Annotated in this window: 90 protein-coding genes, 1 tRNA gene and 2 pseudogenes (2 of these 93 cut by a window edge); 50 read left to right on the top strand and 43 right to left on the bottom strand. The window is 65.8% G+C overall.

Features of this window, described 5'->3' with window-relative positions; translation table 11 throughout:
* The 3 genes from CA260_RS01170 to CA260_RS01160 form a co-directional block, all read right to left on the bottom strand.
* A protein-coding gene (locus CA260_RS01170) for a YeeE/YedE family protein (protein ID WP_111980642.1) crosses the window boundary here: on the bottom strand, positions 1-326 show its 5' portion. It extends 100 nt beyond the left edge of the window; 326 of the gene's 426 nt are visible here — the first part of the coding sequence; it begins with the start codon at positions 324-326; the stop codon falls past the left edge of the window.
* A gap of 225 nt (positions 327-551) precedes the next feature.
* A tRNA-Arg gene (locus tag CA260_RS01165) sits at positions 552-628 on the bottom strand.
* Positions 629-1534: 906 nt separating this feature from the next.
* Positions 1535-3433 carry a M61 family metallopeptidase gene (locus CA260_RS01160; RefSeq protein WP_111980641.1) on the bottom strand — a complete coding sequence of 633 codons (1899 nt, stop codon included), beginning with the start codon at positions 3431-3433 and terminating at the stop codon, positions 1535-1537.
* 261 nt (positions 3434-3694) lie between these two features.
* Between CA260_RS01160 and CA260_RS01155 the strand changes: the two genes are divergently transcribed.
* Positions 3695-4279 carry an outer membrane beta-barrel protein gene (locus CA260_RS01155; protein ID WP_172461684.1) on the top strand — a complete coding sequence of 195 codons (585 nt, stop codon included), beginning with the start codon at positions 3695-3697 and terminating at the stop codon, positions 4277-4279.
* A gap of 200 nt (positions 4280-4479) precedes the next feature.
* Here the strand turns inward: CA260_RS01155 and CA260_RS01150 are convergent, their stop codons facing one another.
* The 5 genes from CA260_RS01150 to CA260_RS01130 form a co-directional block, all read right to left on the bottom strand.
* The gene (locus CA260_RS01150) at positions 4480-5913 is read right to left on the bottom strand and encodes an amino acid permease (RefSeq protein WP_111980639.1); all 1434 of its coding nucleotides are present in this window, start codon (positions 5911-5913) and stop codon (positions 4480-4482) included.
* 82 nt (positions 5914-5995) lie between these two features.
* Positions 5996-7264, bottom strand: a complete 1269-nt coding sequence (locus CA260_RS01145; protein ID WP_111980638.1) for a sterol desaturase family protein — start codon at positions 7262-7264, stop codon at positions 5996-5998.
* On the bottom strand, positions 7261-7980 hold the full coding sequence (locus CA260_RS01140; protein WP_111980637.1) for a lysoplasmalogenase: 720 nt from the start codon (positions 7978-7980) through the stop codon (positions 7261-7263). The genes CA260_RS01145 and CA260_RS01140 overlap by 4 nt, the downstream gene beginning before the upstream one ends.
* A gap of 215 nt (positions 7981-8195) precedes the next feature.
* Positions 8196-10478: a TonB-dependent receptor gene (locus CA260_RS01135; protein ID WP_111980636.1), complete on the bottom strand. Its 2283-nt coding sequence runs from the start codon at positions 10476-10478 to the stop codon at positions 8196-8198.
* A 317-nt stretch (positions 10479-10795) separates the two neighbouring features.
* Positions 10796-11842: a glycerophosphodiester phosphodiesterase gene (locus tag CA260_RS01130; RefSeq protein ID WP_238149686.1), complete on the bottom strand. Its 1047-nt coding sequence runs from the start codon at positions 11840-11842 to the stop codon at positions 10796-10798.
* Between the two features lie 239 nt (positions 11843-12081).
* Between CA260_RS01130 and CA260_RS01125 the strand changes: the two genes are divergently transcribed.
* Both CA260_RS01125 and CA260_RS01120 read left to right on the top strand, forming a co-directional pair.
* The gene (locus CA260_RS01125; RefSeq protein ID WP_111980634.1) at positions 12082-13386 is read left to right on the top strand and encodes an alpha/beta hydrolase family protein; all 1305 of its coding nucleotides are present in this window, start codon (positions 12082-12084) and stop codon (positions 13384-13386) included.
* Between the two features lie 71 nt (positions 13387-13457).
* Positions 13458-13661 (top strand): hypothetical protein, encoded by a 204-nt coding sequence (locus CA260_RS01120; protein ID WP_111980633.1) that lies wholly within the window; start codon positions 13458-13460, stop codon positions 13659-13661.
* 21 nt (positions 13662-13682) lie between these two features.
* Here the strand turns inward: CA260_RS01120 and CA260_RS01115 are convergent, their stop codons facing one another.
* Positions 13683-15428, bottom strand: a complete 1746-nt coding sequence (locus tag CA260_RS01115; RefSeq protein WP_111982944.1) for an alkaline phosphatase — start codon at positions 15426-15428, stop codon at positions 13683-13685.
* A gap of 98 nt (positions 15429-15526) precedes the next feature.
* On the opposite strand from CA260_RS01115, the gene CA260_RS01110 reads away from it, so the two are divergent.
* A complete protein-coding gene (locus tag CA260_RS01110) occupies positions 15527-16573 on the top strand; it encodes a hypothetical protein (protein ID WP_111980632.1) in 1047 nt (348 codons plus the stop codon).
* A 13-nt stretch (positions 16574-16586) separates the two neighbouring features.
* Here CA260_RS01110 and CA260_RS01105 read toward each other — a convergent pair whose 3' ends face one another.
* From CA260_RS01105 to CA260_RS01085, 5 genes are all read right to left on the bottom strand, one after another.
* Entirely contained in the window at positions 16587-17558 is a 972-nt protein-coding gene (locus CA260_RS01105; RefSeq protein WP_202864034.1) for a glycoside hydrolase family 43 protein, read from the bottom strand.
* Positions 17558-19126 (bottom strand): exo-alpha-sialidase, encoded by a 1569-nt coding sequence (locus tag CA260_RS01100; protein ID WP_111980631.1) that lies wholly within the window; start codon positions 19124-19126, stop codon positions 17558-17560. Before CA260_RS01100 ends, CA260_RS01105 begins: the two co-directional genes overlap by 1 nt.
* Before the next feature lie 96 nt (positions 19127-19222).
* Positions 19223-22021, bottom strand: coding sequence for a TonB-dependent receptor (locus CA260_RS01095; protein WP_111980630.1), 2799 nt, complete (start codon positions 22019-22021; stop codon positions 19223-19225).
* A 101-nt stretch (positions 22022-22122) separates the two neighbouring features.
* A complete protein-coding gene (locus tag CA260_RS01090; RefSeq protein WP_111980629.1) occupies positions 22123-23307 on the bottom strand; it encodes a cellulase family glycosylhydrolase in 1185 nt (394 codons plus the stop codon).
* A gap of 127 nt (positions 23308-23434) precedes the next feature.
* Positions 23435-24565, bottom strand: a complete 1131-nt coding sequence (locus CA260_RS01085) for an aldose epimerase family protein (RefSeq protein WP_202864033.1) — start codon at positions 24563-24565, stop codon at positions 23435-23437.
* Between the two features lie 424 nt (positions 24566-24989).
* Between CA260_RS01085 and CA260_RS01080 the strand changes: the two genes are divergently transcribed.
* From CA260_RS01080 to CA260_RS01035, 10 genes are all read left to right on the top strand, one after another.
* On the top strand, positions 24990-25718 hold the full coding sequence (locus CA260_RS01080; RefSeq protein ID WP_111980627.1) for a FadR/GntR family transcriptional regulator: 729 nt from the start codon (positions 24990-24992) through the stop codon (positions 25716-25718).
* Complete coding sequence (locus CA260_RS01075) at positions 25715-26638, top strand: 2-dehydro-3-deoxygalactonokinase (RefSeq protein ID WP_111980626.1); 924 nt, start codon at positions 25715-25717, stop codon at positions 26636-26638. The genes CA260_RS01080 and CA260_RS01075 overlap by 4 nt, the downstream gene beginning before the upstream one ends.
* 3 nt (positions 26639-26641) lie before the next feature.
* Complete coding sequence (locus CA260_RS01070) at positions 26642-27280, top strand: 2-dehydro-3-deoxy-6-phosphogalactonate aldolase (protein ID WP_111980625.1); 639 nt, start codon at positions 26642-26644, stop codon at positions 27278-27280.
* Positions 27277-28425 carry a galactonate dehydratase gene (gene dgoD, locus CA260_RS01065; protein WP_111980624.1) on the top strand — a complete coding sequence of 383 codons (1149 nt, stop codon included), beginning with the start codon at positions 27277-27279 and terminating at the stop codon, positions 28423-28425. The genes CA260_RS01070 and dgoD overlap by 4 nt, the downstream gene beginning before the upstream one ends.
* A gap of 2 nt (positions 28426-28427) precedes the next feature.
* Positions 28428-29192 (top strand): SDR family NAD(P)-dependent oxidoreductase, encoded by a 765-nt coding sequence (locus CA260_RS01060; protein ID WP_111980623.1) that lies wholly within the window; start codon positions 28428-28430, stop codon positions 29190-29192.
* A complete protein-coding gene (locus tag CA260_RS01055) occupies positions 29189-30097 on the top strand; it encodes an SMP-30/gluconolactonase/LRE family protein (RefSeq protein WP_111980622.1) in 909 nt (302 codons plus the stop codon). Before CA260_RS01060 ends, CA260_RS01055 begins: the two co-directional genes overlap by 4 nt.
* A 60-nt stretch (positions 30098-30157) precedes the next feature.
* Positions 30158-31549: a sugar porter family MFS transporter gene (locus CA260_RS01050; RefSeq protein WP_111980621.1), complete on the top strand. Its 1392-nt coding sequence runs from the start codon at positions 30158-30160 to the stop codon at positions 31547-31549.
* Positions 31550-31651: 102 nt separating this feature from the next.
* A complete protein-coding gene (locus CA260_RS01045) occupies positions 31652-33181 on the top strand; it encodes an RICIN domain-containing protein (RefSeq protein WP_172461683.1) in 1530 nt (509 codons plus the stop codon).
* 244 nt (positions 33182-33425) lie between these two features.
* Positions 33426-34805 carry a sensor domain-containing protein gene (locus CA260_RS01040; RefSeq protein ID WP_238149581.1) on the top strand — a complete coding sequence of 460 codons (1380 nt, stop codon included), beginning with the start codon at positions 33426-33428 and terminating at the stop codon, positions 34803-34805.
* Positions 34806-35039: 234 nt separating this feature from the next.
* Positions 35040-37370, top strand: coding sequence for an isoamylase (locus CA260_RS01035; RefSeq protein ID WP_111980619.1), 2331 nt, complete (start codon positions 35040-35042; stop codon positions 37368-37370).
* 132 nt (positions 37371-37502) lie between these two features.
* Here CA260_RS01035 and CA260_RS01030 read toward each other — a convergent pair whose 3' ends face one another.
* The 5 genes from CA260_RS01030 to glk form a co-directional block, all read right to left on the bottom strand.
* On the bottom strand, positions 37503-38567 hold the full coding sequence (locus CA260_RS01030) for an acyltransferase family protein (protein ID WP_111982941.1): 1065 nt from the start codon (positions 38565-38567) through the stop codon (positions 37503-37505).
* Between the two features lie 2 nt (positions 38568-38569).
* On the bottom strand, positions 38570-40870 hold the full coding sequence (locus tag CA260_RS01025; RefSeq protein ID WP_111980618.1) for a family 20 glycosylhydrolase: 2301 nt from the start codon (positions 40868-40870) through the stop codon (positions 38570-38572).
* A gap of 21 nt (positions 40871-40891) precedes the next feature.
* A complete protein-coding gene (locus CA260_RS01020; RefSeq protein WP_111980617.1) occupies positions 40892-42727 on the bottom strand; it encodes a glycoside hydrolase family 9 protein in 1836 nt (611 codons plus the stop codon).
* Positions 42728-42827: 100 nt separating this feature from the next.
* Entirely contained in the window at positions 42828-45593 is a 2766-nt protein-coding gene (locus CA260_RS01015; RefSeq protein ID WP_111980616.1) for a TonB-dependent receptor, read from the bottom strand.
* A 104-nt stretch (positions 45594-45697) separates the two neighbouring features.
* Positions 45698-46735 (bottom strand): glucokinase, encoded by a 1038-nt coding sequence (gene glk, locus CA260_RS01010; protein WP_272946558.1) that lies wholly within the window; start codon positions 46733-46735, stop codon positions 45698-45700.
* A 508-nt stretch (positions 46736-47243) separates the two neighbouring features.
* On the opposite strand from glk, the gene pxpB reads away from it, so the two are divergent.
* The 10 genes from pxpB (at position 47244) to nagA (ending at position 57165) form a co-directional block, all read left to right on the top strand.
* The gene (gene pxpB / locus CA260_RS01005) at positions 47244-48005 is read left to right on the top strand and encodes a 5-oxoprolinase subunit PxpB (RefSeq protein ID WP_111980614.1); all 762 of its coding nucleotides are present in this window, start codon (positions 47244-47246) and stop codon (positions 48003-48005) included.
* Positions 48002-48985 carry a biotin-dependent carboxyltransferase family protein gene (locus tag CA260_RS01000; RefSeq protein ID WP_111980613.1) on the top strand — a complete coding sequence of 328 codons (984 nt, stop codon included), beginning with the start codon at positions 48002-48004 and terminating at the stop codon, positions 48983-48985. Before pxpB ends, CA260_RS01000 begins: the two co-directional genes overlap by 4 nt.
* Positions 48982-49764 (top strand): LamB/YcsF family protein, encoded by a 783-nt coding sequence (locus CA260_RS00995; RefSeq protein ID WP_149917162.1) that lies wholly within the window; start codon positions 48982-48984, stop codon positions 49762-49764. The genes CA260_RS01000 and CA260_RS00995 overlap by 4 nt, the downstream gene beginning before the upstream one ends.
* The gene (locus tag CA260_RS00990) at positions 49761-50456 is read left to right on the top strand and encodes a DUF969 domain-containing protein (RefSeq protein WP_111980612.1); all 696 of its coding nucleotides are present in this window, start codon (positions 49761-49763) and stop codon (positions 50454-50456) included. Before CA260_RS00995 ends, CA260_RS00990 begins: the two co-directional genes overlap by 4 nt.
* 2 nt (positions 50457-50458) lie before the next feature.
* Complete coding sequence (locus CA260_RS00985; RefSeq protein ID WP_111980611.1) at positions 50459-51427, top strand: 5-oxoproline transporter, DUF979 family subunit; 969 nt, start codon at positions 50459-50461, stop codon at positions 51425-51427.
* A 10-nt stretch (positions 51428-51437) separates the two neighbouring features.
* A complete protein-coding gene (gene pcp, locus CA260_RS00980; RefSeq protein WP_111980610.1) occupies positions 51438-52088 on the top strand; it encodes a pyroglutamyl-peptidase I in 651 nt (216 codons plus the stop codon).
* Positions 52089-52524: 436 nt separating this feature from the next.
* Positions 52525-53811: a sugar MFS transporter gene (locus CA260_RS00975; RefSeq protein WP_111980609.1), complete on the top strand. Its 1287-nt coding sequence runs from the start codon at positions 52525-52527 to the stop codon at positions 53809-53811.
* A gap of 37 nt (positions 53812-53848) precedes the next feature.
* Positions 53849-54934: a LacI family DNA-binding transcriptional regulator gene (locus CA260_RS00970; RefSeq protein WP_172461682.1), complete on the top strand. Its 1086-nt coding sequence runs from the start codon at positions 53849-53851 to the stop codon at positions 54932-54934.
* Positions 54935-54976: 42 nt separating this feature from the next.
* A complete protein-coding gene (locus CA260_RS00965) occupies positions 54977-56011 on the top strand; it encodes an SIS domain-containing protein (RefSeq protein WP_111980607.1) in 1035 nt (344 codons plus the stop codon).
* The gene (nagA, locus tag CA260_RS00960) at positions 56011-57165 is read left to right on the top strand and encodes an N-acetylglucosamine-6-phosphate deacetylase (RefSeq protein ID WP_111980606.1); all 1155 of its coding nucleotides are present in this window, start codon (positions 56011-56013) and stop codon (positions 57163-57165) included. The genes CA260_RS00965 and nagA overlap by 1 nt, the downstream gene beginning before the upstream one ends.
* Before the next feature lie 1324 nt (positions 57166-58489).
* Here the strand turns inward: nagA and CA260_RS00955 are convergent.
* Positions 58490-60214 carry an LTA synthase family protein gene (locus CA260_RS00955; RefSeq protein ID WP_111980605.1) on the bottom strand — a complete coding sequence of 575 codons (1725 nt, stop codon included), beginning with the start codon at positions 60212-60214 and terminating at the stop codon, positions 58490-58492.
* A 185-nt stretch (positions 60215-60399) separates the two neighbouring features.
* Here CA260_RS00955 and CA260_RS00950 point away from each other — a divergent pair, with 185 nt between their 5' ends.
* The 4 genes from CA260_RS00950 (at position 60400) to thrC (ending at position 66351) form a co-directional block, all read left to right on the top strand.
* The gene (locus CA260_RS00950) at positions 60400-62388 is read left to right on the top strand and encodes a bifunctional 2',3'-cyclic-nucleotide 2'-phosphodiesterase/3'-nucleotidase (RefSeq protein WP_111980604.1); all 1989 of its coding nucleotides are present in this window, start codon (positions 60400-60402) and stop codon (positions 62386-62388) included.
* A gap of 512 nt (positions 62389-62900) precedes the next feature.
* Complete coding sequence (locus CA260_RS00945; RefSeq protein ID WP_425479669.1) at positions 62901-64049, top strand: homoserine dehydrogenase; 1149 nt, start codon at positions 62901-62903, stop codon at positions 64047-64049.
* The gene (locus CA260_RS00940) at positions 64049-65023 is read left to right on the top strand and encodes a homoserine kinase (RefSeq protein WP_111980603.1); all 975 of its coding nucleotides are present in this window, start codon (positions 64049-64051) and stop codon (positions 65021-65023) included. Before CA260_RS00945 ends, CA260_RS00940 begins: the two co-directional genes overlap by 1 nt.
* A complete protein-coding gene (gene thrC / locus CA260_RS00935; RefSeq protein ID WP_111980602.1) occupies positions 65020-66351 on the top strand; it encodes a threonine synthase in 1332 nt (443 codons plus the stop codon). Before CA260_RS00940 ends, thrC begins: the two co-directional genes overlap by 4 nt.
* Positions 66352-66445: 94 nt before the next feature.
* On the opposite strand, the gene CA260_RS00930 is transcribed toward thrC, so the two are convergent.
* Positions 66446-67798: a GH1 family beta-glucosidase gene (locus CA260_RS00930; protein WP_111980601.1), complete on the bottom strand. Its 1353-nt coding sequence runs from the start codon at positions 67796-67798 to the stop codon at positions 66446-66448.
* Between the two features lie 149 nt (positions 67799-67947).
* Between CA260_RS00930 and CA260_RS00925 the strand changes: the two genes are divergently transcribed.
* Positions 67948-69039 carry an ABC transporter ATP-binding protein gene (locus CA260_RS00925; RefSeq protein ID WP_111980600.1) on the top strand — a complete coding sequence of 364 codons (1092 nt, stop codon included), beginning with the start codon at positions 67948-67950 and terminating at the stop codon, positions 69037-69039.
* Between the two features lie 5 nt (positions 69040-69044).
* On the opposite strand, the gene CA260_RS00920 is transcribed toward CA260_RS00925, so the two are convergent.
* From CA260_RS00920 to CA260_RS00885, 8 genes and pseudogenes are all read right to left on the bottom strand, one after another.
* A complete protein-coding gene (locus CA260_RS00920) occupies positions 69045-69866 on the bottom strand; it encodes a carbohydrate ABC transporter permease (RefSeq protein ID WP_111980599.1) in 822 nt (273 codons plus the stop codon).
* Positions 69863-70741, bottom strand: coding sequence for a carbohydrate ABC transporter permease (locus tag CA260_RS00915; protein ID WP_111980598.1), 879 nt, complete (start codon positions 70739-70741; stop codon positions 69863-69865). Before CA260_RS00915 ends, CA260_RS00920 begins: the two co-directional genes overlap by 4 nt.
* A pseudogene (locus tag CA260_RS00910) lies at positions 70738-71982 on the bottom strand (sugar ABC transporter substrate-binding protein). Before CA260_RS00910 ends, CA260_RS00915 begins: the two are co-directional and overlap by 4 nt.
* A 78-nt stretch (positions 71983-72060) precedes the next feature.
* Positions 72061-73527 carry a glucoamylase family protein gene (locus CA260_RS00905; protein ID WP_238149580.1) on the bottom strand — a complete coding sequence of 489 codons (1467 nt, stop codon included), beginning with the start codon at positions 73525-73527 and terminating at the stop codon, positions 72061-72063.
* 212 nt (positions 73528-73739) lie between these two features.
* Positions 73740-76760: a TonB-dependent receptor gene (locus CA260_RS00900; protein ID WP_111980597.1), complete on the bottom strand. Its 3021-nt coding sequence runs from the start codon at positions 76758-76760 to the stop codon at positions 73740-73742.
* A 21-nt stretch (positions 76761-76781) separates the two neighbouring features.
* Positions 76782-77843 (bottom strand): LacI family DNA-binding transcriptional regulator, encoded by a 1062-nt coding sequence (locus tag CA260_RS00895; RefSeq protein WP_111980596.1) that lies wholly within the window; start codon positions 77841-77843, stop codon positions 76782-76784.
* Between the two features lie 258 nt (positions 77844-78101).
* Positions 78102-78884, bottom strand: coding sequence for a prolyl oligopeptidase family serine peptidase (locus tag CA260_RS00890; RefSeq protein WP_111980595.1), 783 nt, complete (start codon positions 78882-78884; stop codon positions 78102-78104).
* Positions 78885-78936: 52 nt separating this feature from the next.
* Entirely contained in the window at positions 78937-79506 is a 570-nt protein-coding gene (locus CA260_RS00885; RefSeq protein ID WP_111980594.1) for a hydrolase, read from the bottom strand.
* A gap of 127 nt (positions 79507-79633) precedes the next feature.
* On the opposite strand from CA260_RS00885, the gene CA260_RS00880 reads away from it, so the two are divergent.
* The 11 genes from CA260_RS00880 to ilvA all read left to right on the top strand — a co-directional run bounded on the left by CA260_RS00880 (position 79634) and on the right by ilvA (position 93378).
* Positions 79634-80254, top strand: a complete 621-nt coding sequence (locus CA260_RS00880) for a TetR/AcrR family transcriptional regulator (RefSeq protein ID WP_111980593.1) — start codon at positions 79634-79636, stop codon at positions 80252-80254.
* A gap of 396 nt (positions 80255-80650) precedes the next feature.
* On the top strand, positions 80651-82243 hold the full coding sequence (locus CA260_RS00875; RefSeq protein WP_111980592.1) for a 2-isopropylmalate synthase: 1593 nt from the start codon (positions 80651-80653) through the stop codon (positions 82241-82243).
* 17 nt (positions 82244-82260) lie between these two features.
* Positions 82261-83199 (top strand): branched-chain amino acid transaminase, encoded by a 939-nt coding sequence (locus CA260_RS00870; protein WP_111980591.1) that lies wholly within the window; start codon positions 82261-82263, stop codon positions 83197-83199.
* A complete protein-coding gene (leuC, locus tag CA260_RS00865; protein ID WP_111980590.1) occupies positions 83199-84608 on the top strand; it encodes a 3-isopropylmalate dehydratase large subunit in 1410 nt (469 codons plus the stop codon). The genes CA260_RS00870 and leuC overlap by 1 nt, the downstream gene beginning before the upstream one ends.
* Before the next feature lie 187 nt (positions 84609-84795).
* Positions 84796-85446 carry a 3-isopropylmalate dehydratase small subunit gene (gene leuD, locus CA260_RS00860; RefSeq protein ID WP_238149579.1) on the top strand — a complete coding sequence of 217 codons (651 nt, stop codon included), beginning with the start codon at positions 84796-84798 and terminating at the stop codon, positions 85444-85446.
* Complete coding sequence (leuB, locus tag CA260_RS00855; protein ID WP_111980589.1) at positions 85443-86540, top strand: 3-isopropylmalate dehydrogenase; 1098 nt, start codon at positions 85443-85445, stop codon at positions 86538-86540. The genes leuD and leuB overlap by 4 nt, the downstream gene beginning before the upstream one ends.
* A gap of 2 nt (positions 86541-86542) precedes the next feature.
* Positions 86543-88264 carry a dihydroxy-acid dehydratase gene (ilvD, locus tag CA260_RS00850; RefSeq protein ID WP_111982937.1) on the top strand — a complete coding sequence of 574 codons (1722 nt, stop codon included), beginning with the start codon at positions 86543-86545 and terminating at the stop codon, positions 88262-88264.
* Positions 88261-89277: a ketol-acid reductoisomerase gene (ilvC, locus tag CA260_RS00845; RefSeq protein WP_111980588.1), complete on the top strand. Its 1017-nt coding sequence runs from the start codon at positions 88261-88263 to the stop codon at positions 89275-89277. Before ilvD ends, ilvC begins: the two co-directional genes overlap by 4 nt.
* A gap of 184 nt (positions 89278-89461) precedes the next feature.
* On the top strand, positions 89462-91315 hold the full coding sequence (ilvB, locus tag CA260_RS00840; protein ID WP_111980587.1) for a biosynthetic-type acetolactate synthase large subunit: 1854 nt from the start codon (positions 89462-89464) through the stop codon (positions 91313-91315).
* 255 nt (positions 91316-91570) lie between these two features.
* A complete protein-coding gene (gene ilvN / locus CA260_RS00835; protein ID WP_111980586.1) occupies positions 91571-91816 on the top strand; it encodes an acetolactate synthase small subunit in 246 nt (81 codons plus the stop codon).
* Complete coding sequence (gene ilvA / locus CA260_RS00830) at positions 91813-93378, top strand: threonine ammonia-lyase, biosynthetic (protein ID WP_111980585.1); 1566 nt, start codon at positions 91813-91815, stop codon at positions 93376-93378. Before ilvN ends, ilvA begins: the two co-directional genes overlap by 4 nt.
* 177 nt (positions 93379-93555) lie before the next feature.
* Here ilvA and CA260_RS00825 read toward each other — a convergent pair whose 3' ends face one another.
* Entirely contained in the window at positions 93556-93912 is a 357-nt protein-coding gene (locus tag CA260_RS00825) for a hypothetical protein (RefSeq protein WP_111980584.1), read from the bottom strand.
* A 125-nt stretch (positions 93913-94037) separates the two neighbouring features.
* On the opposite strand from CA260_RS00825, the gene ubiA reads away from it, so the two are divergent.
* The 4 genes from ubiA to CA260_RS00805 all read left to right on the top strand — a co-directional run bounded on the left by ubiA (position 94038) and on the right by CA260_RS00805 (position 97454).
* Positions 94038-95066 carry a 4-hydroxybenzoate octaprenyltransferase gene (gene ubiA / locus CA260_RS00820; RefSeq protein WP_238149578.1) on the top strand — a complete coding sequence of 343 codons (1029 nt, stop codon included), beginning with the start codon at positions 94038-94040 and terminating at the stop codon, positions 95064-95066.
* 193 nt (positions 95067-95259) lie between these two features.
* Positions 95260-95688 (top strand): YciI family protein, encoded by a 429-nt coding sequence (locus CA260_RS00815; protein ID WP_111980583.1) that lies wholly within the window; start codon positions 95260-95262, stop codon positions 95686-95688.
* Between the two features lie 16 nt (positions 95689-95704).
* A complete protein-coding gene (locus tag CA260_RS00810; protein WP_111980582.1) occupies positions 95705-96124 on the top strand; it encodes a VOC family protein in 420 nt (139 codons plus the stop codon).
* Between the two features lie 55 nt (positions 96125-96179).
* Complete coding sequence (locus CA260_RS00805) at positions 96180-97454, top strand: RNA polymerase sigma factor (RefSeq protein WP_111980581.1); 1275 nt, start codon at positions 96180-96182, stop codon at positions 97452-97454.
* 59 nt (positions 97455-97513) lie between these two features.
* On the opposite strand, the gene CA260_RS00800 is transcribed toward CA260_RS00805, so the two are convergent.
* From CA260_RS00800 to CA260_RS00755, 10 genes are all read right to left on the bottom strand, one after another.
* Entirely contained in the window at positions 97514-97927 is a 414-nt protein-coding gene (locus CA260_RS00800) for a hypothetical protein (protein ID WP_111980580.1), read from the bottom strand.
* 443 nt (positions 97928-98370) lie between these two features.
* Positions 98371-101658, bottom strand: a complete 3288-nt coding sequence (locus CA260_RS00795) for a pilus assembly protein (protein ID WP_111980579.1) — start codon at positions 101656-101658, stop codon at positions 98371-98373.
* 31 nt (positions 101659-101689) lie between these two features.
* Positions 101690-102241 carry a type IV pilus modification PilV family protein gene (locus CA260_RS00790; protein WP_111980578.1) on the bottom strand — a complete coding sequence of 184 codons (552 nt, stop codon included), beginning with the start codon at positions 102239-102241 and terminating at the stop codon, positions 101690-101692.
* Positions 102241-103296 (bottom strand): PilW family protein, encoded by a 1056-nt coding sequence (locus CA260_RS00785; protein WP_111980577.1) that lies wholly within the window; start codon positions 103294-103296, stop codon positions 102241-102243. Before CA260_RS00785 ends, CA260_RS00790 begins: the two co-directional genes overlap by 1 nt.
* Complete coding sequence (pilV, locus tag CA260_RS00780; RefSeq protein ID WP_111980576.1) at positions 103293-103850, bottom strand: type IV pilus modification protein PilV; 558 nt, start codon at positions 103848-103850, stop codon at positions 103293-103295. Before pilV ends, CA260_RS00785 begins: the two co-directional genes overlap by 4 nt.
* Positions 103850-104314 carry a GspH/FimT family pseudopilin gene (locus CA260_RS00775; RefSeq protein ID WP_111980575.1) on the bottom strand — a complete coding sequence of 155 codons (465 nt, stop codon included), beginning with the start codon at positions 104312-104314 and terminating at the stop codon, positions 103850-103852. Before CA260_RS00775 ends, pilV begins: the two co-directional genes overlap by 1 nt.
* Before the next feature lie 4 nt (positions 104315-104318).
* Positions 104319-104783 carry a type IV pilin protein gene (locus CA260_RS21425; RefSeq protein WP_111980574.1) on the bottom strand — a complete coding sequence of 155 codons (465 nt, stop codon included), beginning with the start codon at positions 104781-104783 and terminating at the stop codon, positions 104319-104321.
* A 708-nt stretch (positions 104784-105491) separates the two neighbouring features.
* Entirely contained in the window at positions 105492-105836 is a 345-nt protein-coding gene (locus CA260_RS00765) for a carboxymuconolactone decarboxylase family protein (protein WP_111980573.1), read from the bottom strand.
* A gap of 91 nt (positions 105837-105927) precedes the next feature.
* A complete protein-coding gene (locus CA260_RS00760; protein WP_111980572.1) occupies positions 105928-106650 on the bottom strand; it encodes a ComF family protein in 723 nt (240 codons plus the stop codon).
* Between the two features lie 15 nt (positions 106651-106665).
* Positions 106666-106872: a hypothetical protein gene (locus CA260_RS00755; protein WP_074548406.1), complete on the bottom strand. Its 207-nt coding sequence runs from the start codon at positions 106870-106872 to the stop codon at positions 106666-106668.
* A gap of 143 nt (positions 106873-107015) precedes the next feature.
* Between CA260_RS00755 and bioB the strand changes: the two are divergent.
* From bioB to bioC, 5 genes and pseudogenes are all read left to right on the top strand, one after another.
* Positions 107016-108021, top strand: a pseudogene (gene bioB, locus CA260_RS00750) (biotin synthase BioB).
* Positions 108022-108135: 114 nt separating this feature from the next.
* Positions 108136-109320, top strand: coding sequence for an 8-amino-7-oxononanoate synthase (gene bioF / locus CA260_RS00745; protein WP_111980571.1), 1185 nt, complete (start codon positions 108136-108138; stop codon positions 109318-109320).
* 29 nt (positions 109321-109349) lie between these two features.
* Positions 109350-110219, top strand: coding sequence for a sulfurtransferase (locus tag CA260_RS00740; protein WP_111982935.1), 870 nt, complete (start codon positions 109350-109352; stop codon positions 110217-110219).
* A complete protein-coding gene (gene bioH / locus CA260_RS00735) occupies positions 110216-110986 on the top strand; it encodes a pimeloyl-ACP methyl ester esterase BioH (RefSeq protein ID WP_111980570.1) in 771 nt (256 codons plus the stop codon). The genes CA260_RS00740 and bioH overlap by 4 nt, the downstream gene beginning before the upstream one ends.
* Entirely contained in the window at positions 110983-111864 is an 882-nt protein-coding gene (bioC, locus tag CA260_RS00730) for a malonyl-ACP O-methyltransferase BioC (protein WP_111980569.1), read from the top strand. Before bioH ends, bioC begins: the two co-directional genes overlap by 4 nt.
* Positions 111865-111980: 116 nt before the next feature.
* On the opposite strand, the gene CA260_RS00725 is transcribed toward bioC, so the two are convergent.
* Entirely contained in the window at positions 111981-112559 is a 579-nt protein-coding gene (locus tag CA260_RS00725; RefSeq protein WP_111980568.1) for a DNA-3-methyladenine glycosylase I, read from the bottom strand.
* 202 nt (positions 112560-112761) lie between these two features.
* On the opposite strand from CA260_RS00725, the gene CA260_RS00720 reads away from it, so the two are divergent.
* On the top strand, positions 112762-113643 hold the full coding sequence (locus CA260_RS00720) for a DMT family transporter (RefSeq protein WP_111980567.1): 882 nt from the start codon (positions 112762-112764) through the stop codon (positions 113641-113643).
* 255 nt (positions 113644-113898) lie between these two features.
* Here CA260_RS00720 and CA260_RS00715 read toward each other — a convergent pair whose 3' ends face one another.
* Both CA260_RS00715 and CA260_RS00710 read right to left on the bottom strand, forming a co-directional pair.
* A complete protein-coding gene (locus CA260_RS00715) occupies positions 113899-114864 on the bottom strand; it encodes a pyridoxal-phosphate dependent enzyme (protein ID WP_111980566.1) in 966 nt (321 codons plus the stop codon).
* A protein-coding gene (locus tag CA260_RS00710; RefSeq protein ID WP_111980565.1) for an aldose 1-epimerase crosses the window boundary here: on the bottom strand, positions 114861-115343 show its final stretch. It continues 522 nt past the right edge of the window; 483 of the gene's 1005 nt are visible here — the last part of the coding sequence; the start codon falls outside the window, past its right edge — the gene reads right to left on this strand; it ends in the stop codon at positions 114861-114863. Before CA260_RS00710 ends, CA260_RS00715 begins: the two co-directional genes overlap by 4 nt.

Below are 115343 nucleotides of genomic sequence, written 5' to 3'. Positions count from 1 at the left end.
CGTGCGATGCCGCATACACCATGGCCGCTCGTGCACCCGCCGCCCAACCGCGTGCCGAACCCCACCAGCAAACCGGCGAGGGCCATCCACGGCCAGCGCACCTGCGGCAAACCGATCCCGCTGTCACCCTGCCACCACTGCAGCAACCACGGCCCCGCCACCAGGCCCACGATGAACGCGATACGCCAAGCGCGATCACCCGCACCGACGACCAGCCCGCCGGCGATGCCGCTGATCCCCGCAATGCGCCCAAGCGCCCCCATCAGCAACACGGCCGATAGCCCGATGAGAACGCCGCCGATCGCGGAAAGCAGCCAGGGATGCATGGGGATGGCTCAAATATTCATATATTCGATTATTTGAATATATATGGGGCGGGGCGGCTGTGCAAAAGTCGAACATTCGAGGAATCGGCGCGGCGCGAAGCGACTCCGATCGGTACCGTGTGCCATAGCCCCGGCGAAGCCGGAAATCCCGACCCGCCGTCCATCCCCTGATGCCGGCCCGGGAATAAAAAACCCTCCCCGGAACCGGGAAGGGTTCTTCACGACTGGCGCGCCCGGAGGGATTCGAACCCCCGACCAATGGCTTCGGAAGCCACTACTCTATCCGGCTGAGCTACGGGCGCATAAGCGTTGCACGGCGTCGAGGCACAGCCTCTTTCGCACGGCGGACGCGCAGTATAGCGGAGTTGGGCGCGAGCGCCCATGCGGGCTTCCCTGGGCTCGCCGGGCGGCCTCCACCCTTCCCTTTCCTGTAGGAGCGCACCCAGTGCGCGATCGCAGCGTTACAACGTACCTCGTCCTGCGCAGTGCCGACAGTCGTGAATGCGGCGAGCATGCCGGTCCACGGTCGCGCACTGGGTGCGCTCCTACAACGAAACGCGCCCGTCGCTCCGCGAAACGATGTGCCGCGCAGCGGCACGAGCCGTCACCCAACCCCCTGTGTGACGGTGAGGGGTGGACGATCAGGCCCCGCAGGGGTGCCCGACAGGGATGTCGGGCACGTTTCGTCCGGGCAGGAGTCCGGTCGAAAAACCCGGCCGGCCCTCACGGACTGGCTGGGTCGCAGGACCAGACAGCGCCACGCAGGGTGCCTTTCTCTTTGGTTACTTTCTGACGCGAAGCTAATCCCTGTGGGACTTGGGCAAGCAAGAGAAAGTAACCCGGGCCGCGGCAGCGGCTCGGAAGCCCGCGGTCCCACGGGGACTTCCTTCGGTCGCAGGCGAACAAACTGGCGAAAACGCAAGATCAAAAGCGAAAGTCGCTGGATGACCAGCTTCGCTGTTGTAAAGCTCGTCAGGCCTGCGCAGTGATGACGAACAGGGGCGAGAATCGCACCCTCTCCCCAACCCTCTCTCCCACAGGGACTACCTTCGGGTCGCCGAAGGGAGAGGGAGTTACAGCTCGCACAACCGTGGGAGCAATCGCGCACCGGGTGCGCTCCTACAAGGGCTAGAACGAAACGGGGCTCGCGATATCATCGCGAGCCCCGCTGCATGGACCTGCCTCTCAGGAAAGAGACAAACCCCTCATCAACGCGCCTTCAACAGCTCCGACAGGCGGTCGGCCTTGCCGTTGATGCGCTCGAGGTGCGGATACTTCAGGCCGTCGTGGTAATCGATGCGGATCGTCTTGTACTCGTCGAAGTTCTTCACCAGCAGTTCGACCGGCTGGTTCTTGTCCTTCGACGCAGCGGTGACGGCATCCTTGATGGCGTCGCTGGAGTATTCCTTGCCGTTGACCGCAACGAGCTTCATGCCCGGCGACAGGCCGGCCTTGAAGGCAGGGCCGTCCCACAGCACATCGGCGATGTCGCCGCCCTTGCCCACCGCGACGCCCAGCGAATAGGTGAGGTTGGCGCCGCCCATGCGTGCTTCCACCGCCTTGGTCACGGCCGAGGGCTTGTCGTTGTACACCAGCTTCCAGCCATTCGCCTCGAAGCCGCCGATCAGCGGGCCGTGGCCGTCGAGACGGTCGCGCAGGTAGGTGGTCCAGTCGTACGGCGTGATGTCGTTGAGCGTCTTCACCACGTCTTCGAAGGTGTAGGTGTTGACGTCCCATTCGCCGTTCTTCATGCCGAAGAACGCCTTGGCGAAATCGTCGATGGAGCGCTTGTTGCCGGTGAGGTCACGCAGCTTGCCATCGACATCCATCCAGATCATCTGGCCACCGGAGTAGTAGTCCTCGCTCATCTGGTAATTGCGATACGGCAGCGGGCGGCGCATCGCGATGATCGGGTCGTTGGTGGTGTCCTGGATGTTGCGCCACTGCTGCAGGCCCGGACGACCCTTGTCGTAGGTGGCGGCGACATTGGCCAGCATGTCCAGCGCGTCTTCCTGCTTCCACAGGCCCGAGCGCGCGGCCATCACGTAACCCCAGAACTGCGTCTGGCCTTCGTACACCCACAGCAGCGAGTCGCCCATCGGCACGTTGAAGTTCGGCGTGGTGAGGTCGGCGCCGCGACGATACTTGCCGTCCCACGAGTGATTGAACTCATGCGAGAGCAGGTCGCGCATGACGACGTTCTTGTCCCACTCGGTGAAGTAGCCGGTGCCCACGCCGTTCTCGCTCGAACGGTGGTGCTCCAGGCCGTTGCCCGACATCTTGTCGCTCAGCGAGAACAGGAAGTCGTAGTGGTTGTAGTGGTGCGCGCCGTACAGCTTGTACATCTGCTGCACGAGGTTCTGGTGCACCTTCAACTGCTCGGGCTTGATCTCCAGGAACTTCGGATCGTCCGCCACGATGTTGATGAATACCGGCGTCTTCGCGCCCGGGTCGAGATCCACGCGCTTGAAGTACTTGCCGGCGTAGATCGGCGAATCGACCAGGTCGTCATAGTCGATCGGCTTGAAGCTCACCGTGTCGCCGCTGCGCGAGGCCATTTCCAGCGCGCTGCCGTACTGCCAGCCGGCCGGGAAGGTCACGGTGGTCTCGGCCTTGATGCGGCTGGCGAAGTAGCCGGCCGGATACAGCGACACCGAATTCCACTGCAGGTTGAGCATTTCCGGCGTCATCACCACGCGGCCCTGGCGGGTGTCCTGCGCGGAGAGGAACTGGAATTCCACGTCCACGCTGTTCGCGCCTTCGGGCACGTCGACGTGGAACGCAAACACGTTGAGTGGATCGCGCTTCCACGGGATCACCTTGCCGTTCGCCTTCACCACCAGGCCCGCCAGCTTGTCGATCGAACCGGTCGGCGAATGGTTGCCTGGCAGCCACTGCGGATACAGCAGCGTGAGCGGGCCCTGCTTCGCCGGCACCACTTCGTGCACGCGGAACACGCGATGCGCGATGTCGGTGGCATCGACATGGATCTTCAACACGCCGTCGAACGGAATGTCCTGCGGCGCGGGCACATCGGCGAGTGCGGCGAAGCTGCCCAGGCCAAAGGCCGAAGCGAGGATGGCGGAAGCGAGACGCGAGGCTTTCAAGAAGGTTCTCCTGTGGAAATTCGTGCAACGCAACACGAAGCTGCACGAAACATGAACCTCCGATGCTAGTGCGACAATGCACATCGCACCCCCTGCCATTGGTCATGGCGGTGTCTGAACCTCGCCCGTCCCGCGGAATGTCGCACCTGCTGCATCCGCGACGAATGCCCGTATCCTTTCGCCGCCGCGATCCCCACGCGGACCGATGCGTCCTTCCCCCTTAGGCGTCGCATCGGACACAAGAAAATGATGGAGCATTCCATGAACAAGTCTTTCATCGCGGCCGCCTTGGCCGTCGCTGCCGTTTCGCCGTTCGCCGCCAAGGCCGACGAGAACAACCAGCTCGACAACTTCTTTGTCGCCGGCAACCTCGGCCAGAGCAACTACCGCGTCGGCGGCATCTCCGACAAGACCGATGCGTTCTACAACGTGCGCTTCGGCTGGCGCTGGAACGGCATCGTCGGCGCCGAAATCGGCTACGCCGACCTCGGCAAGGGCAAGGACAACACCGACTTCGTCAGCACCTGGGCCAAGCCGCGCGTGGCGCAGCTGGGTGTGACCGCCAAGTACAACTTCTACAACAACTGGTACGTCACCGGTCATGGCGGCTACCTGCGTTCGCGCACCACCGCCGGCGTCACCGTCGGCAACGTGTCCGCCTCGGAGAAGAGCTGGAACAACGGCTGGTACGCCGGTGCAGGCGTGGGCTACGACGTTACGAAGAACGTCAGCCTGGCGCTGAACTACGACAACTACCACGTGAAGTACGGCCGTGCCGGCGCCAGCCAGTCGCAGCTCAACACCAACATCGCCGCCTACTCGGCGTCGGTGGAATACCGCTTCTAAGCATTTGCGGTAGGTGAAAAAAAACGGCCGCGAAAGCGGCCGTTTTTCTTTGGACAATCGTTCTTTTGTAGGAGCGCACCCAGTGCGCGAAAAGCCTACGAAGCAGTGAAGCGGAAGCTCGATACAACCGCGAAACCGCCTTCACGAACACACCGATGGGTTGCGGTCGCGCACTGGGTGCGCTCCTACAACGCGACCGATCAGAGCTTCTCCAGCTTGCTGTGCTTCATGCCGTAGCCCAGGTAGATCACCATTCCCAGGCTCACCCAGATCAGGAACACTTTCCAGGTGATCGCCGGCAACTCGGACAGCAGCCAGATCGAGAAGGCGATACCGATCAGCGGCACCAGCGGCACCAGCGGGGTGCGGAACGCGCGCGGCAGTTCCGGCTTGCGCTTGCGCAGGATCAGCACCGAGCTGCAGATCACGATGAAGGCCGACAGCACGCCGATGTTGACCAGCTCGGCGACCTTCTGGATCGGCGTCGAACCCGCCACCAACGCGGTGAACACACCAAGCGCGATGGTCGGGCGATGCGGCGTGCCATAGCGTGGATGCACGTGCGCAAACCAGCCCGGCAGCAGGCCATCGCGTGCCAGCGCGTACCAGATGCGTGATGCGCCAAGCATGAAGGCAAACAGCACGCTGATCAGGCCGAACACGGCCGACACCGATACCGTCAGCGCCACCCAATGCAGGCCCAGGCCCTTGAACGCATCAGCCACCGGCGCATCGGTATTGAGCGTGTCGTAGTGCGCGATGCCGGTCAGCACCAGCGACACGGCGAGATACATCGCCATCGAAATACCGAGCGACAGCAGCACTGCGCGCGGCAGGTCACGCTGCGGATTCTTCGACTCTTCCGCCGCCGTGGTGAGCGTGTCGTAGCCGAACACCGCAAAGAACACTACCGCCGCCGCCGTGGCGACGCCCGAGAAACCGAAGTGCGACACACCATCGGCACCGGTGATGCGCTCTGGAATGAACGGCACCCAGTTCGACGGGTTCACGTAGAACACGCCTACGCCGATCACCAGCGCCACCGCGGCGACCTTGATCGCCACCACCAGCGTATTGAAGCGTGCACCCCACTCGGTGCGGAACGTGAGCAATGCCGACACGCCCAAGGTCACCGCCGCGGCGATCACGTTGAACACGTGGCCTTCGCCGGTACCTATGGCGCCCTGCGCCCATACCGGCAAATGAATGCCCATGCTGGTGAGCGCCGACTGCACGTAGCCGGACCAGCCTATCGCCACGACCGCCACGATCAGCGCGTATTCCAGCAGCAGGTCCCAGCCGATCAACCATGCGGCGAGTTCGCCGAGCACCGCGTAACCGTAGGTGTAGGCACTGCCTGTGACCGGGATGAGGCCGGCGAACTCGGCGTAGCACAGCGCCGCGGCGGCGCTGGCGATGCCGGCGATCAGGAAGGAGATGACCACCGCGGGGCCCGCGTTGAGCGCCGCCTGCTGGCCCGCGAGCACGAAGACGCCGACGCCGATGATGCCGCCGATACCGATCGCGGTGAGCTGCCAGAGGCCCAGCACGCGGCGGAAATCGCCACGCTTGCCGGCCTCGGCCTGCAGCATCTCCACCGGCTTGTGCCGCACCAGCTTACTAAGGAAATCCATCCGCTCGTCCCCGCTAAGTGAGCGGCGATCATAGCGAATGCGCCCGGCCGTGCCACGCTGCACCCGCGCGAACGGCGGGGAATCAGCCCGGTATCGCCTTCCCCGGGTCAGCCTGCGCGGGCGTATGGACGGCCAGCCACCCGAGCGCGATCGCGCTCACCGCGGGCAGAGCGACCAGCACGGCGACGATGCCCGTACCTAACCGCTCCATCCCGAACCAGCCACCGGTGAACAGCGGAATGGCCGCGGTGACGAGCAGGCGCAGCAGCTCCATCACCACGCCGCTGCGCCTGCCCTCGGTAAGCACACCCAGCGCCGTGAGGCTGAGCACGAGGAAGGCGGCGTAGGCAGCCAGCGACACGGCCGGCAGATGCTTGGCCAGATCCAGGAACTGCACCGCCATCACCAGCAGCAGCGCGAACTGCACCAGGCTGTAGATGACCAGGCCACGCGACAGCGAGGGCTGGTAGCGCTGGCGATGGATGTCGAAATCGGGCTTGGGAAAACGCTCGGCTACATCGGCGGGACGCCAGCCCGGCGGCTTGATCCACACCAGCAGCTTGTCGCGCCAGCGCCGCGCGTGCCATGCATCCTTCCACGCGGCCCAGTACACCTCGACGTTCGCCCACAGCGGATTCCAGCTGCGCAGCGGCGCACGCGTGCCGTAGATCGGCGGGTCGTTGTCGTCTTCCTCGACGAAGGTGCCGAACAGGCGATCCCAGATGATGAGCACGCCGCCGTAGTTCCTGTCGAGGTACTTGTCGTTCACCGCGTGATGCGCGCGATGGTTGGATGGCGAGCAGAACACGCGATCGAACCAGCCCAGTCGCCCGACCAGTTCGGTGTGCACCCAGAACTGGTACAGCAGGTCGATCAGGGCGACCACCGCGAACACTTCGAGCGGGTAACCGGCGATCGCCATCGGCAGGTAGAACAGCCAGCCCAGCAGCACGCCGCTGCCGGTCTGGCGCAGCGCGGTGGAGAGGTTGTAGTCCTCGCTCTGGTGGTGCACCACGTGGGCAGCCCAGAGGATGTTCACTTCGTGGCCGGCGCGGTGCAGCCAGTAATAGCAGAGGTCGTAGAACAGCAGACCGGTGATCCACACCCACGCGCTGCCGGGGGACAACGAGAAGATCGCCAGGTGCTCCACGCACCAGGCGTAGATGCCCAGCGTCAGCACCTTGCTGAAGACCGCCACGACCTGCGAGATCACGCCCAGCCCAAGGCTGTTGATGGCGTCGCTGCTGTGATACACGCGCCGGCCGCGCAGCTTGCCCACCAGCAGTTCCAGCCCGATCAGGGCGAAGAACACCGGCGTTGCCCAGCTGATGATGGTGGCCTGCAGATTCACGTGAAATCACCCGTCTGTCGGACCGAGCGCGCCAGGCACCACAGTGCCGCGTAATAGGTCGCCAGTACCCACAGTGCCGAAAGCGGGATGGCGAAGCGGAACCGGTCCCAGGCCAGCAGTGTATCGCTGAGCATGAACAGCAGCGCACCACCCGCCGCCCACTGCGCGGCCCCGGCCAGCCGGTCGTCGCCATGCATCCACGCACGCGCCACGGCCTGCCCGCCCATGCTGGCCAGCACCACTACGTAGACCACCACCGGCAGATGGAGCGCGCGGGGCAAGGTCGGCCACAACGCCCACAGGTTGAGCAGGCCGTAGGCGAGACAGCCAAGCAAGGCAAGCGGCCGGGCCGCAAAGCGGGTATCGGAGACGAGCGCCCGGATAGAACACAGGTGGCCCAGCAGGAAGGCCACCAGGCCGGCCACGAAAGCATCCATCGGCAGCATCAGCAGAACGTCGCCGGCCAGGGAAAAAACCATCCCGATGCCGATCCAGCGCCGATACACCGCGGAGACTTCCGGCCGGCCGAGCCACGCCTTCCGCAGGATCAGCAGCGTCGCCAGCGGCTTGGCGATCCAGTGCAGCACCTGCCAGCCGTCCACGATCCCGCTCGTGGCGAACGTCGCGCCGATGATCGCGGCGACGGCAGCCAGCGCGATTCCCACATCGATCCTGCGCGACACAACCGGTGCCACGACGACGTTTGAAACGGACATCCCCGGATTCCCCAGACCCCTTGCTCGAATCCAGATAGTAAGACGGTCCGCGTTCCTCGTCATGCCGTCGCGAGGCGCTACCCGACGCTGCCAGCACCGTGGTGGCGAGCTGGACCATGAGCCGGCTTCTCGATGACCCAGCGACCGTTATGTGCTCCCGGCGAGGCCGGGAGATGGGCGCCGCTTCCCGCATGCGGCGCCCATCGTCGTCACCCTCAGAACTTCGCGTTGATGCTGAAGAACACCTGGCGCGGCGCACCCGCCATCAAGGTCTGGTTCCAGCCCTGCGGGTCGGAAGCCACGTAGCCGTTGGTGCCGGTGGTGGCGTAGTACTTCTTGTCGAGCAGGTTGGTGACGTTGAGGCCCAGGCTGAGGTCCTTCAGCACCGACACCGTGCCGATGTCGTAGCTCACGCCCAGGTCGAACAGCCAGTACGAAGGCACCTCGGAATCGTTGAGGTAGGTGATGTAGCGACGCCCGGTGTACTTGCCGTCGATGCTCGCGCGCCAGCTGCCCCAGGTGTAGCTGAGGTCGCTGCTGAACATCCAGCTCGGGATGCCGACCACGTACTTGCCGTCGGTCGCCACCACGCCGTTGTTGAGGTAGTCGTCCTGGTACTTGGAGCTGTTGTACGAGAGCGAGTTGAGCCAGCGCACATGCTCGACCGGACGCCAGATCACCGCGAGGTCGACGCCGGTGCTCTTCACCGAACCCACGTTGTTGAGGATGGCCGAACACGTCTGCACCGCGCTGCACGGCGACACCGCCAGCAGGCGGTTGGTGAAGCGCGTGTAGTACGCATCCGCCGACGCCTCGAAGGTATCGCCATGCACGCGATAACCCAGCTGGAAGGTCTGCGACTGCTCGGGATTCAACGAGCCCTTGCTGGCATCGAACGCCGCCTGCGACTGGCTGAAGGGCAGGAAGCCATAGGCCGCGAGGTTCTTGCTGTAGGAGGCGTACACCTCCTGGTTGGCGTCGAGCTTGTAGTTCACGCCGACCTGCGGCAGGAAGCCATCGCTCGCACGGATGCGGCCCTGCGCGAGCGCGCTGCTCGGCACCAGCGATTCGGCGCTGTTGGTCACGCCCAGCGCCTTCGCGCCGAAGTTGACCGTCAGGCGATCGTCCATGAAGCGGATCGTGTCCGACGCGTAGGCCATGCGCGTCTTGCTGTCGTAGTGCTGGAAGAAGCCGCGTAGGAACGGCGCCTCGTTCTCGTAGAAGTTGCTGAGGTAGTTGTATGCGCCGGTCAGATAGAAGTAGTTGCGTTCCTGGTTGGTGGTGGCGTCCTCCGCCCAGAAGCCCACTTCGATCTCGTTGCCGCCCAGCGCGAATTGCAGCGAGCCGGTGCCGCCGAAACGATCGAGTCCGTAATCGGTGGTGCGCATCGCGAGCGGTATCGTCGGCGACGAGGCCACGTACGGCGTGGCCCACTGACCTTCGCCGCGGTTGTCGTGATAGTAGGTGCCGAGGTTGAGCGTGGTGTGCTCGGCCAGGTTGAAGGTGCCGCTCAGGCCCGTCAGCGTGTCGCGACGTATGCCACCACCCGCGTAGTAGGTGGAATCCACCAGGTCATAGCCGGCCGGCAGCGGCGACAGCACGGCGGGGTACGCGCCCTTGCCGTTGTATGCATTGGCGATCTGCACCGCCGTGTTCCAGTCCGGCTGCAGGTAGTCCCACTTCCAGCCCAGCGCCTTCTGGCTGGCGAGCGAGAGATCCATGTAGTCGTATTCCTTGCGGCGCGACTCGTCGTAGAACAGGCTCACGCTGCCGCTTTCCCACTGGTACACCGACTTCAGGTTGATTTGGTTGGAACGCTGGTCGCCGTAGCCCTTCCACTTGTCGGTGGAGGCGTGGTCGTACGACACGTACATCGAGAAGCCGTGGTAGTCGCCGGTGTCCAGTCGCACGAAGGTGCGTGTGGTGGAATCGGAACCCAGCACCTGGTTGATGCGCGCGCCGGCTACCGCATCCGGGTCGGCGGAGAAGAACTGGATGGTGCCGCCCAGGTTGGTGTTCGCCGCCGTGCCCAGCGCACCGGCGCCCTGCGCCAGCTCCACCGTGCTGATGTTGTCGCTGCTGATCGCGCGCGTCACCTGCAGGCCGGTGGTCGTGCCGTAGCTCATGTTGCCCAGCGGGATGTTGTCCAGCGTGAAGCCGAGGCGACTCTGGTCGAAGCCATGCAGCGTGATCTGCGTGGACCACTCGTAGGCGCCCCACGGGTCGGCCGACTGGAAGTTCACGCCCGGCAGCTTGTCGATCGCCTTGAGCGGACTGGTGCCCGGCGCCAGCGCCTGGATGTCTTCGCTGGTGATCTTCTGCACCTGGCGCGTTTCGCCGGAGGCCACCACCGAGACGGCGTCCATGGTCTTGGCCTTGTCGGTGCTGGCCGCATCTGCAGCGGCGGGTACGTCATCGTCTGCGAAGGCGACGCCCGTGTGGAGGGCGGCCAGGGTTGCCAGCGTGATCGCGGTCCTGCGAAGGGAAAGCTTGGGCATGACGAATCCTCGCGCGCGGATTCGCCATGAACCCGCACGATCAGGTAATGGGATACGGAGGGGAAATAGCCGTCCGAACCACTCGGCCGGCATCAGGAAAGCGTGAAGTCCGCGTGTGTATCGGCGATGACACGCATATTTAAAACACGGCGGAAAACCTGCGATACACCGCATTATTTGGGTCAATGCTTACGCGTTGACTCGGCTATATCGCCATCGCTTTCTGCTGGCTGACGCCTGGGCGAGAGGAGGCTGGCATGGCCCATCTGCGATCGCGCGGCACACGCAAGGCAACGTCGCGACGATCGCGTGGCACCTCAACGCCCGTCCACGGCCTTGCGGCCGATGGCCGGGTCGTCGGTGAAGAACGCATCGATGCCTGAAGCGAGATAGGCACGGATTTCGGCGATCGACCCCGCTTCGTTGAAGGTCTTGGGATCGTTGCCCTGCCAGAAGTTCTTCGCCTGGAAGTGGTTTTCCGGACGGAACGTATAGGGATGCAGCTCGAGCTTCGCAGCGTGTGCGTCGTGCACCAGCGAGGTCGGTTTGCCGAGCGTGCCATCCGCGGCGAGCGGGATGATGGCGCGGATGTTCGGCCCGATCGCATCGGCGTAGGTGGCGATGTCGTGCAGACCCTTGGGCGTCATCATCCCGCCGTAGTTCAACTTGCCGCCGGCGGCGACCACGTCGTACGGCTGCTCGGCCGCGTCGTCCAACAGCTGCAGCAGGCGGATGTTCGGGTGTGCTTTTCCGAGCTTGCTGCGCAGATAGCGCAGGTTGGCGATCTCGAACGACTGGATTTCCACCGGCGAGGTGCGCGTATAGGCATGCGCGGCGAGGATCGCGAGCACGCGGTCTTCCATCGGCAGGCCGGCCTTCTGGAAATAGGTGCCGTGCTTGATCTCGGGGATGATGCCGATCACGCGGCCACGCGTCGCCGATTCCGTGGCGACGAAATCGATGATCTCGTCCAGCGTGGGGATCTGGAACTGCCCGTCGTACGCGGTGCTGCGGAACTCCGGCAGGCGCTCGCGTGCGCGCAGTGTCTTGAGTTCGCCGAGCGTGAAGTCCTCGGTGAACCAGCCGGTGACGGCATGGCCGTCGATGGTCTTGGTGGCTTTGCGCGAGGCGAACTCGGGGTGTTGCGCCACGTCGGTGGTGCCGCTGATCTCGTTCTCGTGCCGCGCCACCGGCACGCCATCGCGCGTCATCACCAGGTCGGGTTCGATGAAGTCGGCGCCATCGGCAATCGCCTTGCCGTAGGAAGCCAGCGTATGTTCCGGACGCAGCGCACTCGCGCCGCGATGGCCGATCACCAGCACCTTGGGCGCCAGCGGCGCCTCGTTGGCCTGCACGTTGCCCATGACGAGCGCACCCACGGCGAAGACAGCCCAGCTTAAACGAACCACGGCCATTACCCGTCTCCTTGCCATGCATGCATAGTGATCGACCATGGTGGGGCGCCCGCATGTCGTTTCCTTGACAGGGCCAGGGGGCGTCGCGACATCGGCGGCATGACTGTCGGCACGGTGTGACTTGCGGCCAATGGCACCCGCCCTCGCGCTTGGTAGTTTGCAGGCACATTCGACAGGACACGAACCCCATGTTCTCCCTACTCTTTGCCGCCCTGCTGGCCAGCGCCCCGGCCGCCACCGACTGCCACGTCGGCGCCTATCGTCTCGCCGACGGGCAGTCGCTGGATATCGCGCCCAGCGACGAGGGTACGCTGCGCTGGCGGCGCATCGATGGTGCCAGCGGCCAGCTGCACCGCGATCACGACGACAGCTGGAAGAGCACGTTCGGCTGGACCGATCGTCCGGATGGCAAGGAAGTGGTCTTCACCGACTGCGCCAAGGGCGACCTCACGTTCGGTGGCATCGCCGCCAGGCGCATCCCGCTGGAAGTACACGACACGGTCTTCACCGGTGAAGGCGGCACGCGACTGGTCGGACGGCTGATGCTTCCACCGGGGTCGGGCAAGGTGCCGATCGTGGTGCTGGTGCACGGATCGGAACATGATTCGGCGCGCACCTGGGACTTCATGCAGCGCCAGTTTCCCGCCGAAGGCGTGGGCGCGTTCGTCTACGACAAGCGAGGCACCGGTGATTCGGCAGGCGAGTACACGCAGGATTACAGCGTGCTGGCCAACGATGCGGTGGCCGCGATGAACGAAGCCCGCAAGCTTGCGGGCGACCGCGCGGGACGCGTGGGTTTCCGTGGTGGCTCGCAGGGCGGCTGGGTCGCGCCGCTGGCGGCGACGCGCACCAGGGCGGACTTCGTGATCGTCGGTTACGGCCTCGCCATCTCGCCCTTGGAAGAAGACCGCGAAGCCGTGGCGTTCCAGCTCAAGCTCAAGGGCTACGACCAGTCGGTGATCGACAAGGCCTGGGAGCTGTCCGACGCCATCGGCCTGATTCTTTCCAGCGGGCTGACGCAAGGCTTCGACCAGCTCGACGCGGCGCGTGCCAAGTACGGCAAGGAGCCCTGGTACGAGGACGTGCGCGGCGACTTCAGCTATCTGGTGCTGCCGCTGAGCGATGCGGACATCCGCGAAAAGGGCAAGGCGTACATGTTCCATACGCCGTGGCATTACGACTCGATGGCGGTGCTGCGCAAGCTGCATACGCCGCAGCTGTGGATGCTGGGTGGACTGGATATCGATGCGCCGAGCGGCGAAACGCTGCGACGCCTGACCTCGCTGCAGGCCGACGGCCTGCCCATCACCACCGTGGTGTTCCCGAAAGCCGAGCACGGCATGACGGAGTTCGAAACGGACGCGAAGGGCGAGCGCGTCTCCACGCGTTATTCGGAAGGCTATATGCGCATGGCTGTCGACTATGCGAAGGGTGCGCTGCATCCGCCGTATGGCGAAGGCCGCATCACGTCCCCCGCAAAGCCCTCCCTGTAGGAGCGCACCCAGTGCGCGATCCAGTCTTCCGGATCGCGCACGATTTGGATTCGGCGATGTAGGGCGTACCCATGGCCATGCGCGATCGTCATGATGCGATCGCGCACTGGGTATGCTCCGACACGAACAACAGCGATGATGCTTTTCTGTGGGAGCGCACCCTGTGCGCGACGAGTGACCCGCAGGCCGCCGGCGCGATGGCGAAGACCGAAGTACACCGCGTCGCCGCGGTCGCGCACAGGGTGCGCTCCCACAAGGTCACAGGCACGCTTTGAGGGAGCGCTTCGTGTGTAGCGTCAGCGCTTTGCGCCCACCTGCTTCAGCCACGCTTCGTAAGTCGGCCGATCCATCGGCACTCCGTCGGCGTTGCAGCTGCCGAGCTTGCACAGCTCCTCGCGGATGCGCGGTGCGTGCTGCACGATCACGTGGAAGATAGCGTTCTGCTCCAGTTCGCCGTGGAAGGCGGCGGCGCCTGGACCGTTGGCGAAGATCGCCACGTCTTCGCCGCCGTGCGTTTCCGCCTTCATCGGCAGGATCGCTTCCTGCATGTAGTCGGGACCGCTGGTCTTCACCTTGCCGAGGTCGGGGCGACCCTTGGTGTTGTACGAGTAGTCGTGCGGGTTGTGCGGGAAGCGCTTGCTGCCTTCCGGCTGCACATCGCTGGCGCCGGTATAGCCCGGGCCGTTCGCGAAGCCCAGCGTGGTGTACGGTCGCCCCGCGGCATCACGCGCCAGACCGGCACCACCTTCTTCGTCGTAGCTGTCGTTGTGGCCCTGCACGAGACCCAGGATGTCGTTGCCGCGCTTGGGATAGCCGGCGAAGGTCATGGTGTGGCTGTGGTCGGCGGTGACCACGATCAACGTATTGTCTGGATCGGTATGCTCCAGCGCCGCCTGCACCGCGTCGGCGAACGCGATGGCCTCGTCCAGTGCGCGATACGCATTGCCGCCGTGCAGCGCGTGATCGATGCGGCCGCCTTCCACCATCAGGAAGAAGCCGTTCGGATTCTGCTTGAGCACGTCGATGGCGCGCGTGGTCATCTCGGCGAGGCTGGGTTCGTCCAGCTTCCCGGCGGTGCGCTCATGCTCGTAGTTGAGGTGCGAGGGGTTGAACAGGCCGAGCAGGCGAGGCGTCTTCGCCGGATCCAGTGCCATCAATTGCTGGCGATTCCAGACATAAGCGCCATCCGGGTGATGTTGCTTCCACTCACCGATCAGGTCGCGGCCGTCCAGGCGCTGGCCGACCATGCCACGCTCGACCGGATCGTCTTCGCCCGCGCGCATGAACTCGGTGCGCCCGCCACCCATCGCCACCGTGAGGCCGCCGGCACCGGGGAAATCGACCAGTTGCGCGGCGAAATCCTTGCAGCCCTGCGCCCTGGCATCGGCGGTGAGGTCGGCATCCACTTCCCAGTTGCGCTCGGGCAGATGACCGTAGGTGGCGGCCGGCGTCGCATGCGTGATGCGCGTGGTGGTGATCGCGCCCGTGCTCATGCCAGCGGCGGCGGCGAGTTCCAGCGTGCTTACCAGCTCCTGGCCACGCGTGGCGGCGCAGTCCTGGCGGCGCGGCACCTGCGAGACGCCGATGAAACCGGCGCGTGTCTTCACGCCGCTCATGATGGCGGTCATGGTGCCGGCGGAATCGGGTGTCTGCTGGTCGGTTTCGTAGGTGCGGCTCAACGCGCTGAACGGAAAGCGCTCGAAACTCAGGCGGTAGCTTTCGCCATCCACGCCCTTGAGTTGTCCCGCGCGCACATGGGCCGCCGCGATGGTCGGCAGGCTCATGCCGTCGCCGAGGAACACGATGACGTTCCTGGCGTGCTGCCCGCCCGTATTCGCTTGCGTGGCGAGCTGCGCAGCCGCCGCCGCGCCGTTGCGGAACCACCATTGCGGGGTCTCGCCACCGGGACGCTGGATGGCCGGCACGTCGATGGCCGCGGCGTGCGCGGCGGGAGGCGCGACGGCCTGACTGGCACAGGCGGTGATCAGCGGAAACGAGGCCAACAACAGCACGCGTGGCGCGCGCAGCGACGGAAACGGCATGGGCAATCCCTTGGTGACAGGCGAATCGCGCATGATAGTCGCGTCGCAAGAAATTGCCGTGACACATTGGGCCCGGCCTTCGATGCTAGCCTCGTGGCATGACCTGTCGCGCGCTGCTCGCGTCCCTGTTCGGGCTGGCCTCCTGCGTGGCCGTGGCCGGCGACGCCACGGGCGACGTCACCGGCCTGCACCGGGACATGGTCTTCGACCAGTATCCCGATGTCGCCACCAGCTCCCAGCTGATCCGTCGACTGGTGAGCCCGCTCAATGCGCAGCGCATCCGGCAACAGGCCCACGCGACCGGCATCGCCATCCGCGAACAGCCGATCGATCTTTCGAAGGAGCGCTTCACCGTCTACGTACCGGCGCATGCGCCGCCGGAAGGCTATGCGCTGATGGTGTTCGTGCCGCCCTGGGATGAAGCACGCATTCCGCTCACCTGGATTCCCGTGCTCGAGCGTCGTGGCATCGTGCTCGTCACCGCCGCCGCATCCGGCAACGACGAGGACGTGCTCGACCGGCGCGAGCCGCTGGCGTTGCTCGGTGCGGCCAACGCGATGTCGCGTTACCACATCGACCCACGGCGGGTCTTCGTCGGCGGCTTCTCCGGTGGGTCGCGCGTGGCGTTGCGCCTTGCGCTCGGCTACGCCGACCTCTTCCATGGCGTGCTGCTCGATGCCGGCAGCGACGTGCTCGGCCAGCAGATTCCGCTGCCGCCACGCGAGCTGCTCGAACAGTTCCAGGCGTCGACGCGGGTGGTCTATCTCACCGGCGCCACCGACACCTCGCGCCAGCAGGCCGATCGGCAAAGCCGCCAGTCGCTGAAGCAGTGGTGCATCACCGATATCGACGCGCGAACCATACCGTGGACCGGCCACGAGATCGCCGACCCGTCGGCCCTCGACCGCGCGCTCGAATCACTGGAGCGTCATGCCCCGGACGACGCTGCGTCGCTCGCGACTTGCCGCGCACGCATCGACAAGGATCTCAACGAGCAGCTGGATGCCGTCGAAGCCTCGCTGGCCCGCGATGAGCGCGACCGCGCGCGCAGCCGGCTGCAGGACATCGATCTTCGCTTCGGTGGAATGGCCGCGCCCAGGATCGTCGAACTGGCGTCGCGGCTCGATGCCGCGACACCCAAATGACCACGCTTTCGGGTCAGCGCCTGCCGTCGAACACCGGCGTGCCCTGGGCACTCCAGTGGAACGGCTCGATGTACGGCGCGCGACGCGCGGTGCATTTCCACTCCGGACCGCCGTTGGCGTGATAGATGATCCAGTCCTGGCCGTCCGGCGACTTGAAGAACCCGTTGTGTCCCGTGGCATACACGCCACGCTCGGCCGAACCATGCAGCACCGGCGCTGGCGACTTGCGCCACGACGAGGGCTCCAGCAGGTTGGCGCTGCCATCGGCTTCGAGCAGGCCCAGTGCGTAGTCGTCGGACCAGCACGCACTTGCCGAATAGGTGAGGAACACCTTGCCGCCCGGCCCCTTGAGGAATTCCGGACCTTCAAGGATCTTGCGACCGCCCTGCATCTCCCACGCATACGTGGGATGGGCGATATCCACCTGCGGCTCGCCCAGCGTCCATGGGTTGCTCATCGGCGCGATGATCAGGTCGCTGTGGTCGTCCACGTAGGCGGAGTAGACGAAGTAGCGCTTGCCGCCGTGGTCGAACACGGTGCCGTCGATGCCCGACAGGTGCGTCTTCAGCATGCCCTTGTCGATCCATTCGCCCTGCGTGGGATCGGCCGAGGCGTTCTCCAGCACGAACACATGGCGATGCGCATCGTCGTTGTGCGACTTGTCCACCGCCGTGTAGTAGAGGTACCACTTGCCATCGAGGAAGTGCAGCTCGGGTGCCCATATCGAAGCGGAGTTGGCTCCTTGCGCGGGCGCACGCCACACGACGACCGGCTTCACCTCGCCCAGGTGCGTGAGGTCGGTGGTCTTCCACAACGAAATGCGATCGCCCTGGGTGTTCGTGTAGTAGTAGACGCCATCTCGCTGCGCCACCCACGGATCCGGGCCCGATGGCAGCAACGGTCCCTGCGGCTTGGCCGGCAACGCGTACGTCGAGGCAGCCAGAGCCAGGCCGGCCAGGGCAAACGTCATCCGCAGCGCACGCATCACGGTTTCACCGCCGGCGCTTGCCCGTCCACCTGCAAGTAGTCGACATCGAGCACGTGCTCGCCACCATCAATGTCGATGGTGTTGAAGCCCGGCAGCAGGTTCGCCTGCACGCTGATCTCGTGCCAGCCGTCGACAACGTCACTCGGGCGAGGCGTGGAAACACGCGCTCCGTTGACCACCAAGGCAGGTTGCGCCGCAAGGCCGAGGTCGGCATAGCGCACGCTGAGTGCATGCGTTCCGCCCGTGCTGTTGACCACGAAGCGCAGCCGCGCCTGCGGACCGGCGCCCAGGCGCGCCTTGCGCAGGTTGGACGCCCTGGGGTCGGGCACGGCCACCGCGCCGGTGAACGCTGCATCTTCCGCTTCGTAGCGGTTGAACGACAGCGTCGCCGCGCGATAGAGGATCTCGTTGCGCGAGGCGTGCGTCGGCGCATCGGGCACCGACGAACTGGTGACGTGCAGCAGGCTGCCGTCGTCGCGCAGCAGCAGTTCCTGCGTCCAGCCGGCGTGGATGTTGCCGGTGAGCTTCTGCACCGGTGCGCGCACTTCCCACCAGGGGCCGCGGCCCGAAGCGTTGTTCCAGTAGAGCGTGCGGCCGCCTTCGCCGCCACCGCCACCGGCGCGTTCCGCCGACACGACGATCACGCCTTCGGGACCGCCCAGCGGGAACCAGCGCACCACCGGGCACGCGGCGGGCCAGAAACCCGACAGCGTCATCACCGGTTCGCCGTGCCGCTGCGGATCGCCCCAGTCGAGGCCATCGCGGCTGAACTTGATGAACACCTGGCCGTTGTCCGGTCCGTCGATGTTCTCGTAGGTCATCGCATAACGCTTGTCGGGCAGGCGCGTAACGATGGCCATACCGGGACGCTGCACGCCGCCGGGAATCGCCACGTCGCGCTCTTCCTGACCCCAACGCCGGCCACCATCGTCGGAGACCTTGTGCGCCAGCAGCTGGTTGTAGCCTTCCGCCTTGTGCTGCTCGGTGGAGTAGTAGGCCACCAGGCGGCCGTCGTCGAGCACGTGGACGTAGGACTCCCACACGCCCTTGTTGTCCTTGTCTTCCGGCCGCCCGCCGCCCTTCACGATGGAACTGCGATAACGCCAGGTCTTGCCGCCATCCTGTGAGACATACACTTGCAGGTCTTCGGTGACGACATGGCCTTTCGCATCATTGCCGGTCGCGTTGGCCGACAACACCAGCGTGCCCGCCGACAGATCGCCAGCCGCCCGCTCCAGCTCGGTAATGTGCGGCTGCCAACGCAGCTGCCAGCTCTTATCCGAGGCATGCACCTGGTCGGTGACATTCATCAGGAAATGCCAGGTGTCGCCGTGATCACGGCTTTCCCACAGCGGGATGCCACCCATGCCGTTCTGTTCGAACACCATCAGCAAGCGGCCGCGATCCTGTGTCGAACCATGTTCGATGCGCGCAATGGACACATAACCGGTGCCATCGGCGAGCCGCGTACCTACGGCCTGCTCGGGAGCGTCCTGGGCATGCGCGGCGCAGGCCAGCGAAACAGCCAGCGCCAGCGTGGCCAGTGACCTTGTTGCGATCTTCATGCGTGCTCCTCGGTATCGACGGAGGCGTACCCTGCCCTCCAAAAAAAGTGGCGGAACGACGGCGTTGCCAGCCGTCGCCCGCCAAGTGGGAGAGATTTACATCTTGAAGCGCAGGCCCAGGCCGTAGGTGCGGTCCTGGTAACGCACGTCGCGCGGACGGGTTTCGCCATCACCCCAGTACTGATGCAGGTCCGCGCCAAAGATGTTGGTCGCGTTGAACACCACGGTGAAGTACTGGTTGACGTCGTAGCCGAGCGAGAAGTCGACCTGGTTGGCCGGCTTGATCTCGTCGTTCACGCCCGCCACGGTCGGCTGGTTGAAGCCATCGATGAAGCGGCTGCGGTAGTTGTAGGCGAGGCGTGCGGACCAGCCGAACTTTTCATACATCAGCACGGCGTTGCCGTTGTTCTTCGACACGTTCTGCAGCGGCGAGGTGACCACCGGGCCGCCGATGTACTGCGGCGAACGGGTGGAGCCGTCGATGTAGGTGTAGTTGAACTGCACGCCCAGGCCGTTGAACGGTTCCGGCAGGAAGTCGAAGAACTGCTGGTAGGCGAATTCACCACCGAACAGATGGCCCGAACCCGCGCTCTGCGGCGAGTTGAGCTGGTACGGCTGACCGCCGATGGTCACGTCCGTCACGTAGTTCTGGATGTAGCCGTTGATGTCGCGATAGAACAGGCCGCCGCTGACGTAGCTGGCCGGCGCGAAGTACCACTCCAGCGAGGCGTCGTAGTTGTTCGACTTGATCGGCTTCAGGTCCGGATTGCCGCTGCTGGCGATGCCGGCACGGTTGATGGTGCCCGGATTGAGCGACAGCGACGGATTCAGCTGGCCAAAGCCCGGGTAGGTGAGCGTCTTGGCGGCCACCAGGCGCAGCTGCAGGTTGTCCTTGATGTGCAGGTTGAAGCTGGCGTTCGGCAGGTACACCGGCGCACTGGTGTTCGCCGACAGCGGCGAGTAGATGTTGGTCGACGCGTCAAACGAGAACGCATCGAGGTTGCGCTTCACGCGTTCGATGCGCATGCCCAGCAGGCCGTCGTACGGCAAGCCGAACATCTCGTTGCCGTAGGCGAACTGGAAGTAGCCCGAGTACGACTTCTCGTCGATCTGGTAGTAACGACCCGGATTCACCGGCGCCAGGCCGCTCGGCAGACCATAGAGATTGCGGATCGCATCGGCGTTGTTGACGAGGAAGTTGTAGCAACCGCTCAGCCAGGTGGCCGGGATCGCATCGGTACTCGGCTGGCTGCAGAAGTAGCCGTTCGGGAAGCGCGCGATGACCTGGTTGGCCGGATTCGGGTTGGCCGAGATGGCGCCCGTGCCGCCCGGCGGCGGCGTGGAGACTTCCACGCTGCCCGTGTACTCGGCCTTGTGGTCCGAATAGCGCAGGCCGAAGTCGACGTACTGGAAGAAGCTGCCGTTGAGGTCGTACGTGCCGTCGCCGCGCCAAGCGGTCTGCGTGCCGCGCTGGTTGTTCCAGGTCTGGAACAGGCCGTTGAGGTAGTACTGCGACGGATCGTTGGCCGGGTTGCCCGCGAGAGCCCAGCTGTTGCCGCCGTTCCACACCGTGGTCACCGGCGCCTTCAGGAAGGTGTCGACGATGAAGGTCTGGTCATGGAATGAGGAGGAGTTGAACGACAGGTCGGTCGACAGGTTCAGGCGATCGCCATGCCACTTCGCACCGATCGAGTTCTGGATGTCATGACCCCACTGCTGGTGCGCCTGCGTGCTGGTGGCCGCATAGGTGTTGCCGGTCCAGCTGCCGTTGGTGGCGTCGCAGATGGTCTGGCCCTGGTACGGCGAACCGGTCAGCTGGTTGGCGTAGCAATGGTTGCCTACGGTGACCGAGGTCGGGTCGACCGAGCCCACCGGGAAGCTGAAGTAGAACGGCTGGTTGTAGCTGTCCGAATCCCAGTCGTACAGGCCTTCGACGTAGACCTCGGTGCTGTCGTTCGGCTTCCACTGCAGCGCGTAATTGAATTCCTGGCGCGTGCGGTTACCGATGTTGTAGTCGGCGCCGAAGCCGTTCGGCATGGAGATGAGGTTGCCGTCACCCGTGCGGATCGGCGCGCCATTGGCGCCCGTGAGCACCTTCGGGAAGTCGTTCCACACCGCGTTGTAGGCGTAGTGCTGCTTGTCGTAGCCCACATTCACCAGGGCGCCGAACTCGCCGATGTCGGTCTTCCAGCGATCGCTCAGCAGCAGGCTGCCGTTGGGGTCGTTGTGGTCGCCGTACTTGCTGTGGGTTTCGGTGAAGGTGGCGGCCGCCTTGGGGCCGTCGAAATCGAACGGACGATACAGCTGCATGTCCACCAGGCCGGCGATGCCACCGGTCGGCAGGCTCGCCTCGCTGGTCTTGTACACCTGCACGGTCTTCACTGCCGTCGCCGGCAGGTTCTGGAAGGCGAACGAACGGCCCACGCCGCTGAAGATCTCGCGACCGTTCAAGGTGGTGATGACGTTGGGCAGGCCGCGGATCACCACCGAGTTGGTTTCGCCCTGGAAACCCTGGGCGATCTGCACGCCGGTGATGCGCTGCATGGCGTCCGCCACGCTGTTGTCCGGCAGCTTGCCGATGTCTTCGGCAACGATCGAGTCCACGATCATGCGCGAGTCCTGCTTGATCGACTGCGCGCTCTGCAAGCTTTCGCGCAGCGGCGTGACCACCACGCCCGAGAGGTTCACGGCGTTCTGCGTGGACGCTTCGGTGCCGCTGGTGGCCGGCTTCTTCTGCGCGCCGGACTGGTTGGACTGCGCGTCGGCAGACGGCGCATCGGCGGTCTGCTGCTGGTCGGCCGGTGCCGGCGTCGGCGCATCGGCCGCGTGGGCGGTGGCGAAAGCCGCGGCGATCATCGTCGCGAGCAGGGTCATGGGAATGCGATGGCGATACATGGGTGAAGCCTCCCCTCAGAGGTCAGTCGTGTGTCGCCGGTTGAACCGGCGACTGTCGTTGTGCAATGCCGTTGTGGGACGGCGAATGGATAAGGCGTGCATCAGTGCGTCTTGCTGGTGGCCTGCGCGGGATACATCACCGCCTCGGCAGGCACTACGCCGCGCGGCGCGTGGGACAGCGCGCGGAGAATCTCGGCTTCGCGTTGGCGATAAGGCGTGCCATCGCCGTGCAACAGATCGTGGAACCACAGCGTCGGCGGCTGCTGCGTGTACGGACGCAACCACGAATCCCACGGCATGATGGTCTGCGACTTACCTTCCACGAAGCCCCAGTTCACCATGCCCACGTCGAGTTTCTTGGCGAGCGGCAACACGCCGTCGATGGTCGAACCCGCGCCGCGCGCCATGTATTCGGTGCAGATCAGCGGACGGCCATAGCCCTTCAGCTGCTGCACGCGGCTGGCGAATTCCTCCGGCCAGCCGTAGTTGTGGAAGCTGATCACGTCGGACTGCTCGAGCTGGGTGCGTTCCACCGCGTTGAGCTTGGCCGGATCGGACCAGTCATCGTCATGCCAAACACCGCTGATGAGCGGCTGCGTCGGCGACGCGCTGCGCGCCCAGGTGAAGACCTGCGGCAGCAGCTTGGCGACCAGCGCCACCTTGTCCTTGGGTTCCTTCGGGTCGTAGTTGCCGCCACCCGGATTGTCGGGCTCGTTCCACACGTCCCAGGCGAGCACGCGGTTGTCCTTGCCGAAGCTGCCGACGATGTCCTTCACGTACTGCTCGAAGCGCGGGTACTGGCTGGGATCGGTCATCGCCACGCCAGGGCTCTGCACCCAGCCGGAGTTGTGCACGCCGGGGATCGGTGGGTGCTGCGGGCCGAGTTTCGGTTCCGGATCCCAGCACGAATCGAACAGCACGAAGATCGGCTTGATGTCGTGCTTGGCGGCAATCGTGAGGAAGCGGTCGATGCGCTGCTTGAAACCGGCCGGATCCTGCTGCCACAAGAGGTCGTGCAGGAACACGCGCATGGTGTTCATGCCCAGCTTCTGCGCCCAGCCCAGCTCCAGGTCGATGCGCGCGGCATCGAAGGTATCGGCCTGCCACATCTCCAGCTCGTTGATGGCGTTGGCCGGCACGTAGTTGCTGCCCAGCGTCCACGGCTGCTTGTCGTACCAGGCCTTGGCTTCGGCCGGCGTCCAACGGCCGGAGGCTTCGCGCGCCTGCGTCGGCGCGGCGAACGTCGCCGCCAGTCCCATCGCCATGGCCAGTAGTGCGTACTTCATAGCTCTCCTTCTTGGATCGCGCGATCCGCCGCGCGACGCATGGTTTGGTGCGTGGCCGCCCTTTCGCGAGACAAAGCGGCCCCGTGAACGCCCTTCGCGGGCGCCCTTGCATCGATGACTTGGTGCGTCAGCGCGCTCCGCGCGCCGATTCGGTGGTGAACTCGTACACGATCAGGTTGCGGTACTCATGACCCGGCTCCAGCCGGGCCGAACCGAACGACGCCTGGTTCGGCGTGTCCGGATAAAGCTGCGGTTCCAGCACGAAGGCATCGCCCTGGCGATACACGTGACCGCCGGTGCCGACCGTCGTGCCGTCGAGGAAGTTGCCGGAATAGAACTGCAGGCCAGGCTTGCTGGACTTCAGCGTCATCACACGGCCCGATGCCGGATCTTCCACGCGCGCGACCACGCGCGGCGCGGCGGCTTCTTCGCGGCTGATCACCCAGTTGTGGTCGTAACCGCGGCCGTTGAGCAATTGCGGATCGTTGGTGCGGATGTCGCGGCCGATCGGCTTCGCCTGGCGGAAATCGAACGGCGTGCCGTCGACCTTGCGGATCTCGCCGGTGGGAATGGAGCCGGCATCGACCGGAAGATACGCATCGCCCGCGATGGTGAGGCGCTCGTCCATCACGCTGCCCGAGCCTTCGCCCGAGAGGTTCCAGTACGCGTGATTGCTGAGATTGACGATGGTCGTCTTGTTGGTGGTGGCGCGGTAGTCGATGGAGAGGCGGTTGTCCTCGTCCAGCGTGTAGGTCGCGCTGACCTTCAGCTCCCCCGGATAACCCATGTCGCCGTCGGGGCTCACGTAGGTCAGCGTGACGCTGGCCTTGCTGCCGTCGTGCTTCACGTCGCCCACGGTCCACAGCACCTTGTCGAAACCGCGCGTGCCGCCGTGCAGCGAGTTGGCGCCGTCATTGACGGGCACGCTGTAGGTCTTGCCATCGAGCACGAAGTGCCCCTTGGCGATGCGGTTCGCATAGCGACCCACGGTGGCGCCGAAGTACTGGGGCTTGCTCAGGTAGCCGCCCAGCGAGGGGTAGCCGAGCGCGATGTTCGCGCTCTTGCCGTTGCGATCGGCCACCTCCAGCGACTGCAGGCTGGCGCCCAGCGCGAGAATGCGCGCCTTCATGCCGTGGGAGTTGCTCAACACCACCGCATCGACGTGCTTGCCGTCGGGCGTCGTGCCGAATGTTTCCCGCTTGGCGTCCGTCGCGGCGTGTGCCGCGGACAACGTCGCCAGCCAGAGAATCGAAGCCATCAAACCTGCACGCTGCATGTCCCCAGCATCCCCTTCGATGTATCACGAGTGCCGGCATGCAATCACATTGTATGATTATCGTGCAAGTGTTCCTGGTCACCGAAATTTTTGTTGGTGCGATGCGACATTGCGGACACTGGCATGCTCGATGGATCGCCATGTCGCGGTTTTCATGCGGTGGAGCGGAAGCACGATGGCCATGCCCAAAGGTGATCCAGGCCACAAGTTTCTGCAGTGCGTCATCGCGTGTTTCCGTCGCGGCCCGTCATGTCCGCGTCTTCGCACGAAGAAACCATGCAAAACAGCTTGGCAGGCGCCGAGCAACTTGCTTATAGTCCGTTTGTATGACAAATGATTCGGGCGGCCTATCTTCGCCCGCGCACGTACGGGCGCCAGTCGCCAGAACCGGGGGTCAGAGGATTTCATGAAGAAGCCGATCGCAGTTCGCAGCCTGTACGGCCATGTCATGCACGAACTGGGGCAGCGCATCGTCAGCGGCAAGGTGAAGCCCGGCGAAATCCTCCCGCGCGAAGAGACCCTGGCCGAGAGCCTGCAGGTCAGCCGCACCGCGTTGCGCGAAGCGCTCAAGGTGCTTTCCGCCAAGGGCCTGATCGAATCGCGTACGGGCGTGGGCGCGCGCGTGCTGGAAGAGCGCTACTGGAACCAGCTCGATGCCGACGTGCTCGCCTGGCGCTGCGCCTCCATGCCCACCGACGACTTCGTCGACAAGCTGGTGGAGATGCGCGAGATCATCGAACCCGCCGCTGCCGCTGCGGCCGCACGTCGGCGCACCGCACCGCAGCTGGCCGCCATCGAAGAAGCCTACAACGCGATGGACGCCGCGCAGACACTGGACGAGTGGTCGCACGCCGACCTGCTCTTCCACGACGCCGTGCTGCACGCGACCGGCAATGAACTCATGCAATCGCTGTTCTCGGTGATCGAGACCGCGCTCGGCACGTTCTTCACCCTGTCGGCGCGCAACGCCGGCAACTTCAAGTATTCGCTGCCGTACCACCAGAAGGTGCTGGAGGCGATCCGTCGCAAGCAGCCGGAAGTGGCGCGCAAGACCATGCAGAGCATGATCGCCGACTCGCTTGCCAACCTGCAGCGCAGCCGCAGCAGCCGCGGCCGCAAGAAGGCCAGCGCGTGACCACAGCGCTCATCGGCCTGGACTGGGGCAGCACGCACCTGCGTGCATATCGCTACGACAGCCGCGGGCAGGTCGAAGAAAAACGCGCGTTTCCGCATGGCATCCGCCGCCTGCCCGAAGGCGGTTTCGCCGAAGCGTTCGCGCAGGCCGTGCAGCACTGGCCGGATGTGCCGGTACTGGCCTGCGGCATGGTCGGCAGTCGCAACGGCTGGCAGGAAGTGCCGTATCTCGACACGCCCACCCGCGTCGACCGGCTCGCGGGCGCGCTGACGCACCTGGAGGTTCCGGGTGGTCGTGTCATCCATCTCGTTCCCGGCCTGCGCGATCCGCAGCGTCCGGATGTGATGCGTGGCGAAGAAACCCAGGTGGTCGGCGCGCTCGCCTTCTCGCCTTCGATCGGGCAGCGCGGCTGCCTGCTGCTGCCGGGCACGCACAGCAAGTGGGTGTCGCTGCGCGATGGTGCGGTGGCGGGTTTTGCGACGGTGATGACCGGTGAGCTGTTCGGCTTGCTGATGCAGCACTCCATCCTCGGCGCGCAGCTGCCGGCCGACGCCAACGACGAGCAGGCGTTCCTTCGCGGCGTGGTCGCGGCGAAGGCGAGCGATTCAGCCGGTGCGCTTTCACGCGTGTTCTCCGCGCGCACCCTGATGCTCGACGGCGTCCTCGCACCCGCTGCGGTGGCCGACTATCTGTCGGGCCTGCTGATCGGCGACGAGCTGCGCATGGCGCTGGCCGCCGGCTGGCTCGACGCACGCACGCGCGTGCAGATGGTCGGCGAAGGCGCGTTGTGCGAGCGCTATCTGAAAGCGGCCGCCGTCTTCGCCATCGACATCGACACGGCTCCCGACAACACCACGGCACACGGCCTTTGGCGCATCGCGACCGAGGCGGCCCTGGTCTCCCCTACCGCAGCGGCATGATCCATGAAGAACTGGCTTGAACCCCTCCCTCTCGTCGCGATCCTGCGCGGACTCACACCGGAGGAATCCGTCGAGGTCGGTCACGCGCTCGTCGGCGCGGGCTTCCGCATGCTCGAAGTACCGCTCAATTCGCCGCGGCCGTTCGAAAGCATCCGTCGACTGGTCGACGCGCTGGGCGACGATTATCTGGTGGGCGCGGGCACCGTGCTCGATCCGGCGAAGGTGAAGGACCTTGCCGACGCCGGCGGCCGTCTGGTGGTGATGCCGCACGCGGACGTCGCCGTGATCCGTGCCGCCAAGCAGGCCGGCCTCTATTGCGTGCCTGGCGTCGCCACGCCCACCGAGGCCTTTGCCGCATTGGCCGCCGGCGCCGATGCGCTGAAGCTCTTCCCGGCCGAACAGGCCAGCCCCGCCGTGCTCAAGGCATGGCGCGCCGTGCTGCCTCCGCATGTCGCCGTGATGCCGGTCGGCGGCATCTCGCCGGACAACATGGCGCCGTGGCTCGCCGCCGGTGCAGGCGGTTTCGGCATCGGCTCCTCCCTCTACGCCCCCGGCCGCCCGGCCGGCGACGTTGCCGTCCGCGCGCGCGAGTTCGCCGACGCGTGGCAGCGTCATCTCGACGCCAAAGGATCGCGTGCATGAAGATCACCCGCCTCACCACCTACATCGTTCCCCCGCGCTGGCTGTTCCTGCGCATCGACACCGATGCCGGCATCGTCGGCTGGGGCGAGCCGATCGTCGAAGGTCGCGCGCATACCGTGGCGGCCGCCGTGGAAGAACTTTCCGACTACCTGGTCGGCAAGGACCCGCGCCACATCGAAGACCTGTGGAGCGTGATGTACCGCGGCGGCTTCTATCGCGGCGGCCCCGTGCTGATGAGTGCGATCGCCGGCATCGACCAGGCGCTGTGGGACATCAAGGGCAAGCATCACGGCGTGCCCGTGCACCAGCTGCTCGGCGGCCCGGTGCGCGATCGCATCCGCGTCTATTCGTGGATCGGCGGTGATCGCCCCGCCGACACGGCGCGCCAGGCGAAGGACGCCGTGGCACGCGGCTTCACCGCCGTGAAGATGAATGCCACGGAAGAACTGCAGTACGTCGATACCTACGACAAGGTCGAGCAGGTGATCGCGAACGTCGCGGCCGTGCGCGACGCGGTGGGCCCGCACGTCGGCATCGGCGTGGACTTCCACGGCCGCGTGCACAAGCCGATGGCGAAGGTGCTCGCGAAGGAACTCGATCCGTACAAGCTGATGTTCATCGAGGAGCCGGTGCTGTCCGATCACCTGGAAGCCCTGCCGGAACTCGCCGCCATCTCGCCCGCGCCCATCGCGCTGGGCGAGCGCCTGTACACGCGCTACGACTTCAAGCGCGTGCTGCAGATGGGTGGCGTGGACATCATCCAGCCCGACCCCTCGCATTCCGGCGGCATCACGGAGACGCGCAAGATCGCGGCGATGGCCGAAGCCTACGACGTCGCGCTCGCGCTGCACTGCCCGCTCGGCCCGATCGCGCTCGCGGCATGCCTGCAGCTCGACGCGGTCAGCTACAACGCCTTCATCCAGGAGCAGAGCCTGGGCATCCACTACAACGCGGGCAACGACCTGCTCGACTACGTGCACGACCGCAGCGTGTTCGCCTACCACGATGGCTTCGTGACGATTCCCGGCGGCCCCGGCCTCGGCATCTCGGTCAACGAAGCGTACGTCGCCGAACGCGCCGCCGTGGGCCACCGCTGGCGCAACCCGATCTGGCGCCACGCCGACGGCAGCGTGGCGGAGTGGTAAGCATGACGGCCTTCGCCACCTACCCCAGCCTGCTCGATCGCCACGTCTTCATCAGCGGCGGCGCGACCGGCATCGGCGCGGCCTTCGTCGAACACTTCGCGCAGCAAGGCGCGCGCGTGTCCTTCGTCGATATCGATCATGCGAGCGGCGAGCAGCTGGTGGAGAGCCTCGCGGCGTCGAAGCACCGCCCGCTGTTCCTGCCGTGCGATGTCACCGATCTCGACACGCTGCAGGCATCCATCGATGCGGCACGCGCGACGCACGGTCCCGTCGGCGTGCTGGTCAACAACGCCGCCAACGATGTGCGCCACACCTTTGGACAGACCACGCCGGCGGAATTCGACCGCAACATCGCCATCAACCTGCGCCATCAGTACTTCGCCACGCAGGCCGTGCGTGACGACATGCGCACGCTGGGCGGCGGCTCGGTGATCTGCCTGGGCTCGACCGGCTGGATGAAGAAGAACGCCGGCTACCCGATGTATGCGATGGCCAAGGCCGCCGTGCACGGACTGGTGAACGGCCTTGCGCGCGAACTCGGCCATGATCGCATCCGCATCAACGCGCTGGTGCCCGGCTGGGTGATCACCGAGAAGCAGCGTCGCCTGTGGCTGGATGCCGAAGGCGAAGCGGAGATCGCCCGCGTGCAGTGCCTGCCGGGCTACCTGATGGCGGACGACCTCGCACGCGCCGCGCTGTTCCTGGGCGCCGATGACAGCCGCATGTGCACGGGACAGGATTTCATCGTCGACGGTGGCTGGGTATGAACACGCGCGCCACGGTCGCGATGCAGGTGCACAACACGCTGGGTGAAGGCGTGCTGTGGTGCGACCGCGGACAGGTGCTGTATTGGACCGACATCCACGCGTCCACACTGTGGCGCTATCGGCCGCACGACGGCGCGTTGCACCAGTGGAGCCTGCCCGAGCGCCTGGCCTGCTTCGTGCTCTGCGAGGCGGATGGCTGGCTGCTGCTGGGGCTCGCTTCGCAACTGGCCTTCTTCCATCCGGCCAGCCAGCGGCTGGTGCCGATCATGGCCGTGGAAGCCGGGCAGCCCACGCGCCTCAACGACGGCGCCTGCGATCGTCAGGGCCGCTTCGTGTTCGGCACGCTGCACGAGCCGACCGATGGCGGACCCAAGCAGCCCGTGGGCAGCTTTCATCGGCTGAACCACGATCTTTCGCTGGAACGCCTGCCGCTGCCCGGCGTGGCGATCAGCAACAGCGTCGCCTTCAGTCCCGACGGCGACCTCATGTATTTCTGCGATTCGCTGACGCGCACGATCCAGTGCTGCGACTACGGCGACCAGGTGTCCAACGTGCGCACCTTCGTCGCGCTGGACGATCCGCGCGGCGAGCCGGATGGTTCGGCGGTGGACGCCGAGGGCGCGCTGTGGAATGCGCAGTGGGGCCTCGGCCGCGTGGTGCGCTACACCAGCGAGGGCCGCATGGATCGCTGCATCGACGTGGCGGCTTCGCAACCGACGCGGCCCGCCTTCGGCGGCACCCACCTTTCGACGCTCTACATCACCAGCGCGCGCGATGGCCTCGACGAAGCCGCGCTCGCCAGCCAACCGTATGCCGGCGCGCTGTTCGCCGTGCACTCGGACTTCGGTGGATTGCCCGAACCGCGTTTCCCCGGGCCGCCGCCACACGTCATCGCCGCCGCGTAGGGATCGCGGCCCACTCATGCCCACAGGGGCCACACCATCGCCAGCGGGGGAGCTTTACCCATGAACGCCCAAGCCATCGCGTCATCCTCGACGCAATCCAAGGCCACCGTCGTCTTCGTCTGCATACTCGCGGCGTTGGCGGGCCTCATGTTCGGCCTCGACGTCGGCGTGATCTCCGGCGCCACCCAGTTCATCCAGGCCGAGTACAAGGTGAGCGACCACACCATCGAATGGATCGTCAGTTCCATGATGTTCGGCGCCGCCGCAGGCGCCCTGGCAGCCAGCTGGCTGTCGGGTCATCTCGGCCGCAAGCGTTCGCTGGTGCTGGGTGCCGTGCTGTTCGTCATCGGTTCGCTGCTGTCGGGCATGGCGTGGTCGCCGGAGACGTTGATCGCCTCTCGCGTCGTGCTGGGCATCGCCATCGGCATCGCGTCGTTCACGGCGCCGCTGTACCTGGCCGAGGTCGCGCCGGAATACATCCGCGGTGCCATGATCTCGACCTACCAGCTGATGATCACCATCGGCATCCTGGTGGCGTTTCTTTCCGACACGGCCTTCAGTTACAGCGGCGCCTGGCGCTGGATGCTCGGCATCATCGCGGTTCCCGGCGTGTTGTTCCTGCTGGGCGTGCTGTTCCTGCCCGACAGCCCGCGCTGGCTGCTGATGCGCGGTCGCCGGCAGGAGGCCATCGACGTGCTGCAGCGCCTGCGTGGAGACAGCGACGTCGTGTCGCGCGAAGTGGCCGACATCGACGAGCAGCTGAAGACGCCGCAGCGCGGCTGGCACATGTTCCTGGAGAACCGCAACTTCCGCCGTTCGGTGTGGCTGGGCGTGCTGCTGCAGCTGATGCAGCAGTTCACCGGCATGAACGTGGTGATGTACTACGCGCCGCGCATCTTCCAGGTGATGGGTTACGACACGGCCGCGCAGATGTGGTTCACCGCGCTGGTGGGCCTGACCAACGTGCTTGCCACGTTCATCGCCATCGCGCTGATCGATCGCTGGGGCCGCAAGCCCATCCTCTACACCGGCTTTGCCGTGATGGCCGCCGGCCTCGCCGTGGTGGGCCTGATGATGCACAACGGCATCCACGACCAGGGCACGCAGATCTTCACCGTGGCGATGCTGCTGATGTTCATCGTCGGCTTTGCCATGTCGGCCGGTCCGCTGATCTGGACGCTGTGCTCGGAGATCCAGCCGCTCAAGGGCCGCGACTTCGGCATCGGCTGCTCCACCTTCACCAACTGGGCCTGCAATTACCTCGTGGGCATCAGCTTCCTGAGCCTGCTCAACGGCATCGGCAACGCCAATACGTTCTGGCTGTACGCCGCGCTCAATGCCGTGTTCATCGTACTTACCTTCTGGCTCGTGCCCGAAACCAAGGGCGTCACGCTGGAGCAGATCGAGCGCAATCTGATGAGCGGCAAGCGTCTGCGCGACATCGGCCGGTAAGCGCTAACCGGCCAACCAACCGCTGTACCCATCAACCCATGCTTGGCCGTCTCCGGACGGCCACGGAGGTCGTTTATGCGGTGCTGTCGTAAAAACCATCCCTTGTTCCTTCTTTTTGTTCTTCTGCTTGGCCTGCTGCAGATTGGCGGCAAGGCCCACGCAGCCACCGGAACCGTGCTGCAGGGAAGCACGCTCTACCCGCGCGTGGTGAGGCTGCAACATGGCCCCGCCAATACGTATGGACGTCTGATTGCCAGCACCAACGGCATCATCTTCCAGAGCAATGACAACGGCGCGAGCTGGTCGCTGCTGGGCCCGGTGCCCACGGTGGGCGGCAGCACCGAACGCTGCTGCGCCACGCTGTACGAGCTGCCCCAGCAGGTAGGCTCGCTGCCGGCAGGCACGCTGATTTCCGCCGCGTCGTATTTTTCCGGCAGCACGCCGGCCATCGAGGTGTACATCAGCACCAACCAGGGCGGCTCCTGGTCGTACCACAGCACGCCGGTCGTGCGTGGCGACAGCAGCCACGGCCTGTGGGAACCCGAGTTCGAAGTGGCGAACGACGGCGCGCTGGTGATGTTCTGGTCCGACGAAACCGACAGCTGCTGCAGCCAGAAGCTCGCGCAGATCCGCAGCTACAACGGCACCAGCTGGCAGGACGAGACCAACACCGTGCGCAGCACCATCCAGGGCGACCGCCCCGGCATGATCACGGTGAGCAAGCTGCCCAACGGGCATTTCTTCATGAGCTACGAGTTGTGCGGGCCGGCCGCCTGCACGGTGTTCTCGCGCACCTCCACCGACGGCTGGAACTTCGGTGACGCGAGCAACATGGGCACCAAGGTGCAGACGGCGTCCGGCCAATACCTGGAGCACGCGCCGCTCAACCGCTGGAGCCCGTCGGTGCTGTCGGGCAACGGCGCGATCCTGCTGGTGGGCCAGGTGATGTACGAATCCAACGGCAGCGTGTCCGCCTCCAACGGCAAGGTGCTGTTCGTCAACACCAACACCGACGGCAGCGGCAACTGGTACACCATCGCCGCGCCGGTGCAGGTGCCGACGGCGTACGACAACTATTGCCCCAATTATTCATCGGCGCTGCTGCCCGCCACCGACGGATCGAGCATCCTGGAGCTGGCGTCGGATTACCTCAACGGCGGCTGCATCACCTACTTCGCCAGCGAAGCATGGAATCGCCTGCCGGCCGATGGTTCCACGCATGTGTTCCAGAGCGTGCAGGCACCGGCGCTGTGCCTGGACAACACGGCGTGGTCCACCGCCAACAACACCAGCGCGGAGCTGTGGGACTGCAACGGCGCGCCGGTGCAGAACTGGACGGTGCACGCCAAGGGCGGCGGCTGGTTCAGCATCCAGAACCAGCAGACCGGCCTGTGCGTGGACAACACCGGCGGCAGCACCTCGCCGGGCAACCTGGTGACGCTGTGGGGCTGCGCCAACAACGCCAACCAGAACTGGATGTTCATGGACCTGGGCAACGGCACCTACAAGCTGATGAACCAGGCCTCGGGCTCGCTGATGCTGGATGACCCCGCGGGTTCGACCACCCACGGCACGCAGCTGCAGATATGGACCGACAACGGCCTGGCACCCCAGCAGTGGACCTTGCACTGAGGCCGTGAAACCAGACCCGGCGCCCGTCGCGCCGGGTCCTTCCTGTCAGGGCCGGAAAGATGCGGCGGCGGCGCTTTCCGCCTTATAGTGCCCGCGTCCCGCGACTCCGCTGCCGCCTCGCCACCATGACCGTCAGCCGCACCGAAGTGCCGACCGGAGAGCCCCCTCGAACGCGGGGCAGCGTCATGGCATGGGACTTGCGTGGTCGTTGGCACGCCAACGATCCGGCCGCCAGGGGCCGAGCATGACCACGCAGCCCATCGTCCTCACCTCGCTCAACAAGATCATGGACCTGCTGTGGGACGCCATCTGCGTGGTCGACGAGGAGGGTCGGTACGTGTTCGTCAGCGCGAGCTACGAACGCATCTTCGGCTATACCCCTGCCGAGGTGATCGGACGCCCGATGATCGACCTGGTGCATCCGGACGACCGCGAACTCACGTTGCAGACGGCCAACGCCATCATGGCCGGCCAACCGCAATCGCACTTCCACAACCGCTATGTCCGCAAGGACGGCAAGATCGTGCACATCATGTGGTCGGCGCGCTGGTCCGAGACCGATCGCCTGCGCATCGCCGTGGCGCGCGACATCACGGAACTCAAGCGCGCCGAACTGATGACCGACGCGCTGCACGCGATCTCCGAAGCCGCGCACGCCAGCGACAACCTGCCCTCGCTGTTCGAGCAGATCCACCGCATCATTGCCGGCCTGCTGCCTGCCGACAATTTCTTCGTCGCGCTCTACGACGCCAGGCGCAACGAGTTGAGCTTTCCGTATTTCGTCGACGAACGCGACACCGCGCCGCCGACGCAACCGTTCGATTCGGGCACGCTCACCGCAGAGTTGATCCGCCGCGGCGAAGCGCTGCTGTTTACGCCAAGCCTGCGTCCGCCGGGCGCACTGCCGCTGCATGGCACCGACGCGCTGCAGTGGCTGGGCGCGCCGCTGACCTCGCATGGCAACACCGTGGGTGCGCTGGTGCTGCAGAGCTACTCCGACGCCATCGCCTATACCGAGACGGACAAGGAGCTCCTCCAGTTCGTCTCCACCCAGGTAGCTTCCGCGATCGAGCGCAAGCAGGCCGAAGCGCGGCTGCATCACATCGCGCGACACGACCCGCTTACCGATCTCGCCAACCGCGACCTGTTCTATCAACAACTCGAATCCGCACTGGAGCACGCCAGGCGATTCGGCGGACGGGTCGGTCTGCTCTACATCGACCTGGACAAGTTCAAGCAGGTGAACGACCACCACGGCCACCACGTGGGCGACCTCCTGCTGCGCGAGGTGGCTTCGCGCATCGTCAGCCACGTGCGCGAGGCCGACGTAACCGGCCGGCTTGGCGGCGACGAGTTCGTCGTGCTGCTCAACGCATTGCAATCGCCGAACGACAGCCTGCACGTCGCCGAGAAGATCCGCCATGCGCTCCATGCGCCGTTCTCCCTCGCCGGACACGAGGTGCGCATCGCCACCAGCATCGGTGTAGCCACGCATCCCGAGCACGGTGCCGATCCCGAGCCACTCACGCGCGCCGCCGACGGCGCGATGTACGAAGCGAAGAAGCTCGGCGGCAACCGCGTGCACTTCGCCGGCGACGCGTCCGGATACGACCGCGACGACTGAGCCCGCCATCGCGACATCTTGCGATGCGCGCCGTCTTGCAATGAATACGTATGCAACCCCTGGTTGCTGCATTGCGATGCTCCCTACGATGCCTCGCACTCGCCGGCGGCCACACCATCGTTGCGCATCACGTCTCCTGCTTCGGCCCATCGCGAGCATTGAAACGCCACACGCGCACGGACTGCGCACGCTCATGTGTCCCGATCCGCAACCGCTGGATGGAGGAAGCCCTGCATGAAGTGCTCGACGTTGCTTGCCGTCTTGCTGGCCTGCGCCAGCCTTGTCACCCTTCCCGCCACGCCCGCTTACGCCGCCATCAACGGCATGAACCTGGGCGCCAGTTACGACGCGCAACACGCGAACGTGACGTTCCGCGTGTATTCGTCCCACGCCACGCGCATCGCGCTGTACCTGTACGCCAGCGGCTACGGTGCGCAGGAGTCGGCCACCTATGTGATGAGCAACGTCGGCAACGGCGTGTGGGCGGTGACCGTTCCCGTGTCGTCCATCCAGGCGGCCGGCATCACGGGTTCCATCTACTACGGCTACCGCGCATGGGGACCGAACTGGCCGTACAGCACGAGCTGGGGCAAAGGCTCGCAGGCCGGCTTCGTCTCCGACGTGGACGCGAGCGGCAACCGCTTCAACCCGAACAAGCTGCTGCTCGATCCGTATGCGCTGGAAGTGAGCCAGGATCCGCTCAACGCTTCCAACCAGAACGGCAACGTGTTCGCCTCCGGCGCCAGCTACCGCACCATCGACAGCGGCACCTATGCGCCCAAGGGCATCGTGCTTTCGGCCAGCGGCCAAAGCATCGGCACCAAACCGACGCGCGCGCAGAAGGACGACGTGATCTATGAGGTGAACGTGCGTGGCTTCACCGAGCAGGACAGCAGCATTCCCGCCGCCTATCGCGGCACCTATCGCGGCGCGGGCCTCAAGGCGAGCTACCTCGCCAGCCTCGGCGTGACGGCGGTGGAATTCCTGCCCGTGCAGGAGACGCAGAACGATGCCAACGACGTCGTGCCGAACTCCAGCGCCAACCAGAACTACTGGGGCTACATGACCGAAGACTACTTCGCGCCCGATCGCCGCTACGCGTACAACAAGGTGGCCGGCGGCCCGACCGCGGAGTTCCAGGCGATGGTGCAGGCGTTTCACAACGCGGGCATCAAGGTCTATATGGACGTGGTCTACAACCACACGGCCGAAGGCGGCAGCTGGAGCAGCAGCGATCCGACGACCGCGACCATCTACTCGTGGCGTGGGCTGGACAACGCGACCTACTACGAGCTCACCTCGGGCAACCAGTACTTCTACGACAACACCGGCACCGGCGCGAACTACAACACGTACAACACGGTGGCGCAGAACCTGATCGTCGACTCGCTCGCCTACTGGTCGAACACGATGGGCGTGGATGGTTTCCGCTTCGATCTCGCGCCGGTGCTGGGCAACAGCTGCCTCAACGGTGCGTACCAGTCCTCGGCGCCCAACTGTCCCAACGGCGGCTTCAACTTCGACGCGGCGGATGCCAATGTCGCCATCAACCGCATCCTGCGCGAGTTCACCGTGCGCCCCGCCGCCGGCGGCAGCGGCCTGGACCTGTTCGCGGAACCATGGGCGATCGGCGGCAACTCGTACCAGCTGGGCGGCTTTCCCGCCGGCTGGTCGGAATGGAATGGCGCGTTTCGCGACAGCCTGCGCCAGGCGCAGAACGAGCTGGGCAGCATGACCATCTCGATCGGACAGGACGCCAACGACTTCAGCGGATCATCGAACCTGTTCCAGGCCAGCGGACGTTCGCCGTGGAACTCGGTCAACTTCATGGACGTGCATGACGGCCTGACGCTCAACGACGTCTATGCCTGCAATGGTTCCAACAACAACCAGGCATGGCCGTACGGCCCTTCCGATGGCGGCACCAGCAGCAACTACAGCTGGGACCAGGGCATGTCCGCCGGCACGGGCACGGCATTCGACCAGCGACGCGCGGCGCGCACGGGCATGGCCTTCGAGATGCTCTCGGCCGGCACGCCGCTGATGCAGGGCGGCGATGAATACCTGCGCTCGCTACGCTGCAACAACAACGCCTACAACCTCGACTCCACCGCCAACTGGCTCACCAACAGCTGGACCACCGACCAGTCCAACTTCTACAACTTCGCGCAACGGCTGATCGCCTTCCGCCGTGCGCATCCGGCACTGCGGCCGTCCACCTGGTATTCGTCCAGCCAGGTCGTGTGGTACCAGCCGAACGGCGCCGTCGCCACCAGCAGCTACTGGAACAACACGTCCAACTACGCGATCGCGTACACGATCAACGGACCATCACTGGGCGACGCCAACTCCATCTACGTCGCCTACAACGGCTGGTCCGGCAGCGTGACCTTTACTTTGCCCGCTCCACCCAGCGGCACGCAGTGGTATCGCGTGACCGATACGTGCAACTGGAACGATGGTGCCAATACCTTCGTGACGCCGGGCAACGAGAGCTTGATCGGTGGTGCGGGCACCACCTATGGGCAATGCGGTCAATCGCTGTTGCTGCTGATTTCCAAGTAGCGCATCGGGATATCGGTGTCATCCGTGCTGCCCGGCGCGGATGACGCCACATACCGCCAAGGCGCCCTTCATCCAGGCATGATCGCGCGGCGGCACGACGGCCCGCGGCCGCGCGGCGATTTCATCGACGGTTCAAAGCTTGATGTACCAGCGCCGCCGATCCATCGCATAGACGATCAGCCACCACACGGCGACGAACGCCACGGCGAATGCCAGCGAAGCGGCGTAGGGGCCGGCGAGCGGCGTGATCCAGCCGGCGAAGGCGTGCTGGTAGAGCGGCCCCTGGATGCCCAGCGCCGGCAACAGGATCTGCATCAGTTCGGAACCTGCATAGGCCGCCACCGCATTCACGCCAAAGCGGCGCCCGACGGCTGGCCAGCCGCGACGGTCGATCGCAACGTGGAACAGCACCAGCGCGAGCATCGCCCAGCCGCCGGTCCACAACACGAACGACGATGTCCAGAGATTCTTGTTGAGCGGGAACACCAGCGACCACGCATAGCCCAGCGCCAATGCGACCAGGCCCGTCACGAGCAGCGGCTTCATGCGGTCGTGGCGAAGCCATTGCCCGGCGCGCAATCCGAGCAGGCTGGTCGCCAGCGAAGGAAGGCAGCTGAGCAGGCCTTCCGGATCGTGCCCGCGCCCTGTCACCGGATCGATGAGGTAGACGAAGCGTCCGAAGATCGCGAAGTCCGTGCGGCTCACGATGTTGAGGTACGGCTCCATCGTGCCGCCCGCCAGCAGCAGGCCCCAATAACCCGCCAGGATCGCCGCGATCGCGACCCATTGCACGCGTGCCTGGGTGTAGATCGCGAACAGCGCCGCGCCGGCGAAGCAGACGCCGATGCGCTGCAGCACACCGGGAAAGCGCAGATGCGCCCCAGGCAGAAGCAACCAGGCGAGCAGGTTGATGGCCAGGCCCAGCAGCACGATGCGCAAAGCGCGCTTCATCGCCGTGCGCGTGAGCGCGCCCTTGTCCTCGCCGCGCTCCACACGCGGGCCGATCGCCAGCGCGATGGATACGCCCACCACGAAAAGGAAAAACGGAAACACGAAGTCGGTCGGCGTGCAGCCGTTCCACGACGCATGTTCCAGCGGCCAGTAGGTATGTTCCCAGTCGCCCGCATCGTTCACCAGCAGCATCAGCGCGACCGTGCAGCCGCGCAGGGCATCGACCGAGCCCAATCGGCGAGGCAGGTTCACGGAGCGGTGCCGGCTGGCACGAGGGTGGCCGAACCGATGCCATAGAGCGGCCCGGTGACCGGCGAAGTGAACACCAGGCACAGGTCATGCACGCCGGCCTGGGTGGCCAGGGCACCCTTCAGCGTGAAGCGGTCGGTACCACCTGCAGGCAACGGCAGCGTCGCCAGCGTCTTGCCCTTGCAGCTGTCCATGCGCACGACCAGTTCGCCTTGCGGCGTGCCGCCCTTGTGCGCCACGACCAGCTTCGCATCGTGGGCCAACGCGTAATTGCGCGGCAGGCGTGCGGCATCCACGCGGATGCCGGCGATGCCATCGAGCTTCGCCGCCGGATACATGCGGCAGTTGTCGAACACGTTGATGACGTAGCTCGGCTTCATGCTGGTAGCGTCGGGCGTGGGCTGTACGCGAAGGCCGAAGTCGCTGCCCGGGCAGTTGACCATTTCCGCCGTGCCGCGAGTACGCAGCGACGGAAGATCGAGCGCGCGCTGGCGTGCTTCTGCCAGCGGCGCGCCATCCGCCGCAAGCGCGACGGCTTTGACGGTAGCCGGCAACGTCACCATGAACGGCTTGGCGTAGACGGGCGAAGCCGCGGCAGGTGTGGTGCCGTCGGTCGTGTAGTGGAGAGCACCGTAACCCGCCTGGTTGGACAACGTCACGTTGGCCTCGCCACGGGCGATGGCCGCATTGCGATCCACCTCGATGTTTGCCGCGAACGCGCTGTCGGCATAACCGATGTCCTGCGCGCGGTAGCGTGCGAGCTGCGCCGGCAGGCGGCCGAGGAAGCCATGCCAGTCGCGCACCGCCACCGGCGACCATGCCGCCTCCGCCAGCGCATCCATGCGTGGGAACATCGCGTGCTCGACATGACGCATCGTCGGCATGTGTTCCGTCCACAGGTTGGCCTGCATGCCGAGCACGTGCTTTGCCTGCGAGGCGTCCAGTTCCTTCGGCACCGCTTCGAAGCCGTAATAGCTTTCCAGCGTCATCGGCGGCATGCGTCCCGTCGTTTCGTCCTCGCGGTCGCTCTGCAAGTGGTCGAGGTAGAGCTGTGGCGCAGGCGACAGCACCACGTCATGTCCCAGCTTCGCCGCGCTGATGGCGCCCTGCGTGCCACGCCACGACATCACCGTCGCGCTGGGCGGCACGCCGCCTTCGAGCACTTCGTCCCAGCCGACCAGGCGGCGGCCGTGCGCGGCGAGGTACTGGCCCATCTGCTCGATGAACCAGCTCTGCATCGCGTTCTCGTCCTTGAGCTTGAGTTCGCGCATACGGGCCTGCACCGCGGCCGACGCCTGCCACTGGTCCTTGACGGCTTCGTCGCCACCGACGTGGATGTAGGTCGACGGGAACAACGCCATCACTTCGTCCAGCACGTCCTCAAGGAAACGGATGGTGTGGTCGTCGACGTTGTAGAGATAAGGATTGACGCCCCAGTCCACCGACACCGGCGGACGCTTGCCGGTGACGCCCAGCTCCGGATACGACGCCACCGCCGCCTGTGCGTGGCCGGGCATGTCGATCTCGGGCACCACCGTGATATGGCGATCCGCCGCGTAGGCGACGATGGCGCGGATCTCGTCCTGCGTATAGAAGCCGCCATAGCGCTGCGGTTCGCCATTCTGGCCGGCGCCCGGCGGCGTGCGCCACGCGCCGATGCGGGTCAGCTCCGGATACTTCTTGATCTCGATGCGCCAACCCTGGTCATCGGTGAGGTGCCAATGCAGCACGTTGAGCTTGTGCTGCGCCATCTGGTCGATGACGGTGCGCACTTCATCCGTCGTCCAGAAGTGGCGCGCGGAATCGAGCATGAAGCCGCGCCAGCGGAAGCGGGGCTCATCGCGGATATGCACCGCGGGCACGCGTACGTCGCCCTCGCCCTGCGCGGGCGTCATCAACTGCCACGCGGTCATCGCGCCGTAGAACAGCCCTGCCTCATCGCGCGCCGTGACGACCATGCCCTTGGTCGTGACGTCCAGCGCGTAGCCTTCCACGTCAGCCACCGGCGCCGCGGCATCGCGCTTCAGGACGATGGCCGCACCCGTGGCGGGTGCCTGCTGCACCTTGAGATCAAGATGCCGCGTGCGCGCCATCAGCGAAGCGAGGACCTCGGCCGAATGCCTGGCCTGCGCATCGCCCGCATCCACCACGATGGGGGTTTGCGCACCCACCGCGAAGCCCTCGCCGGATTCGGTGACCTGCGCCGGCATCGGGATCACGTCGATCCTTGCACTGGCGCCATGGGCGAACGTCGCGAGGCTGGCCAGGGCGAGGCAAAGGGTGGTGCGGGTCGGGCTCATCGGTCGTCTCGCGTCGTTGCGTCAATCGTGGGGAAGGCTGATGGCGAACAGATACCACGCGTCATGCGGCAGCCACTGCTCGGTCCATCGCCAGTCGTCGTCCTTGCCGGTCTGGGCGTAGCCGAGGTCGAAGGCGATGCCTTCCTCGTCGTCCAGTCCCGAAGTGATGCCATTGATGATCGCTCCCGGCGCATTGGTATAAGCGTAGGAGTCGAAGAACATATACGGTGCATTGCCGTGACCGCTACCCATCAGCATGCTGCTGTCGTATGGGTTGCGGCCGAGGATCCAGTGCAACTGGTTCCACGCGTAGGCCTGCAGTTCGCCCTGGAACCCTGCGTCGCCCGCGTACAACGGAGCGGCCAGGCGCGCGGCGGTGGCAAGCGACGCAATGCGTGCGTTCTCGCCCTGCCACCATGGCGCAGCCTCGGTGTCGTGCGGGAAGAAGAATGCAGTGCGCACCTTGCCGTCCCCACCACGCACAAGCTGGCGCGCGTAACCGAAGGGATTGGCCACGGCATTCGTCGTCGCCAGTTCGGCCTGCAGCGACCGGCGCACGACGTCTCGCGCCTTCGCCTGGTTCGCCGCATCCGCGACGGAGGCGTACTCGACCAGTGCGATCACCGGCATGCCGGCATCGGAAGGATGGAAGAACGGACGCATGCCATCGTCGGCGCGCCAGTAGTCGCGGTGGCCGTCATGGCTGATCAGCCGGGCCATCAGCCGCGCGGCACGGCCGTCGGCAAGCTTGCGCCATGACGCATCGTGCGTGGCGCGATAGAGCTCCACGGCCGCCAGCAACGCGCCATAGTCGTCGACGATGTTGTCCTTGCCATCATTGGCCAGTTCGTCGTTGTGTGCGTCGAGGAAGCGATAGGCCGATGCCGCCGCACGCAGGTAATCCTGCGAGGTGAAGTCGCCATCCACGCCCGTGCTCGCGGCCAGCGCGAGCGCGGCGATCGCCATGCCGCCGCCGGCACGGAAGCTGGCTTCGTACGCATGCGGCCCACGCGCTGGTTCGTCCACCTGTTCGGTGCGATCGCCGGGCTTGAGCTTGATCTGCGTGCGCCAGTTTGGATCGCCGATGCGGCGATCCTGCGGCAGCTTGCCGGGACCTGGCGCGTCGATCGACTGGTAGAACGAACCGTCCGGGCGCTTGTCGCGCACGAGGAAATCCGCGCCGAACAGTCCTTCGTCGAGCAGGCGACGCTCGTACTCGTGGAAGTTCTTGTCCTGTCGCGCCTGCAACTGTTGCCAGCTGCGCAACAGGCTCCACGCCGCCAGCGGCAACTGCTGGGTATTGAAGTAGCGGGTGAGGTTCTGGTGCGACAGGTGGATGCCGTAGTCGCCGGTGGCGTCGTACCAGCCGCCACGCAGATCGAGCATGCCTGGCTGGCCGTCGGGATGCGGCAGATGGCGATCCGCCTGATCCATCAGCCCGCTGGCCCGCTGGCCCTTGAAGTAATAGATGACGTTGGAGAGCGTGTGGCGCTCCAGCACGTTGTCCTGCACATCGAACGTCGATGACCGCACCCGGCGGTCGCCTGACTGCGATTCGACGTAGTAGTGGCCCGGCGTGTTCAGGCTGCTGAAGTCGGCGAGCGCATAGCGATCGTCACTCCATCGCGCGACCTGCACGGCCGGCGTCGTTTCGCCCTGCCATGCAATCTTGCCGGTATCGGCGTCCACGACGCGGAAGACTTGTTTCGACGCGTCCGGCAGGCCCTGCACGACCGCCTGCTTGGCGGCGTGCGTGTCATAGCCGACCTGGTCGACCAGCACCTTCTGCCCGGATGCACTGGCGGCGTTCGCGAGGAACGCCAGCAGTGCGATCGCGAGACGGCGACATTGCTTCATGCCATCGACCCCTCGACCTTGCGAAACGGTATTGCCGATCCCCGATGAAAAATCGGGCCCGGCAAAGTGCCGGGCCCGTTGGCGGGGAGGTAGCCTCAAATCAGATCTTGAAACGAAGGTTCAGGTAGTACTGGCGGCCGTTCACGTAGAACGCATACGGCTGCTTGCCGTAGTTCGGATTGACCGTGTAGTACTTGAGCTTCGGGTTGTTGAGGTTCATCGCATCCAGCGTCAGCGACATCCACGAGTTGATGTTGTAGCCGAACGATGCCGCCAGGTTGCCGATGCCGGCCTGGTAGTACGTGTCGGTACGGCTCACACCGGCGTAGAACGACGAGCGGTAGGTGTAGCTGATGCGGGCGTTGAACATCTGGTTTTCGAAGTAACCGGAGACGTTGAACGTGTTCTTCGAGGTGCCCTGCAGCGGCTTGCCATCCTCCGCCGAACCGCTGGCGTAGGTGTAGTTCGTCTGCACGCCGAAGTAGTCACCGATCGGCTGGATGTAGTTCAGTTCGACGCCCTTGACGTGACCGTTGACGTTGGTCGGCACGCTGACCTGGTACGTCGAGAACACATCGTGACCGGCGGTGTTGCTGGCCTGCTGGTCCTTGAACTGGATGTTCTGGGTACCGAAGTTGATGTAGTCGCTCAGCTGCATGTTGTACACGCCGGCCGACACGAGGCCGCGCGGAGCGAAGTACCACTCCAGGCCGGCATCGAAGTTGGTCGAGATGAGCGGCTTCAGCTGCGGGTTGCCGCCGCTGCCGGTATGGGTCAGGTCATCCAGCGAGTACGAACCGGCCAGTGCCGAGTAGTCCGGACGGGTCATGGTCTGCGACGCGGCGAAGCGGGCGATCACGTCGTCCGTGATGTTGAACTTGAAGTTCGCGCTCGGCAGGAACTTGTCGTAGCCGTGGTTGTACGTGTTGACGTAGTAGTCACCGAAGGCCGAACCGGTGATCGGGCCCGCCGAGGTGTACGACGATACCGCGCTGGAGTTGTAGTTGATGTCTTCCTTCGTATAGACGTAGCGAAGACCCACGTTGGCGGTCCAGCGGTCGCCGGCGAAGTTCGCCTGCACGTAGGCAGCCGTGTCCTTCTCGTTGACCTTGTAGATGTTCTGCCAGTTGAAGCGCGCCACCGGATCGCGGTTGGCGTACTTGGCATCAAACGCGGCCAATGCACCCGGGCTGTAGTACCAGGCCGGGCCCGGGGCCGTCACGCCGAGGTCGCTGTTGAAGCCGCTCGGGTAGTTGGACCAGCTGGTCGGGTAGTTGGCCGGGTTCTGCCAGTCGCCCGTCGGGCCCTGGCCGATATCGGTCTTGTTCTCGCGGGTGTGGTCGGAATAACGCACGCCGAAATCGAGCGTGCTGAGGTTGATCGGCGAGCTGTCCAGCGCCCACTCGCCATCGAACTGGTAGAAGTCTTCCTTGTCCTTGACGTGGATGTCCTGGTCGCCAAAGATCCAGCCGGCCGAAGGGATGATGCCCGACGGCGAGGTGTTGTCACCGCCGATGGCCCAGTTGGTCGGCTTGCCGGTGCCACGCATATCCCAGCTGGCGCCAGCGCCGGCGCCAAAGCCGAGTTCGCTCACGTCCTGGTGGTCGCTGTTGCCCTTGCCCTGGGTGGTGCCGATCTGGCCGGTAAAGGTCAGGTGATCGGTGGCGCGCCATTCGGCGTCCAACGTGGTGTATGCCGACGACGACGAAGCGCCCGGACGGGAGATCTGGTCGTACACGCCATACGGCGTGGTGCTGCCCGCCTGCGGTGCGAACGAGGCATTGGTGAGCACATTGCCCTTCACCGTGTACGACTGCAGGCCCGCGCCGCTCGGTACGAACTGGCTGGCCCACAACATGTAGTTGCGGTTGAAGTTGTCGGCCTCGAGCTTCGAGTAGAAGCTGTTGAGGTTCAAGGTCAGGTTGTCGAGCGGCTTCCACTCGATGTCCACCGTGCCGCCCTTGCGGGTACGGGTCTGGGTGAACAGGGTCTGGCCGATCAGGTTCGGGTAGTACTTGCCCGCGAGGTCCGGATGGGCCGTCGCAATGGCGCTGTCGGCTGCGATCTGGTTGTAGCCGCCCACGATTTCCTGGCCGTCACGCTGCAGGCTGCGCTTCTCGTAGAACGCCTGCGCCATCACGCCGATGGTGTTGTCGTCGCTCTTCCAGTTGACCAAGCCGTTGAACTGCGGCTTGGTGTCGCCCGGCAGGTCGGAATAGACGCCACCGACAGCTGCCTGCGCAGTGAACGGCTGCGCGAATTCCAGCGGCTTGCGGGTGATGATGTCGACCGTACCGGCACTGCCGCCTTCCTGCAGCTTGGCTTCGGAAGACTTGTGCACGACCACTTCGCTGACGACTTCCGCCGGCAGCAGGGTGTAGCTCACGCTGCGGCCCACGGTCTGCACCTGGCTCAGCACGAACCAGTCGCCGGTGCCGACGGTGTGACCGTTGACCAGGGTCTGGGTCATGCTCGGGTTGGTGCCGCGCAGGCTGACGCGGTCGTTTTCGTCGAAGCCGCCTTCACTGGCGCTCGACGAGCTGATGTTGATGCCGGGCAGGCGCTGCAGCGTGTCGGCCACGTTCTTGGCCGGCAGCTTGCCGATGTCTTCGGCGGTGATCACTTCGACGTGCGAGTCGGCTGCCTTCTTGAGGTTCAGCGACTCGGCTTCCGAATCGCGGATACCGACGACGGTGACGGTACCCAGTTCCTTGGCCTTGTTCTTGTCAGCCGTGGTCTGGGCGTTGTCCTGGCCGGAAGCGGCCGGGCCCGGCTGCGCCGGGGTGGTATCGGCAGCGTACACGGAGCCGGACAGACACAAGCCGGCGATGATGCTTGCTGCTAGCAGAGTCTTGCGGTTTGACATGGTTTCCTCCCCTCGAAGGCGTATCTGCAGCGGATGTATGTGGGTCGTCCGGCTGCGGCGTGGCTGTCTGGGCTTGCGCCCGGTTCAATGCAACGGTGAAGCGGTTACTGCGTTCTCCCCCGGTCGTGCTGGCCGTCCAGGTACATGCCGGCCGCGCCGATCACGCCCAGCTGGCCGTGTTCCATCAGTCGTACGGGAACTTGCTGCAGGAAAGGGCGCATCACGCCCTTGTTGAAAAAACGCTCGCGAAAACCGCTGACCAGCAGCACGTCGCGGATTTGCGGCAGGATGCCGCCGGCGAGGAACACGCCGCCGCGCGCGCCGTAGAGCAGCGCCAGATCGCCCACGAAACTGCCCAGCAGGCTGCAGAACACTTCCAGGGCTTCCACCGCCGCGGCGTCGCTGCGCGCGAGCGCGGCCTGCGTTACCTGGCTGGGTAGGGAAAGCAACGGCGCCTGGTCGCGCAGCACGCACAGCGCGCGATACAGGTTGATCAGGCCGGGGCCCGACAAGGCGTGCTCGAACGACACGTGGGCACGTTCGCGCGAGAGGTAACGCAGGATTTCGATCTCGCGCTCGTTGCCCGGCGCCAGCGCGATCTGTCCGGCTTCGGTGGGCAGCACGGTGGCGTGCGGCTTGCCCGGCAGCAGCACCGCCGAACCCAACCCCGTGCCCGGACCCATCACCAGCACCGGGCCCGCCACGTGCGGCACCTCGGTTTCGATCACCGGCGTGGTGTCGGCATGGCTGAGGAACTGCGTGGCATACGCCACCGCTTCGAAGTCGTTGATGACCGCCAGCTGGTTGATGCCGAGGCTGTCGCGGATATCGCGGATGGACACCGGCCACGGAAGATTGTCGTTGACGATGGCGTCGCCGAGCACGTAGCCGGCGCTGGCGACCGCGCAGGCATCCACGTGCACGCTGCGATCGAGCTGGCTGACGAAGTCCTTCAGCACCGCGGTGAGGCTCGGCCAGTCGGCGCAGGCATAGCGGTGGTACTGCAGCACCGTGACCGGGCGGATACCGTCGGGCTCCTGGCTGACCAGGCCGATGCGCGCATGCGTACCTCCGACGTCGGCCGCCAGAAACATGCCTTCCGCCGAAAACCCGCCCGTGCTGCGGCTTACCCCTTCGCCCACTGCGATCCCCTCGTCATCCCTTCGTCACGTAGTTGTGAAACGCGACCCGATTTTGGCCGGAGTCTGGTAACGACTGACAACGTTGTCAACAACCCCGCGCGTTTAGCCGGCAAGACGGCGTGCTGCCGCGCAACAAGCCCCATAACCATAGGGTTATGAGCCCCGGCCAAGTCCGCCATCATTTCCTTTTAATCCAATGGATTACTGATAGTCATGGATGGCGCGCGGGCGGTCCCGCGCCGCGCCATGGATCGTTCGGCGAGCCGTGGGCATAGCGGTCATTTGGGACCCTGCCGAAGGTCACGAAGGATGACTCGACAGGACATTTTTGGATCCGGCAGACCCTGAAATTGACAACGTTGCTAGACGCGACTGTCGCACGGTCATCGCACGCTGCCCTCCGCCGCGCGAATGCTTTCGTCGCGACACGGGCTTTTCCCGCCATGGCCTCGCTCCTACAGTGGCGGCTTTCCGATGGACGCCTGTTTCGCATGCGAGAAACCAGCCGATGCCCGGTGCCGATGCCTTGCCCACGGCAGAAGCCATCGCCGTGGCATTGAACGGCGCCCCCTTCATCGAAGCGCTGTCCGAAGAGGCATGGCTGCTGCGTTTCGGCGACACGATCGATGCCGCCTTGAACGCCCGCGTGCACGCTGCCGCGCGACGTCTCCAGGCGACACTGCCCGGCATCGAGTGCGTGCCCGCCTATGCGAGCCTGTTGCTGCGCTTCGATCCGCTGCAGTGGATCGATATCGGCACGGCGGCGCCCGACCAGCGCCTGCACGATGCCGTGCTTTCGTCGCTCCAGGACCCCGCCGTGGTCGTGGATGAAGCGCGCGTGGTGACGGTCCCCGTGCTTTACGGCGGCGACCACGGCCCCGATCTGCACGATGTCGCGGCGCATGCCGGCCTCTCTGAAGCAGAGGTCATCGCGCGCCACACGGCAGCCGACTATCGCGTCGCGATGCTCGGCTTCGCGCCCGGCTTTCCTTATTTGCTCGGCCTCGATCCGACGCTTGCCATGCCGCGTCGCGCTGATCCACGACTCAACGTCGCCGTGGGCAGCGTCGCCATCGGCGGCATGCAAACGGGCATCTATCCGCAGGCGTTGCCGGGCGGCTGGCAACTCATTGGCCGTACGCCGCTCACCTTGTTTGACCTGGCATCCACACCACCCTCGCTGCTGCAGCCCGGAGACCGCGTGCGCTTTCGCGCCATCGATGCGCGTGAGTACGAACGGCTCGCCAAGACGGTTGGCGGCAACGCATGACCGCGACCGTCCTCAAACCGGGACTGCTGACCAGCCTCCAGGATGGCGGCCGGCGCGGCTATGCAGCGCTCGGCGTGGGGCGCGCGGGCGTGATGGATGGGCCTGCATGGCGACTGGCCAACGCCTTGGTCGGCAACGTCGGTGACGAAGCCGTTCTCGAGTTCACGCTGACTGGACCGACCCTGCGATTTTCGCAACCGGCCGTCATCGCGCTCACCGGCGCGCATGTGGATGCGCGTGCCGATGCACACGCCCTGCCCGGCTGGACCCGCTGCGTGCTGCCTGCCGGCAGCGTGCTGCAGCTGGGTGGCATGCGTCGCGGCTGTCGCGGCTATCTGGCCGTGCATGGCGGTTTTAGCGCAAGCGCCGTACTCGGCAGTCGCAGCACCGACATGCATGCCCGTATCGGCCCGCTCGACGGGCGAATGCTGCGGACCGGCGACGTGCTGGCGATCGGCGAGCAAAAGGCACGAGCGTCGCAGCGCACCACGCATACGCCGCACGTGCTGTCCTGGGGGCTCGATCCCCGTCCCTGGTTCGATGACGTGGCGAGCCCACTGGCCCTGTTGCGCGGCCACCACTACGCGCAACTCGACGAGGCATCGCAGCGCGTGCTGTTCGATGCGTCGTTCGCCGTCAGCAAGGACAGCAATCGCACCGCCAGCCGCCTGGACGGCCATAGGCTCAGCTTGCGCCAACCGGTGGAACTGATCTCCGAAGCCACCTTGCCGGGCACCATGCAGTTGCCGCCGTCAGGACAGCCGATCGTGCTGCAGGCGGAGGCGCCGGTCACGGGTGGCTACCCGCGCATCGGCCAGCTCGCGGCGGTGGATCTTCCGCGCCTCGCGCAGCGACGCCCCGGCGATGCCGTATGCTTCCGGGAGACCACGCTGGATGAGTCGCTGCAGCGACTGGCGCGTCGCCAGGAACGCCTGCAACGCCTGCTGTATCGCATCGAAGAACGCCTGGAATCCGCATGAGCGCCGCCATCCGCAAGACCATCGACATCAACAGCGACCTGGGCGAGTCCTTCGGCGCCTGGCGCATGGGCGACGATGCCGCCCTGCTCGCGGTGGTGAGTTCGGCGAACATCGCCTGCGGCTTTCATGCGGGCGACCCGGACATCATGCGCCGCACGGTCGCGCTGGCCATCGAGCACGGCGTCGCCATCGGCGCCCATGTATCGCTGCCCGATCTGCAGGGCTTCGGGCGACGCGAGATTCCCGTCACGCCGGCCGAGGCTTACGCGATCACGCTCTATCAAGTTGGCGCATTGCACGGCTTCGCACAGGCGGCGGGCACGCGCCTTCATCACGTGAAACCCCACGGCGCGCTGTACAACATGGCCGCGCGCGATCGCCGGCTCGCCGATGGCATTGCGCAGGCGATACGCGATTTCGATCCCACGCTTTGCCTGTTCGGGCTGGCGAATTCCGCACTGGTCGATGCGGGTCGCGAGGCGGGATTGCCGGTGGCGGCGGAAGCCTTCGCCGATCGGCGCTATCGATCCGACGGCTCGCTGCAACCTCGCCGAGAAGCCGATGCGGTCATCACCGAAAGCGACGAAGCCATTGCGCAGGCCATGGCGATGGTACGCGAAGGCCGCGTGCGCGCAGTGGACGGCGACATCGTGGAACTGCAGGCCGATACGCTGTGCGTCCACGGCGATGGCGCGCATGCGGTGGCCTTCGCCCGCCAGCTGCGCGCCTCGCTGGAGGCCGCGGACATCGGCATCCATGCCCCGGGCCAGCGCGCATGAATTACTGGCCGCTGCTGGGCGTCGCGGTGATCGTGATCGGCTTCGCCCTGCGCTTCAACGCGGTGCCGGTGGTGGTGTGTGCGGCCCTGGTCAGCGGCCTGCTCGCCGGGCTGCATGTACCCGACCTGCTTGCATTGCTGGGCAAGAGCTTCGTTTCTTCGCGCATGCTGTTGATGTTCGTGCTGACCCTGCCCGCCATCGGCTTGCTCGAGCGCGCGGGCCTGCGGGAACACGCCCAGCAATGGATGGCACGATTGCGCAGCATGACGCTGGCACGCCTGCTGATCGGCTATCTGCTGGTGCGCGAGGTGCTGGCGATGCTCGGCCTGATGGGCGTGGCAGGCCACGCACAGACCGTGCGTCCGCTGCTGGCGCCCATGAGCGAAGCCGCGGCGGAGAAGATCCTGCCGGCATTGAGCGACGACGATCGCGATGAACTGCGCGCGGTGGCCGCCGCCACCGACAACGTGGGCCGCTTCTTCGGCGAGGATGTCTTCATCGCGCTGGGCGCCGTGCTGCTGATCCAGGGTTTCTACGCGCAGCACGGCATCGAACTCACGCCGCTCGCGATCGCGCTGTGGGCGCTGCCCACCGCCATCGTCGCCTTCATCATCCAGTCGGTGCGCATCTGGCTTTATCAGCGCCGCCTGCAACGACGCGCGCTGCAGTGGCGCGGCGAGCAGGGCGGTTGAGCATGCTGCGCATCGAGTACGCCTACTGGCTCATCGCCGCTTTCCTCCTCTATGTGGCGTGGCGCAACCTGCGCGAGGGACAGGGCAGTCGCGCGGCGTTCTGGCTGTTGCTGGGCTTGTTGTTCGCCGGTGGCGATGGCGTGCTGGCGCAGCAGAAGGCGGGAAATCCACTGCCGGCCCAGATTGCCGGCGCGATGGTGATCGCTCTCGCCTTGCTCGCACCGCGACTGCGCCGGCACGCCCACGTGGACACCGTCAGCGCGGAACAGCGGCTGGCCTCGGCGCTCCGCCTCGGCCACAAGCTGTTCATGCCGGCGCTGCTGATTCCGCTGGTGACGCTGATCGTGGCCTTGGTCGGCGCCCATCTGTCCGTGGCTGGCCACGCCTTGTTTGCCACGCCGCAAATGACCTTGACGGGATTGGCGCTCGCCTGCGTCATCGCGTTGTTCGCCGCCGCCTACGTGGCGCGCGCACCCTTGCATCAGGGGCTCTCCGAGGGCCGGCGCCTGCTGGATGCGATCGGGTGGGCCGCGTTGTTGCCCTTGCTGCTCGCCGCGCTCGGTGAAGTGTTCACCCAGAGTGGCGTGGGCGCGGCCATTGCCGCGCTTGCCAACGCCATCCTGCCGGAAGGCAGCGCGTTCGCCTGCCTGCTGGTGTTCGCGCTGGGCATGGTGCTGTTCACGGTGATCATGGGCAACGCGTTCGCCGCGTTCCCGGTGATGATGGCGGGTATCGGCCTGCCGCTGCTGATCCAGCAGTACGGCGCACACCCGACCATTCTCGGCGCCATGGGCATGCTGTGCGGCTACTGCGGCACGCTGCTGACGCCGATGGCCGCCGACTACAACCTGGTACCCGCCGCGCTGCTGGAGCTGCGCAGCCCCTATGGCGTGATCCGCGCGCAGTTCTGGAGCGCGGTGATGATCTTCGTCGCCACCTTCATCATGATGTGGCTGCTGGTGTTCCGCTGAGACTCCATCGATGAGTAAGCCCCGCATCCTGTTGACCGGCTTTACCCCGTTTGGCGACGAGACGATCAATCCCTCGTGGGAGGCCGTGCGCGTGTTGCACGATCGCGAGATCGGCGGTCACCGCGTGGTGGCACGACTGCTACCTACCGTGTTTGCGGCATCCCGGCATGAGCTGGAATCAGCGGTACGCGAGATCCAACCCGCCATCCTGCTCGGCGTCGGGCAGGCGGGCGGACGCAGCCGTCTGTCGATCGAGCGCGTGGCGATCAACGTGCAGGACGCGCGGCTGCCGGACAACGAGGGCGCCCAGCCGATCGACGAGCCGGTGATGCCCGGCGGGCCCTCTGCCTACTTCAGCACGCTGCCGATCAAGGCCATGCTCGCGGCCCTGCAGGCGGCAGGCTTGCCAGCCGAAGTGTCCAACACAGCCGGCACCTACGTGTGCAACCACGTCGCCTACCTCATGCTGCACTTGGCAACGCTGGCGCCGGGAGCCCGGGCCGGATTCATGCATATCCCCTACCTGCCCGCCCAGGCGGCGCGTCTTGCCGGTGCACCGAGCATGGCGGCCGAGGACGTGGTGCGCGGACTGGCCGTGGCACTGGAAGCCGCGGCAACCCGTGCGACGGACGAGAAGCTGGGCGCCGGCGCACTGGACTGAGCTGGAGCGTACAGGCGGCTTCCCTCCGGCGCCCGAGGCGCGCATGCTGGATAGGGTGGCGGGCCTGGAATGGGCTAGTCGGCGCCGTGGTCGCCCTCGGGCGGACTTTTATGATAACGTTGTCATCGCAGTTTTCCCGGGCCAAAACAATAGCTTGGCCAAGGTGCGAAGCAGGCCGCCAGACACCTCGCTTGTGCGCTGCAACACCTTGTTATGAATGCTTTTTTAAGCAATCTGGCGGTGCTGCAGACCATACCCCGCCGTGTGGAAACCGCCCAGCCCGCCCGACGTCCGTCCGCCACGGCCATGACCGCTCCATGACTCGCACGCGTCAATATTTGACAACGTTGTTAGTTAGCTCGATAAAGAGCCACTGGGGGAGCCGGGCCGCTAGCGCCCGCCAGTCATGAGGCCATCCGCGGGGAGTTCACCATCCATGTCGTCCACAACGCTTGCCGCCGGACAGACGCGATCGTCCAGCGTCGTGCCGATGCTGATCATCGGCGTGCTGTTCTTCATCTTCGGCTTCGTCACCTGGCTCAACGGCCCGCTGATCACCTTCGTGAAGCTCGCCTTCAACGTGGATGACGTGTCCGCCTTCCTGGTGCCGCTGGTCTTCTATTTTTCCTACTTCTTCCTCGCCATTCCGTCGTCGAGCGTGTTGCGCCGCACGGGCATGAAGAAGGGCATGGGCCTGGGGCTGTTCGTGATGGCCATCGGCGCCGTGCTGTTCGGCCAGTTCGTCAGCATGCGCATCTTCTATCCCGCGCTGGTCGGCCTGTTCGTGATCGGCGCGGGCCTCGCGCTGCTGCAGACCGCGTCCAATCCGTACATCAGCATCCTTGGCCCGATCGACAGCGCCGCGCAGCGCATCGCCTTCATGGGCATCTGCAACAAGGTGGCCGGCGCGCTCGCGCCGTTCGTGTTCGGCGCGCTGGTGCTCAGCGGCATCGACAGCTTCGACGCGCAGGTCAAGGCCGCACCGACCGATGCGGCGCGCGAGGCCTTGCTCAATACGTTCGCCGCCAAGATCCATATGCCCTACATGGTGATGGCCGCGCTGCTGGTGCTGCTGGCGATCTGGGTGGTCCGCTCGCCGCTGCCGGAAATCAAGCCGGCGGGCGCCAATGCGGAGTCGGATATCGGCCACGGCAAGGGCGGCATCTTCAGCTTCCCGCACCTGTGGCTGGGCGTGCTGTGCCTGTTCCTCTACGTGGGCGTGGAAGTGATGGCGGGTGATGCCATTGGCACCTACGGCCAGGGCTTCGGCCTGCCGCTGGAGGAAACCAAGCACTTCACCTCCTACACGCTGATCGCGATGCTCGGCGGTTATCTCGCGGGCCTGGTGCTGATCCCGCGCTTCATTTCGCAGCAGAGCTACCTGGCCGTATCGGCGGTGCTCGGCGTGCTGTTCACGCTCGGCGCCTACTTCACCACCGGTGGCGTGTCGGTGGGCTTCGTCGCCGCGCTGGGCTTCGCCAACGCGATGATGTGGCCGGCGATCTTCCCACTGGCCATCCACGGCCTGGGTCGCCTCACCGAACGCGGTTCGGCATTGCTGATCATGGCCATCGTGGGTGGCGCGCTGGTGCCTCAGTTGTTCGTGCACCTGAAACAGCACTTCAACTTCCAGCTGGTATTCATGGCGCTGATGGTGCCTTGTTACCTCTACATCCTTTACTACGGCGCCAAGGGCCATCGCGTCGGCCAGCACGCGCCCTGAGCCAGGGCGGGCATGGCGCCCGCCTCGCTGGGCTACGATGCCCGTTCCCCGTTCTGCCGGAGTTTCCACGTTGCGCAACCCCACCATCAAGGACGTCGCCAAGCGTTCGGGCGTTTCGCTCAAGACCGTCTCGCGCGTGATCAACCGCGAGACCTCGGTGCGCGCCGATACGCGCGAGAAGGTCGAACGCGCGATCGAAGCCTTGGGCTACCAGCCCAATCCTTCCGCGCGCGGCCTGCGCAGCACGCACGCCTACGCCATCGGCCTGGTGTACGACAACCCGAACGCGCACTACGTCATCAGCATGCAGGATGGCGTGCTGTCGGCCTGTCGCGAACGTGGCTATGGACTGCTGATTCATCCCTGTGATTCGACCTCGCCCGGCCTCGCCAACGAGCTGTGCTCGCTGGTCGAACGCAACCGCCTTGCCGGCCTGGTCCTGGCGCCGCCGATGTCCGAGGAGCCGGAGCTGATCGCCAAGCTCAGCGCGAACGACATCAGTTTCGTGCGCATCATTTCCTCGCGCGAAGATCCCCATGATGGCGCGCCCTGCGTGTACGTGGACGACCGCAGCGCGGCGTATGCCATCACCGAACACCTGATCCAGATGGGCCACAAGCGCGTCGGCTTCCTGTGGGGCGAACCGCACCATCGGTCGAGCCCGGAGCGCTACCAGGGCTATGCCGATGCGCTGAAGGACTACGGCATTCCGCTCGACAAGAAGCTGGTGCTGCCCGGCCGCTATGCATTCGATGACGGTTTCCGCGGCGCGCGCAAGCTGCTTGCGCTGAAGGATCCGCCGACCGCGATCTTCGGCAGCAATGACGAAATCGCCGCCGGCGTGCTCGCCGCGGCGCGCTCCAGCGGGCTGGATGTGCCGTGGAATCTTTCCATCGCCGGCTTCGAGGACAGCCCGTTCTCCAAGCAGGCGTGGCCCGCGCTCACCACCGCGCGCCAGTCCACCAGCGACATCGGTCGCCATGCAGCCCTGCAGTTGATGGCCGAACTGCAGCGCAAGGCCGGCGCTTCGGTGGAGATGCCGCATGCCGAATGTTTCGTTCCCGAACTGGTCGTGCGCGGCTCCACCGCGCCACCGCAAACCACCCCGCCACGCAAGGGCTGATGCCCTGCGGTGTGCGCCCACACGCATGCCATTGAGAAGACGATGAAGGAAGCCAGCTCCACCCTGATGTACCGCGAGGCGCACGAAACGGCCGCCGTGGTCGAGCGCCAGTTGCGCGAGAATGCACCGATCCTCGCCACTCTCGGCGAACGTCTCCGCGCCAACCCGCCACGCTTCATCGTCACCTGTGCACGCGGCAGTTCCGATCACGCTGCAGCGTACGCCAAGTATGTGTTCGAGACGCGGCTCGGCCTGATCACCGCGTCGGCTTCTCCGTCCATCTCCTCCATCTACGACGCCGACCTGCACATGGACGGCGCGCTGTTCGTCGCCATCTCGCAATCGGGCAAGAGCCCCGACCTGCTGCGCAGCGCGCAGGCCGCGAAGGATGCAGGCGCACACGTGGTGGCGCTGGTGAACGTGGAAGACTCGCCGCTGGCCAAGATGGCGGACACTTTCGTGCCGCTGCGTGCAGGCCCGGAACTGAGCGTCGCCGCGACCAAGAGCTATCTCGCCACACTGGCGGCGATCCTGCAGATGACCGCGCACTGGTGCAACGACGACGACCTGCACACCGCGGTGGCACGCCTGCCCGGTGACCTGCGCCAGGGTTGGGACTGCAACTGGAACGCGATGGTCGAAGGCCTGCGCGATACGCACAACCTGTTCGTCGTGGGTCGTGGCTTCGGCTTCGGCGCAGCGCTGGAAGCAGCGCTCAAGCTCAAGGAAACCTGCGGCCTGCATGCCGAGGCCTTCAGTGCGGCGGAAGTGAAGCATGGCCCGATGGCGCTGGTGGGTGAAGGCTTCCCCGTGCTGTTCTTCGCCCAGGACGACGGCACGCTCGACAACACCATGGCCGTGGCGCGCGAGTTCCGCGCACGCGGTGCGCGCGTGTTCGTCGCCGCGCCCGGCAACCACGATCCCGACAAACTGCCGCTGCCCGAAGGCATCTCGCCCATCGTGACGCCGCTGCTCGCCGTGCAAAGCTTCTATCGCGCCGCCAGTGCGCTGGCACTCGCGCGCGGCTACGACCCCGACGTGCCGCCGCATCTGCGCAAGGTGACGGAGACGATGTGATGAGCGCCCAAGTCACCGCCCTCGTCAACGCCCGCGTGCTTACCGACCACGGCCCGCAGGATGGCCTGGCCGTGCTGGTGCGCGGCGATCGCATCGAAGCCATTGTGCGCGCCGACGACGCGCGCGTGACGGCCGCGCAGCGCCACGACCTCAAAGGCCAGTTGCTGCTGCCGGGCTTCATCGACGTGCAGGTGAACGGCGGCGGCGGCGTGCTGTTCAACGCCGAGCCCACCGTCGACGCGCTCGCCACCATGGGCGCCGCGCACCGCAAGTTCGGCACCACCGGCTTCCTGCCCACGCTGATCACCGATACCGCCGACGTCATGCGCAAGGCGCTGGATGCCGTCGACGCTGCCATCGAGCAAGGCGTGCCGGGCGTGCTCGGCATTCATCTGGAAGGCCCCTTCCTCGCCACCGCGCGCAAGGGCATCCACGACGCCAGCCTGTTCCGTCTGCCGGACGCGGAAGACATCGCCGCCATCACGCGCAACCGTCGCGGCGTAGTGATGCTCACGCTCGCGGTGGAAGAAGTGCCGCTCGACACCATCCGCCAGCTCAGCGAAGCCGGCGTGCTCGTCGTGGCGGGCCATACAGCCGCCAGCTACGACACCACGCGCGCCGCGCTCGATGCGGGCGTGTGCGGCTTCACCCATCTCTACAACGCGATGACGCCGCTCGGCAGCCGCGAACCCGGCGTGGTTGGCGCGGCGCTGGACGATCCATACAGCTGGTGCGGACTCATCGTCGACGGCCATCACGTGCACCCGGCCGCACTGCGCGTCGCCATCGCCGCCAAAGCGCGCGGCAAGAGCGTGCTGGTCACCGACGCGATGCCGCCGGTGGGCGCGGACAGCCCCGAGTACATCCTCAACGGCCAGACCATCATCGCCCGCGACGGCATCTGCCAGAGCGACACCGGCGTGCTCGCCGGCTCCGCCCTGGACATGGCGACCGGCGTGCGCAACCTCGTCAACATGGTGGGTTTGCCGCTGGCGGAAGCATCGCGCATGGCGAGTGCTTATCCTGCCGCTTGGCTGGGGCTGGACCGCACACATGGTCGTCTCGTGGCGGGGCAGCGGGCGGATTTTGCCGTGCTGGGTGAGGGACTGGTGGTGAGTGAAACGTGGATTGCGGGCGTGCGCTACGCCGCGTAGGGCTGGCGCGCCCCGCACCTGTAGGAGCGCACCCAGTGCGCGATGGCCTTTCGCCTCGGTCTTTACGTTCGTCGCCCCGGCGTAGGCCGGGCCCCAGAGCCTCGGTTTTTGTTTGTCGTGTTATGGCGACGGGGCTCGCCTGCGGCGGGCTTCCGCCCTCCTGCCGGAGGCCGGGTCACTTTTCTCTGTCTGGCCAGAGAAAAGTGACCAAAAGAGAGGCCATCCCCGCGTGACGCTGTCTGGGCTGCGCCCAGCCAGTCCGTGAGGGCCGGCCGGGCTTTTCGACCGCGCTCCTGCCCGGACGAAAAGTGCCCGACATCCCTGTCGGGCACCCCTACGGGGCCTGATCGTCCGCCCCTCACCGCCACACAGGGGATTCAGCGAAGGCTCGTGCCGCTTCGCGGCACATCGCTTCGCGAAGCCTGCGGCCCCGTTGTAGGAGCGCACCCAGTGCGCGACCGCGCACTGGCATGGTTGCCTCTATTCGCGATTGTCGCGATGGTGCAAGACGAGGTACGTCGTAACACTGCGGTCGCGCACTGGGTGCGCTCCTACAGAGGTAAGCAAGGTGTTCGCGAGCACCTGCCCCTCACCCCAGCTTTCTCCCCGGAGGGGAGAGGGGATTGGGTGCGACAACTCCTAGATTCCCGCGCCGGCCAGCGAAGCTGCTTTAAGCCCTCTTCGCTACGGCGCGTTGCGGTGTAGCCGCTTCGTTCGAGGTAGTAACGAGCGGACCAAGGCTGTCCCCGGCCCTCCGACGCTTCTATCCCACGTACTAAGAGCCTTGGCTCTAAAAGGCCATTTTCTTTGGGTTACTTTTGACGCGAAGCTAATCCCGTGGGACTTTGACTCCGGGCGTTCCGCCCTACGCCCTTCCTCGCTCCTCAAAGCCGGCGCCATCCATGGCGCCTCCCCGCGTGCGAGCCGGCTTCGCCGTTCGCACGCCAAGAGCGCGTGCGTGGGCCAGCAAAAGAAAAGTGACTCGAGCGTCCCACGGGACTAGCTTCGCGTCGTCCCACAGGGACTAGCTTCGCGTCGTCGGCAGACGATCGAAACGCCCGCTGCGTCCCACAGGGACTCCCTTCGGTCGTAAGCGGCAACCTAGCGGCAGCACAGCAACCGAAGGCCAAACGCTCTCTAGCAACAACGAAAACCGTGCAGCGCATCGCGAAAGACTGTCGCGCACAGGGTGCGCTCCCACAAGGAAGGAAGAGCGGTGCTGCGTTCGATCGCGGTGCGCGCAAGTCACGCGCGCGAGGACACGAGAATGAATCATCGCCACGCCAGCCGAGTACAACCTCCCACTCACCAGCGCCACGCGCCCTCACTGATAAACATGCAACCGATCAAACACCCACGCGTGATACGACTTCACCAACCCCGGCTGCGCACAATCGGTGTACAGACCATTGCACTTCGTCCGCAACGCGATCGCCGCCGAGAAATAGGGATCGGTCGGCAGATCGGCCGCCTGCAGCACCATGCTCGGCAGCATGGCGATGTCGAGCAGTGGATAGCGCGGTAGTGAGGCGCCCTGGAAGTTGCTCTTGATCATGTAGTACGTGAGGTAGTCCTTGTACTGCGCGAGGCCTTCCGGCCAGGTGCGCGGCATCTCGCGGATCAGGCCGCTGAAGGACGGCTGGTGGTCGCCGAAATGCACGATCACCGTCGGCTGGGCGCGATCGAGGAAGTCATGCTCCAGCCCGCGCATCGCCACGTCGGAGTTGTGCAGGTTCGACAGGTAGGTGTTGAAGTTCACCGATTCGCGCGTCGGCAGGCCCTTCAGTAAGCCCTTGTTGAACGGTGCGGGCAATGACGAAATCGGATCGGTGTCGTGCGGGCCGTGCTGGGCCAGCGTGAGGATCATCACGAACACCGGCTGCCCCGGCTTCTTCACCTTGTCGTAGACGCGCTTGGCCGCGGTGAACATCTGCGTGTCGGTTTCTTCCCACTCCTCCAGGCCGAGCTGTCCGGCGTCGTAGAACTGGTCGAAGCCGTACGCCGTGTACGCATTGCGGCCGTTGAGGAAGGCGCCGTTGGTCGGGTAGATCGCCACCGTGAGGTAACCCAGGCGCTGCAGCTGGCGCGGCAGGCTGTCCTGCACATGCGGCGCGAGCACGTACGGCGCATACATGCCACCCGGCCCGAAGATGTCCTGCGGCATGCCGGTGAGCGTGGCGAACTCGCTTACCCAGGTGCCACCGCCGAAGGTGTGCACGCGCAGCGGGCCGGTGGCGCGGGTGCGCGCATCGGCCTTGAACAGGCCCACGCGGCACTCGGGAATGTTGCACTGGGTGAAGTTGGACGGATTGAAGGTGCTTTCTTCCAGCACCTGCACGATGTCCGGATAGTTTTCCGGCGTGCGCGGCGTGGCGGCCGGAAAGCCCGATGCGGTCGCGCTCCAGTCCTGCTCGGCGACGGCGTCGTCCGCCATCTCAGGCATCTGGACGTCCGAATCGCTGAAGTTGACGAAGAAGTTCGTGATCTGCGCGTCGTCGGAGAGCTTCTCCCACACATTCTTCGCATGCACTTCGGCGAACGGGCCGTTCGGCAGCAGGCATACCCAGAACGCCACCGCCCACAGCGCCACGCCACCCACGCGCGTCGCCCAGGCGCGGCGCCGGGTCATGTGCGAAAGCATGCGGCGATCGAAACGCCATACGGCCCACAACGCGAGCGGCGTCAGCACGCCGACGGCCAGCGTCAGCATCCACAGATGCGGATAGTGACCCAGGGTCTCCAGCAGGCTGCTGCGGGCGTAGTAGATGAAGTCCGCCGGCATCAGCGGCGAATCCAGGTAGCGCAGCTTGAGCACCGAGAGGAAATTGAGCGCGAGGAAAAGGCCGCCGCTCACCACCAGCGCCGTGGCCGGTCGCGCGAAGGCGAACAGCAGGACGCCGAAGGCGCACACCATCAGGGCGATCACGAAGGCCTGCTGCAACAGGGCCGGTTCGCGCAGCGCCGTCATGCTGATGCAGAACACGAAGAAGCAGGCAGCAAACAGCCAGGGCCCACTTCTTCGCAGGAAGCGTAGCGATGATTGCGGCATAGGTTGCGGCCCCCTGTTTGGCCTGGCTGTCATTCGGCCGCAATTCTACGGTCTCCAAACCGTCACATGCACAATGGCAGGCAACGGCCAAATGGCGATGCAAAGCGGTTCAGCGGCGGTTTCGCCATACGGACGCGAGGTCGATCTGCTAGCTTGCGCAGTCCCCGACAGGAACAGGTCCCCTCATGCCCCTCCGCTTGCGCCCCATCGCCTTGCTCTGCGCCGCTGCCCTGGCCGGCTGCGCCAGCCACTCGCCCAAGCCGGCCGCTGGACTGCCGGATGGCAGCCATGCCCAGGTCGCGATCCTGGAGACCACCGACGTCCATTCCAACGTGCTGAGCTACGACTATTACAAGCAGCGCGAAGACGCCACGGTGGGCTACGAGCGCACCGCCACCCTGATCCGCCGCGCCCGCGCGCGGCACCCGAACAGCTTCCTGTTCGACAGCGGCGACACCATCCAGGGCAGCGTGCTGGCCGACTACCAGGCCCAGGTGAAGCCGGTGGGCTGCAACGAGGAGCTGGGCATCTACCGCGCCATGGACGCCATGGGCTACGACGGCGGCACCGCCGGCAACCACGAGTTCAACTACGGCCTGGGCTTTCTTTCGCAGGTCACCGGCACGCCGATGAACGTGGACGGCGGCCGCAGCGAGCGCTGCGTCGGTCCGCATTTCCCGTTGGTGCTTTCCAACGTGTTCAGCGCCCGCGACGGCGCACCGATCTTCAAGCCGTGGACGGTGGTGCAGAAGGACATCACCGTCACCGCGCCGGACGGCAGCCAGCGCAAGGTGCCGTTGAAGGTCGGCATCATCGGCCTCACCCCGCCGCCGATCCTGGAATGGGACAAACAGAACCTGGCCGGCAAGGTGACCGTCACTGGCGTGGTCGAGGCCACCCAGAAGTACCTGCCGGAACTGCAGGCGCAGCATCCCGACCTCGTCGTCGCCGTGCTGCACGGCGGCCTCAACACCGCGCCGTACACGCCGGACATGGAAAACGGCGGCTGGTACGTCGCCGGCATTCCGGGCGTCGACGTGGTGCTGATGGGCCACTCGCACACCGAGTTCCCTGGCCCGCACTACAAGGGCATGAAGGACGTCGACGCCGACCGCGGCTTCGTGCGCGGCAAGCCGGCCGTGATGGGCGGCTTCTTCGGCAAGGACCTGGGCGTCATCGATCTCGCACTGCAGCGCAAGGATGGCCGCTGGGTGATCGATGCAAGCCAGACGCACAGCGAAGTGCGCCCGATCTGTCCGAAGAAGAACGAATGCGTGCCGGCCGACCCAGCGATTGCGCCCTTGGTGCAGCAGGCGCACGAAGCGGCCGTGCAGTACGTGAACACGCCCATCGGTAGCACGAAGGTGCACATGAGCAGCTACTTCGCCGACGAAGGCAACATGACGGCGCTGGCACCCATCAACGCCGCGATGCGCGACTACGTGCAGAGCGAACTGCCGAAGCTGCATCCGGAACTGGCCAAGCTGCCGGTACTGTCGTCCGCGGCCGCGTTCCGCACCGGCTTCGGCGGTCCGGATGACTACACCGATGTCGAGTCCGGTCCGCTCACCCTGCGCAGCGCAGCCGACCTCTACTTCTATCCCAACACGCTTTCGGTCGTGCAGGTCGATGGCGCCGGCCTCAAGGCGTGGCTGGAAAAGTCGGCCGAGCGCTTCAACCAGATCGACCCGGCGAAGGAAGGCGAGCAGGAGCTGATCAACACGCGCATGCCCGGCTACAACTTCGACCAGATCCAGGGCGATCTGGCCTATGTGATCGACGTGTCCAAGCCGGCAGGCGAGCGCATCACCCGGCTCACCTACAAGGGCAAGGCGGTGTCGCCGCAGCAGCAGTTCGTCGTCGCCACCAACAACTACCGCGCCAGCGGCGGCGGCAATTTCCCCGGCCTGGACGGCAAGAACATCGTGCTGGCCGCGCCCGATGGCGCCCGCGAAATCCTCGCCAGGTGGCTGCAGCGTGAGCAGACCATCGACGCGAAGACGCTGCCCGCTGCCTCGTGGCACTTCGCGCCTCTGAAGACCCGCGGCGAGGTGGTGTTCAAGGGCGCCGCCGGCAAGCAGGACGTCGCGCGCGAGGCGGGTTTGAAGCATATCCGCCAGCTCAAGGACAACGGTGACGGCACGGCCACCTATGCCATCGACCTGTCGCATTGACGTTACAGGCGCGGTGGCACGACCGCCGCGCCCCTTTCTTTGCACGATGTTTGTAGGAGCGCACCCAGTGCGCGAAAAGCCTGCAAGGCGGTGAAGCAGCCGGTTTCATTCGTAAAAGTCGCAAACCGGGGTACAACCCATCGCCGCGGTCGCGCACTGGGTGCGCTCCTACAGATGCAGGTTTCCGCACCATTTGGCCGTCCATCCGCCAAAGGTTTCAAACGAACCTGTTGACTGCATTGCAGCAATCGGCCTAAGGTCGGGCCCATGTCGCCGCTTATGTCGCCAGCCTGCATGTCCTTCCGCCCGGTTTTCACCGGCGGCATGCCGCTGTGCAGCGGCGTCACCGCCATCGTCACGACCACCACCACGACCACTATTACCACCAGGTCGGGGTGGGTATCCGTGCGCGAGTAAGTTCCCTAACGCAAACGGCCCCGCCCTCGATGAGGCGGGCCGGACTGCACCACTCCGATACCGCCAGCGAGCACGGGCCCCGAATGGAGGCCACCGTGAATCTTGCCGTATCGTCATCGCTCGAACAGCCATCGCTTCCGCCGCATGCCGCAGCGCTGCCGATGGTCACCGCACGCCAGCGCGTGCTCGCCGTGGGCCTGGTCGGCCCCGGCCGTGTCGGCAGCGCCCTGCTCGACCAGCTGCGTACTGCGCAGCCGCGCCTCGCGCGGGCAGGCCTGGAGCTCAAGCTGTGCGGCGTGGCCGCCAGCCGCCGCATGTGGCTCGATGCCGACGATCCGGAGCTCAACGGACGCTACGGCGGGGCGCAGACCTGGCGCCCCAGCAACCTGGATGAGTTCGCTGCCCATGTCCGCGGCGACGATGGCCGCCACGCCCTGCTGATCGACTGCAGCGCCAGCGAAGCGGTGGCTTCGCGTTATGCCGAGTGGCTTGCGCAGGGCATCCACGTGGTGACGCCGAACAAGCTGGCCGGCAGTGGTTCGTTCCCGCGCCTGCAGGCGATCCGGGCCGCCTGCGTCAGCGGCGCGCGCTTCCGCTACGAGGCCACGGTGTGCGCCGGGTTGCCGGTGGTGCAGACGCTGCGCGACCTGCTCGACACCGGCGACGAGTTGCTCGCGGTGGAAGGCATGTTCTCGGGCACGCTGGCCTGGCTGTGCCATCGCCACAACGGCAGTCGTCCCTTCTCCGCGCTGGTGCGCGAGGCGCACGCGCTGGGCTATACCGAACCGGACCCGCGCGATGACCTCTCGGGACTCGACGTGGCGCGCAAGCTGGTGATCCTCGCCCGCGAGGCGGGCTGGGCGCTGTCGCTGGAAGACGTGCAGGTGCAAAGCCTGGTGCCGCCGGAACTGGCCGCCATGTCCCCGGAGGAAGCGTTGGAAAACCTGCACCTGCTCGATCGCGCGATGGCCCGCGAAGTGGCCTCCGCGCAGACCCAGGGCAGCGTGCTGCGCCACGTGGCCAGCCTGGACGCGAAGGGCCACGCCAGCGTGCGCCTGGCCATGCTGCCGGCCTCGCATCCGTTCGCGCATTCACGCCTGACCGACAACATCGTTCAGTTCACCACACACCGTTACCGCGATAATCCGATGCTGGTGCAGGGCCCCGGCGCCGGTCCGGAGGTGACAGCGGCGGGCATTTTCGCCGATCTTCTGCGCATTGCCGAATCCCTGGAGGTGCGCTGATGAATGCGCAACTGGCTGATCCCATGCCCGCGTCGCAACGTGCATTGAGCGCCCATGCCATGGCCTACGCGAGTGTGGGCAACGTCGCCGTCGGCTTCGACATCCTCGGTCACAGCGTGGCCGGTGCCGGCGACCGCGCGGTCGTGCGCCGCATCGACGAACCCACCGTCCGTATCGCGGCCGTGCATGGATTGGTCACCGATCTCCCGCTCGACCCTGCCCGCAACACCGCGGGTGCCGCGCTGCTCTCGCTGCGGCGCGCGCTCGGCCTGCAGCACGGTTTCGAGGTGGAGCTGCACAAGGGCATTGCGCTGGGTTCGGGCATGGGCGGGTCGGCGGCCTCGTGCGTCGCGGCCCTGGTCGCCGCCAACGCGCTGCTGGAGCGACCACTGCCACGCGAAGCGCTGTATGGCTTTGCCCTGGACGGCGAGGTCGTCGCCAGCGGTAGCCGGCACGGCGACAATCTTGGCCCCATGTTGCTCGGCGGCCTGGTGCTCGCCACCCGTGATCGCCTGCTGCGACTGCCGGTGCCCAATGCCTGGTATTGCGCGCTGGTGCATCCGCACGTGGTGCTGGAAACACGCGAATCGCGCGCCGTCCTCGCCAGCGGCTTTGCCTTGGGCGACGTCGTCGCACAGCACGGAAACTTGGCGCTCGTGCTCACCGGTTGCCATCGCGGCGACGCCAGCCTGGTGCGCGAAGGCCTGAAGGACGTACTGGTGGAACCGCGACGCGCACCGCTGGTACCGGGGTTCTCCCGCGTGAAGCAGGCAGCGCTCGACCACCACGCACTCGGCGCGAGCATTTCCGGCGGTGGGCCCAGCATGTTCGGCTGGTACGAGAATCGCGGGGATGCCGAACGCGCTGCCGAAGCGATGGCTGCGGCCTTTGCCGAAGATGGCATCGCCAGTGACCGGCTGGTATCACCCATCAACGGGCCAGCCGCGACCCTGCTGGATGAGGAAACGGCATGAGCGAGCCGCTGCATTACCGCAGTACCCGCAGCGCGCGCCATGCCGCGCGCATCGACGAAGTCATCGCCGCGGGGCTGGCGCCAGACGGCGGCCTGTATGTGCCCGAGGTGTTGCCGCCGCTGGACGTGGCCTCGTTTGATCCGCACGGTTCGCTGGCGGACACGGCGGTGACGCTGCTCGCGCCGTTCTTCCGCGGTACCGCGCTCGCTGCCGAGCTCCCGGCCATCTGCCGCGAAGCCTTCGATTTCCCGGTGCCCCTGCGTCCGCTCGCGTACGCGCAGGCCGCTTCGGTGCTCGAGCTGTTCCACGGACCCAGCGCTGCGTTCAAGGACATCGGTGCACGCTTCCTCGCCGCCTGTTTCCGTCGCCTGCGCCGCGACGGCGACGCGCCGCTGACCATCCTCGTCGCGACCTCGGGCGATACGGGCGCAGCCGTGGCCGCCGCATTCCATCGGCAGCCTGGCGTGCGCGTCGTGATCCTTTACCCGGACGGTCGCGTCTCGCCGAGGCAGGCACACCAGCTGGGTTGCTTCGGCGACAACGTCCACGCCTTGCGCGTCGCCGGCAGCTTCGACGATTGCCAACGCATGGTGAAAGCCTCGCTCGCCGATGCAGATTTGCAGGCGCGCGTGCCGATGTCCTCCGCCAACAGCATCAGCCTCGGCCGCTTGCTGCCGCAGATGAGCTACTACGCGCACGCCTCGCTCGACTGGTGGCAACGGCAGCGCTCGCCGCTCAATTTCATCGTACCGACCGGCAACCTCGGCAATGCGCTCGCTTGCGTATGGGTACGCGAGATGGGCTTGCCAGTGGGCGAGATCCATCTGGCATGCAACGCAAACGCGACATTGCCCGATTATTTCGATGGCGATGCCTATACGCCGCGACCCGCGATACCGACGTTGGCCAACGCGATGGACGTGGGTGCACCGAGCAACTTCGAACGCCTGCGCTGGACCTTCCCGCACGATTACGAGCTGCGCGTGCAGCTTCACGCCAGCAGCGTGGACGACGACGCCATTCGCGAGACCATCGTGCAGCACGCACGCGATCACCACGAGCTGTTCTGCCCGCATACCGCCACCGCCGTGCACCTGCTCGACACCATGGGTTCCACCGGCCTGCCGTGGGCCGTGGTGGCGACGGCGCATCCGGCGAAGTTCGACAGCGTGGTCGAGCCATTGATCGGGCAAGCGGTGGAGGTGCCGCCGGCGCTCGCGGCGATGTTGCGGCGTCCGGCGCACGCGGAACCGCTGATGGCGAGCGATGCGGCGCTGAAGGATTGGCTGGTGCGGCGGGTGGAGCGGGAGCAGACCGTGCCGAGCTAAAGCTCTTGTAGGAGCGCACCCAGTGCGCGATCACGGCATCACCGCTCCGTAGGCTTATCGCGCACTGGGTGCGCTCCTACAAAGGCAGCGCCGATCACTCGTCCAGCGCCGCCCCATTCGTCTCGATGACCTTGGCGTAGAACTTCGCCGTGGCCTTGGGCGTGCGCTTCTGCGTCGCGAAATCCACGTGGTACAAGCCAAAGCGCTTTGAGAAGCCGAGCGACCACTCCAGGTTGTCCATCAGCGACCACGCGTAGTACCCCTTGAGGTTCACGCCCGCCTCGATCGCGCGATGGATCGCCTTGAGATGCTTGCGCAGATAGCCGGTGCGCAGCGGATCGTCCAGCACGTCACCTTCCGCCACCGGCGGATCGTAGAAGGCCGAGCCGTTCTCGGTGATGTACAGCGGGATGTCGCCGTAGCGCTGCTTGAACCAGGTGAGCGTGTCGGTGAGACCCTGCTCGTACACTTCCCAGCCGGTTTCTGTATAGGTCCTGTTGGGCTGGCGCACCGGCGCCGCGCGCAACGGGTAGTGGTTGGGATCGTTCTTCACCACCGCGCGCGTGTAGTAGTTGATGCCCACGAAATCGACGGGCTGGCGCGTGAGCTTGAAGTCGTCCTCGGGGAAATCCGGCCAGGCCGCGCCGAACACTTCCTTCAACTCCGGTGGATAGCTGCCCAGCAGCGCCGGATCGGCGAACTGCTCATTCATGTACGCCTGCGCGCGACGCGTCGCGGCAAGGTCTTCCGCGCTGTCGGACGCCGGATACTTCGGCTCGATGTTGAACACCACGCCGATCTCGTGCTTGCCGATGGCGCGATACGCCTGGATGCCGGCGCCGCTGGCGCGCATCAGGTTGTGCGCGGCGATCGGTGCTTCGTACAGGCTGCGATGACCCGGCGCGAGCGCGCCATGCAGGTAGCCGCCATCGGTCACCACCCACGGCTCGTTGAGCGTGGACCAGCGCTTCACGCGATCGTCCAGCGCCTTGTACACGACGCTGGCGTACTCGGCGAACCAGTGGGCGATGTCGCGATTCAACCAGCCGCCGCGATCATCCAGCGCCGCGGGCAAATCCCAGTGGAACAGCGTGACGTTCGGCTCGATGCCATTCTGCAGCAGCTCGTCGACCAGGCGCGAATAAAAGTCCAAACCCTTCTGGTTGATGCGCCCGGTGCCGTCCGGCAACACGCGCGCCCACGCAATACTGAAACGATAGCCCTGCAGGCCGAGCGCACGCATCAGCTGCACATCGTCCTTGTAGCGACGATAGTGGTCGCATGCGATGTCGCCGGTGTCACCGTTGGCCATCATGCCCGGCGTATGCGCGAAACGCTCCCAGATGCTCGGGCCCGCGCCGTCGGCCAGGGGCGACCCCTCGATCTGGTAAGCCGAGGTGGCGGCGCCCCAATGGAAACCGGCCGGGAAGCGATAGCTGTGCGTCATGGTGGAGGCAATTCCTTATGCCGCAGTGCGGCTTGATGAAAACGTTTACATGGCGAGAATAACGGAGCGCGACCCGAATGTGCACGGGTCTTTTCGCCTATACATGCAGTGGCCGCCCGCGGTCCGGACAGGGGAGTGACGCAACGTCGATGGCAACGGTGACTCTGGATCGGTTGCGCAAGGTCTATCCCAATGGACATGTCGGCGTCGACGAGGCGACGTTCGAGATCGCTGACGGCGAACTGCTGGTGCTGGTGGGGCCTTCCGGCTGCGGAAAGACCACGCTGCTGCGCATGATCGCCGGCCTGGAATCGATTTCCTCGGGCACGCTGAGCGTCGGCGGGCGCGTGGTCAACGAGGTGCCGCCGAAGGATCGCGACATCGCCATGGTGTTCCAGAACTACGCGCTGTATCCGCACATGACGGTGGCGCAGAACATGGCGTTCGGCCTGCGCCTGCGCGGCAAGCCCAAGGCCGAGATCGATGTGCGCGTGCGCGATGCGGCGAAGCTGCTGGAACTGGAGCATCGCCTCGACGCGCTGCCTGCCGCGCTTTCCGGCGGACAACGCCAGCGCGTGGCGCTCGGACGTGCGCTGGTGCGCGAACCCAAGGTGTTCCTGCTCGATGAGCCGCTGTCCAATCTCGATGCGAAGCTGCGTCTGTCGATGCGCGTGGAGATCGCACGGCTGCACCGGCAGCTCGGCACCACCACGGTCTACGTGACGCACGACCAGGTGGAAGCGATGACGCTGGGCCAGCGCATCGTGGTGCTCAACGGCGGCCAGATCCAGCAGATCGACACGCCGATGCGCCTGTACGAGAAACCCGCGAATCTGTTCGTCGCCGGCTTCCTCGGCTCGCCTGCGATGAACCTGCTGCGTGGCACGTTGCGCCACGGAAGCGGCTGGTCGCTGGAGACGCCGGATGGCACGGTGCCGCTGGGCGAACTGCCGGCGCAGAGCCACGAGCTGTTGCCGTGGATCGATCGCGAGATCGTGTTCGGCGTGCGCCCCGAGGATCTGCGACTCGCCGACGCCGATCACGCGGCCCTGAGTGCCGTGCTCGAAGTACCCGAGCCGGTCGGCAACGAGATCTTCCTCAACCTGCGCCACGGCAGCCAGTCGCTGGTGTCGCGCGTGGCGCCCGGCGCCCTGCCCGAGGCCGGCACCGTCATGCATTTCGCGTTGGCTCACGATCGTCTGCATGTGTTCGAGCCGAGTGGCGGCACCCGTATCGTCTGAGAAGGTCAGCCTTTCACGCTGCCAAGCAGCAGGCCTTCGATGTAGTAGCGCTGCATGGCGAGGAACAGCGCCAGCACAGGGACCACCGTCACCACCGAGCCCGCCATCATCAGCTCGCTGTCCTGCGCGTGCTCGCGCGCCAGCGAGGCGAGACCGATCGGCAAGGTGTAATGCTCCTGGCCGGTGAGCGCGATCAGCGGCCACATGAAGTCGTTCCACGCAGTGAGAAAGGTGTAGATCGCCAGCGTCACCATGATGGGCTTGAGCAACGGCAGCACGATCTGGGCGAAGATGCGCAGCTCGCCCGCGCCATCGATGCGCGCGGCCTCCATCAACTCATCCGGAATGCTGCGCGCATACTGGCGCACCAGAAAAATGCCGAAGGCCGTGGCCATCGCCGGCACGATCACGGCGGCGTAGCTGTTCACCAGGCCCATGTACTTGAGCATCAGGAACAGCGGCAGCATCGCCACCTGCGCGGGAATCACCAGCATGCCGAGCAGGCCATGGAACAGCCGCTCGCGACCATGGAAGCGCAGCTTGGCGAAGGCGTAACCCGCCATCAGGTTGCAGGCCAGCGAGAGCACGGTGATCGCCGTCGAGATGGCGAAACTGTTGAACAGGTAGCGCCCCATGCCGGCGCGGGTGAACAGCTCTTCGTAGTTCTGCCAGCCGGCATGCGCGGGAAGCAGCGGTGGCGGCAAGGCACTGGCCTCGCCCGGACGCATGAATGACACCGACACCATCCACAGCAGCGGAAACAGCGCAACCACGGCGCCGCCGATCAGCAAGCCATTGATGACGGCCTTGGCAATGCGCGGATTCATGCCGCCGTTCCACGACGCGCCACGCGCAGCATCAACGCGGTGACGACGAACATGATGACGAACAGCAGGAACGCCACTGCCGACGCGGTGCCGAAGTTCCACCATTTGAAGCCTTCGTTGTACATCAGGTACAGCACGCTGGTGGTGCTCTGCAGCGGGCCGCCCTCGGTCATCACGTAAGGCTCGGCGAACAGCTGGAAATAGCCGGACACGGTGAGGATGCTCACCATCAGCAGCGTCGGCGCCAGCATCGGCAGCGTGATGTGACGGAACTGCTGCAACGGCGAGGCGCCATCGATGCGCGCCGCTTCGTAGAGATCGCCCGGGATCGCCTGCAGGCCGGCCAGGAAGATGATCATGTTGTAGCCGAAGTTCTTCCATACCGCGAACAGGATGATCGTGGGCATCGCCCAGTGCGGATCGCCCAGCCAGTCCACCGGATGGATGCCCACCGCGCCCAGCACATAATTCGCCATGCCGTACTTGGTGTTGAAGATGTAACGCCACACCAGCGCCACCGCCGCCACCGTGGTCACCACCGGCGCGAACAGCGCCGTGCGGAAGAACGGCTTGCAGCGCGCCAACGGCGAATGGAGCAGCAGCGCCGCGCCCAGCGACACCATGATCGACAGCGGAACGCCGACGAGCACGAAGTGGAACGTATGACCCAGCGCCGACCAGAACCTGGGCTGGTGCAGCAGATCCCAGTAGTTGCCCAGCGCGACGAAGCGCAGATGGCGGATGTCGGCCAGCGCGTAGAGGTCGTAGTCGGTAAGACTCAGTCCCAGCGCCGCGATCACCGGCAGCAGGAAGAAGACGCCCAGCACCAGTATCGCGGGCGTCAGGAACCACCAGGCGGCACGCTGCGGGTTCACGGCGCGGCTCCGGCGGTGCGGCGCTCGTGGTCGAGGATCCAGCGACGCTTTTCGAGGATGCGATCGGCCCGACGATCCATCTCCGCGGCCGCTTCGTCGATGCTCAACGTGCCGGCCACGGCTTGCGCGGCAACCAGTTGCATCTCGTTGGCAATCTGCTCCCACTCGGGCACCGGCGGCGTCGGCTTCACGTGCTCCAGCTGTTCGCGGAACGCCAGCACCTTGGGATCGTTGCGCAGGCCATCGCCATCCCATGCGCTGCGCCGCGCCGGCATGTCACCGAGCAGCTCGTAGAAGCGCTGCTGCACCTCGGGGCGCGAAAGGTATTCGATCAACGCCCAGGCTTCGTCCTTGTGCGTGGAGTGCCGGAAGATCACCAGGCTCGATCCACCCGCCGCGCCCACGCCCGCGCCATCGGGGCCCGGCAGCGGTGCCGTGCTCCAGTCAGCCTGTTGGTTCGCCGGCAGGCGCTTGCGGAACTCGCCGATGTTCCACGGCCCGGAGAAGTAGAACGCATACACGCCGCGGCCGAATTCATCCCAGGGGTTGCCGGCCTCGACATTGGTGATCGGCGGTGCCTGGTGCAGGCGAAAGGTATCCACGTAGAACGCCAGCGCGCGCTTGAAACCGTCGCTGCGGAAATTGCCGTAGCGCCCGCCGTCGCGCAGCATCGGCTCGGGCTGCTGCAGTGCCAGCGACATCAGCTGCTCGTACTCGTTGGTCGGCAACAGGATGCCGTAGATGCCGTCCTGCGGCTTGCTGAGCGCAGCCAGCGCCTTGCGCCACTCGTTCCAGTCACGCGGCGGTGCATTGAAACCGGCAGCCTTGAGCAGGTCGGTGCGGTAGAAGATCAGGCGCGTATCGACATACCACGGTACGCCGACCAGGGAACCGTCAATCACGCTGGTGGACCAGATGTTGGCGAAGTAGTCGTCCTGCTTCACCACCGTCGAACGATCCACGCGCGACTGCAGCGGCTCCAGCGCGTTCAAGGCGGCGAACTCGGGAAGCCAGGTGTTGCCGAGCTGGCTGAGGTCCGGCGTCGAACTGCCGGCAAAGGCGGTGAGCAACTTCTGGTGCGCAGCCGTCATCGGCAGTTGCTGCACCTTCACGTGGATGCCCGGATGTTACCGCTCGAATTCCGGCAGCAGCTTCACCACTGCTTCGCCTTCCCGGCCGATGGTCCAGAACGTCAGCGTGGCGCCTTCCTCATGAGGCGAGGCGCAACCGGCTGCGATCATCACGACGCCGCCGAGCAGCATCGCGCGCATGCGATGCAGGATCAGGCTCGCCCGGCGTTGCGTGGTCGAAGACATGTCTCAGCGTGGTTTCTGTTCCAGCCATCCACCGGTGAACCCGGCACGTTCCAGGCCCTTGCGGACATACGGATTCTTGCGCATCACGTTCCACACGAAGCCGCTGCGCCAGTTCTCGATCATCAGCACGATGGGGCCCTGGTCGATGCCGATCTGCTTGTCGTCCGCCCAACCCATGCCAGGCACGGCACGACCTTCCTTCGGCACGATGCCGGTATCGTAGCTGGGATTGAACGCATCGACGAAGCCGTATTGGCCGTAGATGGCGCTGCCGTAGCGCGACTTCATCTCCATTAGCGCGGGCACCACGATCTCGGGCGCGAACGCGATCGAGCCTCCGGCGGCGGTCGGCGCGATGGTGCCGTCGTCGGAGACATAGTCGAGGCCGGCGCCGCGCGCGGTGTAACCGTAGAACGCGCGCGTGCTGCCATCGTTGCGCTTCACCACGGCGTCACCTGGGCCGTTGCAGGCGGTCAGGCCCCAGATGTTTTCGCCGTAGCCGGTCCAGTGATTCGGGTTGGCGATGGCGTAGGCCCGTTGCGCATAGGTCGCTTCGCGGCTGTTCTGTGCGTAATCGGTGTCGTGCTCGCGGCTCCACGCATCGCGGATACCGCGGAAATCGACCCACGCATGGCTGTACTGGTGGCCGAACAGCGGCGCAAAGTTGAGGAAGGTGCGACCCTGGTATTCGCCCCAGTTCTGGGGATAGGTCTTGGTCCACGCTGCCCAGGCGTCATCGGCCACGGGATGCGTGGGCGAACCCAGCGCCAGCACGTAGACCAGCATGCCTTCGTTGTAGCCCTTCCAGTCGGCCGGTATGAACTTGCCGCCCGGCGTCCAGCCCATGCTGATCAGCGGCGAGCGCGGCTGCATCCAGGTCCAGTCGACGCGGCGGTAGATGGCGTCGGCGAGCTGGCGGATTTCCTTTTCGTCCTTGGTATTGCGATCGAAGTACGACTGCGCGAACAGCACGCCGCCGAGCAGCAGCGTGGTGTCCACGCTCGACAACTCGACGCCGCGCGCGTGGCGCTTGCCGGTCTGCATGTCGAGGAAGTGATAGAAGAAGCCGTGATAGCCGGTGACGTCGTCCTCGTCGTCACCCTGCTTGGCGTCATGGAAGAAGTGCAGCGTCGCCAGCGTGCGCTCGACCGCCTGCTTGCGCGTGATGTAGCCGCGCTCCACGCCCACGCCATAAGCAGTGAGTGCAAAGCCCACCGAGGCGATGCTGGCGAAGGATTCGCCAGGCCAGTGGTCGGGAACGAGGCCGGTTTTCGGATCAGCACTGTCCCAAAACCATTGGAACGTGCGCTTTTCCAGGTCTTCGACCATCGCGCGTTGCGGTGCAGGCAAGGCATTGAAGTCGCGCGTCGGCTTTGCATCGGTAGCCGCGATGACCGGACCCGGGGCCGAGGCCATCACCAGCAGCGCAGCCGCGGCCATCGGAAAGAAACGGGAAAAACTGCCACGCATCGTCGTCAACCCTTGAAAAAAAGCTGGAATGGCGGACTGCCCACAAACAGCCGCCATTCCGGTGGAAACACCGGCCCCGCGCGAAGCGAAAGGCCGGCCGGGACGGGCATGGGAGGGCAGCCCGCCCCTTGGGGTCCCGGTTCCCAGATCGGAGGGAGGAACCGGGAAGCCTTGCCACCCGGGGGGAGGCGGCAAGGCGGACCGAACGAGCCTTAGAACTTCAGGCCCACTTCGAACTTGATCGTGCGCGGCACGAAGGTGATGTTGCCGGTCGGGTTGTACGTCACCATCCGCGTCCCTGCCGGCGTCAGGTAGTCGGAGTAGTTGTTCCAGTTGAACAGGTTCAGCACGTCGAAGCGGCCGTACAGCGTCATGCCATGACCGATATCGAAGTCCTTGGTGGCCTGCAGGTCGATGTCGCGATAACCCCAGATCTTGCCGCCGATGAGGAACTTCGACGCCGGCGCAATCGCCGCGTACGCCGAGCAGATGCTGCCGTTCGCCTGCAGGTTGCTCGGATCGCAGAAGATGCCGTTGTACGGCAGCGGCGTGGCCAGCGTCAGCTTGGCCGACAGCACCGTGCCCCACGGACCATCCATGTTGCCCGTCGCCACGAAGCGATGCTTGGACGCGGCATTGGAGGTGATGAACGGATAGTCCTGGATGGTCGCGTAATCGAACGAGTAGTGCTCGTTGATGTCGCGATTCTGCTTGGCGTTGGTATAGGTATAGGCGAACGTCGCGCCCCAGCCCGAAGCCTTGTCGTACGGCTTCTCGGCCGACAGCAGCAGCTGCGTGGTTCGCGTGCGGATGCCGTTGTTGCCGAGGATCAGCGCGCCGAAGCCCGGAATGCCGTTGCCCCACGGCTGGCTGCCGTTCTGCCAGAAGCTGCCGTCCGGATAGCGGTTGCCCAGCGTGAAGGCGAAGCCGTCGTAGCTCAGGATGCGCGTGACGGTGGCATCGGTGTGCCAGTCGCCAAGCTGGTTGGACATGCCCAGGCTGTACTGGTCGGAATACGGTGCCTTGAGGTTGTTGTTGAGCATGTCGACCTCGGTGCCCGCATTGGACGCCGCGCCGATCAAACTTTGCAGATTGCCCAGGCCGTTGAGCAGGTTCGGATTCCACGCATAGCACGGCGTGCTGTTGCGATGGCATTGCCCGGTGGCCGGATCCTGGAAGAAGATCGTGTACTGCGGCAGCGCCGACTTGGTGGTTTCCAGCTGCAGGTAGTCGTACAGGTCGCGATCGTACGCGCGGCCCACGCCGCCGTGGATCACGTGCTGCTCGTCGCCGAACCAGTCATACGAGAAGCCCAGGCGCGGCTGCCACTCGCCCTTGTAGGCGCTGCGGTTATGGCCGTTGCTGATGTAGTCGTTGATGTTGATGCCGCCCTTGGCGAGCGTCTCGGCGTAGGTCTGGCCCGCCGGCGCACCGGCATTGGTGTCCTGCGAATTGAACGCCGCGACCACGTTCGCCGGCGTCACGAAGTCGGTATACGACGGCGTGCGCTCGTAGTCCCAACGCACGCCGAGGTTCACGGTGAGCTTGTCGTTCACCGACCAGTCGTCCTGGATATACGTGCCGAACTGCTTGCTCTTGGTGGACACCGACGGCGTCAGGCCCAGGCCGTTCACCGGCTTGGTGAAGAATGCCTTGTACGGCGTGGCATCGACGCCGTTCGACGTGACGTTGTAATAGAACTGCGGGTTCACGTCGGCGGCATCGGCCGCGTTCAGCGTGACGGCCTTGTACTTCACGCCCATCTTCACGACATGGGTACCGTTCCATTCCAGGTCGTTGAAAGTGAAATCGTCCTGGATCGCGGGACCCCTCTGGCCCTTGTTCTGCGTCGCCAGCGGATTGGCGGCGCCGGTCTCGATGATCACCGGGTCGTCGGTCGGGCGCTGCCACGTGTACACGTAACCGTTGCCATAGTTGATGGCGGTGGGCGCGTTCTTGGCGTCTTCGTACGTGAACAGCAGTTCGTTGAAGTACGACTGGCCGCTGTGCTGCCAACGCGCGGCATAGCGCTTGTCGTCATTCTTGATGTTGTACGCGGCCGACTGCGCGGTTTGCGAGCCATTGCCCAGGCCATCGAGCTGCGTTTCGTTGCGGATCTGCGCGCTCAGCTCGAAACGGTCGCGGTCGGTCGGCTCCCAGTCGATCTTGCCGAAGTACAGGTCTTCCTGGAACGGCAGGTTGGTCGGCCCGAGCTGCGAAGCGATGTTGCTGGGCAGGTAGGGCACGCCCGGCGAACCGTCGGCGCTCGGCGTCACCGTCACCGGCGTATCGAAGCGCTTGGCCTCGTAGGCCATGAAGAAGTGCATCTGGTCCTTGATGATCGGACCGCCGACGGCGAAGCCGTATTCCTTCTCGCTCGACGTGGCCTTGGTGCCCGAGTCGTTCTCGGCCGGCGTTTTCGCACGGAACGAATCGTCGGTGTAGCGGTAATACGCCTCGCCGTGGAATTCGTTGGTGCCCGACTTGGTCTGCGCCGTCACGGCCGCGCTGGAAAGCTGGTCGTACTCGGCCTTGTAGTTCGACGTGATGACCTTGTATTCGCCGATCGCCAGCTGCGGGAACGGGTTGCCCTGGCTCGCGTTCTGGCCGCTCACACCGCCTTCCTTGACGTAGCTCTTCTGGCCCACGCCATCGATGTAAACGTTTACAGAGCTATCGTTCATAGCACCGCCACGCAAGGACGTGTGGCCTGCCGAATCGACCGAGAACACCATGCCCGGAACGGTGTCCGCGAACTCGAGGAAGTTGCGCGAGACCTGCGGGATGGTGTCGATCTGGCGCAGCGAAATGGTGGCGCCCACTTCCGGCGTCTTCACTTCCTGCAGCGTGGTCGCCGAGACGGACACGCCGCCCAGGTTCTGCGCGTTGGCAGCATTGGCGGTCGTGGCCGGCGCGGCGGTCAGATCCAGCGAAGCGGTAGAGGCGACGGTCAGCGTCACCGTGCGCTCGGTGCCCGGGCCGGCATCGACCTGGTAGGTGCCCGGCGGCAGGCCGACCAGCGCGTAGTTGCCCTGCGCATCCGTGGTGGTGCGGCGGGTGGAACCGGTGGCGACGTTCTTGGCGGTGACTTCGGTGCTGGCCGGTCCCTTGCCGCGCAAGGTCGCATTGGCCGTCTGCGCCCATGCAACGTCAGGCGCGGCAACCGTGGTGACCACCAGGCCGGTGATCAGACTGGCTAACAGGGTCTTCTTCAGGTGATGCGGCAACTTCATGGCTCCCCTCCAAGGAATCGATCAGGGATCGAATGGGCGTGCAGGTTGATAGGTATTTTTTGTGGTTGACGCGTCGCGGCTCGCGCCGCAGGTTCCACGGACCGCGATCGCGCAACCGAGCGTGTCCGTGCTATCCGACTGTTCCCGCCCATCCATCAGCGCAGCCAGTCGTTCCAGCGCGTTGCGGCCCAGCTCGGCGATGTGCACGCTGACGGTGCTCAACGGCGGCGTGAGATAACGCGCGATGGGAATATCGTCGAAGCCGGCCAGCGCGATATCCGCAGGCACCTTGAGGCCGGCTTCCTTGAAGGCGTAGAGGCAACCCACCGCCATCATGTCGTTGGCGGCGAACACGGCGGATGGACGCTTGTCCTGCGCCAGCAGCTCGCGCCCCGCGTGATAACCCGATTCCTCGGTGAAGCTGCCGGCGACGATGTTGAGCGGCACCTTGGGCGCGAGCTTCTTCATCGCCTCGCGATAACCCAGCGCGCGCTGCTCGGCGTCGAAGTTGCCGGCGGGACCGGCGATGAACGCGATGTCCTTGTGCCTGGCGGTGCGCAGCAGGTGCTCGGTCATCGCGTACGCGCCGCCACGGTTGTCGATGTTGAGCACGCTGCGACCGCTGGCATGGATCGGGCTGTTGATCAGCACCGTGGGCAATGCACCGGGAAGATTCGCTTCGAGGAAGCCTTCGTCCACCCACGGCGAGAGGATAAGCATGCCGTCGACGCGGCCTTGCATCGCGCGAAGCGCCGCGGCGGCTTCATCGGCGCCGTCGTGCGAGCTCGACACCAGCAGGTGCAGGCCACGCGAACGCGCCGCGAGGTCGATGCCGCGGATCAGCTCGGAAAAGAATTCGCCGAACAGATCCGGCAGCAGCGCGCCGATGGTGTGCGTGCGGCGGGTGATCAGGCTGCGCGCGGCGTTGTCGGGGATGTAGTGCAAGCGCTTGGCGGCAACGCGGATGCGCTCGAGCGTTTCGGCGGTGACGCCGCCCTGCCCGTTCAATGCGCGCGACACGGAAGCCACCGACACCTTGGCCTCGCGCGCTACATCTTTGATGGTCGCTTTCCTGGTCGTCACGGGTGCCGGCTTTGAGGGTGACCCGGGGTCACGGCGGCGCCAACGTAAACGTTTTCATGAAACCTTGTAAAGGAGCCGCAACGACATCTTTCGTTGCGACGCAATAATTCCCATCGGGGACGATACCCGCCGGAAGCGACAAGGACCGCATAACGTCGCCATAACGTGCGCTACACAGCCGTGAACGCAGCGCAGCAAAACCGGTTTAGGTGGCGGCCATGATTGTGCCCATGCCGTGCTTTTGACGGCGTGGTCGCGTCAATGCGCGTTGCGGTGGCCGAACATCCACGGCCACAACTCGGCGGTGGCGTAGGCAGGCACCCAGGATCCATGGTTCACGCCGGGAAACTGCGTATAGCGGACCTCGTCGCCCACCTTCAGCAGCGCCGCATACATGTTGCGCGCCTCGCTCGGCGCGACCTGGTCGTCCACCTCGCCGTGGAAGATCCACACGGGCATGGGCTTCACGCGCTCGGCTACCCACTGATAAGGGTTGCCGTCCTGCGGCGGACCATGCACGACGAGTTCGGGCATGTCGCTCGGGGCGCGGATCGCACCGCAGATCACCGCGGCGGCGGCGAACAGGCCGGGGTGATCGACGGCGAACTGCCATGCGCCATAGCCGCCCATCGAAAGGCCGGTGACGTAGAGACGCGAACGATCGCCGTGGTAGGCCTTGATGCTGTCTTCCATGGCCGCCAGCGCGGCCTGCTCCTGCGCGCCGTCCCAGATGGTGTCATCAGGCGCCTGCGGCGCGACCACCACGGCCGGAAAATCCTCGCCGTGCGTCTTCAGCCACGGCGGCAGGCCCTGCTTGAGCTGCAGCTGGTTGTCGCTGCCGCGCTCGCCACTGCCGTGCAGGAACAACACCACCGGCCATTCGCGGTCCGGCGACCAGTGCTTGGGCACGAACACCTGGTAGGCCACGTCGCGGCCGTTCACCTGCACGTGGCGCGCGGAAAATTCGCCATTGGCCGCCCATGCGGACGATGCCACTGCGCACGACAACCACGCGGCCGCCACAACGTGTTTCAGCTTCATGCCTTCACCCTCGCACCGATTCGTCGGGCGAGGGTAACCAGGCGACGGTGTTTCAGGCCAGCATGGCCAGCACCTGGTCGGTGGAGCGCACGCGACCCAGGCGAGGGAAGATGTTTTCCACGGCGAAGCGATGATGGTCGGCGTTGGACGAGCTCATGGCGTCCTCCACCAGCACCTGGTGGAAACCCAGTTCGAACGCGTTGCGCGCGGTGGATTCCACGCCGATGTTGGTGGATACGCCGCCCAGCACGATCTGCGTGATGCCACGGCGGCGCAGCTGCAGTTCCAGCTCGGTGCCGTGGAAGGCGCCCCACTGGCGCTTGGTGATGTGGATGTCGCCCTCGGCCACGTTGAGCTCGTCGGCGTAGTCCCACCAGTGGGCGGGCAGGCTCATGTTGCGCGGGGCCTCGTCGGTCAGCGGGTGCAACATGTCGCCGGCGTCGGCCGACCAGCCCACCCGCACCAGCACCACGGGCGCCTTCAGCTCGCGGAAGCGGGCGGCGAGGCGTCCGGCGCGGGCGTTGACCTCGGCGCTGGAATGCGGGCCGCCGGCGAACGCCGCGATACCTTTCTGCAGGTCGATGAGGACGAGCGCAGTGGTTCGGGGATCAAGCTTTTCCATCGATAACTCCAGGCAATGGCGGGGATTGCGCCGGCATCGGCGTAGAATAGGCTGCATTCGTGCAGCGCCCCGATGCCTGCGGGGAAGACCATTATGTGAGGCTACCCTCACATTGGAGTTTATGAGGATGTCCTCACAAAACACAAGCCAGGGCGGCCGCGCGCCCAGCCGCCGCCGGGGCCATGAGCGGGTAGCGGCGCTGCTCGCGGCCGCCTCGGACTGCTTCGTCGAAAAGGGCTACGACGCCACCACCATGACGGAGATCGCCGCCCGTGCCGGCGCCTCCATCGGCTCGCTGTATCAGTTCTTCCCGACCAAGGAATCGGTGGCCGAGGCCTTGATCACCGGCCACGCGAACGGGCTGAACGAGCACATGGAGCGCCTGCTCGCCCAGACCCCGGACTGGACGACGGAGGAACTGGCAGGACACCTGCTAAGCGCCTTCGCGGACTACCGCAAGCGGCACCCGGCCTTCGTCACGCTGGTGGAGGTCGCCGGCTCCCTGCCCTCCATGCTGGGTCGCACCATTCGCCAGCGCATGCGCGATTACCTCAGCCAGATCCTCGCGATCCACGCGCCCGGCATCCCTGCCGGCGAACTTCGCCCCGCCGCGATGGTGGTGCAGCAGTTGATGAAGGCAGCCGTTGCGCTCGATAACGAACAACCGGCGACGCTGCGAAAAGCCGCGCAAAACCAGCTCCAGCAGGCACTTTCGCTCTACCTCGGCCAACTCGCCGCGCATCGCTGATCGCGGCACCGCTCGCGCGCATGCAACACGCGCGCGAGGCGTTCAGCCATCTGGACGTCCGAATGTGCATCGCGACACGCGATCGCAAAATTTTCAAAAGAAACTGTTGACAACCCGTTGGACGGCCCATTAGGGTCGGTTGCATGTCGCAGCGCAACAGCCACGATCGCATAGCCGAACCGATTGGTCCCCCGACCATCGACGGCGCGCTGCGCCTTCGCAACAACCTCCTTCTTGCCCTTGTACTCGTACTCCTCATTACCAACGGAGGTGCGGGCTGAGGGCGTGTGTCCAGGTAAAGCAGAACTAACCTAGATACCACCAACAAACCCCGCACCCGGAAACGGATGCGGGGTTTTTTGTTGCCCAACGGCGCGTGCCAGCGGAGCCAAACGAATGACCCCCGAGACAACCAGCACCGAGAGCAGCGACGTGGGCGATGTAGTCGCCGAACGCGTGCGCATCTTCGACACCACCTTGCGCGACGGCGAGCAGGCGCCCGGCTTTTCGATGGATCGCCGCGCGAAGCTGCGCATGGCCCACGCGCTCGAAGCGCTCGGCGTGGACGTTCTCGAGGCGGGTTTCCCCAGCGCTTCGCCCGACGATTTCGCCTCGGTGTCGGAAATCGCCCGCGTGCTGCGTGGCCCCACCGTGGCCGGACTGGCGCGCTGCCACGACGGCGACATCGACGCCTGCGGCCGCGCGCTGGAAGCCGCGCGCCACGCGCGCATCCACCTGTTCCTCTCCACCAGCCCGCTGCATCGCGAGCACAAGCTCAACATGAGCAAGCAGCAGGTGATCGACACCGCCTGCGCCGCCATCGAGCGCGCGAAACAGCTGTGCCACGAAGTGGAATTCTCGGCCGAGGACGCGATGCGCACCGAGCCGGAATACCTGGTCGAGGTGTTCAGCGCGGCCATTGCCGCCGGCGCCACCACCGTCAACGTGCCCGACACCGTGGGCTACACCACGCCGGTGGAAATGGCCGAACGCATCGCCTACCTGCGCAAGCACGTGCGCGGTGCGGACACGGTGATCTTCTCCACGCACTGCCATGACGACCTCGGCATGGCCGTGGCCAACAGCCTGGCCGGCGTCGCCGCTGGCGCGCGGCAGGTGGAATGCACCGTCAACGGCATCGGCGAGCGCGCCGGCAACGCCTCGATGGAGGAAGTGGTGATGGCGCTGCGCGTGCGCGGCGCCTACTTCGGCGTCGACACCGGCATTGATGCGCGCAAGCTCTATCCCACCTCGCGCCTGCTGACCCAGCTGACCGGCCAGGTCGTGGCGCGCAACAAGGCCGTGGTGGGCGACAACGCCTTCGCGCATGAGTCCGGCATCCACCAGCACGGCATGCTGAAGCATCGCGGCACCTACGAAATCATGCGTCCGCAGGACGTGGGCATGGGCGAAACCAAGCTGGTGCTCGGCAAGCATTCCGGCCGCCACGCGCTGCGCCAGCGCCTGCTGGCCATGGGCCATGAGGTGGAAGAAGCCGCGATGGACGGCATCTTCGCGCGCTTCAAGGCGTTGGCCGACAAGAAGCGCGAAGTGCACGACGAAGACCTGGAAGCGATCGCACTGGGCATGGATCCCGAAGCGACCGGCCCGTGGCGCCTGGTGCACCTCAACACCAATTCGCACCTGGGCGGCAGCGCGTCGGCGTCGGTGAAGCTCACGCATGACAACGGCAGCGAAGTGGGCGAGGCCGCCATCGGCGACGGCCCGGTCGACGCGGTGCTGCGCGCGATCGAACGCGCCACCGGCACCACGCTCGACGTCACCCAGTTCCAGGTGCGCGCCGTCAGCGAAGGCGGCGACGCGCAGGGCCAGGCCCAGCTCACCGCGCGCCACGCCGAGCGCGACTGGCGCGGCAACGGCATCAGCACCGACATCATCGAAGCGACCGCGCACGCCGCGCTCGCCATCGTCAACCGCATCGAACGACAACAGCCCGCATCGCAACGGGCTGCGGTCGCCAGCCTGTAATACCGAGGAGCCCCGAGATGACAACCTCTTTTCTCTGGCACAACGGCCAGATCAAACCCTGGACCGAGGCCACGGTCCACGTCAGCACTCACGCCCTGCACTACGGCTCCTCGGTCTTCGAAGGCGAGCGCGTCTACGCCACGCCGCAAGGCCCCGCCTACTTCCGCCTCGCCGACCACACGCGCCGCCTGTTCGAGTCGGCCCGCGTGTACGAGATCGAGATCGGCTACAGCGAAGACGAGATCAACGCGGCGTGCCAGGAAGTGATCCGCGCCAACCGCATGAGGTCGGCCTACGTGCGCCCGATCGTGTTCCGTGGCGCGGGCGGCCTGGGCGTGCTGCCCAAGGCCGATTCGCCGGTGGATGTGGCGATCATGGCGCTGGAATGGGGTGCGTATCTCGGTGACGCGATCGAACACGGCGCCGATGTGTGCGTGTCCTCGTGGCATCGCCCCGCGCCGAACACCTTCCCCAGCTGGGCCAAGGCCGGCGGCAATTACCTGAGCAGCCAGCTGATCGCGCTCGAAGCGCGTCGCGGCGGCTATGCCGAAGGCATCGCGCTGGGCCATAACGGCCTGCTGAGCGAAGGCGCCGGCGAAAACCTGTTCCTGGTGAAGAACGGCAAGCTGCTTACCCCGCCGACCAGCGCCGGCATCCTGGCCGGCATCACGCGCGAGTCGGTGATGACGCTGGCCGGCGAGCTCGGCATTGCGGTGGAAGAGCGCGACCTGCCGCGCGAAGCGCTGTACACCGCCGACGAGATCTTCATGACCGGCACCGCCGCCGAGATCACGCCGGTGCGTTCGGTGGATCGCAAGCAGGTTGGTGCGGGCCGTCCTGGCGACGTGACCCGCGCGCTGCAGAAGGCGTTCTTCGGACTGTTCGACGGCACCACGACGGATAAATGGGACTGGTTAACGCCCGTGCAGGTCGAAGCCGCGCAGGAGGCTGCGTAATGGCCAAGACACTCTTCGAGAAAATCTGGGACGCGCACGTCGTTGCGCCGGAATCCACCGACACGCCGGCGATCCTCTATATCGACCTGCATCTGGTGCACGAGGTGACCTCGCCGCAGGCTTTCAGCGAACTGCGCGAGCGCGGCCTGAAGCTGCGTCGCCCGGACCGCACGCTGGCCACGCTGGATCACTCCACGCCAACCCTGCCCGCCGATGCGAACGGGGAGCGCCCCTATGCCAATGCCGAAGCCAAGGCGCAGGTCGCACAGCTTGAAACCAATTGCCGCGAGTTCGGCGTGGAACTGCATGGCTGGGATAGCGCCGACCGCGGCATCGTGCACGTGATCGGCCCCGAACTGGGTGCGACGCAGCCGGGCATGACCATCGTGTGCGGCGACAGCCACACCTCTACCCACGGCGCATTCGGCGCGCTGGCATTCGGCATCGGCACCACCGAAGTCGGCCATGTGATGGCGACGCAGTGCCTGCTGCAGCGCAAGCCGAAGACGCTGGCCATCCACGTCGACGGCAAGCTGCCGTCCGGCGTCGGCGCGAAGGACCTGATCCTGCACATCATCGGCGAGATCGGCGTGGATGGCGGCACGGGCTACGTCATTGAGTACCGCGGCGATGCCATCGAAGCGCTGTCGATGGAAGAACGCATGACGGTGTGCAACATGTCGATCGAAGCGGGCGCACGCGCTGGCCTGATCGCACCGGACGACACCACCTTCGCCTGGTTGAAGGGCCGCCCGCGCGTGCCGCAGGGCGCTGCGTGGGACGCCGCCGTGGCGCAGTGGCGTTCGCTGCGCACCGATGCCGGCGCCGCCTATGACCGCGAAGTGCATATCGATGCCAGCAAGGTGCGCCCGACGGTCACCTACGGCACGCATCCGGGCATGGCTATCGCCATGGACAAGCCGGTGCCTGCCGCGCGCAACGCGGTGGAGAAGCGCGCACTCGACTACATGAAGGCCGAAGCCGGCAAGCCGATGCAGGGCATCCCGGTGGACGTGGTGTTCGTCGGCAGCTGCACCAATTCGCGCCTGTCTGACCTGCGCGAAGCCGCCCACGTGCTGCGCGGCCGCCGCGTCGCTGACGGCGTGCGCATGCTGGTGGTGCCGGGTTCCGAAGCGGTGCGCCGCGATGCGGAGAACGAAGGCCTGCATCACGTGTTCACCGCCGCCGGCGCCGAGTGGCGCGTGCCGGGGTGCTCGATGTGCATCGCCATGAATGGCGACCTGGCGCAGCCGGGTCAGCTGGTGGTGAGCACGTCCAACCGTAATTTCGAAGGGCGCCAGGGCAAGGGCGCGCGCACGGTGCTGGCGAGTCCTGCCACCGCCGCGGCATCGGCTGTCGCGGGGCGGATTGCCGATCCGCGTGAGTACTTGGCGGAGGTGGCGGCATGAGCAACGCACGCCATCTGCTCCCTCTCACCTCCGGGGAGAGGGTTGGGGTGAGGGGCCAGTCTTGCCTCACCGTCAATCAAGAGCGCGCTTCGTACAACGTCGCCGCGAGCACCCGCCCCTCATCCGCCCCTTCGGGGCACCTTCTCCCCAGAGGGGAGAAGGGACGTTGTCCTTCGGAGGTCTTTTAATGCGCCCCGTCACCCGTCTCCACTCCCGCACCGCCGTCCTGCCGGACGAGAACATCGACACCGATCGCATCATCCCGGCGCGCTTCCTCACCACCACCGAGCGCGCGGGCCTGGGCAAGCTGTGCTTCAACGACTGGCGCTACCAGGCCGACGGCAGCGACAACCCCGCGTTCCCGCTCAACCAGGCGAAGGCGAAGGGTTGTTCCATCCTCGTCGCCGGCCGCAACTTCGGTTGTGGTTCCTCGCGCGAGCACGCGCCGTGGGCGCTGCTGGATTACGGCATCCACGCCGTGCTGTGCAGCGAGATCGCGGACATCTTCCGCAACAACGCGCTGAAGAACGGCCTGCTCGCGATCGTACTGGACGAGGCCGAGCACCGCTGGCTGCTCGCCAACCCCGGCATCGAGCTGACCATCGACGTGCGCGAACAGGTCATCGCGCTGCCCGATGGCGGCCACATCCGCTTCCAGCTCGAACCGTTTGCCCGCCATTGCTTGCTCAACGGCGTGGACCAGCTCGGCTACCTGCAACAACACGGTGACCTGATTGATGCGTTCATCCATGAACGCGAAGGTCAAGAAGCGGCCATCCATGGCCGCACTCCTCAACAAGACACGCTTCGATCCGCATCCGCTGGAGTAAACGCATGAGAGCGCAAATCGTCACCCTGCCCGGCGACGGCGTCGGCCCCGAAGTCACGGCGGCTGCGGTCGCGGTGCTCGACGCGGTCGCCGCGCATTTCGACCATCACTTCCATTTCGAGGAACACCAGATCGGCGGCTGCGCCATCGATGCCACCGGCGAACCGCTGCCGGCCGCGTCGCTGGAGGCCTGCAAGGCCGCCGATGCCGTGCTGCTCGGCGCGGTAGGTGGGCCGAAGTGGTCCGATCCCAATGCGCCGGTACGCCCGGAACAGGGCCTGCTGGCGCTGCGCGCCGCGCTGGGCGTGTACGCCAACCTGCGTCCGCTGCAGGTGCATCCGGCGCTGGCTTCGCTGTCGCCGCTGAAGAACGAGAAGCTGAAGAACGTCGACGTGCTGTTCGTGCGCGAACTCACCGGCGGCGCGTACTTCGGCGCCAAGACGCGCACCATCGACACCGCTACCGACGAGTGCAAGTACACGGTTGCGGAAGTGGAGCGCGTGACGCGTCGCGCGTTCCAGCTGGCACGCGAGCGCCGCAAGCATGTCACCTCGGTGGACAAGGCCAATGTGCTGGAAACCTCGCGCCTCTGGCGCAGCACGGTGACCCGCATCGCCGCCGAATTCCCGGACGTGAAGCTGGAACATCAGCTGGTCGACTCCATGGCGATGCTGCTGCTGACGCAGCCGGGCAAGTACGACGTGGTCGTCACCGAGAACCTGTTCGGCGACATCCTCACCGATGAAGCCGCGGCATTGGCCGGCTCGCTGGGCCTGTTGCCGTCCGCGTCGCTCGGCGAAGGCAAGGGCGGCCTGTACGAACCGATCCATGGTTCCGCGCCGGATATCGCCGGCCAGGGCGTGGCCAATCCGGTCGGCGCGATCCTCTCCGCCGCGATGCTGCTGCGTCATTCGCTGGGCCTGGAACAGGAAGCGAGCACGGTCGAAGCGGCCGTGGCCGATGTGGTCGAACACGGTCCGCGCACGCGTGATGTCGGCGGCACGGCCGGCACCAGGGACGTGCTGGAGGCGGTGCTCGCCGCCGTCGACGAACACGCCTGCAATGCGGCGGCGTTCCTGCGCTGGGGGCGGGCCTGCGGATGAGCATGCGTAGCGACCTGATCAAGACCGGCCCCGACCGCGCCCCCGCGCGCGCCATGCTGCGCGCCACCGGCCTGGACGACGCGGCCATCGCCAAGCCGCTGGTGGCGGTGGTGCACACGTGGTCCAACGTGAGCCCGTGCAACCTCAATCTGCGCGAGCTCGCCGAGCATGTCGCCGAAGGCATCCGTGCCGCCGGCGGTACGCCGATCGAGTTCAACACCATCGCGGTGACCGACGGCATCGCCATGGGCACGCCGGGCATGCGCGCCTCGCTGATCAGCCGCGAGGTGATCACCGATTCCATCGAGCTGGCCGTCGACGGCCACTGCCTCGATGCGATGGTGGTGCTGTGCGGCTGCGACAAGACGATTCCCGCCGCGGCGATGGCGATGGCGCGCCTCGACATTCCGAGCGTCGCGCTGTACGGCGGCACCATCGCGCACGGCACGCACGACAACCATCCCATCACCATCCAGCAGGTGTTCGAAGCGGTCGGCGCGCATGGCGCGGGCAAAATCGGCGACGACGAGCTGACCTCCGTGGAACGCGACGCCTGCCCCGGCGCCGGCGCCTGTGGCGGCCAGTTCACCGCCAACACCATGGCGATGGTGCTGACCACGCTGGGCCTGTCGCCGATGGGCTTCAACGACATTCCCGCCACGCATCCTGCCAAGACCGCCGCCGCGCGTCGCTGCGGCGAACTGGTGATGGATTGCCTGCGGGAAAACCGCACGCCGCGCGAGTTCCTCACGGAAACCGCGTTCCGCAATGCCACGCGCATGGTTGCCGCCACCGCGGGCTCCACCAACGCCGTGCTGCACCTGCTCGCCATCGCACGCGAAGCAGGCACGCGCTGGACGCTGGAAGATTTCGAACCCGCCTCCAAGCACACGCCGGTGATCGCCGACCTGCTGCCAGGTGGCCGCTACACCGCGGTCGAAATGTTCGGCGCCGGTGGCAGCGCGCGCGTGGCGCAGGAACTGATCGCCGCGGGCATGTTGGACGATGCACCGACCGTCACCGGCCGCAGCCTGTTCGACGAAGCCGCCGCCGCGCCGCGCGCCGAAACCCAGGACGTAGTGCATCCGGTCACGCAGCCGCTGAAGCCCCGTGGCGGCTATTCGATCCTCTACGGCAACCTCGCGCCGGAAGGCTGCATCCTCAAGCTCGCCGGCAAGGGCGCGAATCATTTCGAAGGCCGCGCACGCGTCTTCGAAAGCGAAGAGCAGGCCTTCGCCGCCGTGCAGGGCGGTACCATCGAGAAGGGCGACGTCATCGTCATCCGCAACGAAGGTCCCGCCGGTGGCCCGGGCATGCGCGAAATGCTGGGCGTCACCGCGGCGCTGATCGGCCGCGGGCTGGGCGACGACGTCGCACTGATCACTGACGGCCGTTTCTCCGGCGCCACGCACGGCTACATGGTCGGCCACATCTCGCCCGAAGCGGCGCGCGGCGGTCCCATTGCACTGCTGCACGAAGGCGATCGCATCCGCATCGACGCCGACACGCGCGAGATCAGCACCACCGCCGACCTCGCCCCGCGTCGCGCCAGCTGGCAGCCGCCCGCACCCAAGGTCACGCGCGGCGCACTGGCCAAGTACGTCTCGCTGGTGGGCTCCGCTTCCGAAGGCGCCACCACGCAACCCATCGCACCACGCAGTACATCCGCTTCTTCCGTTTCCCACCAAGTCAACGAAGACACGACCGCAGGAGTCACCGCATGAGCAACAACACCAACGACACGCTGGCCAAGGCCCGCATCGCCGTCCTCGGCTACGGCAGCCAGGGCCGCGCCCACGCCCTCAACCTGCGTGACTCCGGTCTCGACGTGGTGGTTGGCCTGCGCAAGAACGGCCCCTCGTGGGAGAAGGCCCGCGCCGAAGGCTTCACCGTCGCCGAGCCCGGCGACGCAGTGAAGGACGCCGACCTGGTCGCCGTGCTCACGCCCGACATGGTGCAGCCGAAGCTGTACATCGAAAGCATCGAGCCGAACATCAAGCCGGGTGCCGCGCTGCTGTTCGCGCACGGCTTCAACGTGCACTTCAAGCAGATCGATCCGCGCAAGGACATCGACGTGATCCTGGTCGCGCCGAAGGGCCCGGGTGCACTGGTGCGTCGCGAGTATGAAATCGGCCGTGGCGTACCGAGCATCTGGGCGATCCATCAGGACGTCAGCGGCCAGGCCGAAGCGAAGGCCAAGGCTTATGCCGACGGCATCGGCGGCGGTCGCGCGCTGCTGATCAAGACCGACTTCAAGGAAGAGACCGAGACCGATCTGTTCGGCGAGCAGGCCGTGCTGTGCGGCGGCGCCAGCTCGCTGGTGCAGGCCGGCTTCGAGACGCTGGTGGAAGCCGGTTACCAGCCGGAGATCGCCTATTACGAAGTGCTGCACGAACTGAAGCTGATCGTGGACCTGTTCTACGAAGGCGGCATCAGCCGCATGCTGGAGTTCGTCTCCGAAACCGCGCAGTACGGCGACTACGTCAGCGGTCCGCGCGTGATCGACGCCGGCACCAAGGCGCGCATGAAGGACGTGCTCAAGGACATCCAGGACGGCACCTTCGCCAGGAACTGGATCGCCGAGTACAACGCCGGCCTGCCGAACTACAAGAAGTTCAAGCAGGCGGACCTGGAGCATCCGGTGGAACAGGTGGGCGCGAAGCTGCGTGCGCGCATGCCGTGGCTGCAGGCGAACGCGCCGAAGCCGGCCGCCGAGCCGCTCAAGAAAGTGGGTTGAAGTTTGGCATCCGTCCGCCGCGAGGCGGACGGCTCGGGCGGGGGCGCTTATCCCGCAAGCGTTTTCCCCTGCCCGGCCTCCGCCTGCTCAAGCCACCCCTGTCGGGCTTGCGCAGGTGGGGGAGCTTCTTCACCGAAGACGACATTCCCAAGGAAACCCGACGACCGTGAACCTGCCATTGCAAATGGAGATGCCCACCCCGGCCACCACCCATCCGCTCGCCGGCCAGACCATGAGCGGCGCGGAAGTGGTGGTGCAGGTGCTCGCCGACGAAGGCGTCAGCGTGCTGTTCGGCTATTCAGGTGGCGCGATCCTGCCGGTGTACGACGCGGTGTTCCGTTACAACGCCACGCATCTTTCGCCCATGGGCGGTGAACCGATGCCGCTGATCGTGCCCGCCAATGAGCAAGGCGCGGGCTTCATGGCGGCCGGCTATGCGCGCGCGTCGGGCAAGGTGGGCGTGGCGATCGTCACCTCCGGCCCGGGTGCCACCAACATGGTGACGCCGGTGCGCGATGCGATGTCCGACTCCGTGCCGATGGTGGTGATCTGCGGCCAGGTGCCGACCGGCGCGCTGGGCAGCGACGCCTTCCAGGAAGCCCCCGTTAGCAACATCATGAGCCCGTGCGCGAAGCACGTGTTCCTGCTCACCGATCCCACCCGGTTGGAAGCCACGCTGCGCACCGCATTCGAAATCGCGCGCAGCGGCCGTCCCGGTCCCGTGGTGGTGGACATTCCCAAAGACGTGCAGAACACGCCGCTCGCCTTCGCCGGTGAAGGCACGCTGCCTATCCCCGGTTATCGCGCGCGCCAGCACGCGATCCACAGCGCACGCATGGATGATGCGCAGTGCGAAGCATTCTTCGCGGCGCTGGCGAAGGCCAAGCGCCCGCTGATCTATGCCGGTGGCGGCCTTATCTCAGGCGAGGCATCCGGCACGCTGCGCGCGTTTGTGCAGCAGTTCGGCCTGCCGGTCACCACCACGCTGATGGCGCTGGGCGCGATCGACACCACCGAGCCACTGGCCCTGCACATGCTGGGCATGCATGGCACCGCCTATGCGAACTACGCCGTGGAAGACTGCGACTTCCTGCTGGCGCTGGGCGCGCGCTTCGACGACCGCGTCGCCAGCGTGCCCGACAAGTTTGCGCCGAACGCGCGCTTCGTCGCGCAGATCGACATCGATCCGGCGGAGATCGGCAAGGTGAAGTCGGTCGACTGGCATCACCAGGGCGATCTCGACCGCACGCTGTCGCGCCTGCAGCAGTACGGCGTGCGCCATGGCTTCCATTTCGCCAGCGATGGCCGCTATGCGAACTGGCACGCGCACATCGCCGCGCTGAAGACCACGCACGCGCTCAACTACGACCGCGACAGCGAGCTGATCCAGCCGCAGGCGGTGATCGAGGCGATCAACCGCCAGACGCAGGGCCGCGCCATCATCAGCACCGGCGTGGGCCAGCACCAGATGTGGGCGGCGCAGTATTTCGACTTCCGCGAGCCGCGCCATTGGCTCACCTCCGGCTCGATGGGCACGATGGGCTTCGGCCTGCCTGCCGCCATCGGCGCGCAGTTCGCGCGGCGCGACGCCGTGGTGATCGACATCGACGGCGACGCCAGCATCCGCATGAACCTGGGCGAGCTGGAGACCGTCACCACCTACGGCCTGCCGGTGAAGGTGGTGGTGCTCAACAACATCGGCGACGGCATGGTGCGCCAGTGGCAGAAGCTGTTCTTCCGCGGTCGCTTTGCTTCCTCGGACAAGAGCCTGCACAAGAAGGACTTCATCAAGGCAGCGCAGGCCGATGGCTTCGAGTGGGCGCGCCGGCTGGAGCGCAAGGAAGAGCTGGCGCAAACCATCGACGAGTTCCTCGCCTTCGACGGCCCGGCGTTCCTTGAAGTGATGATCGATCCGGACGCGGGCGTCTACCCGATGGTGGGTCCGGGCGCGACGTATGCGCAGATGATCACGGGCGACTTCATTCCGTCGCGCGTGGCGCCTGCGGTTTCCAAGGAATCGACGAGCGACATGTTTTAACAGCCGTCGTCCCGGCGCAGGCCGGGACCCAATGGCGCCGGCGTTGGGCTGTCGCCGCTGGATTCCGGCCTGCGCCGGAATGACGCTTTAGGAGAGGTTTTTTGAGGTTGGGGTGAGAGCCTGATGGGTGTGGCGCGACAACCTCAACGCTCGTCATCCCGGCGCGGGCCGGGATCCAGTGGCCTCGGTGTGAGGTGATCGCCGCTGGATTCCGGCCTGCGTCGGAACGACGACCCATTCGACATAGGCTTGGCCATGAAACACACGTTATCCATCCTGCTGCAGAACGAATCCGGCGCGCTGATGCGCGTGGCCGGCCTGTTTGCCGCGCGCCACTGCAATATCGATTCGCTCACGGTAGCGGCCACGCGCGATCCTGCCGTGTCCCAGCTCACCCTGGTGATGCATGGCGCTGACGACACGGTGGAGCAGATCATCAAGCAGACGCGCAAGCTGATCGACGTGATCGAAGTGAGTCATCCGTCCGCCGCTGCATCATGAATGCACTCGCGCAACCGCTCGGACGAGCGGCCCACCTAAGCGAGCACGAGTTGCTGCGGCAGACCGTGGGTGCGCGCGTTTACGATGTAGCGCGCGAGACGGCTCTTGAAGCGGCGCCGCTGCTCTCCGCGCGTCTGGGCCAGCAGGTGCTGCTCAAGCGCGAGGACCAGCAGCCCGTGTTCTCGTTCAAGCTGCGCGGCGCATACAACCGCATGGCGTCGCTCGATACCACGCAGCGCGCACGCGGCGTGATCGCGGCCTCCGCCGGCAATCATGCGCAAGGCGTGGCGCTGGCAGCGGCGCGCCTGGGCATTCGCGCGGTGATCGTCATGCCGGTGACGGCGCCGCAAGTGAAAGTGGATGCAGTGCGCCGGTTCGGTGGCGCGCAGGTAGAGGTCGTGCTGGCCGGCGATTCGTACAGCGATGCGCAGGCCGCGGCCGCGAAGCTGCAGGCCGAGCAGGGCTACACCTTCGTGCACCCCTTCGATGATCCCGCCGTCATCGCCGGTCAGGCGACGGTCGGCATGGAGATCCTGCGCCAACACGCCGGGCCCCTGCACGCCGTGTTTGTGCCGGTCGGCGGCGGCGGCCTGCTGGCAGGCGTGGCCGGCTACATCAAGGCGCTGCGCCCTGACGTGAAGGTGATCGGCGTGCAGACCTGCGATTCCGACGCGATGGTGCAATCGCTGGAGCGCGGCGCACCTGTGACCTTGTCCGAGGTGGGCCTGTTCGCCGATGGCACGGCGGTGAAGCGCGTGGGCGACCTCACCTTCGAGCTGTGCCAGCAGCATGTGGACGCCATGATCCGCGTGGACACCGATGCGATCTGCGCGGCGATCCGTGACGTGTTCCACGACACGCGCAGCGTGCCGGAACCTGCCGGTGCCCTCGCCCTCGCCGGCCTCAAGCAATACGTGGCCGCACACGGACCGTCGGAACACCCGATGGTCGCCATCGTCTCCGGCGCCAACCTCAATTTCGACCGCCTGCGTTTCGTCGCGGAGCGCGCCGAGGTGGGCGAGCAGCGCGAAGCCGTGTTCGCGGTCACCATCCCCGAGGAGCGAGGCAGCTTCCGCCGCTTCTGTGCGGCGCTGGACCAGCGCAACATCACCGAATTCAACTACCGCATCGGCAGCACCGCCGAGGCGCACATCTTCGTGGGCGTGCAGACCACGCATCGCGACGAGCGCCATACCTTGATCGATGCGTTCCGCACGCACGGCTTCGGCGTGCTCGATCTCACCGACGACGAACTGGCCAAGCTGCACCTGCGCCACATGGTCGGCGGCAGCTCGCCGCTGGCCCGCGACGAACTGCTCTATCGCTTCGAGTTCCCCGAACGGCCGGGCGCGTTGACGCGCTTCCTCGGCCACATGCATCCGGACTGGAACATCAGCCTGTTCCATTACCGCAACCAGGGCGCGGACTATGGGCGCATCCTGGTCGGTATTCAGGTGCCCGAGGATGAGCGGGTGTTGTTCCAGGCGTTTCTTGAGACGCTGGGGTATCCGTTTCGCGACGAGAGTGCGAATCCGGCGTATCGGTTGTTGTTGAGGGAGTGAGGCGAAATCTGTCGCGCACAGGGTGCGCTCGCACAACGAAGCGCGCTTGTCCGTGGGCGGCCAGTCCGCGGTATCGGTTGTTGTTGAAGGAATGAGGCGGGTTGAATCGCGCACTGGGTACGCTCCTGCAGAAGCGCCGCTCTTGTAGGAGCGCACCCAGTGTGCGATCGCCATACCTCAGTCTTCAACCACCTCCAACTCGAACACATGGTTGTCGTAGTCGCTGAAGTACAGCGCCGTGTCACCACGCGCCATCTGGTAATCCAGCGCCAGCTCGTCCATGCGGCGCGCGCACGCCAGCTGCTCTTCCTTGGTCACCGCAAACGCGATGTGGTCGCCATTGCGCGAGGCCGGCCCTTGTCCGCGGATCAGGGCGAATTCCAGACCTGCCAATGCCAGGATCACTTCCGGGTGCGAGTCGGCGGGGTCTTCCTCGCGAAGGATGCGCGCGTCCTCGAATACGTCGGTCAGCAGGTGCGCCGTGCGCGTGGGATGGGCGACGATCAGGGCGATATGGCTCAAGGCTTTGGGCATGGCGGCGGTCCGATCCGTAGGGCTGCAGTGTAGTCAGCTTTATGACCGTGTTGCGACGACGCACGCCATGCAAACCGGCGCCGCATCACGCCACCCGGGCCGGCGGGGCACGCTACACTTCGGGGATGGCTCCGACTTCACGCAAGCGCCAGCGGCGCAACCTGCCGACCACCAGTACGCCCCGGCCGCGTCCCGGCGTGGCACCGCGCACGGCGCGCGGATCCGCACAGCCCGCGGACAGCTCCTCCCGCGCCACGCGCGTGCTGGACTGGCTGCTGCAGAAATTGCCGCCGGCGTATCGCAGCAAGGCGCGCGACTACCTGGTGCTCACGCGCATGGATCGCCCGATCGGCGCACTGCTGCTGCTGTGGCCGACATGGTGGGCGCTGTGGCTGGCCGCGGCGGATTTCCCGCCGGTGAAGCTGCTGGCGATCTTCACGCTGGGTGTGTTCTCCATGCGCGCGGCCGGTTGCGCCATCAACGATTTCGCCGACCGCAAGCTGGACCCGCAGGTGGCACGCACCGCCGGCCGCCCCATCGCCGCCGGGCGCGTGACGCCGCGCGAAGCGCTGATCGTGTTCGCCAGCCTGCTGGTGTTCTCCTTCATCCTGGTGGTGTTCACCAACAAGCTCACCATCGAGCTGTCCTTCGCGGGCGCTGCGCTGGCCGCGCTGTACCCGTTCACCAAGCGCTACACGCACCTGCCACAAGTGGTGCTGGGTGCCGCGTTCGGCTGGTCGATCCCGATGGCGTTCGCCGCCGTATCGAATACGGTACCGGCCGTGGGCTGGCTGCTGTTCATTGCCAACATCATCTGGTCGGTGGTCTACGACACCCAGTACGCGATGGTGGATCGCGACGACGACCTCAAGGCGGGCGCCAAGTCCACCGCCATTCTCTTTGGCGATGCCGACCTGCCGATTCTGGGCATCCTGATGGGCACCTTCCTGCTGGCCATGCTGTTCGTGGGCCAGCGCGCCACGCTGGGCTGGCCCTACTGGCTGAGCCTGCTGGTCGCCGCCGGCCTGTTCGGCTGGCAGATGTGGCGCATCCAGGGGCGCGAGCGCGACGCCTGCCTGTGGGCCTTCCGCAACAACAACTGGCTTGGCATGGCCTTGTGGATCGGCATCGTGCTGGCGCTGGCGGTGCGCTGACGGACACGGCCTCCCTGTAGGAGCGCACCCAGTGCGCGAAGAGCGTTACGGCATCACCGCTCCGTAGGCTTTTCGCGCACCGGGTGCGCTCCTACAAAAGAGTCATGCCCCCTGTCGATTTCGACGGGTATCGTTCGTCGTCTGGATAAGAGCCGCACTTCGCGGCCCGGCCACCCCACCAGGAGCGACGACAATGCGATTCATAGCCATGGTGCGCGCCAACCGCGCGTCCGAAGCCGGCGAGATGCCGAGCGAAAAGCTGCTGACCGAGATGGGCAACTTCAACGAAGAGCTGGTGCGGGCTGGCGTGATGCTGGCCGGCGAAGGTCTTCACCCGAGCAGGAACGGCGCACGCATCCGCTATGAGGGCGACAAGCGCACGGTCATTGACGGTCCCTTCACTGAAACCAAGGAGCTGATCGCCGGCTTCTGGCTGCTGCAGTGCGCCTCCCTGGAAGAAGCCGTGGAATGGCTCAAGCGCGCACCCAACCCGTTCGAGGACGGCGCGTCGGAAGTGGAGATCCGCCGCGTGTTCGAGGCCGAGGATTTCGGCGAGGAATTCACGCCTGAGCTGCGCGAGCAGGAAGCGCGCCAGCGTGCGCAGATGGCCGACAAGCACTGATCACAAGGAGATCCTCATGCAAGTGCAACCCTATCTGTTCTTCGACGGGCGCTGCGAGGAAGCCCTCGCCTTCTACGGCAAGGCCGTGGGCGGGCAAGTGCAGCACCTGGTCCGCTTCAAGGAAAGCCCGCAGCCGACGGAAGGCTGCGGGCCGAACGAACCCAATGGCGAGGAGATCATGCACGCGTCGATGAAGATCGGCGAATCGCTGGTCAACTTTTCCGACGGCGAGTGCCGCGGCCAGCCGGATTTCCGCGGCTTCTCGCTCGTGCTCAATGTGAAGGACGACGACGAGGCCAGGCGTGCCTTCGACGCACTGCTGCAGGGCGGTGGCGAGGCGACCATGCCGCTGTCGGCCACGTTCTTCGCCTCCAGCTTCGGCATGCTGCGCGACGGCTTCGGCGTGAACTGGATGGTGATGTCGCCGCCGACCTAACCATTCGTAACCGCAGGGTTGCGTCGCGGGGAGCGCGGTGTTGTGATCGGCGACCATGACGGCCACCGACATCCACCGCACCATCGATGCGCTGTGGCGCATGGAATCGCCCCGGCTGATCGCCGGCCTGGCCCGCATCGTGCGCGACGTGGGCCTCGCCGAAGAGCTGGCGCAGGACGCCCTGGTGACGGCGCTGGAGCAATGGCCGACCATCGGCGTGCCGCGCAATCCCGGTGCCTGGCTGATGACCACGGCCAAGCACCGCGCGATCGACCAGATGCGCCGCCACGCGCTGCACCGTCGCAAGGAAGACGAACTCACCCGCGAAATCGAGGATCAGCTCGAACAGGCCGTGGGGGACCCGGACGCCATGCTGGACGATCCGATCGGTGACGATTTGCTGAGCCTGGTTTTCACGGCCTGCCATCCGGTGCTCTCCACCGAGGCACGCGTGGCGTTGACGCTGCGCCTGCTCGGTGGCTTGACCACGCCGGAAATCGCGCGCGCCTTCATGGTGCCCGAACCCACCGTCGCCCAACGCATCGTGCGCGCCAAGCGCACGCTCAGCGAAGCGAACGTGCCCTTCGAAACACCACGCGGCGAGGCCTTGTCGGAACGGCTCGCATCGGTGCTCGAGGTGATCTACCTGATCTTCAACGAGGGCTACACCGCCACCGCGGGCGATGCCTGGATGCGCCCCGACCTGTGCGAGGAGGCATTGCGCCTGGGCCGCGTGGTGGCCGGGCTCGCCCCGGGCGAACCGGAGGTGCATGGGCTCGTGGCGCTGATGGAAATCCAGGCCTCACGCATGGCGGCGCGCGTCGGGCCGAATGGCGAACCCATCCTGCTTAGCGAGCAGAATCGCGGGCGCTGGGATCAGCTGCTGATACGCCGCGGACTCGCCGCGCTGCAACGCGTGGAGGCGCTCGGCGGCGCGAATGGCCCGTATGCGCTGCAGGCAGCCATCGCTGCCTGCCACGCACGGGCGCGCACGGCACAGGAAACCGACTGGGCGCACATCGCCGCGCTCTACGACACGCTGGCGCAACGCATGCCGTCGCCCGTGGTGTCGCTCAATCGGGCGGTGGCGCACGCGATGGCATTTGGCCCGGCGGCCGGCCTTGCCATGGTCGATGCACTGCGCGATGAACCGCTATTGCGCCACTACCACCTGCTGCCCAGCGCACGCGGCGACCTTCTCGGCAAACTGGGCCGGCATGATGAAGCGAGCGAGGAGTTCGAGCGCGCCGCGTCGCTCACACGCAACACGCGCGAGCGCGATCTGCTGCTGCAGCGCGCCGCCGCAAGCCGGCAGGCGTCCGGTCATTAGGAAGCGGGTTCCGGCTCGTCCTATTGCCCGTTCGTCTCAGATGATGCCGGCGGCCAGGCCTAGATAAGCCGGTCTGAGCGATAAGCCGCGAGATCCGCGCGCGCGCCGTACATATGCTTCACGAACGCCTGGCGCTCATGCCACATCACTTCCATATCCCACAGGCAGAACGAGTAGCGGCCCAGGTCCTCGACCCATCCCTCGGGTTGCATCACCGCGACGGCCACGAACATCTCGTTGTCATTGCCCCACCAACCGAGCGTCAGGTAGCGTGCACTGGCGCCGTCATGGCAGATGGCGAACGCAGGCGTCTCGCGCCACGAAAGGGCGGCGCGCGCCGTCTTCATGGCCTGCAGCCGCGCGAGATAGGGCAACGGATCGACCGGCGCGCCGGAGGCGGAGATCGTGTAGATCTTCACCCCGTCGGCATCGACATCGGCGGGCAGCGCTTCGATACGACGTTCGGAAAACATGGCGTTGTCCTCTCTTCGCGGACAGCCTGACCATTGCACCACGCGGGTCGGGCCGCTCTAATAATGCGCGTTTGGCCTTCCATGCGGCCAGCTGCGCGTGCTGCCACACCGTTTCATTCCACTGAAGTTCCCTGCCGCTCATCCTGAAGGAAGCAAGGATGCCTGACATCGGCGCTTGGCGTCCTTCAATCGCGCCCGGCTGAACAGCGCCGCGTCATGATGGAGCGGCGCTGACCAAGCCACTGGCTCGACCGTGCAGGTATACGCGTGGGCACACGAACATCGCCGCGCCGGGCTTGCCCATCGCCGTTCGCAAGGATTACCCGCTGCGATGGAGATCGAATCCGATCCCATCGCAGGGCTCTGCTTGGTTGCCGACCCATGCGCCATCAGCGGGAAGCGTGGCGCCAGGCATCCCTGGACATTCCTGTCCAGGGAATTGATTACTTCACGCCTTCAATGAACCAGTAGGTGCGCTTGCGCTTGCCCAGCTGGGGTGGCGAGATCTTCTGGGCACCCAGTACCGAGGTGTTGTTGCCGCCGCTAGGTGAGGTCTGGTTGCCGCCACCGATCAGTACCGGGGTGATCACCGTCGAGCTGCCCGAACCGATCGAGATCAGGCCGAATACCGGCGACGGCGGGAAGCCACCGCCGGAGAACACCACGAAGCCATCGGAATTCAAGCCCACGCCGGTGAGGAAGTTGATGGCGTAGCCACGCGCGATGCCGAGGTTCGGATAGCACTTGGTCGAATCGGCGCCGATCACATCGGGTGTGTTGGTACCGAAGTAGGTGTAGCCCGCCACCGTCAGCGGCGCGTTCACCGCCTTTTCACCGGAGTGGTTCAGCGTGACATAGAAGCCCGAGGTCGTGCTGGTGATCGAATAAGGCGTCACCGAACCGGCGGATGCACCGGTTTCGTCGGTAAGGGTCGCTTCGGTAATCGGCGTCCAGTTGTTCGCAACCGTCGTGCCCGTATTCGTGTCCCTGAGCATGTAGAACCGGTTCACCACGTTGTACGCCGTGCCCGCGGTGGTCGAGGACGAATACAGCGGGTGCTCGCGGTCACCGCTCGCAGCCGTCACCGCATCGAACGAACTGGTCGGCGTCACATCCGGCGGATAGAAGAACTTGCGCGCGTTGTTGCCCGTCCCGCCCAGGCTGGCGAGCTGGGTGACCGCCCAGCCCGAAGGCGCGGTGGCGCCATTGGGCTCCAGGTCGACGCGCCAGATGTTGCCGCCCACATCCGCCGCGTACAGGCGATCGATATAGCCGTCCGAATTGCGATCGAGCAGCGTGATATCCGCCGGGATCGAGCGCGTCATGCCGGCCACGGTCTTGCAGGTGGTCGATCCCGTCGGGCACGTGGGCGATGCCGTCCACACGACACTGCCGCTGAGCGCATCCAGCACCACGATCGCGCGGCCCTGCGTATCCGCGGCGGGCGCCGGGTCACTGTCCTCGGCGGGGTCATAGCCGCCGCCCATGATGATCACGGGATTGGTGTATCCCTTGACCAGCGCCACCTTGGGCTGCGACCAGGTCTGGCCCAGCTCCGGGATATCCGTGTTGGTGATCTTCCATACGAATTTCGGCTTCGTCGGGTCCGTCACGTCAAACGCGTAGACGAAGCGGCCACCACGGCGCGCGGACAGGAAGATATAGACCTTGGGGCTGTTGGCGACGCGCAGGTCCTGGTAGACCGTCGCCGTGCCGTCGAAGAAGTAGTCCTTGGGCGTCGCCGTGGGATCGGTGGAGCCATAGAGCTTGATCTTCGGATTGTTGTTGTACAGGCGCTGGAACTTGCCGAAGAACTCCGGTGCCACGAAAGACCACAGCTCGCCACCAGGCCGTACGCCGCCAATGCCCTGCGGCGCGGTGGCGCTGGTCGAAGGCTGGTTGCCGTTGATGGCGTGGAACATGCCATCGTTCGAACCGTAATACACGACCACACCGGTGCTGCCGCCGTAGTTGACCACCGCGGGGCGTGAATGCAGCACATCGCCATGGATGGACGGACGCACGGTCACCAGGCCGCCCGGGCCGGGTTCGGTCTCATTGCCCGCATTGTCGGTGCCGCGCACCCAGTTGATCAGGTTGGCGGCGGTGGGGGTCGTCGTGGTGCTGCCGAGCGCCGTGCCGCTCAACGCGGTGTTGGAGGTGGCGAACGACTCCATCGGGAATGTCGTCGCGCAGTTGCTGATGGTGCTGCAGGTGTAGACCGTGCGCTTGGACTGGTCGACCAGGTAATCGATGCGCATCGATTCGCCCACGCCGCCCTTCTCCACGATTTCGCCGTCAGGCGCGTCGTAGGCACCACCCACGCCCGAGGCAGGCGCGGGCGCGTTGGTGCTCGCCGGTGCGCTCCAGAAGCCCGCGGTCGGCCAGTTCGGCACCGGGTTGGTGGTCATGGTGTTGTTGGCGAACAGGAACGGCCCATCGCCGGAAGCCGATGTGTCGGACGTCCAGAAGCTGGTCGCATTGGGCGAAACGAATCCCGTGCCCGCGCTGCTGATGGCCGGCTGGCCGGCGGCGTCTTCCATCTGGACGCTGGTATTGGTGCTGTCCGTGAAACCGAGCTGGTACTGCTTGAGGTTGCCCATCCAGCGCGGCAGGCCGTTGGCGTCGGGGCGGAACATGCCGACGTAGATCTGGTTGAGGTAGCTGCCCTGGCCGTTCACGCTGACCGGCAAGCTGACCGAGGCGAACACGCTGTTGACCGCCTGCACTTCGTTGAAGATCTGCGTGAGATCGGCCACGAGCTGGTCGAGCGCGCCGGGGTTGGTGATATCGATCACGAACGCCTTGCCGCCACCGTTGGATGCCATGCTGCCCACGAACTGCACGTAGTCAGGATTGCTGCCATCGGACATCGCGATGGTATAGGTGACGATGTTCTGCTTGTTGACGTTGGTGCCGTTGGACAGGTCGGTCTGGTACATGAACCGGGTCCACTCGTCGGCCCAGTTGCCCTGATCGGCGTTGCCCTTGTTTGCGTTCTTGTACGGCGGCGGAATGGTGATCGTGGTCAGCTGCGCGCTGGTGGCGCCCGCACTCTGTAGCGCCGTGTACGAAGGCGGGCTACCGTTCGGCGTCTTGGGATCGTTGTTGTTGACGGCATTCGCGATATAGATCACGAAGCTCTTCTGGCACGGCTGCAACGGCGAGTTGTACTTGGTGCCGGACAGGCCCTGCTTGCCGGCGAAGTATGCCCAGACCTCTTGCATCTCTTCGTCGACCTTGTTGCTGTTCGACTTGTTGGCGACGCTCAGGTTGTTCTGGATGGCGCTCTGGAAGGCGGCCACGCCGGTGGCATCCATCAAGGGGAGCGCACCCGGCGGCGTCGGCGGCGTATTCGCCGGATAGTAGAACTGGCCGCCATTCAACGGGCTCAAGGCAAACATCATGAGGCCCATGTTGATCTTGCCTGCGAGCAACGGATTCGTGCCCAGGCCAGTCACCGCCTTGTAGAGGCCGCAGCGGATGAAGTCGGCGTCTTTCGTGCCCGTGATCCAGCTGGGGCAGTTGGCAGCGGCAGGGATCGACACGGTGGCATCCCACGCTGCGGCATTGTCGATCGCCAGCAGCACATTGGGCTTGCCGCCGTTCGCGGGCGCGCCGGTGTACAGGTCGATGTCGTCACCCAGCGCCAGCCCTGGCAACGTGAGCAGTAGCGTGCTGCAAGCCAGCGCGGAGAGCAGGCGGCTCAGCGGTGAACGCTTAAGGGTCATGGCGGCGTATCCGTGGATGCGTAATGAGAGGTCAGGGACAGCTGGCGCCGTTGAGCGCGCGCACTGCCACACCCTGGTGTACGGTGACCGATGCAGCGGTGTTGTTGGGATCGGTAACACTGGATTTCACGTCCCACTGCGTCGCCTGGCAGGGCGGCGCGGGCACCGCACCCGCGTTCGGCAGCAGGATGCCGGTGTTCTGGCCCGAGCCGCTGAACATGCAGCCGACATCGTTCGCATTGGTAGGATCCAGGTCCTGGTTGAGCACCGGCTTGGTGCCGGTGCAAACGGGTGCATCCACCTTCGCGGTGAAGTCCTTGTTGCCGTCGCCGTTGACGTCCACGTCGACACTGGTGACGCCGGTGATCGGCACCGAGGTGAACGGCTGGCTGAGCACCTGTTCGATGCCTTGCTGGGCAACGGTCTTGGCTTCCAGGCGGAACTGCTGGTTGCTGACCACCTTGGTGTTCACCGTGCTGGAGCCCACCATCGAGATCGCGAAGATCAGGAAGATCGCGAGGAACACCAAGGTGGTGACCAGCGTGAAGCCGCGCTGACGTCGCGTAGAACGAAGCCTGCTCATCACTGGATCTCCCGCTGGCCGCCGATATTCCAGACGCGTGCCGTGCTGTTGTAGACGTGGCGCTTGTAGCTGTCGTTGTAGGGCCCGCTGACCGTGGCGCGGCCAAGGTCATACGTCCGCTTGTCGACCCAGCCCGTGCTGCTGGCGAGGTTGCGCGACAGCACGCTTATCCTTACCGCGGTGACGTTGGCCCAGTTGGCCGCCGATGACGCCCAGCTGTAGGCACCGCCGTTGGGGCATTGGTTGGTGCCGCCGGCGGAATTGTCGACCGCGGGATTGTCGACATAGCAATCGGGCGCACCGTTCTTGTCGGTATCGACGCCATAGCTGTAATGGACGTCCTGGATACCGGTGACCAGGGAAGTGCTCGTGATCGCGCCGCCATTGAACTCCGCGACCTTGAGCGTGGGAATGCCATCGTTCTTGGTGCAGTCGTCGCATGAAGCGAGGTAGTACGTGCGCATCACGTATTTGCGGATTTCCGTGTACGCGCCGCTGCATGTGCGCGTCTGCAGGGTGAAGCTGGTGGTCGCGTTGTCATACACCAGGGGCACGGCGTCGAGACGACAACGCGAGAGCTGGAGGAAATAGTCATTGCCCGAAACGGCGGCGGCCGAGATGCTCGACGCGTACCGCACCGTCAGCACTTCGGAATTGGCCACGATATTGGGAAGGCACGTCGGCGCGGCCGCCGTCGTGGGGAGACCCGCCACGCCAACGGGCACCTGCAGGCCGGCCGAGGTGTCGAAGCCCATGGAGGCTTTGACGACGGCGCATGGATCGGGAACGATGTAGTTGATCGAACTGCCCAGGTTGGCCTGTCCCCAGAAGCCGGCCATCTCCACATCGCGCACGACGGACTCGAGCGCATATCGCCCGTTCTCCACCTGTTCGGACGTCTTGTTGAATTCGGCGCGTGCCTTGCTGCTCGACACATAGAGCGAACCCAGCGCGGCGAGCAGCACCAGGCCGATGGCCATGCCGACCATCAGCTCGATGAGCGAAAGGCCCGCTTGGCGGCGCAGTGAGATGGCAGAGGGCTGGGCGGCGGTCATGTCGAAAGATTCGCTATCTGGATCTCGACGCTGACGGCGCGCCGGAAAGTATCGAGACCGAACTGGTCCTTTCCGCACGCCAGGCCCGCTGGCGCCTTGGTCGCCGCCATCCCCTGCCATGCAACTGTAACGCGATAGACCTGCACGATCGTACCGATGCGTTCGATACAGCCGACTGCACCGATCATCGCGCCGACCTTGGAGCCGTTGCTGACCTCGGCGGCACCGCGCAAGCTGTTCTGCCAGGCGGTGAGATCGTTGTTGGCCGTGGCCGATTGCGCTGTCGTGCCGGAAGCACATATCGGCAAGGCGGTGGCGACGTTGCCCGCGGTGAGACCGGTGGTGCCGTTGGAGTAGCAGTCGGCGACCTGGCGATTGGCATTGATGCGCGAGACCATGTCCTGCACCAGCGTCAGCGCCTGCACGCGCTGGTAGGACTCCATCTCGGTGCGCGTCGACTTGGCCATCATGGTGACGGTGCCCAGCAACGCGATGGCCGCGACGAAGATGGACACGAGCACCTCGATCAGCAGCATGCCGCGTTGGTTGTTCATCAGCACGGCCCTCCTGTTGTCGCCACCCGCCCGCTTGTGCCCACCGCCACGCAGAGCGGCTGCTGTTTCGTATTGGCTTCGGTGGGCTGCACCTGGAACGAATCCGCAGCGGTCACCATGCGTCCGTCGCCACCGAACGAGAGCGTCGCGCTGCCGTTCTTTGCGGTGACCTTGAGGTTTATGTAGCCGTCGTAACTACGCAGGCTGGCGCCGGCGCTCAACACTCGCCAGCCGTTGGACCACCCGCCTGTGTTGGCTGTCATGTCGATCTGCGCGTTGCGTTTGATGGCCTCGCTGCGCGCAAAGATCACCGAGGACGACATGTCCATCGCGGCGTTCTTCACGCGCTGCGATTGGACGAAGGTCCCCAGGTACGGCACGGCGATCAAGGTGAGCACCACGAAGATCGTGATGGTCATCACCAGCTCGACCAGGGTGAACCCGTGCTGTCGGTGCTTGGTCATGGCGTCATTTCCAGCAGCCGGCCGGCTGCTTGCTGCCATCGCCGCCGAGAGTGAGCGTGCCGCAGCTGTCGTTGGCCTGCGGGCTTCCCGCCTTGGGCGTCGCCGTGATCGAGTAGCTGGGAGGCAATGCGGTACTGGTCGCCACCGCGACGTCATAGTTGGCGGAAACACCCGAGGGCTGCGCGGTGGGGCCATAACCCAAGGTTCCCGCGTCCGGCGCGTATCCGCGGTTGTCGACCATGTAGCGCTCCTGCGCGCTGGCGATTTCCAGCATCAGGCTCTCGGCAGCTTCGCGGTTGCCGTGCATGACATAGCGCCGGTAGCTGGGAACGGCGATGGCGGCAAGAATCGCCACGATCGCCACGACGATCACCAGCTCGATCAAGGTGAAGCCCGCGGCGTGCGCACCACGAAGCGTGCGCAATCCACGCAACGGCGGAACCGAGTGGCGCCAGTAACCCCTGCCCATGATGCTCCCCCGCTATCAGGCAACGTTTCGACATTGGGATGAATAGCGTCGCGCGAAAATGGACGCGATGTTGGAATCCCCTGAATTAAGCGTAAGGCGATTAATGCAGGACTGTCAATTTGTGAAACAGTTCACATTTGAGTGCAAACAAGAACTTACCGCGATTTTCGACGCTTTATCGAGCATTAGCCTGGCAGGTTCTATTCCGTCCGTAATAGGGTCCTAATCAAACGCCGTTAGCCCGGATTTTGTCGCCGGCGTTTTTTTCTGCCGACGCGTGCCCGAACGGCATCGCGGAACGCGGCACTCGACGCGCGTCCCGGACGCGGTCGCAATCCCTGTATTCAAGGCATTTGAAGCGAGTTTCGTGCCATGGCGGCCCGTGCGAGGGCTTTTTCGGAAAAGCGATATTCGCCGCACCAAAAAAAGCGGCACGTGGTGGAAGGGAAGAGGGTGGTTTTTCCGAAACTCGTACCCGATCGACATTGTCTTTCGAGCGCCTTACAGAAACCTTAGCGGACGCTTATGCAAATCTGGCGCCATGCTTACGTTATTAACCGAGGTAAATAGGGGGATTCTTTTAAAGGGTGACGTTTTTTGGAAGCTTCGAGCCTGGGGCGTCATTGCGCGTTTTCCTGCGAGCCGGGCACACGTCTTCCCGCCCCGGGGCAAGCGACACCCATCGGCAGGCCCGCGGACGCCACGCCGCTATGACTTGCTTTCGTACGCACCGACGGCGTCGATCACGCGTGCCGAATACACCAGCGCCGCGCCGGCATTGAGCGCCACCGCCACGCCCAGCGCCTCGGCGATTTCCTCATGGCTCGCGCCCTGTTTGAGCGCTTCGGCGGTGTGCACGGTGATGCAGCCATCGCAGCGCGTGGTGACGGCCACGGCGAGTGCGATCAGCTCGCGCGTCTTCGCATCGAGCTTGCCCGTCTTCTTCGCGGCATTCGACAGGGTCTGGTAACCGGCGACGGTATCGGGACTGAGCTTGCCGATATCACCGATGCGGGACACGAGTTCCTTGCGATAGTCGGGCCAGTTGAGCATGGGCGTTTCCTCGGCAAAGGGAAGTCCGCTGCGCGCGGGACGACCATGCTGCGCCGGGCGGCGTGTGGCCCGGGTGACGTGCGCCGGCCGCTCAGCGATGGGTGATCGGTGCGCGGGCGAGTGCCCACACATCGATGCGCTCGACCCCGGCCTGGCGCAACACGCGGCTGCATTCGCCCAACGTCGCGCCGGTAGTCATCACGTCGTCGAGCAGGACAACGTGTCCAGGCCAGGCCGCGCTGGTCTTTGCCGCAAACGCGCGCCGTACGTTCCGACGGCGCGCCACCGCGCCCAGCTCGGTCTGTGCCGCCGTGCCCCGTTCGCGCGACAGCCAGGCGACCTGCAGGGGCACGTCCATCGCCCGGGCCAGCGGACGGGCCAGCTCGAGCGCCTGGTTATGGCCGCGAACCCGCAGCCGATGAGGATGCAGGGGCACCGGCACGATCAGGTCCGGCCGTGCCGCCCAGGGCATCTCGCGCAGCCATAGCATCGACAGTACGCGGCCAGCCGCGAGGTCCGCGCCGAACTTGAAGCGTGTTTCCAGCCGGTCCAGCGGCCATGCATAGCGGAATGGCACCCACGCGGCATCCCAGGGAGGCGGCTGGCGCTGGCATTGGCCACACAGCGCCGCCGGCTCAGCCAACGGCAGGGCGCAGCGCGCGCAGCAGCGCTGATTGCGCGGCAGCTCGGCGGCGCAATCGCGGCACAGGTCCATGCTGTCGGCGCCTTCGCCACCGCACAGCAGGCAGCGATGGGGCAGGACGAAACGTTGCAGCGAATCCTTCGCCGTGTGCCACCAGGAAAGCGCCTCCATGCGCCGGTACCTCGCTCAGGCCTTGGGTTTGAACATCGCCGCGTCGAGGATCGACCACAGGTGGATGATCCAGCCCAGCCACACGATCCACAGGATCGCCGCCAGCACGAACATCACCAGCGCGATCCAGAAACGGCCCTGCACCAGTTGGCCCAGGCCGGGGATGAAGAAACTGCAGATGGCGGCGAGCACGTTGCCCGCGCTGCCCTGTCCTGCACTCATGCCTCAAGGCTCCCGAAGAGTGGAAGATCGATGGTAGCGCCAGCCATACGGCGACGCATCGTCAACTTTACATGTACATCGAAAGTTGACAGGGCGGAACCCGCTGCCACACTGTCGCCCACTCCCCACCCAGAGCTGTCGCCATGGCCCACCCGATCCGTCACGACTGGACCCGAGCCGAAGTCGCCGCATTGTTCGCCCTGCCGTTCAACGAACTGCTCCATGAGGCACACTCGGTGCACCGCGAGCACCACGACCCGAACGCGGTGCAGGTCTCCACGCTGCTGTCGATCAAGACCGGCGGCTGCCCGGAAGACTGTGCCTACTGCCCGCAGGCCGCGCGCTACGACACCGGCGTGCAGGCGCAGAAGCTGATGAGCGTGGAAGCGGTGGTGGCGCGCGCGCAGGCGGCGAAGGATGCCGGCGCCTCGCGCTTCTGCATGGGCGCGGCGTGGCGCAGCCCGAAGGATCGCGACGTGGCGAAGGTCGCCGAGATCGTGAGCGCGGTGAAGGGCCTGGGGCTCGAAACCTGCGCCACGCTGGGCATGCTCGACGGCAACCAGGCCGCCACGCTCAAGCAGGCCGGCCTGGACTACTACAACCACAATCTCGACACCGCGCCGGAGTTCTACGGCGAGATCATCCACACGCGCCAGTACCAGGATCGCCTGGACACGCTGGAGCACGTGCGCGAAGCGGGCCTGAAGACCTGCTGCGGCGGCATCGTCGGCATGGGCGAATCGCGCGACCAGCGCGCCGGCCTGCTGCAGACGCTGGCCAACCTGCCGGAACATCCGGAATCGGTGCCGATCAACAATCTGGTCGCAAGTCGAAGGCACGCCGCTCGCCGGCACCGCGCCGCTCGATCCGTTCGAATTCGTGCGCACGATCGCGGTGGCGCGCATCACGATGCCGACGGCGATGGTGCGACTGTCGGCCGGCCGCGAACAGCTCGACGACGCGCTGCAGGCGCTGTGCTTCCTCGCCGGCGCCAACTCGATCTTCTACGGCGAAAAACTGCTCACCACCGGCAACCCCGACGTGGAACACGACCGCCAGCTCTTCAAGCGCCTAGACCTGCACCCGCTGGAAGTGGTGGAGACCTCGGGCACCGTGCACGCGGACATCCTCGAGCACTGCGCGGCCTGACGTCACCGCTCTTTGTAGGAGCGCACCCTGTGCGCGACCGCGACCCGAGGGTTTACCACTTCGCCCGGTTGTCGCGCACAGGGTGCGCTCCCACAAAAAAAGGTTGTCGCTCGCATGACCCCACGTCCCGACCTGCTCGCCCGCCTCGCCCTGCACACGCAACAGCGTGAGCAGGCGAATTTGCGCCGACGCCTGCACACGATCGATCGTGTCGATGGGCCGTGGATCGAACGCGGCGGCCGCCGCCTGCTCTCCTTCTGCAGCAACGACTATCTCGGCCTGGCCCAGCATCCCGCGCTGGTCGCGGCCTTGAAGCAAGCTGCGGACGACGACGGCGTGGGCAGCGGCTCGGCCCATCTCATCGCCGGTCATCGCACGGCGCATGCCGCACTGGAAGAAGCTCTCGCCGAATGGACTGGACGCGAACGCGCCATGCTGTTCTCCACCGGCTACATGGCCAACCTCGGCGTGATGCAGGCCCTGCTCGAACGCGGCGACCTGTGCGTGCAGGACAAGCTCAACCATGCGTGCCTGCTCGACGGCGCGCAACTCGCGGGCGCGGAACTCAAGCGCTATCCGCACGCCGACGTGGAAGCGGCCGCACGCCAACTGGCGCACCGCGGCGATGCACCCGCGCTGCTCGCCACCGACGGCGTCTTCAGCATGGACGGCGATATCGCGCCGCTGGCGGAGCTCGCCGCGCTGTGCCGTCGCGAAGGCACCACGCTGATGGTCGACGACGCGCACGGCCTGGGCGTGCTTGGTGCGCGTGGCGAAGGCGCCGTGCCTGAGGCGGGTTTGGGCGCGGACGATGTGCCCGTGCTGATGGCCACGCTGGGCAAGGCGGTGGGCTGCAGCGGTGCCTTCGTCGCCGGTTCCGTGGCCCTGATCGACGGCCTCGTGCAGTTCGCGCGCACCTACATCTACACGACGGCGATGCCACCCGCGCTCGCGGCGGCCACCCTGGCCGCGGTGCGGCTGGCGCAGACGGAAACCTGGCGGCGCGAGAAGCTGCGCGCGCTGATCGCCCGTTTTCGTCATGGCGCGCACGAGCTCGGCCTGCCGCTGATGCCATCCGCCACGGCCATCCAGCCGCTGCTGCTGGGTGACGCACAGGCTGCCATGCATGCCGCCGCATCCCTGGAACGGCAGGGTTTCCTCGTCACAGCGATCCGCCCGCCCACCGTGCCCCAGGGCAAATCACGCCTGCGCATCACGCTGTCGGCGATGCATGAGGAAGGCGACGTGGACCGCCTGCTGGAAGCCCTGTCCCGGCTGCCGGCGGGGCAGCCCGTATAATGGCGACCTTGTCGTACCCGCATCCCTCCATGTCCATCGTCAACCTCTCCGCCTATCGCTTCGTCAGCCTGGACGACCTGCCACGCCTGCGCGAACGCGTGCTCGAGCGCTGCATGGCGCTGGAATTGAAAGGCACCATCCTGCTCGCGCCCGAAGGCATCAACCTGTTCCTGGCCGGCCCACGCCAACCCATCGATGCGTTCATGCACTGGTTGCGCGAAGACCCGCGCTTCGCCGGGCTGGAACCGAAGGAGTCGATCTCCGACGAGGTGCCGTTCGGCCGCATGCGCGTGCGCCTGAAGAAGGAGATCATCACCATGCGCATGCCGGCGATCCGTCCGGAAGGCGCGCGTGCGCCGTCGGTGGCGCCGGCGACATTGCAGCGCTGGTTGGCGCAGGGCCACGACGACGACGGCCGCGAGATCGTGCTGCTGGATACGCGCAACGACTACGAAACCGACGTGGGCCTTTTCAACGACGCGGTGGACTACCGCATCGCCAGCTTCACGGAATTTCCCGAGGCCATCGCCGCCGATCGCGCGCGCTACGACGGCAAGACCGTGGTGTCGTACTGCACCGGCGGCATCCGCTGTGAAAAGGCCGTGCTGCACATGCAGGACATCGGCATGCAGCACGTCTACCAGCTGGAAGGCGGCATCCTTAAGTACTTCGAGGAAACCGATGGCACGCATTGGCGCGGCGATTGTTTCGTGTTTGATGAGCGTGGTGCGGTGGACAAGAGCCTCGCGCCCGCCCCACTTCTCCCTCTCCCCGTTGGGGAGAGGGCCGGGGTGAGGGGCCAATCTTGCGATAGCCCCGCGACAAGCGATGTTTTCGCAAGCCCCACCCCCTCACCCCAACCCTCTCCCCACAGGGGAGAGGGAGAAATCCGAGCATGACCCTCCACATCGAAACCCACGGCCGCGGCGACATCCCCGTGGTGATCCTGCACGGCTGGGCCATGCATGGCGGCATGATGGAGCCGCTGTGCGAGGTGCTGGCGGATCGTTGTTCTCTGCATGTGGTCGACCTGCCCGGGCACGGCTATTCGCGCGACAGCACGCTGCCGCTGGAGCCATCGGCCTGCGTGCAGGCGATCGCCGAGCGCACGCCGCCGGCAATCTGGATCGGCTGGTCGCTGGGCGGACTGATCGCCATGACCGCGGCGCTCGAAAATCCACAACACGCACGCGCACTCGGCGTCATCTGCGGCACGCCGAAGTTCTCGCGTGACGAAGGCTGGCCCTATGGCAGCGATCCGAAACTGGTGCGCCAGCTTGCCGATGACCTGGAGACGGACTACCACGCCACGCTGGAGCGCTTCATCGCGCTCGAGGCAATGGGCAGCCCCGATCCGCGCGCTGAACTTCGCCACTTGCGCAACCTGATGTTCCAGCGCGGCGAGCCGAACCTGCGCGTGCTGCAGGAAGGCATCCGCATCCTGGAAACCACCGATCGCCGCGACGAGCTCGCCTCGATGGCCGTGCCGAACGCCTGGATTGCCGGTCACCGCGATCGCCTGGTGCCACCGCCCGCGATGGCGTGGTCCGCCGAGCGAGCGCACGGCAGCTATCACGAGATCGCGCACGCCGGACACGCGCCGTTCTTCGGCTATGCCGGCGCGGTCTACGACGCCCTGGCGCCGCTGCTGGATACGTACTCATGAGTTCATCGCACTTCGACCAGCGCCAGGTGCGCCGCAACTTCGGCCGCGCCGCCGCCACCTACGAAAAGCACGATGCCCTGCAACAGGAAGTGCAGACGCTGCTGCTCGACCGCCTGGGCTTCTACCTGGAAACACCCGAGCGCGTCATCGACGTGGGCGCCGGCACCGGGCGCGGCACGGCGCTGCTGCGCAAGCGTTATCCGAAGGCGCAGGTGGTCGCGATGGATCTCGCGCTGCCGATGCTGCGCGCGGCGAAGAAGCACGTGAGCTGGCTCAAGCCGTTCCAGCGCGTGTGCGCCGAAGCGACCGCGCTGCCGCTGCCCGACCACAGCGTGGACGTGCTGCACTCCAACCTGTGCTTCCAGTGGGTCGACGACCTGCCGGCGCTGTTCGGCGAATGCGTGCGCGTACTCAAGCCTGGTGGACTCCTGGTGTATTCCACCTTCGGCCCCGACACACTGAAGGAGTTGCGTGCCGCCTGGGCACACGCTGACCAGCAGCCGCACGTGAGCCGCTTCCTCGACATGCACGATCTGGGCGACGCCATGATCAACGCGGGCCTGCGCGACCCCGTGCTCGACGTGGACCATTACACGCTCACCTACAGCGAACCGCGCATGCTGCTCAAGGAGCTGCAAGGCCTGGGCGCCACCAACGCCGATCGCGAACGCGAACGCCACCTGCTCGGCAAGCGCCACTACCAGCGCATGCTCGAAGCCTACGAAACCATGCGCGTCGATGGCCGCATTCCCGCGACATGGGAAGTCGTCACCGCCCACGCCTGGGGCCCGCCGCCGGGACAGTCGCGTCGAATGGCGGGCGGCGGCGAAATCGCGAGTTTTTCGATCGACAGCCTGCGCGGCTCGCGTCGGCGGTAACGCCTCTGCCTTTCCTGTAGGAGCGCACCCAGTGCGCGATCGCGGAGTCACGTCTTCACCGCTTCGCAGGCTTTTCGCGCACTGGGTGCGCTCCTACAAGAGCTCCTGGCCGCTCGCTACACCTGCTTGTAGCGGAAGCAACTCACCGTGTGATCGTTGACCATGCCGGTCGCCTGCATGAAGGCGTAGCAGATGGTGGTGCCGACGAAGCGGAAGCCGCGCTTCTTCAGGTCCTTGCTCATGCGATCGGACACGGGCGTGCTGGCCGGCACGTCGCCCTGCCCGGTCCAGCGGTTGCGGATCGGCTTGCCGTCCACGAACGACCACAGGTAGCGATCCAGGCTGCCGTGCTCGCCGATCACTTTCAGCGATGCGACCGCGTTGTCGCGCGCGGCGAACACCTTCAGGCGGTTGCGCACGATGCCGGGATCGAGCAATGCCTTCTCCAGCTCCCGATCCTTCATCGCGGCGACGCGCTCGATATCGAACTGGTGGAACACGCGGCGATAGTGCTCGCGCTTGAGCAGGATGGTGCGCCACGACAGTCCCGCCTGCGCGCCTTCCAGGCACAGGAACTCGAACAGCATCTGGTCGTCGTGCAGCGGCGTACCCCATTCGGTGTCGTGGTAGTCGTGCATGTCGGGGCTGTTGCCCCAAGCGCAGCGTTTCAGGGGCTTTGCCGAACTCGTTGCCATGTTCCTATCCCTGCTGATGACGCGGACGTCCCGCGTTGCCGTGGAAAACCGATGTGGGTGCCAGCCAGCACGGGCCGCGGATGCGCTGCATGCCGCGCACACCTCTTGTAACTTGGCAGGCGAGCAACGACGCTATCCCACCCATGCGTATGGAACAAGGGCACGCCCTGCCGGACGCATCCTCGCCCCCATGTGAATCCTGATGACTGCCACTTCGCACTCGCGCGGCGCCGTGCTCGCGTTACTCGCCACCATCGTCATCTGGGCGTACAGCTGGGTGGTGATGAAGCAGGTGTTGCAGCACGCGGGCCCATTCGACTTCGCCGCGATCCGCTACGTGCTGGGCGCCCTGGTGTTGTTCGGTGCGCTGCTGGTCATGCGTCAGCCGCTGCGCCCGCCGCCGTTGCTGCCGACGTTGATGATCGGCCTGTGCCAGACCACCGCGTTCCAGGGGTTGGGACAGTGGGCGCTGGTCAGCGGCGGTGCCGGCCGAGTGGCCCTGCTGGCCTACACCATGCCGTTCTGGGCGGTGCTGCTGGCCTGGGTGATCCTGCACGAACGGCTCACGCCGAGGCGTTGGCTCGGCCTTGGCCTCGCCGCCGTCGGCCTCGTATGCATCATCGAGCCCTGGCACGGTCTCGGCAACACGACCAGCACCCTGCTCGCGATCGGCGCGGGCGCGGCGTGGGCGATGGGCACCGTGCTCAGCAAGCGCGTGTTTCTCCGCCATGCGCCTACTCCGCTCAACCTCACCGCATGGCAGATGCTGTTCGGTGCGCTGATGCTGGTGGTGATTGCGTTGTTCGTTCCGCAGCGAAGCATCGAGTGGAACTGGCAGTTCATCGGCGGCCTGGCCTACAGCGTGGTGATGGCCTCCAGCATCGCCTGGGGCCTGTGGCTGGTCGTGCTGCAGCGCCTGCCTACCGCGGTCGCGAGCCTCGCCAGCCTGGGCGTGCCGATCATGAGCGTGCTGCTGGCGTGGATGATCCTGCACGAGCAGCCGAGCGCGATGGAATGGCTTGGTATCGGCTTCGTGTTGCTGGGGCTGGTGGCGGTGAGCGGGCTGCGTCTGCGCAAGGCCTGAATCCGCCTTTTTTGTAGGAGCGCACCCAGTGCGCGAAAAGCCTACGGAGAGGCAACGACGAAACGCGCGGTCGCGCACTGGGTGCGCTCCTACCGTGGGGCCCTTCACTACCAGGGCAGCGCGTCGAGATCGACGTTGCCACCAGTGAGGATTCCGCCATCTGCAGGGGTGCACCCAGTGCGCGAAAGCCTACGGAGAGGCAACGACGAAACGCCGCGGTCGCGCACTGGGTGCGCTCCTACGGTCGAGCCTTCTCTACCAGGGCAGTGCGTCGAGATCGACGTTGCCACCGGTGAGGATCAAGCCCACGCGCTTGCCCTTGAAGCGCTCCGGGCGTTTCAGCACGGCCGCCAGCACTGTCGCGCTGGAGGGCTCGACCACGATCTTCAGCTCGTTCCACAGCAACCGCATGGCGGCGACGACCTCATCGTCGCTCACGGTCGTTACCTCGACGCGATGCATGCGCAACGCTTCGAAATTGGTCTCCCCGATCAGCGTGCGCAGGCCGTCGCAGATCGTGTCCGGCGTGAACGGACCCACGCGCTGACCTTGTGCGAGCGAGCGCGCCGCGTCGTCCGCGCCAGCGGGCTCCGCGCCGTGCACCTCGATCTGCGGCGCCACGCCATGCGCGGCGATGGCCGTGCCCGCGATCAGGCCACCGCCGCCGACCGGCGTGATGACGGCATCGAGACCGCCCGACTGCTCCAGCAGTTCGAGCACCGCGGTGCCCTGGCCTGCCATCACGCGGGTATCGGAGAACGGATGGACCAGCTCCGCACCGGTGGCGCGCTGCACTTCATCCGCCTTCGCTTCGCGCGCGGCTTGCGTGGCCACGCAGCGGTGCAGGATCGCGCCCGCGCGTTCGATGGCCTCCAGCTTGGTGCGCACGGCGTCCTCGGGAACGACCACATGCGCGGGAATGCCGCGCGTGGCCGCTGCCAATGCCAGCGCATTGCCATGGTTGCCGGAAGAGTGCGTGACCACGCCGCTCGTCGCCATGGCATCGTCCATCGACCACACCGCGTTGCATGCGCCACGGAACTTGAACGCACCGCCACGCTGCAGGTTCTCGCATTTGAAATACAGATCGGCGCCGGCGAGCGCATTCAACGTCGTGTTGCGCAACACGGGCGTTTTCACTGCATAAGGCGCAATGCGCGCAGCGGCTTCCTGCACCTGTGCAAACGTCGGCAAGGCCGCGCGATTCATCGTGGCACTCATGAGCTTTCGATCTCCACGCCGCAGAAGAAGCGCCGCTCGGCGCCGGGTTCGAGCCGGATGGTGTCGGCGCAATCGGGCCGGTTGAACGCATCGGCCCAGCTTTCCATCGGTTCCAGCGCCACCGACCGGCGCACATCGCGCGTCACCGTGTCGGCGGTGAAGGCCAGCATGACGCCGGAGGTCTGCCACACCGCGATGGCCAATCCGCTGTCGGGATCGCGCAGTCGCGTACGCGTACGGCCGTCCGTATCGAAACGCAGGTCGGCGAAGGCGTGGTTGAGTTCACGCGGACCGATCGGCTGCCGTTCGCGGAAGTCGACTTCCGGTGCGTGGTCGATCGAGAGACGACCGCTCTCCGCCGGCAACGGGATGAAGTCGGTGCCGGTGCGCACGACGCTGTCGGCGGGGATCTGCAGCTCCCAGCTTTCGATGGGCAGCTCGCTCAGCCGGAAATACGGATGCCAGCCGAAGAAGCATGG

The sequence above is a fragment of the Dyella jiangningensis genome (assembly GCF_003264855.1).
Lineage (GTDB): Bacteria > Pseudomonadota > Gammaproteobacteria > Xanthomonadales > Rhodanobacteraceae > Dyella > Dyella jiangningensis_C.
Note: the sequence above shows the minus strand (reverse complement) of the source record. Positions and strands in the feature narration are given on the sequence as shown.

Coding starts and splice junctions, on each gene's coding strand:
- CA260_RS01070 (WP_111980625.1), top strand. CDS start 26,642: ATGAAGAACTGGCTTGAACCCCTCCCTCTCGTCGCGATCCTGCGCGGA.
- CA260_RS01040 (WP_238149581.1), top strand. CDS start 33,426: ATGACCACGCAGCCCATCGTCCTCACCTCGCTCAACAAGATCATGGAC.
- pxpB (WP_111980614.1), top strand. CDS start 47,244: ATGCCCGGTGCCGATGCCTTGCCCACGGCAGAAGCCATCGCCGTGGCA.
- CA260_RS00720 (WP_111980567.1), top strand. CDS start 112,762: ATGACTGCCACTTCGCACTCGCGCGGCGCCGTGCTCGCGTTACTCGCC.
- CA260_RS00805 (WP_111980581.1), top strand. CDS start 96,180: ATGACGGCCACCGACATCCACCGCACCATCGATGCGCTGTGGCGCATG.
- CA260_RS01125 (WP_111980634.1), top strand. CDS start 12,082: ATGTTCTCCCTACTCTTTGCCGCCCTGCTGGCCAGCGCCCCGGCCGCC.
- CA260_RS00955 (WP_111980605.1), bottom strand. CDS start 60,214: ATGCCGCAATCATCGCTACGCTTCCTGCGAAGAAGTGGGCCCTGGCTG.
- CA260_RS01130 (WP_238149686.1), bottom strand. CDS start 11,842: ATGGGCAACGTGCAGGCCAACGAGGCGCCGCTGGCGCCCAAGGTGCTG.
- CA260_RS00790 (WP_111980578.1), bottom strand. CDS start 102,241: ATGAGCAGGCTTCGTTCTACGCGACGTCAGCGCGGCTTCACGCTGGTC.
- CA260_RS01090 (WP_111980629.1), bottom strand. CDS start 23,307: ATGAAGTACGCACTACTGGCCATGGCGATGGGACTGGCGGCGACGTTC.
- CA260_RS00930 (WP_111980601.1), bottom strand. CDS start 67,798: ATGACGCACAGCTATCGCTTCCCGGCCGGTTTCCATTGGGGCGCCGCC.
- bioH (WP_111980570.1), top strand. CDS start 110,216: ATGACCCTCCACATCGAAACCCACGGCCGCGGCGACATCCCCGTGGTG.
- CA260_RS21425 (WP_111980574.1), bottom strand. CDS start 104,783: ATGGGCAGGGGTTACTGGCGCCACTCGGTTCCGCCGTTGCGTGGATTG.
- CA260_RS00940 (WP_111980603.1), top strand. CDS start 64,049: ATGAATGCGCAACTGGCTGATCCCATGCCCGCGTCGCAACGTGCATTG.
- CA260_RS00985 (WP_111980611.1), top strand. CDS start 50,459: ATGCTGCGCATCGAGTACGCCTACTGGCTCATCGCCGCTTTCCTCCTC.
- CA260_RS01100 (WP_111980631.1), bottom strand. CDS start 19,126: ATGAAGATCGCAACAAGGTCACTGGCCACGCTGGCGCTGGCTGTTTCG.
- CA260_RS00900 (WP_111980597.1), bottom strand. CDS start 76,760: ATGAAGTTGCCGCATCACCTGAAGAAGACCCTGTTAGCCAGTCTGATC.
- CA260_RS01055 (WP_111980622.1), top strand. CDS start 29,189: ATGAACACGCGCGCCACGGTCGCGATGCAGGTGCACAACACGCTGGGT.
- CA260_RS01115 (WP_111982944.1), bottom strand. CDS start 15,428: ATGCCGTTTCCGTCGCTGCGCGCGCCACGCGTGCTGTTGTTGGCCTCG.
- CA260_RS00890 (WP_111980595.1), bottom strand. CDS start 78,884: ATGAAGCTGAAACACGTTGTGGCGGCCGCGTGGTTGTCGTGCGCAGTG.
- CA260_RS01035 (WP_111980619.1), top strand. CDS start 35,040: ATGAAGTGCTCGACGTTGCTTGCCGTCTTGCTGGCCTGCGCCAGCCTT.
- CA260_RS00975 (WP_111980609.1), top strand. CDS start 52,525: ATGTCGTCCACAACGCTTGCCGCCGGACAGACGCGATCGTCCAGCGTC.
- ilvD (WP_111982937.1), top strand. CDS start 86,543: ATGCGTAGCGACCTGATCAAGACCGGCCCCGACCGCGCCCCCGCGCGC.
- CA260_RS01150 (WP_111980639.1), bottom strand. CDS start 5,913: ATGGATTTCCTTAGTAAGCTGGTGCGGCACAAGCCGGTGGAGATGCTG.
- CA260_RS00885 (WP_111980594.1), bottom strand. CDS start 79,506: ATGGAAAAGCTTGATCCCCGAACCACTGCGCTCGTCCTCATCGACCTG.
- nagA (WP_111980606.1), top strand. CDS start 56,011: ATGAGCGCCCAAGTCACCGCCCTCGTCAACGCCCGCGTGCTTACCGAC.
- ilvN (WP_111980586.1), top strand. CDS start 91,571: ATGAAACACACGTTATCCATCCTGCTGCAGAACGAATCCGGCGCGCTG.
- CA260_RS00825 (WP_111980584.1), bottom strand. CDS start 93,912: ATGCCCAAAGCCTTGAGCCATATCGCCCTGATCGTCGCCCATCCCACG.
- ilvA (WP_111980585.1), top strand. CDS start 91,813: ATGAATGCACTCGCGCAACCGCTCGGACGAGCGGCCCACCTAAGCGAG.
- CA260_RS00795 (WP_111980579.1), bottom strand. CDS start 101,658: ATGACCCTTAAGCGTTCACCGCTGAGCCGCCTGCTCTCCGCGCTGGCT.
- CA260_RS00765 (WP_111980573.1), bottom strand. CDS start 105,836: ATGCTCAACTGGCCCGACTATCGCAAGGAACTCGTGTCCCGCATCGGT.
- leuD (WP_238149579.1), top strand. CDS start 84,796: ATGCGCCCCGTCACCCGTCTCCACTCCCGCACCGCCGTCCTGCCGGAC.
- CA260_RS00875 (WP_111980592.1), top strand. CDS start 80,651: ATGACCCCCGAGACAACCAGCACCGAGAGCAGCGACGTGGGCGATGTA.
- CA260_RS00995 (WP_149917162.1), top strand. CDS start 48,982: ATGAGCGCCGCCATCCGCAAGACCATCGACATCAACAGCGACCTGGGC.
- pilV (WP_111980576.1), bottom strand. CDS start 103,850: ATGAACAACCAACGCGGCATGCTGCTGATCGAGGTGCTCGTGTCCATC.
- CA260_RS00880 (WP_111980593.1), top strand. CDS start 79,634: ATGTCCTCACAAAACACAAGCCAGGGCGGCCGCGCGCCCAGCCGCCGC.
- CA260_RS00715 (WP_111980566.1), bottom strand. CDS start 114,864: ATGAGTGCCACGATGAATCGCGCGGCCTTGCCGACGTTTGCACAGGTG.
- CA260_RS01020 (WP_111980617.1), bottom strand. CDS start 42,727: ATGAAGCAATGTCGCCGTCTCGCGATCGCACTGCTGGCGTTCCTCGCG.
- CA260_RS01140 (WP_111980637.1), bottom strand. CDS start 7,980: ATGTCCGTTTCAAACGTCGTCGTGGCACCGGTTGTGTCGCGCAGGATC.
- CA260_RS01050 (WP_111980621.1), top strand. CDS start 30,158: ATGAACGCCCAAGCCATCGCGTCATCCTCGACGCAATCCAAGGCCACC.
- CA260_RS00950 (WP_111980604.1), top strand. CDS start 60,400: ATGCCCCTCCGCTTGCGCCCCATCGCCTTGCTCTGCGCCGCTGCCCTG.
- leuC (WP_111980590.1), top strand. CDS start 83,199: ATGGCCAAGACACTCTTCGAGAAAATCTGGGACGCGCACGTCGTTGCG.
- bioC (WP_111980569.1), top strand. CDS start 110,983: ATGAGTTCATCGCACTTCGACCAGCGCCAGGTGCGCCGCAACTTCGGC.
- CA260_RS00920 (WP_111980599.1), bottom strand. CDS start 69,866: ATGAATCCGCGCATTGCCAAGGCCGTCATCAATGGCTTGCTGATCGGC.
- CA260_RS01015 (WP_111980616.1), bottom strand. CDS start 45,593: ATGTCAAACCGCAAGACTCTGCTAGCAGCAAGCATCATCGCCGGCTTG.
- CA260_RS01060 (WP_111980623.1), top strand. CDS start 28,428: ATGACGGCCTTCGCCACCTACCCCAGCCTGCTCGATCGCCACGTCTTC.
- CA260_RS01155 (WP_172461684.1), top strand. CDS start 3,695: ATGAACAAGTCTTTCATCGCGGCCGCCTTGGCCGTCGCTGCCGTTTCG.
- CA260_RS00970 (WP_172461682.1), top strand. CDS start 53,849: ATGCCCGTTCCCCGTTCTGCCGGAGTTTCCACGTTGCGCAACCCCACC.
- CA260_RS01095 (WP_111980630.1), bottom strand. CDS start 22,021: ATGTATCGCCATCGCATTCCCATGACCCTGCTCGCGACGATGATCGCC.
- bioF (WP_111980571.1), top strand. CDS start 108,136: ATGACCCCACGTCCCGACCTGCTCGCCCGCCTCGCCCTGCACACGCAA.
- CA260_RS01135 (WP_111980636.1), bottom strand. CDS start 10,478: ATGCCCAAGCTTTCCCTTCGCAGGACCGCGATCACGCTGGCAACCCTG.
- leuB (WP_111980589.1), top strand. CDS start 85,443: ATGAGAGCGCAAATCGTCACCCTGCCCGGCGACGGCGTCGGCCCCGAA.
- CA260_RS01000 (WP_111980613.1), top strand. CDS start 48,002: ATGACCGCGACCGTCCTCAAACCGGGACTGCTGACCAGCCTCCAGGAT.
- CA260_RS00755 (WP_074548406.1), bottom strand. CDS start 106,872: ATGAGTGCAGGACAGGGCAGCGCGGGCAACGTGCTCGCCGCCATCTGC.
- CA260_RS00810 (WP_111980582.1), top strand. CDS start 95,705: ATGCAAGTGCAACCCTATCTGTTCTTCGACGGGCGCTGCGAGGAAGCC.
- CA260_RS01080 (WP_111980627.1), top strand. CDS start 24,990: ATGAAGAAGCCGATCGCAGTTCGCAGCCTGTACGGCCATGTCATGCAC.
- CA260_RS01120 (WP_111980633.1), top strand. CDS start 13,458: ATGGCCATGCGCGATCGTCATGATGCGATCGCGCACTGGGTATGCTCC.
- thrC (WP_111980602.1), top strand. CDS start 65,020: ATGAGCGAGCCGCTGCATTACCGCAGTACCCGCAGCGCGCGCCATGCC.
- CA260_RS00905 (WP_238149580.1), bottom strand. CDS start 73,527: ATGCGTGGCAGTTTTTCCCGTTTCTTTCCGATGGCCGCGGCTGCGCTG.
- CA260_RS00725 (WP_111980568.1), bottom strand. CDS start 112,559: ATGGCAACGAGTTCGGCAAAGCCCCTGAAACGCTGCGCTTGGGGCAAC.
- CA260_RS01105 (WP_202864034.1), bottom strand. CDS start 17,558: ATGCGTGCGCTGCGGATGACGTTTGCCCTGGCCGGCCTGGCTCTGGCT.
- CA260_RS00925 (WP_111980600.1), top strand. CDS start 67,948: ATGGCAACGGTGACTCTGGATCGGTTGCGCAAGGTCTATCCCAATGGA.
- pcp (WP_111980610.1), top strand. CDS start 51,438: ATGAGTAAGCCCCGCATCCTGTTGACCGGCTTTACCCCGTTTGGCGAC.
- CA260_RS00965 (WP_111980607.1), top strand. CDS start 54,977: ATGAAGGAAGCCAGCTCCACCCTGATGTACCGCGAGGCGCACGAAACG.
- CA260_RS00990 (WP_111980612.1), top strand. CDS start 49,761: ATGAATTACTGGCCGCTGCTGGGCGTCGCGGTGATCGTGATCGGCTTC.
- CA260_RS00740 (WP_111982935.1), top strand. CDS start 109,350: ATGTCCATCGTCAACCTCTCCGCCTATCGCTTCGTCAGCCTGGACGAC.
- CA260_RS00815 (WP_111980583.1), top strand. CDS start 95,260: ATGCGATTCATAGCCATGGTGCGCGCCAACCGCGCGTCCGAAGCCGGC.
- CA260_RS01025 (WP_111980618.1), bottom strand. CDS start 40,870: ATGAGCCCGACCCGCACCACCCTTTGCCTCGCCCTGGCCAGCCTCGCG.
- ilvC (WP_111980588.1), top strand. CDS start 88,261: ATGAGCAACAACACCAACGACACGCTGGCCAAGGCCCGCATCGCCGTC.
- CA260_RS00800 (WP_111980580.1), bottom strand. CDS start 97,927: ATGTTTTCCGAACGTCGTATCGAAGCGCTGCCCGCCGATGTCGATGCC.
- CA260_RS00760 (WP_111980572.1), bottom strand. CDS start 106,650: ATGGAGGCGCTTTCCTGGTGGCACACGGCGAAGGATTCGCTGCAACGT.
- CA260_RS01085 (WP_202864033.1), bottom strand. CDS start 24,565: ATGGCTTCGATTCTCTGGCTGGCGACGTTGTCCGCGGCACACGCCGCG.
- CA260_RS01110 (WP_111980632.1), top strand. CDS start 15,527: ATGACCTGTCGCGCGCTGCTCGCGTCCCTGTTCGGGCTGGCCTCCTGC.
- ubiA (WP_238149578.1), top strand. CDS start 94,038: ATGGCTCCGACTTCACGCAAGCGCCAGCGGCGCAACCTGCCGACCACC.
- dgoD (WP_111980624.1), top strand. CDS start 27,277: ATGAAGATCACCCGCCTCACCACCTACATCGTTCCCCCGCGCTGGCTG.
- CA260_RS00785 (WP_111980577.1), bottom strand. CDS start 103,296: ATGACCGCCGCCCAGCCCTCTGCCATCTCACTGCGCCGCCAAGCGGGC.
- CA260_RS00775 (WP_111980575.1), bottom strand. CDS start 104,314: ATGACCAAGCACCGACAGCACGGGTTCACCCTGGTCGAGCTGGTGATG.
- ilvB (WP_111980587.1), top strand. CDS start 89,462: ATGGAGATGCCCACCCCGGCCACCACCCATCCGCTCGCCGGCCAGACC.
- CA260_RS00870 (WP_111980591.1), top strand. CDS start 82,261: ATGACAACCTCTTTTCTCTGGCACAACGGCCAGATCAAACCCTGGACC.